72 protein-coding genes, 1 pseudogene and 1 other annotated feature are annotated in these 95385 nt (G+C 52.5%); of the genes and pseudogenes, 15 read left to right on the plus strand and 58 right to left on the minus strand.

The genetic code is table 11. The annotated features are described in order from the left end of the window. Nucleotides 1-54 precede the first annotated feature (54 nt). From C173_RS25740 to C173_RS25760, 5 genes are read right to left on the minus strand one after another with little or no spacing between them, the layout of a single operon-like run. Complete coding sequence (locus C173_RS25740; RefSeq protein ID WP_036730402.1) at nucleotides 55-3228, minus strand: alpha-mannosidase; 3174 nt, start codon at nucleotides 3226-3228, stop codon at nucleotides 55-57. Between the two features lie 3 nt (nucleotides 3229-3231). After that, on the minus strand, nucleotides 3232-5535 hold the full coding sequence (locus tag C173_RS25745; RefSeq protein WP_036730404.1) for a glycoside hydrolase family 3 N-terminal domain-containing protein: 2304 nt from the start codon (nucleotides 5533-5535) through the stop codon (nucleotides 3232-3234). Nucleotides 5536-5564: 29 nt separating this feature from the next. Next, the gene (locus tag C173_RS25750) at nucleotides 5565-7181 is read right to left on the minus strand and encodes an extracellular solute-binding protein (RefSeq protein ID WP_036730406.1); all 1617 of its coding nucleotides are present in this window, start codon (nucleotides 7179-7181) and stop codon (nucleotides 5565-5567) included. A gap of 37 nt (nucleotides 7182-7218) precedes the next feature. Next, a complete protein-coding gene (locus C173_RS25755) occupies nucleotides 7219-8130 on the minus strand; it encodes a carbohydrate ABC transporter permease (protein WP_036730407.1) in 912 nt (303 codons plus the stop codon). A gap of 16 nt (nucleotides 8131-8146) precedes the next feature. Next, nucleotides 8147-9061 (minus strand): ABC transporter permease, encoded by a 915-nt coding sequence (locus C173_RS25760; RefSeq protein ID WP_235192024.1) that lies wholly within the window; start codon nucleotides 9059-9061, stop codon nucleotides 8147-8149. Between the two features lie 358 nt (nucleotides 9062-9419). Here C173_RS25760 and C173_RS25765 point away from each other — a divergent pair, with 358 nt between their 5' ends. Both C173_RS25765 and C173_RS25770 read left to right on the plus strand, forming a co-directional pair. Further along, nucleotides 9420-12176, plus strand: coding sequence for an alpha-mannosidase (locus tag C173_RS25765; RefSeq protein WP_036730409.1), 2757 nt, complete (start codon nucleotides 9420-9422; stop codon nucleotides 12174-12176). 27 nt (nucleotides 12177-12203) lie between these two features. After that, nucleotides 12204-13484 carry a glycoside hydrolase family 125 protein gene (locus tag C173_RS25770; protein ID WP_051478414.1) on the plus strand — a complete coding sequence of 427 codons (1281 nt, stop codon included), beginning with the start codon at nucleotides 12204-12206 and terminating at the stop codon, nucleotides 13482-13484. A gap of 548 nt (nucleotides 13485-14032) precedes the next feature. Here the strand turns inward: C173_RS25770 and deoC are convergent. From deoC to C173_RS25805, 7 genes are all read right to left on the minus strand, one after another. Beyond that, nucleotides 14033-14710 carry a deoxyribose-phosphate aldolase gene (gene deoC / locus C173_RS25775; protein ID WP_036730413.1) on the minus strand — a complete coding sequence of 226 codons (678 nt, stop codon included), beginning with the start codon at nucleotides 14708-14710 and terminating at the stop codon, nucleotides 14033-14035. Nucleotides 14711-14860: 150 nt separating this feature from the next. Further along, nucleotides 14861-16618: a methyl-accepting chemotaxis protein gene (locus tag C173_RS25780; RefSeq protein WP_036730415.1), complete on the minus strand. Its 1758-nt coding sequence runs from the start codon at nucleotides 16616-16618 to the stop codon at nucleotides 14861-14863. 235 nt (nucleotides 16619-16853) lie between these two features. Further along, nucleotides 16854-18308 (minus strand): SulP family inorganic anion transporter, encoded by a 1455-nt coding sequence (locus C173_RS25785; protein WP_281068252.1) that lies wholly within the window; start codon nucleotides 18306-18308, stop codon nucleotides 16854-16856. 41 nt (nucleotides 18309-18349) lie between these two features. After that, entirely contained in the window at nucleotides 18350-19426 is a 1077-nt protein-coding gene (locus tag C173_RS25790) for a bifunctional 3-deoxy-7-phosphoheptulonate synthase/chorismate mutase (protein ID WP_036730419.1), read from the minus strand. 488 nt (nucleotides 19427-19914) lie between these two features. Beyond that, complete coding sequence (locus C173_RS25795) at nucleotides 19915-22191, minus strand: PAS domain-containing sensor histidine kinase (RefSeq protein WP_051478417.1); 2277 nt, start codon at nucleotides 22189-22191, stop codon at nucleotides 19915-19917. A gap of 211 nt (nucleotides 22192-22402) precedes the next feature. After that, complete coding sequence (locus tag C173_RS25800; protein ID WP_036730421.1) at nucleotides 22403-22804, minus strand: response regulator; 402 nt, start codon at nucleotides 22802-22804, stop codon at nucleotides 22403-22405. A gap of 150 nt (nucleotides 22805-22954) precedes the next feature. Next, nucleotides 22955-23629, minus strand: a complete 675-nt coding sequence (locus tag C173_RS25805) for a Na-translocating system protein MpsC family protein (RefSeq protein ID WP_036730423.1) — start codon at nucleotides 23627-23629, stop codon at nucleotides 22955-22957. A 344-nt stretch (nucleotides 23630-23973) separates the two neighbouring features. Here C173_RS25805 and C173_RS25810 point away from each other — a divergent pair, with 344 nt between their 5' ends. Further along, the gene (locus C173_RS25810; RefSeq protein ID WP_081751342.1) at nucleotides 23974-25122 is read left to right on the plus strand and encodes an LLM class flavin-dependent oxidoreductase; all 1149 of its coding nucleotides are present in this window, start codon (nucleotides 23974-23976) and stop codon (nucleotides 25120-25122) included. A gap of 345 nt (nucleotides 25123-25467) precedes the next feature. Here C173_RS25810 and C173_RS35110 read toward each other — a convergent pair whose 3' ends face one another. The 3 genes from C173_RS35110 to C173_RS25820 all read right to left on the minus strand — a co-directional run bounded on the left by C173_RS35110 (nucleotide 25468) and on the right by C173_RS25820 (nucleotide 27251). Continuing rightward, on the minus strand, nucleotides 25468-25620 hold the full coding sequence (locus tag C173_RS35110; protein WP_235192025.1) for a hypothetical protein: 153 nt from the start codon (nucleotides 25618-25620) through the stop codon (nucleotides 25468-25470). 397 nt (nucleotides 25621-26017) lie between these two features. Next, complete coding sequence (locus tag C173_RS25815; RefSeq protein WP_036730425.1) at nucleotides 26018-26245, minus strand: hypothetical protein; 228 nt, start codon at nucleotides 26243-26245, stop codon at nucleotides 26018-26020. Nucleotides 26246-26249: 4 nt separating this feature from the next. Continuing rightward, complete coding sequence (locus C173_RS25820) at nucleotides 26250-27251, minus strand: TIR domain-containing protein (RefSeq protein WP_036730427.1); 1002 nt, start codon at nucleotides 27249-27251, stop codon at nucleotides 26250-26252. Between the two features lie 239 nt (nucleotides 27252-27490). On the opposite strand from C173_RS25820, the gene C173_RS25825 reads away from it, so the two are divergent. Further along, nucleotides 27491-28678, plus strand: a complete 1188-nt coding sequence (locus C173_RS25825; protein WP_051478419.1) for an N-acetylmuramoyl-L-alanine amidase — start codon at nucleotides 27491-27493, stop codon at nucleotides 28676-28678. Nucleotides 28679-28685: 7 nt separating this feature from the next. Here C173_RS25825 and C173_RS25830 read toward each other — a convergent pair whose 3' ends face one another. From C173_RS25830 to C173_RS25840, 3 genes are all read right to left on the minus strand, one after another. After that, complete coding sequence (locus C173_RS25830; protein WP_036730433.1) at nucleotides 28686-29690, minus strand: HD-GYP domain-containing protein; 1005 nt, start codon at nucleotides 29688-29690, stop codon at nucleotides 28686-28688. Nucleotides 29691-29797: 107 nt separating this feature from the next. Next, nucleotides 29798-31378, minus strand: coding sequence for a response regulator (locus C173_RS25835; protein ID WP_036730435.1), 1581 nt, complete (start codon nucleotides 31376-31378; stop codon nucleotides 29798-29800). A 49-nt stretch (nucleotides 31379-31427) separates the two neighbouring features. Then, on the minus strand, nucleotides 31428-33254 hold the full coding sequence (locus tag C173_RS25840) for a sensor histidine kinase (protein WP_036730437.1): 1827 nt from the start codon (nucleotides 33252-33254) through the stop codon (nucleotides 31428-31430). Between the two features lie 145 nt (nucleotides 33255-33399). On the opposite strand from C173_RS25840, the gene C173_RS25845 reads away from it, so the two are divergent. From C173_RS25845 to C173_RS25855, 3 genes are all read left to right on the plus strand, one after another. Further along, on the plus strand, nucleotides 33400-34290 hold the full coding sequence (locus tag C173_RS25845; protein WP_036730439.1) for a carbohydrate ABC transporter permease: 891 nt from the start codon (nucleotides 33400-33402) through the stop codon (nucleotides 34288-34290). Further along, nucleotides 34290-35126: a carbohydrate ABC transporter permease gene (locus C173_RS25850; RefSeq protein ID WP_036730441.1), complete on the plus strand. Its 837-nt coding sequence runs from the start codon at nucleotides 34290-34292 to the stop codon at nucleotides 35124-35126. Before C173_RS25845 ends, C173_RS25850 begins: the two co-directional genes overlap by 1 nt. 124 nt (nucleotides 35127-35250) lie before the next feature. Further along, nucleotides 35251-36567: an ABC transporter substrate-binding protein gene (locus C173_RS25855; protein ID WP_036730443.1), complete on the plus strand. Its 1317-nt coding sequence runs from the start codon at nucleotides 35251-35253 to the stop codon at nucleotides 36565-36567. 520 nt (nucleotides 36568-37087) lie between these two features. Here the strand turns inward: C173_RS25855 and C173_RS25865 are convergent. The 9 genes from C173_RS25865 to C173_RS25905 all read right to left on the minus strand — a co-directional run bounded on the left by C173_RS25865 (nucleotide 37088) and on the right by C173_RS25905 (nucleotide 52118). Continuing rightward, complete coding sequence (locus C173_RS25865) at nucleotides 37088-39403, minus strand: FAD-dependent oxidoreductase (protein ID WP_036730447.1); 2316 nt, start codon at nucleotides 39401-39403, stop codon at nucleotides 37088-37090. Nucleotides 39404-39485: 82 nt separating this feature from the next. After that, nucleotides 39486-40325, minus strand: a complete 840-nt coding sequence (locus C173_RS25870; protein ID WP_063830957.1) for a carbohydrate ABC transporter permease — start codon at nucleotides 40323-40325, stop codon at nucleotides 39486-39488. A gap of 18 nt (nucleotides 40326-40343) precedes the next feature. Next, nucleotides 40344-41231, minus strand: coding sequence for a carbohydrate ABC transporter permease (locus tag C173_RS25875; protein ID WP_036730453.1), 888 nt, complete (start codon nucleotides 41229-41231; stop codon nucleotides 40344-40346). Between the two features lie 188 nt (nucleotides 41232-41419). Continuing rightward, entirely contained in the window at nucleotides 41420-42775 is a 1356-nt protein-coding gene (locus C173_RS25880; RefSeq protein WP_036730455.1) for an ABC transporter substrate-binding protein, read from the minus strand. A gap of 75 nt (nucleotides 42776-42850) precedes the next feature. After that, nucleotides 42851-44488 (minus strand): response regulator, encoded by a 1638-nt coding sequence (locus C173_RS25885; protein WP_036730459.1) that lies wholly within the window; start codon nucleotides 44486-44488, stop codon nucleotides 42851-42853. Further along, nucleotides 44485-46326, minus strand: coding sequence for a sensor histidine kinase (locus tag C173_RS25890; protein WP_036730461.1), 1842 nt, complete (start codon nucleotides 46324-46326; stop codon nucleotides 44485-44487). The genes C173_RS25885 and C173_RS25890 overlap by 4 nt, the downstream gene beginning before the upstream one ends. Before the next feature lie 177 nt (nucleotides 46327-46503). Beyond that, a complete protein-coding gene (locus tag C173_RS25895) occupies nucleotides 46504-47799 on the minus strand; it encodes an Nramp family divalent metal transporter (protein WP_051478440.1) in 1296 nt (431 codons plus the stop codon). 629 nt (nucleotides 47800-48428) lie between these two features. Next, nucleotides 48429-50135 (minus strand): glutamine--tRNA ligase/YqeY domain fusion protein, encoded by a 1707-nt coding sequence (locus C173_RS25900; RefSeq protein WP_036730463.1) that lies wholly within the window; start codon nucleotides 50133-50135, stop codon nucleotides 48429-48431. Nucleotides 50136-50216: 81 nt separating this feature from the next. After that, nucleotides 50217-50478: a binding site (T-box leader), on the minus strand. Between the two features lie 71 nt (nucleotides 50479-50549). Then, nucleotides 50550-52118, minus strand: coding sequence for a tetratricopeptide repeat protein (locus tag C173_RS25905; protein ID WP_036730465.1), 1569 nt, complete (start codon nucleotides 52116-52118; stop codon nucleotides 50550-50552). 116 nt (nucleotides 52119-52234) lie between these two features. Here C173_RS25905 and C173_RS25910 point away from each other — a divergent pair, with 116 nt between their 5' ends. Then, complete coding sequence (locus tag C173_RS25910; RefSeq protein ID WP_051478422.1) at nucleotides 52235-53443, plus strand: oxalate decarboxylase family bicupin; 1209 nt, start codon at nucleotides 52235-52237, stop codon at nucleotides 53441-53443. Nucleotides 53444-53553: 110 nt separating this feature from the next. Here C173_RS25910 and C173_RS25915 read toward each other — a convergent pair whose 3' ends face one another. Further along, the gene (locus C173_RS25915) at nucleotides 53554-54843 is read right to left on the minus strand and encodes an arsenic transporter (RefSeq protein ID WP_036730467.1); all 1290 of its coding nucleotides are present in this window, start codon (nucleotides 54841-54843) and stop codon (nucleotides 53554-53556) included. A gap of 655 nt (nucleotides 54844-55498) precedes the next feature. Between C173_RS25915 and C173_RS25920 the strand changes: the two genes are divergently transcribed. Next, entirely contained in the window at nucleotides 55499-56569 is a 1071-nt protein-coding gene (locus C173_RS25920) for an LLM class flavin-dependent oxidoreductase (RefSeq protein WP_081751344.1), read from the plus strand. A gap of 125 nt (nucleotides 56570-56694) precedes the next feature. Here the strand turns inward: C173_RS25920 and C173_RS25925 are convergent, their stop codons facing one another. The 5 genes from C173_RS25925 to C173_RS25945 all read right to left on the minus strand — a co-directional run bounded on the left by C173_RS25925 (nucleotide 56695) and on the right by C173_RS25945 (nucleotide 61391). Then, nucleotides 56695-57183: a cysteine hydrolase family protein gene (locus C173_RS25925; RefSeq protein WP_036730469.1), complete on the minus strand. Its 489-nt coding sequence runs from the start codon at nucleotides 57181-57183 to the stop codon at nucleotides 56695-56697. A gap of 149 nt (nucleotides 57184-57332) precedes the next feature. Beyond that, nucleotides 57333-58187 (minus strand): carbohydrate ABC transporter permease, encoded by an 855-nt coding sequence (locus C173_RS25930; RefSeq protein ID WP_036730471.1) that lies wholly within the window; start codon nucleotides 58185-58187, stop codon nucleotides 57333-57335. Nucleotides 58188-58190: 3 nt separating this feature from the next. Further along, entirely contained in the window at nucleotides 58191-59162 is a 972-nt protein-coding gene (locus C173_RS25935) for a carbohydrate ABC transporter permease (RefSeq protein WP_036730473.1), read from the minus strand. A 62-nt stretch (nucleotides 59163-59224) separates the two neighbouring features. Then, nucleotides 59225-60649 carry an ABC transporter substrate-binding protein gene (locus tag C173_RS25940; protein ID WP_036730475.1) on the minus strand — a complete coding sequence of 475 codons (1425 nt, stop codon included), beginning with the start codon at nucleotides 60647-60649 and terminating at the stop codon, nucleotides 59225-59227. A gap of 187 nt (nucleotides 60650-60836) precedes the next feature. Beyond that, a complete protein-coding gene (locus tag C173_RS25945; protein WP_036730477.1) occupies nucleotides 60837-61391 on the minus strand; it encodes a site-2 protease family protein in 555 nt (184 codons plus the stop codon). A 190-nt stretch (nucleotides 61392-61581) separates the two neighbouring features. Between C173_RS25945 and C173_RS25950 the strand changes: the two genes are divergently transcribed. Next, nucleotides 61582-64236 (plus strand): cation-translocating P-type ATPase, encoded by a 2655-nt coding sequence (locus tag C173_RS25950; protein ID WP_036730479.1) that lies wholly within the window; start codon nucleotides 61582-61584, stop codon nucleotides 64234-64236. A 78-nt stretch (nucleotides 64237-64314) separates the two neighbouring features. On the opposite strand, the gene C173_RS25955 is transcribed toward C173_RS25950, so the two are convergent. The 6 genes from C173_RS25955 to C173_RS25980 form a co-directional block, all read right to left on the minus strand. Then, nucleotides 64315-66141, minus strand: a complete 1827-nt coding sequence (locus C173_RS25955) for an APC family permease (protein ID WP_036730481.1) — start codon at nucleotides 66139-66141, stop codon at nucleotides 64315-64317. Between the two features lie 219 nt (nucleotides 66142-66360). After that, nucleotides 66361-67101: a DUF5071 domain-containing protein gene (locus C173_RS33075; protein ID WP_051478424.1), complete on the minus strand. Its 741-nt coding sequence runs from the start codon at nucleotides 67099-67101 to the stop codon at nucleotides 66361-66363. A 24-nt stretch (nucleotides 67102-67125) separates the two neighbouring features. Then, nucleotides 67126-68061 carry a metal-dependent hydrolase gene (locus tag C173_RS25965; RefSeq protein ID WP_036730483.1) on the minus strand — a complete coding sequence of 312 codons (936 nt, stop codon included), beginning with the start codon at nucleotides 68059-68061 and terminating at the stop codon, nucleotides 67126-67128. A gap of 114 nt (nucleotides 68062-68175) precedes the next feature. Next, entirely contained in the window at nucleotides 68176-69246 is a 1071-nt protein-coding gene (locus C173_RS25970; RefSeq protein WP_036730485.1) for a hypothetical protein, read from the minus strand. 209 nt (nucleotides 69247-69455) lie between these two features. Beyond that, nucleotides 69456-70202 carry an SAM-dependent methyltransferase gene (locus C173_RS25975; RefSeq protein WP_051478427.1) on the minus strand — a complete coding sequence of 249 codons (747 nt, stop codon included), beginning with the start codon at nucleotides 70200-70202 and terminating at the stop codon, nucleotides 69456-69458. A 207-nt stretch (nucleotides 70203-70409) separates the two neighbouring features. Continuing rightward, complete coding sequence (locus tag C173_RS25980; protein WP_036730487.1) at nucleotides 70410-71075, minus strand: VOC family protein; 666 nt, start codon at nucleotides 71073-71075, stop codon at nucleotides 70410-70412. Nucleotides 71076-71256: 181 nt separating this feature from the next. On the opposite strand from C173_RS25980, the gene C173_RS25985 reads away from it, so the two are divergent. Then, nucleotides 71257-72642 carry a hypothetical protein gene (locus C173_RS25985; RefSeq protein ID WP_036730489.1) on the plus strand — a complete coding sequence of 462 codons (1386 nt, stop codon included), beginning with the start codon at nucleotides 71257-71259 and terminating at the stop codon, nucleotides 72640-72642. Here C173_RS25985 and C173_RS25990 read toward each other — a convergent pair whose 3' ends face one another. From C173_RS25990 to C173_RS26045, 12 genes are all read right to left on the minus strand, one after another. Continuing rightward, nucleotides 72643-73398, minus strand: coding sequence for a class I SAM-dependent methyltransferase (locus tag C173_RS25990; RefSeq protein WP_036730496.1), 756 nt, complete (start codon nucleotides 73396-73398; stop codon nucleotides 72643-72645). 14 nt (nucleotides 73399-73412) lie between these two features. Continuing rightward, nucleotides 73413-73661, minus strand: coding sequence for a hypothetical protein (locus C173_RS25995; RefSeq protein WP_036730497.1), 249 nt, complete (start codon nucleotides 73659-73661; stop codon nucleotides 73413-73415). A 41-nt stretch (nucleotides 73662-73702) separates the two neighbouring features. Next, nucleotides 73703-74812 (minus strand): WG repeat-containing protein, encoded by a 1110-nt coding sequence (locus tag C173_RS26000; protein ID WP_036730498.1) that lies wholly within the window; start codon nucleotides 74810-74812, stop codon nucleotides 73703-73705. 148 nt (nucleotides 74813-74960) lie between these two features. Continuing rightward, nucleotides 74961-76370, minus strand: coding sequence for a glycoside hydrolase family 1 protein (locus C173_RS26005; RefSeq protein ID WP_036730499.1), 1410 nt, complete (start codon nucleotides 76368-76370; stop codon nucleotides 74961-74963). 24 nt (nucleotides 76371-76394) lie between these two features. Continuing rightward, nucleotides 76395-78269 (minus strand): beta-glucoside-specific PTS transporter subunit IIABC, encoded by a 1875-nt coding sequence (locus C173_RS26010; protein ID WP_036730501.1) that lies wholly within the window; start codon nucleotides 78267-78269, stop codon nucleotides 76395-76397. 192 nt (nucleotides 78270-78461) lie between these two features. Continuing rightward, nucleotides 78462-79319, minus strand: a complete 858-nt coding sequence (gene licT / locus C173_RS26015) for a BglG family transcription antiterminator LicT (RefSeq protein ID WP_036730503.1) — start codon at nucleotides 79317-79319, stop codon at nucleotides 78462-78464. A gap of 127 nt (nucleotides 79320-79446) precedes the next feature. After that, nucleotides 79447-79845 (minus strand): GNAT family N-acetyltransferase, encoded by a 399-nt coding sequence (locus C173_RS26020; protein WP_036730505.1) that lies wholly within the window; start codon nucleotides 79843-79845, stop codon nucleotides 79447-79449. Nucleotides 79846-79977: 132 nt separating this feature from the next. Beyond that, nucleotides 79978-80346, minus strand: coding sequence for a VOC family protein (locus tag C173_RS26025; RefSeq protein ID WP_036730507.1), 369 nt, complete (start codon nucleotides 80344-80346; stop codon nucleotides 79978-79980). Between the two features lie 75 nt (nucleotides 80347-80421). Continuing rightward, a complete protein-coding gene (locus tag C173_RS26030; protein WP_036730514.1) occupies nucleotides 80422-81165 on the minus strand; it encodes a MerR family transcriptional regulator in 744 nt (247 codons plus the stop codon). Next, on the minus strand, nucleotides 81140-82066 hold the full coding sequence (locus C173_RS26035) for a DUF2268 domain-containing protein (RefSeq protein ID WP_036730516.1): 927 nt from the start codon (nucleotides 82064-82066) through the stop codon (nucleotides 81140-81142). The genes C173_RS26030 and C173_RS26035 overlap by 26 nt, the downstream gene beginning before the upstream one ends. A gap of 166 nt (nucleotides 82067-82232) precedes the next feature. Continuing rightward, on the minus strand, nucleotides 82233-82802 hold the full coding sequence (locus C173_RS26040) for a chloramphenicol phosphotransferase CPT family protein (RefSeq protein ID WP_442792675.1): 570 nt from the start codon (nucleotides 82800-82802) through the stop codon (nucleotides 82233-82235). Between the two features lie 76 nt (nucleotides 82803-82878). Continuing rightward, nucleotides 82879-83616 carry an SDR family oxidoreductase gene (locus C173_RS26045; protein WP_036730521.1) on the minus strand — a complete coding sequence of 246 codons (738 nt, stop codon included), beginning with the start codon at nucleotides 83614-83616 and terminating at the stop codon, nucleotides 82879-82881. 180 nt (nucleotides 83617-83796) lie between these two features. Between C173_RS26045 and C173_RS26050 the strand changes: the two genes are divergently transcribed. Both C173_RS26050 and C173_RS26055 read left to right on the plus strand, forming a co-directional pair. Continuing rightward, on the plus strand, nucleotides 83797-84705 hold the full coding sequence (locus C173_RS26050) for an AraC family transcriptional regulator (RefSeq protein WP_036730523.1): 909 nt from the start codon (nucleotides 83797-83799) through the stop codon (nucleotides 84703-84705). Nucleotides 84706-84824: 119 nt separating this feature from the next. Then, nucleotides 84825-85307 (plus strand): DUF4303 domain-containing protein, encoded by a 483-nt coding sequence (locus C173_RS26055; RefSeq protein WP_235192027.1) that lies wholly within the window; start codon nucleotides 84825-84827, stop codon nucleotides 85305-85307. A 55-nt stretch (nucleotides 85308-85362) separates the two neighbouring features. On the opposite strand, the gene C173_RS35115 is transcribed toward C173_RS26055, so the two are convergent. The 3 genes from C173_RS35115 to C173_RS26070 form a co-directional block, all read right to left on the minus strand. Then, on the minus strand, nucleotides 85363-85632 hold the full coding sequence (locus C173_RS35115; RefSeq protein ID WP_051478430.1) for a type II toxin-antitoxin system HicA family toxin: 270 nt from the start codon (nucleotides 85630-85632) through the stop codon (nucleotides 85363-85365). Nucleotides 85633-85729: 97 nt separating this feature from the next. Beyond that, nucleotides 85730-86032, minus strand: a complete 303-nt coding sequence (locus C173_RS26065) for a hypothetical protein (RefSeq protein ID WP_235192028.1) — start codon at nucleotides 86030-86032, stop codon at nucleotides 85730-85732. Nucleotides 86033-86065: 33 nt separating this feature from the next. Next, the gene (locus tag C173_RS26070) at nucleotides 86066-86371 is read right to left on the minus strand and encodes a hypothetical protein (RefSeq protein ID WP_051478432.1); all 306 of its coding nucleotides are present in this window, start codon (nucleotides 86369-86371) and stop codon (nucleotides 86066-86068) included. 387 nt (nucleotides 86372-86758) lie between these two features. On the opposite strand from C173_RS26070, the gene C173_RS26075 reads away from it, so the two are divergent. After that, a complete protein-coding gene (locus C173_RS26075; protein ID WP_036730527.1) occupies nucleotides 86759-87154 on the plus strand; it encodes a VOC family protein in 396 nt (131 codons plus the stop codon). A gap of 309 nt (nucleotides 87155-87463) precedes the next feature. Here the strand turns inward: C173_RS26075 and C173_RS35705 are convergent. From C173_RS35705 to C173_RS26085, 3 genes and pseudogenes are all read right to left on the minus strand, one after another. Next, nucleotides 87464-87613 (minus strand): annotated as a pseudogene (locus tag C173_RS35705) (hypothetical protein); the annotation flags it as partial. A gap of 164 nt (nucleotides 87614-87777) precedes the next feature. Continuing rightward, nucleotides 87778-88296, minus strand: coding sequence for a GNAT family N-acetyltransferase (locus tag C173_RS26080; RefSeq protein ID WP_081751345.1), 519 nt, complete (start codon nucleotides 88294-88296; stop codon nucleotides 87778-87780). Nucleotides 88297-88299: 3 nt separating this feature from the next. Continuing rightward, nucleotides 88300-89586, minus strand: a complete 1287-nt coding sequence (locus C173_RS26085; RefSeq protein WP_036730536.1) for an adenylosuccinate synthase — start codon at nucleotides 89584-89586, stop codon at nucleotides 88300-88302. A gap of 111 nt (nucleotides 89587-89697) precedes the next feature. On the opposite strand from C173_RS26085, the gene C173_RS26090 reads away from it, so the two are divergent. Next, nucleotides 89698-90576, plus strand: a complete 879-nt coding sequence (locus C173_RS26090) for a LysR family transcriptional regulator (RefSeq protein ID WP_036730538.1) — start codon at nucleotides 89698-89700, stop codon at nucleotides 90574-90576. 403 nt (nucleotides 90577-90979) lie between these two features. Here the strand turns inward: C173_RS26090 and C173_RS26095 are convergent, their stop codons facing one another. Further along, complete coding sequence (locus tag C173_RS26095; protein WP_235192029.1) at nucleotides 90980-95341, minus strand: protein NO VEIN domain-containing protein; 4362 nt, start codon at nucleotides 95339-95341, stop codon at nucleotides 90980-90982. Between the last annotated feature and the right edge of the window lie 44 nt (nucleotides 95342-95385).

Genomic DNA, 95385 nt, shown 5'->3' on the forward strand with positions numbered 1-95385 from the left:
CGGACGCTACCGCTCCTTCAGTTCCAAATTTCCCCTCCGCTTCTTTGCTTTCTGTTAATTTCTTTCGTGCTTCTTATATAGCTTAAGCGTCTGGACCTCATAAGGCCGGAAGGACAGCGGAATCACACCGCCGGTGGTCTCCACTGAGCCGGTCTTGCTCTCCAGCAGATTGACCCGGCAGGCGCGGACGTCCTCGTCCTGCCAGTCCAGCGTGGCTGTCTCTCTGCTGCCTGCCGCCTCATACAGCCGGACAATCGTGCCGCTGCCGTCCTCGGCAGGCTTGATCGTGTCGAGCATGACGTGCTGGCTCTGGAAGGCAAGCCAGGCATGGGTGCTTGGATAACAGCCGGAATGTGCGGCTTCGCTGACCGCCAGCAGCGGCTCATTCAGCTCCGCCGCTTCCCGTACCACATCGGCCTGCCGCCATTCTCCGCTGTGCGGATAGAGCGAATACGTGAATTCATGCTCCCCCTGGTCGGCATTACGATCCGGCCAGCGCGGGGAACGCAGCAGCGAGAGGCGCAGCACTCCGTCATGGATGTCATAGCCGTATTTGCAGTCGTTCAGCAGGCTGACGCCGTAACCGCCCTCGGACAGATCGGCCCAGCGGTGCCCGCAGACCTCGAATTGCGCCTGCTCCCAGCTGGTGTTGCGGTGGGTCGGGCGCTCCAGTGCGCCGAACGGAATCTCATAGGTAGCCTTCGCGGCCACAATATCGACCGGAAAAGCAACCTTCAGCAGCTTATGCTGCTCCCTCCAGCTTACGCAGGTGCGGAAATCCACTCTGCGGCTGTTTCGGGGCAGGACAATCTCCTGCTCAATCTGCGATTCACCGAGCTGCCAGCGGAACTTCAGCACTGTCTGCACTGGTCCGCTACTGACTACCTCGCGGTCCAGCAGCTTCGCCTTGCCCGCAGGCTGCTGTTCATAGCGCGGGTCTATATCCCAGGCATCCCACAGCGGCGGGGTGTCATGATAGAACTGCAGCTGGTTGCCGGACTGGCCGGGCTGGAGCAGCTCGCGGCCCGCGCTTGTGTCATACCAGCGGCTGATCTCGCCGTCTTCATTAAACTTCAGGATATAATGGTCCGTCTCCCATTGCTCCGGGAAGCCGTCTCCCGCGGCTGAATCAACCTGCCGCTCAAGCCTTACTCCGGCTGGCTCTGCAGCCTCCCGCAGCCAGATCGTCCGGCAGCCGAAGGCCGGAACCTTGCGGACCTGCACAGCCAGCGTGTAGCTGTCCCCGCCAGCCTCGGTGTTCCAGCATTCGCTCGGCAACAGGCCGTCTTCATCGAATACCTGCACCGCTGCCAGCTCAGGACCACCCTCCAGCCGGATGACCTCTGTCCGCTCCCAGCCCAGGCTGTTGAAGACCACATAAGGGCGGCCTTCGCCCGAAGTATTCACCCGGCCTGCCAGAGTGTGCAGAGCGGTGTCCAGCACCTGCCCGCCCAGACGGAAGATCTCAGCGTATTCCTCACGCGAGGTTGTATACACCTCCGGGATGGAAGTCCCCGGAATGATGTCATGGAACTGATTGAGCAGCAGCAGCTTCCAGCCCTCGGCCAGCTCCCCGGGGGGCAGCAGACGCTGCACATCCGGCTGATTCTGCTGCTCCAGCTTCAGAGCACCGTCCTTTTGCGCGAATACACTCCAGATCTCCGCCTGCCGGTATAAGACCTCCGCCTTGCGGTTGCTGCGCTTATTGAAGGCATGGGTCGTGAAGGTGCCCCGGTGCAGCTCCAGATAGAGGTCGCCGTGCCACGCCGGAAGCTCCGGCTGACGCGCACAGATCTCCGAGAAGAACGCTTCGGCCGTAGAGAATCCACTGACCGGCTGGCCCGGCGCGAGATCAGTACGGGCCACATATTCCAGCATCTCATGAGTGACTCCGCCGCCTCCGTCTCCGTGGCCATAGAGCAGCATAAGCTCATCATGCTCTTCCTTCTGGGCGTAGGCCTCCCAGTGCTCCTGCACTTCCTTCGGGTGGGTATGCTCGTTCACCCCATGGTTCTGATAGGCCACGATCTTCGTCCCGTCAATACCAACCCAGTGGAACAGTGTATGCGGGAAGGGATTGGTATCATTCCAGCCCAGCTTGGTGGTCATGAAATAATCGATGCCCGCCTGCTTCAGCAGCTGCGGCAGGGAGGCGCAATAGCCGAAGGTATCCGGCAGCCATTCAATCGTAGAATGCTTGCCGAATTCCTTCATATAGAAGTCCTGCCCGTACAGCATCTGCCGGACCAGCGACTCCCCGCCGGGAATGTTCAGATCCGGCTCTACCCACATGCCGCCGACCAGCTCCCACCGGCCTTCAGCGATCCGCTCCTTGATCCGCCCGTACAGCTCGGGATAATGCTCCTTGGCGAAGGCATAGAGCTGGGGCTGGCTCTGCGAGTACCGGAAGTCCGGGTACTTGTCCATCAGGGTGCAGACGGTGGAGAAGGTCCGGCTGACCTTGCGCACTGTCTCCCGGACCGGCCACAGCCAGGCCACATCAATATGGGACTGGCCGACCATATGCATCGTCCCGGGGTTCAGCCCTGCGGACCGTTCCGCCGCCGCAGCCGACCGTAGCTGCTGTTCCGCCGCAGTCACGGCCTCAGAGTCCAGCAGCAGCTCCTCCTTCATATAGAGCGCGTCCATCACCCGCTCCAGCGCCTTAAGGCTGCGGATGCGGCGCATGTCGCCCTCCGGCAGCAGGAGGGCTGCTTCGTGCACGATTCGCACCGTATGCAGCAGGCTGTATACCGGGCGATTGACACGCACCAGCTTGATTTCAATGCCCGTCAGCGGCGGCTTAATCACCGCCTGCCGGTTCAGCGGGTCCTCCGGCTCAGGCACCGGATCATACAGCTCGATGTCCAGATTCAGCCGTTCACCCGGAGCATAAGACGGCAGCGGAATGAACCAGTGATTGCTGTCCAAGCCATGATACGGCGCTCCGCCCAGCTTCAGGAGGCCTTCCCCGCGTCCCAGATAGAGCAGCGCTGCTTCTTCCGGTCCCCAATCCCCCGGAACCGTAATCTCCCGCTGAAGGAAATACGTAGTACCATACCCGCCATCCAGCCGGGAAATGTTGTACTCCTGATGTAGTTCCTCCTCATGCTCATAGCAGCCCGGAGTGAGGTAACGGGATTTGCGCATCGTCCATTCCGCAAGCTCTATTTTCTCAGCCCACTGCCGCTTGGCCAGCCATCCGGTGAACCGCTCCATTCGCTTCATGACTTAGCCCTCCTCTCTGACCTGGAGCGGCGCGCTCAGATACTCTGCGGAGTGCGGGCCTGCCATCACCGCGAATTCTCCCGGCTCGACGATCCGCGTCAGATCCGCTGATACATATTCCAGCTCCTCCCGGCCTACACGGAACGTTACCGTCTGCGTGTCTCCCGGCTGAAGGCTGATTTTGCGGAAGCCCTTCAGCTGCTTCTCGGGCCGGGTAATGGAGGAGACCAAGTCGGAGATATAGAGCTGTACCACCTCACTGCCCGCCCGGTCACCCCTATTAGTCACATCCACGGAGACAAGCGCTTCTTCATCCGCAGAGATTACAGGAGGTTCCACCTTCAGGTTGCTGTACCCGAATTCAGTGAAGCTAAGACCATAGCCGAAGGGATATTCGGCGTGGAAGTCTGTCTCCAGATACCGTTTGCCTCTCGTCCGCCGCTTATAGTAATACACAGGAAGCTGGCCGACATGCTTCGGAACGCTGATCGTCAGCCGCCCCGAAGGATTCACCTCGCCGAACAGGATATCGGCAATTGCATGTCCGCCCTCCTGGCCCGGATACCACGCCTCCAGAATGGCGTCGGCGTGCTCTACAATCCAAGGCTCGGCAATCGGGCGGCCGTTGATATAGACCACAATCAGCGGCTTACCCAGCTTGTGAAGCTCCTGCGCCAGCTCAAGCTGCACACCCATCAGATTCAATGTGGACCGGTCGATGCCCTCCCCGCATTCCATGTCGCTCCAGGAATGCTCCGTCACGACAGAAGCGCCGGTGAGCAGATCAATTGTCCCCTCACCGAAGTCCCTGGCGCTGGAGCCGCCAATGGCCAGCACCACCGCATCGGCTTCAGCCGCACAGGCCAGCGCAGGGGCAAAGCCTTCGCGGGAATCGCCCTTGATCCGGCAGCCGGGTGCGTACTGGACCTTGTCCGCTTCGCCGCCCAGCGCCTGCCGGATGCCGTCCAGCACGGTAACAATCGCGCCGGCGGGCTGTGGCGAGGTGTAGTCGCCTAGCTGGTTGTACGGCGCATGCGCATTGGGACCGATTACGGCAAGCTTGCGAATCTCCTTGCTTAGCGGCAGCGCTGCGTTCTCATTCTTCAGCATGATGATGCTCTCACCGGCGATACGCCGCGCCAGCTCCCGGTGCTCCGGCTTGCCGATGATTCTCTCAGCCTGCTCAGGATCGGCATAGGGACGGTCGAACAACCCGAGCTTGAACTTCAGCTCCAGAATCCGTGCCGCCGCGCGGTCCAGATCGGATTCCTGCAGCCGTCCATGCGTGATAGCAGCCGTGATATGCTGCTCGAACATCTCGCCCGACATCTCCATATCGATGCCGGCCAGCAGTGCCTGGGCTACAGCCGTTTCTCCGCTATCTGCGGTGTTATGACCATTCGTCAGCATGCCCAGCGCTCCGCAGTCCGTGATTACGAACCCTTCGAAGCCCCACTGCTCCCGCAATACATCCTGCAAAAGATAACGGTTCGTCGTACAAGGTACGCCGTCAATCTCGTTGTACGCTGTCATAATGGACAGCGCTCCGGCCTCTACCGCCTTACGGAACGGCAGCAGATCGACCTCATGCAGCTCGCGCAGTCCCATATGCACGGGCGCAGAGTTCCGCCCGCCTTCCGAGCTGCCGTAGGCGGCGAAGTGCTTCAAGGTGGCCAGCACGGAATCCTCCGCGTCCAGCCGCTCCCCCTGCAAGCCCTTCACGGCCTCCACACCCATCGCCGCAATCAGGAACGGGTCTTCGCCGAAGGTCTCCTCCGTCCGGCCCCAGCGCGGATCACGCACCACATCAAGCACCGGCGAGTAGGTCGCCGCCCCGCCCTGGCTGCGGGTCTCCAGCGCCACCACCCGGCACATCTCCCGGTACAGCTCCGGGTTCCACATACTGCCCAGAGCCAGCGGAACCGGAAATACGGTTGCGCCGATTGCCATATGCCCGTGGGAGCATTCTTCGCCGAACAGAATCGGAATCCCGAGCCGGCTCTCCTGCATGGCGTAAGCCTGAATTGCATTAACAGCCTCCGCCCCCTCCTTCGGGGACAGGCCGGTCTCCAGCGTGACCCCGGTCCACGGGTCGGCACGCAGCGTCCCATACAGGGAGCCGACACCTCCGGCGGCAACCTGACGCTTGAAGGCTTCCGTCATGCCTGTTGTTCCGTCCTCGTGCTTCTCATAGCACTGCCAGCCGAAAGGCTGGACTAATTGTCCAGCCTTCTCTCCAAGCGTCATGCGCTGCAGCAGGTCCTGTACCCGATCTGCCACAGGGCGCGCTTTATCCTTATAGATCATTTTTACAGCACCTTTCTGCCGGGCCTGATTTAGTTGGTTTTCCAGCGGTCATACGCAGCCTGATTGATCTCGGCTACACGCTCGCCGCCCATTTTCTTGACAGTGGCCACATAGTTATCCCAGCCGGTCAGCGGCTCGGCTCCGGTAATGAACTTCGCTTCCATCTGCTTCACATAGGTGCTCAGATCCGAATTCAGACTGCTGATTTCCGTCTGCTCTTCCACCGTGAGGAACAGGGCCGGGAACGGAATGCGTGCGCCTTTATCCAGCAGCTTCTGCTTAGTCTCCTGCTCTACCCAGAGGTCAAAGTCCGTCTTCAGCCCCTTGTTGATATCATCCATGGACAGGGTTGGGGCAGGAATACCGTAGTTCGGCGTCAAGGTGGCCCGGAAATCTTCCATTTCCTTGCCGTCCGGTACAGGCAGGTATTGCTTCACACGGTTGTCTTTGTCGGTGTACTCCCAGAGTGTACCCTCCGGCCCTTTGTTGAAGAACAAAGCTCCTTCATAGGAATAGAGGTAATCCACCCAGCGGAGCGAGGCTTCCGGTGCAGGATTGCTGTTCGTAATGGCGAATGCGCCTGTCGTAATTCCTCTGTTCTTGGCAATCGCTGGAGCGGACACCGATTCACTGCGCACAGGGGCGAACATCGGATCTGACGTGGACGGCTCTCCACCCTTCGTCATATAAGCGTGCCAGTCGGAAAAGAGCGCCACGCGGTTATTCTGCGCCTTGGCCTTCTTCTGCTCCGCCGTCTGCGAGAAGCTCTCATGATCCAGCAGCTCCTCGGACCACAGGCGGTTCATATACGTCAGATACTCCTTATAGCCTTCTTCGAGCGGTGTATAGTGGACCTTATCCGCATCGTCTACATAGATTTCTTCTTCATAGATGCCAAAAGCGCCCAGCAGCCAGGTGCGGATATCGCGGAGGTTCGCGGCCGTTGTCGTCACTGAAGAGATCGGAATTTCATCGGCGGTTCCGTTGCCGTTCGGATCTTCCTCCTTCACGCGCTTCAGGTAGGTGTACAGCTCCTCGGTCGTTTCCGGCAGCTTATCGATGTTCAGCGCCTTCAGGAAGTCGCCGTTATACCACATCGGGTTGCGGTACCAGTGCTGGCTCATTTCCACCACCGGCAGGGAGTAGATATGACCGTCCGGGGCGGTAATCGATTTGCGCACATCCGGGTTCTGCTCCAACAGCGCCTTGAAGTTCGGGGCATACTCTTCGATCAGGTCCTCCAGCGGGATCAGAATCCCCTGTTCGCCGTAATTCATCTGCTCGGCAGTCGTCAGACCGGCAGCATAGAAGATATCCGGGTAATCGCCGCTGGCGAACACCAGATTCTTTTTGGTATCGAAGCTGTCCTTCGGCGCATTTTTATATTCCATCGTAATCCCGGTCTTCTCCTTCATCTGCTGGAGCACCGGCATGTTCTCCCAGTTCTGGATGCCCACATCCGGGGCCATCATGGACAGAGTGATCGGCTCACTCACAATCGGGAAGCCTTCTTTGTTCACTGTAGCCTCTCCGGTACCCTTGTCCGTTTTACCTTCATTTGCCCCCGAGCTGCCGCAGCCTGCCAGCAGTCCAACAATCACAGCTGATGACAGCAGAATCTTCCATGGTTTACGTGTGATCTGCATTAATAATTCCTCCCTTAGGTTCATTACATTTTAACCTTTAGCCTTTCACAGAGCCAATCATGACCCCTTGCACAAAATAACGCTGCAGGAACGGGTAGACCGCTACAATCGGCAGTGTCGACACAACGATGACGCCATATTTGACCAGCGATGCTGTCTCTGCCTTATTATTCATGGCCATAGCTACCTCGCCGTTGATCGCAGCGCCTGTAGTTTCGGCCGACATTTCCTGCAGGACCAGAATCTGGCGCAGCACCATCTGCAGCGGATATTTGGCTTCATCATTCAAATAGATCAGGGACGGGAAGTAACTGTTCCAGTGTCCAACCCCGTAGAACAAGGCCATCACGGCGACAATCGGCGCAGACAGCGGCAGGATGATGCGGATGAACAGCTTCAGATTCGTACAGCCGTCGATGTGGGCCGCTTCCTGTAATTCTTTTGGAATGGTGGACTGGAAAAAGGTGCGGGCGACCACGATGTTCCACACCGATGCGGCCACCGGCAGGATCAACGCCCCCATGCTGTTAATGAGGCCAAGGTTCTTGACGAGCAGATACGTCGGCACCAGCCCGCCGCTGAAGAACATCGTGAACAGAATGAGGCCCATGAACAGCTGGCGTCCGACAAAATCAGACCGGCTGAGCGCATACGCAGCAGGCAGTGTAACCGCTAGATTCAGCAGAGTGCCCACCGCTGTGTAGATGACGGTATTGAGATATCCGTTCCAGATCTTCGGGTTCTCGAACACCAGCTTGTAGCCGTCCAGCGTCACATTCTTCGGGAACAGCCACATCGCGCCCGAATTGACATCCTGCGGCGAACTGATGGACGCGCTGAGGATGTAGATCAGCGGATAGAGGACCACTACCAGCGCAAGGCACAGATAGATGTAGGTGCTGATCAGAAACAGCTTATCTCCCCTGGATTCTTTCATCGCAGTAACCATAGACTTCAACTCCTTTCTACCAGAGGCTGTTCTCACTGGTGCGTTTGGCAATCCGGTTCACGGTAACGAGCAGTATTACATTGACTACCGAGTTGAACAATCCGACAGCCGTCGAGAAGCTGTACTGGGCGTTCACCAGACCGGCGCGGTAGACATAGGTGGATATGACATCGGAGGCTTCCATGTTAAGCGAATTCTGCAGCAGCAGGATTTTCTCGAAGCCCAGGCCCAGAATGTTACCCATGTTCAGAATCAGCATGATCGTAATCGTGGGTATAATCGTCGGCAGGTTGATATGCAGCACCCGCTTGATCCGGCTCGCTCCATCCACGATGGCCGCTTCATGCAGCTGGGGATCTACGCCGGACAGCGCTGCGAGATAGATAATCGTCCCCCACCCGGTGCTCTGCCAGACGCCTGAGAAGACGTACACCGTCTTGAACCAGGCAGGATCGGTCAGGAACTGCGCGGGCTGGAAGCCCAGGAATTCAATCGCCCGGACAATCATTCCGCTGGAGGGCGACAGGAAGGTAATAATCATCCCCGCCATGACGACCACTGAAATGAAATGCGGCGCATAGGTAACCGTCTGGACCGACTTCTTGAACGGGCCGTTGCGGACCTCATTGAAGGCCAGGGCCAGAATGATCGGCAGCGGGAACCCGATGGCAAGCTCATAGAAGCTGATGCTGAATGTGTTCCACAGCAGATCCCAGAAGAAATAAGAATTGAAGAACCGTTCGAAATGGTCGAAGCCTACCCAGTCGCTGCCCGTAATTCCTTTAGAAGGTACGAAGTTTTTGAAGGCAATCTGAATGCCGTACATCGGACCATAATGAAAGATGAAGAAATACAGTAACGCGGGAAGCATGAACAGATAGAGCTCCCAATTCTGCCAGATTCGTTTGCCAAGGGACTTGTTCCCCTTCATTCTCCCACTCCTCTCTATGTTAGTTTTCATTACACATAAATCTGTATCCGCTTCGCATTCTTGCAATGGCCTTGCCTGCTAACGCTTACATCCCAAATTGTAGTGAAACTAAGCTGACACCGTAAATATGTAGGTTGTGCATTGTCATGTTAACGGAGTGTAAAACCGCGCTGTTACGGGGCTTACGGGCTTAATAGCTTGTATGTGCCGCCGCTGGCTGTCTGCCGTAAATGTGTGAATTATGAACCCTTCTCCCCCCTGCAAAAGTTACATATTGTGATCCCCGGGCAGGTATGCAAACATTTGCTACGAATGCCGACACTACAACACCCTACTGAAGATATAGGAGGTTTCTGTCATGACCCGTACAACTGCCCACCTGATCTCACACACCCATTGGGACCGGGAATGGTATATGCCTTATGAGCGTCACCATGTTCTGCTGGCGAAGCTGATGAACGAGCTGCTGGAGACGCTGGAGCAGGACGAGCGCTACCGGTATTTCCACCTGGACGGACAGACCATTATTATTGAAGATTATTTGCAGGTGCATCCTGAGAAAAGAGAGCAGCTAGAGCGGTTCATCCGCGAAGGCCGGATTGTCATCGGTCCCTGGTATGTGCTCCAGGATGAATTCCTGACCAGCTCCGAGGCCAATGTGCGCAATCTGCTGATCGGCCATCAGGACGCCGCGAAATATGGCGTGATCTCGAAGCTCGGGTACTTCCCCGATTCCTTCGGCAATATGGGCCAAGCCCCGCAGCTGCTCAAGCAAGCTGACATCGAGACTGCGGTGTTCGGCCGCGGCGTGAAGCCGACAGGCTTCGATAACATGGTCGGCGAGCTGAACAGCACCAGCTATGAGTCGCCTTACTCCGAGATGTACTGGGAATCCCCGGATGGCTCAGTTGTGCTTGGACTACTGTTTGCGAATTGGTACAGCAACGGCAATGAGGTGCCGGTGGATGCAGAGGAAGCCAAGGTCTTCTGGGACCGAAAAATCGCGGATGCCAGCAAATACGCCTCCACCCCGGAGCTGCTGTTCATGAACGGCTGTGATCATCAGCCGGTGCAGCGTGATCTCGCGGATGCGCTGGAGACAGCCCGGAAGCTCTACCCGGACACGGACTTCGTCCATTCCAGCTTCGAGCAATACCTGAAGGCGCTGGCCCCTTCGCTGCCCGAGGATCTGGTTACCGTGCACGGCGAGCTGCGCAGCCAGCATACGGACGGCTGGGGGACGCTGGTGAATACCGCTTCCGCCCGCATCTATCTGAAGCAGCTTAACCAGCAGGGCCAGACGCTGCTGGAGAAGGGCGCAGAGCCGCTGGCGGCACTCGCTTATCTGGTCAGCGGGCAGGCCTACCCCCATGCCCTGCTGACCTACGCCTGGAAGACTCTGATGCAGAACCACCCGCATGACAGCATCTGCGGCTGCAGTGTGGATGAGGTCCACCGCGAGATGATTACACGTTTCGAGAAGAGCCGCCATGTCGGCGAAGCTATTATTGAAGAGAGTCTGAAGGCGGTATCCGCACAGATTGGAACCCGGAATGTTGCAGCCTGGGGCGAATCGGCCCGGCCAGTGACGGTGTTCAATACTACCGGCTGGGAGCGCAGCGGAACAGTAAGCGTGGAGGTGATCTTCGCCAAGCGTTACTTTAAGGAAGGGCCGAATCCGGCGGCGATTGCCGAAGCGCTGGATCAGCTTCCGCTTGAGCTTTCGCGCGGGCGGCTAGTGGACGCTGAAGGGCAGACCGTGGCTTGCCGTGCGGAGGATCTGGGTACCCGGTTCGGCTATGAGCTGCCGGACGACCAGTTCCGCAAGCCTTATATGGCCCGGATGGTCCGGCTGACCTTCGAGGCCGCGCAGGTGCCGCCGTTAGGCTACAGCACTTACGCCTGGGTAGAGTCGGCGGGCGAATCCGCCGGGGGGGCTGCTGAGGGTCCGCTTAAACTGCTGGATCGTGGGATGGAGAATGAATTCCTGGCTGTCCGTATCCGGGAGGATGGCTCTTATGATGTGACGGACAAGCGCACCGGCCGCAGCTTCACCGGACTCGGCGTCTATGAGAACTGCGGTGATATCGGCAATGAATATGTGTTCCGCCAGCCCGAGGGCGATGCTGCACTGACGACCAAGGGCCTTGCCGCCCGGATCTCGATGGCTGAGCATGAGCCTTACCGCATCACGTATGAAATCGTGCATGAATGGGCGATTCCCGCTTCCGCCGATGCTTCGTTCGAAGATGAGAAGCGCAGAATGGTGCCGTTCCGGCAACGCAAGGCCGGGCGCTCTGCGGAGCAGGTGCCACTGCGGATCGTGACCCGGATCAGCCTGGAGACCAGCGGGACCGGCGTTCAGATCTCTGCCACGTTCAATAATCAGGCTAAGGACCACCGGCTGCGTGTGCTTATCCCTACCGGGCTGGCGGCGTCCACCCTGCGGGCCGATTCGATCTTCGAAGCTGCTGAACGCGAGATTGAGCCAGCAGCGGACTGGATCAATCCGAGCAATGCCCAGCACCAGCAGGCTTATGTCAGCGTGTCAGACGGCAGCGCCGGACTGCTGGTGGCCAACCAAGGGCTGAACGAATACGAGGTGCTGCGGGACGGCAGGAATACGATTGCCGTTACCCTGCTGCGCAGCGTATCGGAGCTGGGGGACTGGGGCGTGTTCCCTACACCGGAAGCCCAGTGCCTGGGCGAACAGACCGTGGAATTCGCGGTCCGTCCCTTCGCCGGGGATGCGAATTGGACGGAGGCTTGTGCCTGGGCCTATCAGTACCAGGTCCCTTGGTTCACGGTTCAGACCGGCTGGCAGGAAGGCTCCCTCCCTGCGGTCTATCAGCCGCTGGAGTGGCAGGGCCATACCCTGGCACTGTCTGCCTGCAAAATGTCCGCAGACCATGAGGACATTATTCTGCGCTGGTACAATCTGGCGGGAGTAGAGCAGGAGCTTGCGCTGACGCCGCATTTTCCGGTGAAGGCTGTCTATGCCAGTGATATTCTGGAACGGCGCAAACAGCGGGAAGCCCTGGATGAAGGCACTCTCCGCCGCTCTGTCGGTAAAGCTCAAATCGTCACCTATGCCCTGCAAACCGTACAACCCTAAATTGACTATGCCAGGAGGAGTTACACCATGAATCTGCCAGCTTCCATTACCGCCTATCTGAATGAGGCCGATGAACGGCTAGCGCATCACCCGAAACTGCAGCAGTTGTTCCGCAACTGCTTCCCGAACACACTGGAGACCACGACCAAGCTGCTGGATGACGGCACGACCTTCGTGTTCACCGGCGATATTCCGGCCATGTGGCTGCGCGATTCGACGGAGCAGGTGCGGCACTATATTCCTTTTGCCAAAAACGACCCTGAATTGCAGCGGATTCTCCGCGGCCTGATTGCCCGCCAGATGTTCTATGTGAATATTGATCCGTACACCAATGCCTTCAACGAGACGGCAAGCGACAAGCATTACCGCGATACGGACGACTGTAATCTGAATCCGTGGATGTGGGAGCGCAAATATGAGCTGGACTCCCTCTGCTTCGTCGTTCAGCTGGCTTATATGTACTGGAAGGAAGCGGAGCAGACCGATATCTTCGATGCCGCCTGCTACCAGGCGCTGACCTCCATCGTGAACACGATCGAGACCGAGCAGCACCACGGGGAGAAATCCCCTTACCATTTCATCCGGCAGACGCTCCAGGATACGGAGACGCTGCACAATAACGGACGCGGGATGCCGGTCAACTACACAGGGATGAGCTGGTCAGGCTTCCGTCCGAGCGATGACAGCTGCGAATTCGGCTACAATATTCCCTCGAATATGTTCGCTGTGGTCATTCTGGGGTATATCGGCGAGATAGCGAGCGAGGTCTACCAGGACGAGCGGCTGGCGGCGAGAGCGGCGAAGCTGCGCAAGGAGATCGACTTCGGCATCCGGACCTACGGCATCGTGACCCATCCGAAATACGGCAGAATCTACGCCTATGAGACGGACGGTTACGGCAATTACTCGCTGATGGACGATGCCGGAACCCCAGGGCTGATCTCTATTCCTTACATTGGTTACGTGGGCGTAGAGGATGAGATCTATCAGAACACCCGCCGGTTCGCGCTCAGCTTCGATAACCCGTTCTATTTCGAGGGCAAGCACGCCAAGGGCATCGGCAGTCCGCATACACCGGGCGGTTATGTCTGGCATATGGCGCTCTCCATGCAGGCGCTGACGGCAGATAATGATGAGGAGATCAAGGAGCTGATCGACATGCTGATCCGGACCGATGCCGATACCGGCTACATGCATGAAGGTTTCCACCCGGATAACCCGGCCGACTTCTCGCGCGAGTGGTTCGCCTGGTCCAACAGCCTGTTCGCTACGCTGATCGGTAAGGCGATGGATAAGGGATTGGTTTAGGGGATTGGTCTAGGGGGGCTGGTCAAGACATGGCAGCCTCGTCATCCGCGCGGACTCTAACTGTAGTTTGTACAACTAAAATGGCGCAGAATCCGGCTTGAATCGGTTTAGTTGCAGTTTGTACAGCTATAATTCCCTACTTTCCGCAAAAGACGGCTAACCGCTGTTTTTAATTGTACCGAATACAGTTAAACCACCAATTGGGGGTTTTCAGCACAACTTAGGTGTATGGAATACAATTAAGCATACGCTCCAAGTAGCCGCCTGCTCGAATAAGCGGGTAAGATCGTCGGAGAACCCTGAGCGGATAGCTCATCCTGCAACAAGCAAGTGGAATAACGTATCTTAATTCGCCGATATGGATGGAGTTACCGGCAACAGGTGGACAAACAGCAACTAATATAATTAGTTTATGCTACTTTGGATGAATGGAGAGAATTTAGTTGGAGGAAATCCACCTATCATACTTCCTCTAAACACAAAACGGCTGCGGCCCCCTTGACATCAAGGAGGCCGCAGCCGTTTCTATGTGTATAGCTTACCTCAGCTTAGTAGCCGCTCTGGCTCTGCTCGCCCTTGGCAATCGCTACGCCGCCGCTGGTGCCGATCCGGCTGGCGCCTGCGCCGATCATCACGAGCACGTCTTCCGCGCTGCGGACACCGCCGGAGGCCTTCACGCCGATCTCAGGGCCGACGGTCGCCCGCATCAGAGCGATATCTTCCTTCGTTGCCCCGCCGGTCGAGAAGCCGGTTGAGGTCTTCACGAAGTCTGCGCCCGCTTCTACAGCAAGCTTGCAGGCACGGACCTTCTCCTCTTCAGTCAGCAGGCAGGCCTCAATAATGACCTTGGTCAGCGCTTTGCCGCGTGCGGCTTCGACTACTGCAACCATATCCCGCTTCACCAGCTCGTCATTACCGTCCTTCAGTGCGCCGATATTAATGACCATATCCACCTCACCGGCACCGTTCGCAATGGCATCCTTCGTCTCAAAAGCCTTAGCCTCCGGTGTAGATGCTCCCAGCGGGAAGCCGATTACTGTACATACCTTCACTTCCGGGGTATCCTTCAGCACGGCATGCGCCGTAGCCACCCAGGCCGGATTCACGCACACAGAGGCGAATTTGTAAGCTTTGGCCTCTTCGGCAAGCTTGATAATATCGTCTTTCCGGGCATCCGCCTTCAGCAGCGTATGATCAATAATCCCGGATATTGTAGTTTCACTCATGTTCAATTCCTCCATATAATCGGTAATAGATGTTCACATCCCTTGTAATCATACCAATAGTCGGACGCTTTTGAAAGCTGGAGGGCATAACCTCTGCTAATCCTGTATCCGCTCCGGGCAGTATAGATCAAGCGCACCGAACCCTTAGCCCTATACATTCACCTGCCGGATGGCCTCCCGAAGATCGCCTGTACTCGCGCTGACGCTCAGCGAAGCCTCGTAGACTTCTTTGATTCGCGCCAATTGCAAATCAGTCAGCTCACGGATCTCCCGGGTCTGCTCCGAGACCTCTCCGGCAATATCAGCCATGCTGCCCACCGCTGCCGCAACCTCCTCCGAGCCGGCCGAGAGCTGCTCGGCGGTCGCCGACACATCAATGATCTGTCCGGCCACCTCGCGGAAGGCAGTGGAGGCCTCCAGCAGAGCAGCCTCCGCTTCGGCTGACATCCGCACCCCTTCCTTCACTTCAGCGGATGCTTCCGTCATCTGTACCCCGATGCTTGCGGAAGCCTGGCCGATCTGCATCAGCAGCTCGGCCACCCGCTCGACTGAGGCTGCGGAGCCTTCCGCCAGCTTGCGTACTTCACCGGCTACGACAGTGAAGCCTCTGCCGTGCTCCCCCGCACGCGCCGCCTCAATGGAAGCATTCAACGCAAGCAGCTTCGTCTGATCCGCAGACTGCCTGATCGCAGCCAGCGCACCTTCAATCTCATCCGTGTACCCTTGCAGCCGCAGCACGATATCCAGCGTCTCCCCGGTGGATACAGAGATCGATTTCATCTGCTGATTGGTGTGGTTCATCGCCGTCTGTGACGCCTCTGCAATGTCCAGCGCCTTGACTGCGAATTCCGAGACCGCAGCCGAGGCCTCCGAGATGCGCGAGATGCCCAGCGCCATCTCATCCATGGCTACTGCGCTGCTCTGTGCGCCTTCCGTCTGTGAGTTAGCCCCGGCATGGATATTGCTGATTCTGCCGCTCACCGTCTCACTCATCTTCAGCACATCATCGGCATTCCTGGCGAAGGTCTCGGAGGAGCCGTAGAGACTGTCAGATGCGGTAGACACCCCGGATACCATCCCTTTCACTCTGGCATTCAGATCCCCTGACATCTGGAGCATCGCCTCATAAGCCCTGCCAATCTCATCCCGGGAGTTGACCGGACGGGCATGCAGGATACGGGCTGCCCCGGCGAGATCCCCTTCAGCCATCGTGCCCGCGCTCTCTGTAATCGTCACCAGCGGACGTAAGGAGCGGGAGACGAACCAGGCCAGCACCGCGAGTGCGCCCAGAGACAGAGCTAGAATAATACTATAGAGCGGCAGGCTCTCCATCAGGACATCACGGGTCAGCGTACTCAGCACAGCAACATCGGTATCAATGCCCAGCGCCCCGACCAGCTTCCCGCCGGTGTCCTTCATAGGAACGAATGCTGAGATATAATCCCCGTATTCGGGATTGCTGATCAGCGGCGTGCTGGCATTCTCTCCGGCAAGCACAGCCGTAACTGCGGCCGCTGGCATATCAGTACTCTCATTAATCCCTGAAGCCAGCGGGTCTCCCTGCGGCCTGCCGTCAATCATCAGCTGCGGCTGGCGGGCATCATCAATCCGCACAAAATATACATAACGGGCACCAATCGACTTCCGGAACTGATCCAGTTCATTGCGGAGCGACCAATACAGGTCCGACTCCTGCGGATCGGCCAGGAATTCACTGTAGCGCCCGGCATCAATCTGCGTCACATAATGGCTGGCAATACTCATGTTGTAGCTGCTGATCGTCCCTTTGACCGCTGATCCGGTGTTCACCCACTGAATGGCGGCATTGCCTGCTGTAATGCAGAGAATCACTACGGTCATAACACAGAGAATACGGGCAATCAGTCTGGTTCGGATAAAAGAAAACATGGAGGCCTTCCCTTTCGCGCATCACAATTGCGTGGTTATAGTAGGGCCATCCGAAGAAGCAATGACAAATGTCCCTCTACCGGAAAATTTCGACAAACTTTTCAAAAACCCTTTTCCAAAGACGGCGTAGACTATTAAAATTTGTAGGATGAAACCTATACATTCTTATATTTTCAAAAAAAAGACTGCTTCTGAAGCCTAATCGCTCCAAAAACAGCCTTCTGTCCTTGATCCGTCAATGGCCGCCCGAAGACGACAATCCAACCCGCTGCACCAGCCGGGCACTTTCTTCATTTAGACCCGTGAGAGTGACCTTAGTACCCAATGCCGCGTATTTGTCCATCGTCTTGGCAATGGCCCCCACCGCCGACTGATCCCACACATGGGAACGGCTGAAATCGATAATGACCTGCGCCGGATCACTGTCATACATGAATTCATTCACGAAATGGCTCGTGGTTCCAAAGAACAGCTGGCCCGATACCCGATAAGTCGTTACAGATGCCGTAGTATGAACATTCAGCTGAAGGGAAGCGATTTTCCAGGCAAAAGACAAAGCACTCAGCAGCACGCCGAACAGCACGCCGATCGACAGGTTATCGGTAGCTACTACTGTAACCACAGTTACCACCATAACCAGGGCATCGCTTAGCGGAACTCTCCGCAAGGAAGTCAGGGACTTCCATTCAAAGGTGCTGATGCAGACCATAATCATTACACCGACCAGTGCACCCATAGGAATCTGCTTAACAACATCACCCAGCACAAGAATTAGGAACAATAGGAAGATCCCGGAGACAAAAGTGGACAAGCGTGTCCGTCCGCCCGATTTCATATTGACCATCGACTGGCCGATCATCGCACAGCCCGCCATACCTCCGAAGAAGCCGGTCACGATGTTGGCCAGGCCCTGCCCCTTCGCTTCGCGGTTCTTGTCGCTGCCGGTGCCGGTAATATCATCAATCAGCGTGGCAGTCATCAGCGATTCCAGTAATCCGACGACCGCGAGTGAGAGCGAATACGGCAGTATAATCAGCAGTGTATCCAGCGTCAAGGGAAGGCTCGGCAGATGGAATACCGGCAGCGCTGAAGTAATAGTCCCCATATCACCCACGGTTCTTACATCCAGACCCAGCACAATGCTGAGTACCGAGACTACGACAATGGCGACCAGCGCCGATGGCACCGCCTTGGTGATCCGGGGAACCGTATAGATGATGACCAGCGTAAGAGCCACAAGTGCGTACATGATCCAGCCCTGTCCTTCAAAATGCACGAGCTGAGCCATAAAGATCAGAATCGCCAGCGCGTTGACAAAGCCGGTCATGACCGGCTGCGGCAGGAAGGTGATGAACCGGCCCAGCTTCAGCAGCCCCATCACAATCTGCAGGATGCCAGCCAGCACCGTAGCCGCGAACAGATACTCAATGCCGTGCGACAGCACCAGGCTGCCGACCAGCAGGGCCATCGCTCCTGTCGCCGCCGAGATCATCCCCGGCCGCCCGCCGGCGAAGGCTGTTACAATAGCGATACAGAAGGAGGCGTACAGACCAACCATAGGGCTTACGCCAGCAAGGATGGAGAAAGCAATCGCTTCAGGAATTAAGGCAATAGCCACGGTCATGCCCGATAAAATATCACTCCGTGTGTTGGAGAACCAACCGTTGTTGTATGAGACGATTTGCTTCAAAATTTCAGTTCCTCCTGTTACCTGAATTCACCCTGTTTCACTTAACGGTATAATCCGGAGGCCTTCACCTCATTGAAGAAGGTGTTGAACTCCTCAATATTAAGCTGCTGCGCCGCATCAGACAAGGCTGTAGCCGGATCAGGATGCACCTCCACCATAATACCGTCGGCTCCGGCAGCAAGCGCAGCCTTGGCACACGGGATCAGAATATCCTTGCGTCCGGTGGAATGGGTGACATCGACCAGCACCGGCAGATGGCATTCCTGCTTAAGAATCGGCACCGCCGAGATATCCAGCGTATTGCGTGTTGACCGCTCATAGGTGCGGATACCGCGTTCAATCAGCATAATCTCCATATTGCCGCGGGACATAATATATTCTGCCGCATGGACGAATTCATCCAGCGTGGCGGATAGTCCGCGCTTCAGCAGCACCGGCTTGTTCACTTCCCCTACCGCCTTAAGCAGCTCGAAGTTGTGCATGTTCCGCGCGCCGACCTGAATGACATCCACATAATCCAGCGCTTCTTCAATATGCCGGGGATCGACAATCTCACTGATCGTCAGCAGCCCATATTCATTCGCCGCTTCACGCAGAATCCGCAGGCCATCCATGCCCAGTCCCTGGAAATCATAAGGGGAGGTCCGGGGCTTGAAGGCGCCGCCGCGCATAACCTTGACGCCTGCCTTCTGCAGGGCCGCAGCCACCGTACGGGTCTGCAGCTCGCTCTCCACCGAACACGGGCCAGCTACCATCAGGGAGGATAATCCGCCTACTGTAACGCCGCCCGGCAGCTCAATAACTGTATCCTCCGCATGGTCTTTACGCGCTACCAGCAGGGTCTTCTTATGCTCCGTACTTTGCAGATCAAGCGAAGCTGAGAAAATCTGCTTGAACAACGTACGGATGGTTCCATTCGTGAACGGTCCTTTATTGCCTGCGACCATTTTCTCCAGCATCGCCTTCTCCCGTTCAGGATCGAACTTCGGCACGCCTTGCTTCTCTTTGAGCACCCCAATCTCCTGAACGATTCCGGCACGCTCCGAGATCAGCTCCAGCAGCTGACCGTTAATCTCATCCAATCTTGCTCTCAGATCATCCAATTCCACATTACTCATTCCAAGACACTCCTTTGTGATATTAATAGTTAAGGCTATGAACGAACGCAAAAAGACCCCCCGCCGCAAGGGACGAGGAGCCGTGGTACCACCCTTATTTAGAACTGAATCCTGCTGACGCATCAGCACATGACGGCATACCTGAAGGATACCGGCCAGTCGATTCATTCTGTCTTACATCCGTTAACGCAGGAAGCGGGCCACCCTACCCATAACTGCTGCAGCAGTGTACTTCAGGGACCGACTCGGAAGTGAACTTCGGCACTAAGCGTCTAATGGGGGTGCTCTCAGTCTCCGGCACGCCTTCCCTGTTAAAATACGCTATGAAGTGCTTACTCTCTTCGTCATTGTCATTACAAGGTATATCGGTGCTGCTTATGCACCAGTTTCTGCTATCTTAATCAAAAAGACTTCCATATGCAAGACATCACAGCACTGCATTGCAGCTTTAACTCAGCATTGTGATTATTTTGTGAAGAGAGGTCTGCTTATTCCTGTTCCGCAAAAAATTTCCCGATTACTTGGGCAATGCTTTCGCTTCTCAGCGGCTTACTGATATACTCATCCATCCCTGCTTCAAGGCATAGCTCCCGGTCGCCCTTGAGCGCGTTGGCCGTCACTGCAACAATGACCGGCTGCCGGTCTGCCGGCTGCTCTGCCCTAATGGCAGCTGTGGCCTCCAGGCCGTTCATCCCGGGCATCTGCACATCCATGAAGATCAGATCATAGCCATGCCGGGCCGTCATATCGACCGCCTGCCGCCCATCCTCGGCCACATCGACGGCGAAGCCGCGCTTCTCCAGGATTTTGCGCAGGACGATCTGGTTAATCACATTGTCCTCGGCTACCAGAATATGCAGGGACCGGCCTTCTGATTGCGGCTCCGGCAGGTTCCCCTCCGGCCCGTCAGCCGGAAGCGACTGCGCTTCTGTCCGGAGGACCACGGTGAACACAAAGGTCGCCCCCTGCCCGGCTGCTGTATCCAGATAGATCTCTCCGCCCATCCGCTCGACCAATTGCTTGCTGATCGCCAGCCCCAGACCGGTGCCTTCACCCTGGCGGCCCCTGAAATGCTCCATCTGATAGAACGGCTCGAACAAGCGGCTGCGGGCCTCCTCGGGAATCCCGCTCCCCGTATCCGCCACGGTGAACTGGAGCGTTACGCCTGCCAGGCCATCGGCAATGCGTTTCACGCTTACCTTTACCCCGCCGGTACAGGTGAATTTCACGGCATTGCCGGCCAGATTGAGCAGCACCTGCTTCAGCCGTTCCCCGTCCCCGATCAGCCGCTGCGGCACATCCGGCTCCGTCTCCACGCTGAGGGTCAGCCCTTTGCGCTCCGCCTTGAGCTGAAGCAGCTCCAGTGCGGAATCCATACAGTGTCGGAGGATGAACGGCTCGTCTTGGAGTGAGATTTTGCCTGCCTCAATCTTAGAGAGATCGAGAATGTCGTTGATGATATTCAGCAAGGATTCACCGCTCTGGCGGATAATCTCCAGGAACTCCCGCTGCTGCGAACCCGGCTCACTGCTCTCCAGCAGCAGGTCGGTCATCCCGATCACCCCGTTCATCGGAGTACGGATTTCGTGGCTCATCATAGCCAGGAACTCACTTTTGGCGCGGTTCGTATTCTCTGCGGTCTCCTTGGCAATCAGCAGCTTCTTCTGCTCGGTAATATCCTTGACGATAATATAAAAGCCTACGGTAGACTGGTTGATAATAATCGGCGCAAGGGTAGTCAGGACCTCCACAGAATGCCCGTCCTTATGCCAGATCAGGTTGATATCCTGTCCCACGGAGCCGCTCCGCCGGCCGGGACCGAGTACATTCTGCAGCTGCCGCTCGCCGATGATCCGGCTGACACTCATGCCCACCATCTCGGGGATCGTATACCCCGTCAGCCTTACCGCCTGTTCATTCCCGTTAATAATATGGCCTTCCAGGTCCAGCGATATGATCGCGTCATGATTATATTTCTTCAGCGAGGTATAACGCTCGACCGATTCCTGAAGCTTCTGCTCCACAATCTTGCGCCGGGTCACATCGCGGCCGACAGCCAGCACCCCGCGCTCCCCGCCGTCTTCCACCGTTCTCAGAGAGAATTCAATCCAGATATATTGGCCGTTCGCATGTAATATCCGCAGCTGGACATCAGGCGAGTCAGCCATCTGCTGCGCACTGATTAAGGCCAGATCCTCAGAATGAACCAGTCTGCTGTTATCCCGTCCGATCAGCTCCTCCGGTCTGTACCCGAGCACCTCTTCCACTGAAGGGGAGCAATAGCGGCAGACTGAACCCGGCGCAGCATAGTACACAATGTCCCTGATGTTGCCGGCAATCAGCTCGTACAGCCGCTCAGACGTCCCTGGACATGTCTCCACCGGTGCCGTAAACGGCCTTCCAGCCAAGTGAACGATATAATACAGCCCCTCTCCCGTCGAAGGCTCGCTCACCCTCGCCACATGCAGCAGCACCGGAACCGCAGAGCCATCCGCATGGCGCAGCTTAATTTCGGCTTCAAAAAAAGGGGCTGCTCCTGTCCTGAGGCTCCCCATCCTGTAACTATGTATGTGCAGGCTATCTTCATCCCAGAACGCTTGGAAGCTGCGTCCCAGCAACTGTTCTTCGGAATATCCGAGCAAGAGGGTTACCGCCGGATTCACTTTCATCCATTCTTCAGCCATGGAGAGAAAGGCTACTCCGGCAGTTCCTGTCTTAAATGCCTGTTCAAATGGAGAAGACGTCTCCGTATGCTGCCCTAGCATAAGATCCACCGCCCGTTTGTGAAGTATTAGATGCAATTGTTTTATATTAAATCTGCAATATAAATATCTTGCATAATCGGGCGAAAGTCAAATCATTATGTCGAATACAGACAATTCCTTATTCAGCGGATTACAGCAGCCCGTGAACCCGCCGCCAGACAGAGATCTCCCCAGTTCCCCACCTTAATGAATCCCCTGTTGCTATTTCAAGCTAAATCTTCTGCAGGTCTTCTCCGTAGAGCAGCCTCTTCACGGTTTCGGTGAACGCTTTAACCTGAAAGGGCTTGGTGATATATTCGGCAAAGCCCTTCTTCCGGGCCTTCTCAATATCCGAGCTTTGCGCAAACGCACTCGTCGCCAGCACCGGAATATGACAAGTTGCCAGATCCTGCTGCAGTATTTCCAGAGCTTCATACCCGTTAAGTCCGGGAAGCCCGATGTCCAGGATAATCAGATCCGGCAGAGCTTCCCGCGCTATTTGCAGTCCAAGCTCTGCCGTTTCAGCCTTCAGCAGCAATACGGAGGGCAGATTTCTTTTGAAGATATGGTGTACTAAGGCCATATTGAGCTGATTATCTTCTACATATAATACCGTCCACTTACACTCCTCCATCCAGCTTATCCTCCTAAAAAGTCTCAGCACCCCTAACGGCAGATGGGCAGAAAATAAAAAAACCGAAGAAAGGGACGATTCCCCCTTCTTCGGCTCATGTTCGGCTCATTTGCATGTCCGACTCATTTCCACCTCATATATGGTTAGACTTTAGTGAAAAGTATAGGCTATCACGCTGGTATCTTTGTCGAAATCCCAATCCACATAAATATCCGCCAGCTCTTTGCCGAGCATCGGGGCTATCGTGGTGGTATCCTCCAAATATCGTTTCTCCATCTTGCGCTTGGTGGTCTTCAGTGTATTCTCGTAGCCGAGGCCAATCAATTCCTTCTCCAAAGGAATCATGATGCCTTCGCGCTTGATTATCAGAATGCGGGGTCCCAGCCACCAGGAGTCTGTATGGACCGGTTCCTTTTGGACCTTCCTGGTCACCTCGTTAATCTGGGTATGGACTTCTTCACGCCCGGCATAATCATCAATCGGTACGTCGTCATTCTTGATTAGTGCCACGATCATACCCGATGCATTATGAATGCCCCAATCATAAAAAAGCTCGCCGACCTCAATAGCCAGGCTCTCCTTCAGGTATGCTGCAAGCTCGGGAAGCAGGGACTTCATCAGAAGCTCCCGTGTATAACGAAACGCCTGTTCTTCTTCCTTATTCAATAAAAACCTCTCCACAGGTCCGATGAAATTACGGATATGCAGTGCTATACATTGCTCCCCGATAGAGGCATGTATCGATTCAGGTCCCTTCCCGAAGCGTTCCCGCAGTAGCCTTCCTGTGAAACTGGAAAGTTGGCTAGTAAGTTCTGTAGTGCTCATTCAATTTCCTCCAGCATAATATTCTAGTGTCTGTGTGTAGATTTGGGGAGACGCTCCGCCTGCTGAAGAAACGGTTCGTTCAACTTAGTATAATATCAACCGCCCAGTTAGTATATATAAAACTTTATAGGATTTTCTTCGGACACTCCGTTTGCAGACACAATAGCTTCCATACATATGGTGCCCAATATTACAAGTTACCGCAGGACAAGCATTACAAACTTCCACTCATATACTTACAATTAGTAAGTAATTGTGATATACTAGGCTATATCCTTGCACTAACGGACAAGCTTACAAAATAACTGCTGCTCACTAATTCTGGATGATAAGGGGTCTGTATCATGAACAATCAAGGGAATGCACAAGCTAATGCGCAAGCAAATACACAAGCGGATGCTCAAGAAAAAGAAGCAAGCCTACCGGAGTTTGAATTCGGCATTTATACATTGGGCGATATTGTTACCGACTGCCATACAGGGCAGCGGATCAGCCCCGCCCAACGCCTGCAGGAAGTCATTGCAGCCGCGAAGCTGGCCGATGAAGCCGGACTGGATGTATTCGGCGTAGGCGAGCATCATCGGCTGGATTTCGTAATCTCATCGGTGCCCGTTGTCCTGGCAGCTATTGCCCAGGTTACACAGCGGATCAAGCTTACCAGCGCTACGACCGTGCTAAGTACCATTGATCCGGTCCGTGTCTTCGAGGATTTCGCCACCCTGGACCTCTTGTCTGGCGGTCGGGCCGAGATCATTGCCGGACGCGGCGCTTTCCTGGAATCCTTCCCGCTGTTCGGCTACGAGCTGGAAGATTACAAGCAGCTGTTTAGCGAGAATCTCGACCTGCTGCTCACACTGAACCAGCATGAAGTTATGAACTGGAAGGGCAAATTCCGCTCCCCGCTGCATAACGCCGAAATCGCTCCACGTCCGCTGCAGCAGAGACTGCCGCTCTCGGTCGGCATCGGCGGTTCAGCCGAAAGTGCCGAGAAGGCCGGGGCCCTTGGCATAGGCATGGCTATCGCTATCCTGAGCGGCAGCCCGGAGCCCTTCCAGAATCTGGCCGGCACCTACCGCCGCGCCGGGGCAGCCGCCGGCCACCAGCCGGAGGACCTGAAGATTGCCATCACCAGCCATGGCTACATCGCCAAGACCTCTCAGCAGGCACTGGATGAGTATTACCCTTATTACTACAGCTACCGTAATGCGATCAGCCCGCGCCCCGGTCAGGAGTACCGGATCTCCCGCAGCGAGTTCGGCCGGTTCACCTCGCCGGACAACACCCTGGCCGTGGGCAGCCCGCAACAGATTATCGAGAAGATTCTCTATCAGCATGAGCTGTTCGGCCATAACCGCTTCATGACCCAGCTAGACATCGGCGGCCTGCCTTACGCCAAAGTAGCCGCCGCCATCGAGCTGCTCGCCACCGAGGTCGCCCCGGTGGTGCGCCGCGAGGTTGCGAAGAAGCAGCGCGGAATTTCCTCCGCGCAATAGGGGCCATTGCGCTTGATGGGGCGCCGCCTAACTGATTGGCTCATTTAACTAACATCTGCTTGATTCAGGGGCACTTGTGCTCCTGATTTGCTCATTTAGCTAACTTTTGCTCGATTCAGGTGCACTTGTGCTCCTGATTTGCTCATTTAGCTAACTTTTGCTCGATTCAGGTGCACTTGTGCTCCTCATTCGCTCATTTAGCCAACTTTTGCTCGATTCAGGGGCACTTGTGCTCCTCATTCGCTCATTTAGCCAACTTTTGCTCGATTCAGGTGCACTTGTGCTCCTCATTCGCTCATTTAGCCAACTTTTGCTCGATTCAGGGGCACTTTGCTCCTGATTTGCTCATTTAGCTAACTTGCACTCCTCATCCAGCCTACCTTCAGCCCACCAACGGGATTTATCCCTTTCATTTCCCCCGTCCAGCCCACTTTCAGCACCATCAAAGGGATTTATCCCTTTAATTTCCCCGTCCAGCCCACTTTTCAGCGTCAGCAATGGGATTTATCCCTTTAATCCCCCCGTCCAGCCCACTTTTCAGCATCATCAATGGGATTTATCCCGTTAATTCCCCCGTCCAGCCCACTTTTCAGCGTCACCAAAGGGATTTATCCCGTTAATTCCCCCGTCCAGCCCACTTTTCAGCGTCATCAATGGGATTTATCCCTTTAATTTCCCCATCCAGCCCACTTCCGGCGGAGTCCCCTTAATTATCCCTTATTAGTTTAATTTCAAGACCCGGCTGACGGAGGATGCCACGGATGTGAGTGAGCAAGCCCATCAGGAGAGCGCATAACTTCGCATTCCCTAAGTCGTTGGCCGCCGTTCCTCAAACAGCAAAAAAAGCCCCCAGCGATTGCTGGGGACCTGTTCAATAGTATGATTTAGCCAATGTTCAGGCAAATGAAGGCTTGTTATTATCCACTTTACCGCTGACCAGCTTCTTGTACTCGTCGTCTCCACCCTCCACGGATGGTGCCAAATACACGCTTGACGCTGAGGGCGTAAGCTTGGGGCCGGATTTGCGTCGGGAGCGGCCTTTGCCTCCTGCGCTGTTGCCGTCACCGCTTGCAGACCGGCGGACAGTACTGGATACACTAACGGCATTCTTCATATTCTTCATCCTGTTAGTCCCCTCCCACTAAATGATTGACGGTGCGGAACAAATCCCGGTTATAGGCCACGACTGCTGTAATATCCTCTCCCGATAATCTCTGATTTCCCGAGAAGTGCACGGACAGCACATGGTTCTCCCCTAAAGGATAGCATAGGATATATACCTCCGCAACTTCCGTACGCTGTAAAAAAGTCCATTCTTTTGCCAGAAAAGCATCCAGCACCCCTGGCTTCACGCTTCCGTCCTCGAAGGCGGCGAACGGATACATCTGCCCGCGTCCCACATTGCCGCCGACCTGCTTCAGGCCCGCTTCCGCTTCAGCCCGCCACATGGCGGCTCCGATGACCCGGCAATCCTCCGGGGGCAGGAATGAATTGCGGACGGCTTCGCTCAGTGCCTGATATTTCTCGGCTGCCTGGGGTGGCGTTACATTATTATTATATTGCCAAAAGAAGTGAAGGATACTTTCTTTTCGCCTAAGCTCTGCCCGAAGCTGCAACAGCTCTACAGCCGGGTCGTGGTACATCCCCTGCGCCTGAATGCTGTCGATGATCTTGCCACAGCTCACATCCACCGCTGCTGTAACATTCTCGTGCTGCCACTCATATTCCAGCGGGGTTAGTCCCGACAGATCCGACAGCAGATGATACTCTTCCACATTCTCACCCGGAATCAGATCACTGCGCGCGGGTACCTGATCCGGCAGCAGGCAGAAGACACGGCCGCGCCGCAGCCGCGCCCAGAACAGGCCCATTTCGAACTGGGTGTTGTCCCGGGTCACATAATAATATTTACCCCTAATCCGGGCTACATCATCCGGCGAGAACACAAAGACGGCAAAATCGCTGATATCCAGATTCCGCTCCAGCGCTTCCATGGTGTATTCATTCGGCCGGAAAGCAGCGGCATACCACGGATGGACCTCAGCGGTCCGCTTCAGCTGTTCGTGGATAGCCCTGGCATAGCGGATAGATTCTCTGGAAGAACCAATGAATAATCTAGGTCTGATCACGGCGGCACTCCTTTGTCTGTTTCCCCAATATGTAATAATTATACAGACATTTCCTGCCAACGAATAGGGCTTCAGGCGATATTGGGCAGCCGCAGAGGAAGATGAGAGTACTGTAATCATCATCGTTGTTAGCGGTAGTTGGAGTAGGTATTTATCTTCAATTTTAAATTTTCGGTATTCTCCTGCCGATGAAACGGGTAATAGATTGTTATCTCTCCGGGAAATGAGGATTTATTTGTATGCGACAAAAATTACATACTGCAGTCCTGTCAGCCTGTCTTCTGACTTCATCCATACTGGCACCTGTCCTGCCGTCTTCTACCGCTTATGCTGCAACTGCTTACACAGCCAAAGTGTACGCTAGCTCACTGAATGTACGCAGTGAGCCTGCTGCAAACGCTGCCGTCACAGGCTCTCTGGCTGCCGGAGCTACCGTTACCGTCACTGAGGAGCAGCATGGCTGGCTCAAGGTCCGGGCCGGCTCTGTCTCCGGCTGGGTAGCCGGTTATTATCTGAAGCGTACCAGCGGAAGCTCGTCCACCAGCACTTCTTCCGCCAGCACCTCTTCCAGTGCCACCGCCTCCAAGGCATCGGCCAAGGCGGCGGTTAAGACCACAGCGGCCTCCAGCGGAACGGCTGTCGTGACCGCGTCTTCCCTGCGTATCCGCAGCGGGCCGGGAACCGGCTATGAGGTGGTCGGTTCCCTGCAATCCGGCAACAAGGTGACACTCCTGCTCCGTCAGGGAGAATGGTCACGGGTCCGCACCGCCGGAGGAACCGTCGGCTGGGTATCCTCCGGGTATCTGTCAGGCGGAACCGTCCGCAGCGCAAGCACGGTCAGCTCGAATAGCCAGACTTCGAGTGTCGTACGGAAATCCGGCAGTATCCGGGGCAAGCTGATCATAGTGGACCCTGGCCACGGCGGCACCGATCCGGGCATGCTCGGGACAACCTATAACACGATGGAGAAGGATCTGACGCTCCAGACCTCCCTGTATCTGCGGGATTATCTGACCGCCAAGGGAGCCAGAGTGGAGATGACCCGGACCCGCGGGGACCAGAAGCCTGCGCTCTCCCAGCGGGTGCAGCTTGGGCGGCAGCTCGGTGCGGATGCTTTTGTCAGCATTCATTATAATTCATCACCGAAGAATGTCTCCGGCACGCTGACCTTCTTCTATTCGCAGCAGAACGACCTGCGGCTGGCCCGGGCAGTGGAGACCCGGCTGGGTGAGGGCATCGGCCTGCGCAGCAACGGCCTCTCCTTCGGCGACTATCATATTCTGCGGGAGAACCCGCTGCCGGCCACCCTTGTAGAGCTGGGCTTCCTGTCGAACCCGTACGACGAATCGATTGTGCGAAAGGCGGCTTATCAGCGAAAGGCGGCTCAGGCGGTCGCTGAGGGAGTGGCCGATTATTTCAACAAGTAGCCAAGAATCAGAGACTGATTTCCCGGATGTTAAGCTCCGTTCTTTTGCTGAGATCAATATATTCATCCCCGATGCGGATCAGCGGAGTCTCGATATCATGGGGGTTCAAGTAGACAATCTCGCCGACCCGGCCATCGGTTAGGACCACTTCACGCCCAACAGACCGCTTCACGATATTTTCCAGAAAAACGGTTACAATATGCGGGTCCAGCGCGCCGAAGCTGCCTCTTCTCATCTGATCCACAATCATATGGAACGGCGTCGGTTCATGATACGGGCGCTTGCTGGACATCGCATGAAAAATATCCGCCACGGCCACAATTTTGCTGTACGGATCGATCTGTTCGTCCTTCAGCCCCAGCGGATACCCCTTCCCGTCATTTCGCTCATGATGCTGAAGCGCCACCAGGGCAATGCGTGAATTGGCTCCGGTGGTTTCTTTGAGGATCTCGTAGCCGTAGACCGTGTGCTTCTTCACCTGGGTGTATTCCTCGTCCGTCAGCTTGCCGGGCTTATTCAGCAGCTCTGAGGGTATCTTCAGCTTGCCGATGTCATGCAGGGTTGCAGCCATGGAGAGCACGGACAGCTCCGCTTCACTCATCTCCAGCCATCTGCCGATTAGGGTAGAGAGCACTGCAACGCCGATGTTATGCTCATATGTATAATCATCCTTGCCCTGCACCGAATGGAACAAGGCGAAGATATCCGGGTTGCGCGAGATCTCCTGGATGACCGGAAGCACCTCCTTGCGGATATCCGCCAGCGGGATTTTGCGGGAGATTCGGTAAGATTCGAATAATTCCTTGGACAGGTCCACTGTACTGTTGACCATCTTCTGATAGGGGGGCGCCTGGTCAGCCTCATCTGCAAAAAGAATGTCGAACCTGTCGATTTTTTGTTTGCGGATAAGCTCCAGATGCTCGGCATTCAGTCTGCTTCCCGCCGGAATTACAGTCACTCCGTAGGCATTAATCAGGTCATTCTTAATCGTTCTTCCCAGATCATTGTCCATACTATCCAGCCCTCCCCAATAACCGCAGCTATGTATTTATTGCCCATATAGCTATTATCGGTTGCAGGCCGGGAAATGCTGACAGGCAGTCCGTGAACCTTACATACTCAGGCTTCTTCCTCCTGCTTGCGGTATTCTCTTGGCGTGATTCCGGCGTTTTTTTTGAAGACACGGCTGAAATACTTCTCATCCTCATAGCCCACCAGCTCCGCGATCTGTGACAGCCGCAGATTCGTATTCTGAAGCAGCGCCTTCGCCTTCTCCACCCGGAGGCCGGTCAGATAATCCGACAGATTCTCCCCGGTGACCTGCTTGAACTTGCGCGACACATTCTCCCTGCTGATGAAAAAGCGTTCCGCAATATGCTGCAGCGTCATCTCCTGCGCATAGTTCCGGTCCAGGTACTCCCTGATCTCCTGGACGAGCCGGCTATCCGGCGTCTGCGGGCTGCCCTTGGACAAGTGGTGAAGCAGCGTTTTCAGCCGGCACTGCCAGTTCTCCACCGAGAACAGTCCTTCAGCGTCATAACAGCACTCCAGGCTAATCTCTGCCTCCGGCCGCCAGCGCCTCAGAATGTCCAGCATCTCCGTCTGCTGATGCAGCAGACTGCTCTCCGTGAGCAGCGGCAGCCCGGCCAGATGTCCGGCCCACTCCTCCGCCACCCGCTCCATCCGCTCCTGATCGCCTGACAAGACGGCGACTCTAAGCTTGTCCAGCCGTTCCTCCAGGCCGTAGTCGTTTACAGGTCCACTCTCTTCCCCACGCTTCCTGAAGGGATGAATGCGCCCGTCCCGCTGCAATAGATTCCGCTCCGCAAGCGCCTGGCCTGCCTGTTCCAAAGCTGGCCGCAGCCCCTCCGGCAACGGGTTCAGCGGACTAAGCCCGATATCCAGCTGAACACCGAACGCCTGGCGGATGACTTCATTCATGTGGGTAAGTATCTCCTCCGCCTGCACTACAGCGCTCCACAGCAGCACTACAAGCTCGCCCCCGCCCTGCCAGTTGCGGAAGGCGTAGCCGCTCTGGCCCTCTGCCATCACTTCATTGCAGACATTGGCCAGCACGAAGGCCGTCAAGGCCACATCACCGCGAAATCTCTGGAGCAGATGGCAGTCTGCACCTTGCAGCGGGATGACGGCGATCCTGCACTCCTGCGCCCCAATCGGCATTCCCAGCTCTTCACAGAGGGCCAGCTTCAGCTCATGGAACGAGGCCTGTCCGCTCACCAGATCGGACAGCATCTTGTCCCAGTAGAGCGGACGCAGCGCGTTCAGCTGCATGTTCTGGCGCTGGCGCCGCTTCCGCTCTGCCTCCTCCTCCATCCACAGCTTGAAGGCATGCTCCGCAGAGGCAATCAGCTGCTTGCTGTTCAGCGGCTTCAGCAGATAATCCGTACCGCCGTATACGATAGCAGGCTTCACATAATTGAAATCCTGATACCCGCTGATGACAATCGTCTTCGTATGCGGATAATGACGGTGCAGCCATTCCAGCAGCTCCGCCCCGTCCATCAGCGGCATCCGCATATCCGTGAAGACGACAGCCGGCTGATGCTCCTGCATAATCCGTGTCGCCTCCTGCCCGTTGGTTGCCTCATAGATCCCAGAGATGTTATAGCTGTCCCACGGAACAAAATACCGGATGGCCTCCCGCACATGCTTCTCATCATCTACAATCAGCACCTTCATCTCAGCCGCTCCTTCAAGAAATAGTCTCTATTCGCAAAAGCCGCCGGAATTAACCGTCGATCTCCTCCAGCGGAATAATCAGCGTAACGGTAAGCCCCTGGCCGTCTTCATTATTCTTAAGCTGCATCTCCGCTGCGCTGCCGAACTGCAGCCGCAGGCGGGCCAGCACATTGTACAGGCCGATCTCCTCCTGGTCCGGCTGGCTGCTGCCTCTGAGGCAGGCCGTAATCTCCTCCAGCCGCTCCGCGCTCATGCCCCGGCCGTTATCCTTCACGGCAAGCACCAGCCTGGCCGCCCCCTCCAGCCTGCACTCTATCTGGATCAGCCCCCCGCTTATCCCGTCAGCGAAGGCATGCTTGAAGATATTCTCTACAATCGGCTGCAGGATCATCTTCGGCAGGATCAGCTCCAGAGTCTCCGGCCCCGCCTCGACCGCAAGCTGCAGATTCTCTTCGCCGAACCGCTCCGTCTGCAGAATCATATAGTTCTGCACATGCTCAATCTCATCCCGCAGCGGCACCTGGGTCCGCTCGGTATTCATCGAATAACGCATCATACTGCCCAGGGAATAGATGAGATCATACACCTTCGGCGCATTATAGCGCAAGGACAGGCTGGCGATGGATTGCAGCGCATTGTAGAGAAAATGCGGGTTCACCTGGGCCTGGAGCGCCTTCAGCTGATTCGTCTTGTTCGCCAGCTCCAGCCGGTATTCCTTAACGATCAGCTCATTGATCGTGCGGGTCATGCCGGTGATCTTGCGGGTGAGGAGCCCGAACTCGTCCTCCCGCTCGGCATCCATATGCGCATCCAGCTGGCCGGTCTGCACCTTCTGCGTGAAGTGAATCAGCTTCTTGATCGGACGGGTGAAGCCGATGGAGATCAGCACGGCACTGATGCCTCCGATCAGCAGGAACAGCAGTCCGATGCCCATATTGAACCGGGTAATCACCCTTGCGTCTGTGTACAGATCCTCATAGGGCACCAGCTTGATAATGCTTCCGCTGAACAAAGGGGCCTTGATCTGCTTGTACATTACGATCCCCTGGAAGCCGTCCTTCTTCCAGGCGAAATGCCCGCTGTCCTGCTCTGCGGGGAGACGGCTCCAGCCCGCTGCGACCGGCTTCCCGATCCAGTCCGGATCGGAAGCGAACAGCGCCTCGCCTTGCTCATTCAGCACATACAGGCGCTCTGTGTCCGAATTGTACATCGACTCCACGATCCCCTCCAGCTCCCCCAGCGTATAATCGACCGACAAATCTGCCAGTACGCTGTCACTAGGGGTCCGGTAGATGGGAAAATGGGCCGTAAAGACCGGCACGCTCCCCGGCTTCAGATTGGGGAAGCCGGACTTCACTCCGTATTGATGATCCATATGCGTCACTTCGAGATACGGGCGGTAAGTCCCTCCGGCTTGCCCCTTGGCGGCATAGTCTGCATTATCCTCACGGCGGAAAAATCCCTTAAGCAGCAGATTGGACTGCCTGGCGGCCCTCACATACAGATGAATCTGATACGTATTGCGGTCGGAGAGAAACAGATTGTACAGCTGGGTGGAGATGATGGCCCGGGTGTCCGGCAGAATCGTGCCGGGCGGGGCCTGGGCAGCGCTTTTGGCGGTAAGCAGGGTGGTATAGAAGGAGCTGGGAACATTGATCCCGCTGTAGAGCGACATCGCCTGCTGGTTCATGCCGCTGAAATAGCTCCGGAGATTCGCCTCCCCCAGCGTCAGCAGCTTCGTATTCTGCTTCACGGACTGGTCCGTAACCGACTGCCTCGTATAGAGATAAGAGAAGGTCACAGAGATGCCTGACGGGATCACTGACGCCAGCAGCACTAAGGCCATCAGCCGTGTCCGGATGCTGTTCTTGAACATGGGGGAACCTCCTACAAGTTGTGTGAGCCGTATGGCCTGCAATATAATCCACTTTTCCCGGCATGAAATGAAGTGTTAGCGGTGGCCCGGGCTTTCTATAATCAAGCTGTGAACCCGTAGTTATCTTACCCTAAGGAGAATCCATATGAGAAAAACTCTAGGTATACAGCGCGGCTGGGGACAGCAAATCGTATTTCTCGGCCCCTGTCTGCTCTTTTTCCTGACCATTGTGGTCACCCCGTTCTTCCTCGGCTTCTACTACTCCTCGACGGACTGGAACGGGCTGGATCTGGACAAAGCAGTCTGGACCGGCGCGGCCAACTGGAAACGGATTTTCATGAATGACGATAAGTTCTGGGAGTCCCTGGTCTTCACCCTGCGCTTCACCGTGATCTCGGTTGTGGCTGCCAACGTGCTTGCACTGCTGCTGGCCTTCATTCTAATGACGACGCTGAAGACGAAGAAGCTGCTCCGTACCGTCTTTTTCATGCCCAATGTGATCGGCGGCATTCTGCTCGGTTACATCTGGCAATTCATCTTCACCAAGGGCTTCGCTACGATCGGCGAGCTGACCGGGATTTCGTTCTTCCAGCTGCCCTGGCTGGGGACGCCAAGCACCGGGTTCTGGGGGCTGGTCATTGTGTTCGTCTGGCAGACAGCCGGCTATATGATGGTCATCTATATTGCCGGGCTGGCCGGGATTCCGAAGGATCTCATTGAAGCTGCCCGCATAGACGGTGCCCGCGCTCCGCAGCTGTTCAAGAGCGTCTACATCCCGCTGATTATGCCGGCGATCACCATCTGCCTGTTCCTGACGACCTCCAATGCCTTCAAAATGTTCGACCTCAACCTGTCGCTGACCAAAGGCGGACCCGGCACCTCGACCCAGTCGCTGGCCTATAACATTTATGCGGAGGCACTGATCAACAACCGGTATGGTCTGGGTACAGCCAAAGCGCTGCTCTTCTTCGCCGCCGTCTCCCTGATTACCGTCACCCAGGTCTGGCTTACCAAACGAAAAGAGGTGTCCGCCTAATGAACAGCAGCCGCTACCGCCCGGGCAACTTCATCCTCGAAATTGCCGCCATTCTGCTGGCTATTGTCTTCCTGTCACCGTTCTATCTGGTCCTGAGTAATTCGGTTAAGGGGCTGAAGGACATCCTGATCGATGCCGCTTCCTGGCCGCAGGTGTTCCACTGGAGTAACTATTCCAAGGTATGGGATGCCATCAACTTCCCGCAGGCCTTCTTCAATTCTCTGACCATTACGATTCTAAGCGTAATCTTCATCGTCCTGTTCAGCTCGATGGCCGCTTACCAGATTGTGCGCAAGCCGACGCGCTTCAATTCCTTCGTGTTCCTGCTGCTGGTCTCGGCGATGATCATTCCGTTCCAGTCACTCATGCTGCAATTGGTCCGGGTGACCAGCCTGCTGGAGCTGCGCGGCGAGCTGTACGGCATTGTGGCCTGTTATCTCGGCTTCGGGATGCCGCTGTCGGTCTTCCTGTTCCACGGGTTCATCAAGACGGTGCCGCTGGAGCTGGAGGAAGCCGCGCGGGTGGACGGCTCGAATCCGTACGGCGTGTTCTTCCGGATCGTCTTCCCGCTGCTGCTGCCGATTATTGTAACCGTCATTATCCTGAATACGCTGTGGATCTGGAATGACTATCTGCTGCCTGTCCTGGTGATCGGCGGGAATAAGGATCTGACGACCCTGCCCGTAGCTGTGACCAAGTTCTTCGGACAGTACACCAAGAAGTGGGATCTGGCCCTTGCGGGTCTCGTCATGGCGATCACGCCTATTCTCTTGTTCTTCCTGTCGCTCCAGCGTTATATTGTGGAAGGCGTGACTGCAGGCTCCATTAAGGGATGATCACTCGGCCTGCTTTCCTTTGCAGCAATAATATCCACTTTTTCGAGCAACATATGAAGTGTAAGTCATCTATCCATTCCTTTACGCTCTAAGAGCAAGAACCACAGACCAGGGAGGTTATTCTATGAAAAGAAAGTTCGCGTTCATCATGGCAACCGTTTGCACCCTCATTATCGCAGGTTGCGGGAACAGCGGCAATACGAATTCCGCGGGCAATGGAAGCGCTACGAATGCTCCTAACGCGTCAACCGAATCCGCAGCACCGGAAGCCGGCAAAACGCCTGCCAAGGATGTCACGATCAAGATGTTCCAGTTCAAGGTGGAGATTGCCGAGCAGCTGAATGCACTCGCTGAAGAATATGAGAAGGAGACGGGGGTGAAGGTGGAGGTCGAAACGCATGGCGGCGGTGAGGATTACGGCGCGCTGCTGAAGGCGGAGATCGCTTCCGGCTCTGAGCCTGAGATTTTCAATAATGGCGGTTATACTGCTCTTGTTCCTTATATGGACCGTGCCACCGACCTGAGTAATGAGCCTTGGGCCGCCCAGTTGATTCCGACCGCCAAAACACCGGCAACTGTAGACGGCAAGCTCTATGGTATGCCTATGAATGTAGAAGGCTACGGGCTGATCTACAACAAGGATCTGTTCGCCAAAGCCGGCATAACGGAAGAGCCCAAGACACTCCCGCAGCTCAAGGATGCTGTAGCCAAGCTGAAGACCGCCGGCATCACGCCGTTTGAAGCGACCAATGAGTGGTGGTCGATGGGGATTCACCTCGTTAACGTGGGCATGGCGCACCAGCCTGATCCGAAGCAGTTCATTGACGATGTGAAGGCGGGCAAACAGACTATTAAGGGCAATGCTGTCTTCAAGCAGTGGCTGGATCTCGTAGATGTGATCTTCGATAATGCCCAAGATAACAAGATGACTACCGATTACGCGACCCAGGTGGCTGAATTCGCCTCCGGCAAGGCCGCCATGATGCTGCAGGGGAACTGGACGCAAGGCGATATCGACAAAATCGATCCGGCTCTGAACCTGGGCCTCCTCCCGCTCCCGATCAATAACGAAGAAGGCACCATCCTGGTAGGCGTGCCTAACAACTATATCGTGAACAGCAAATCCGCACATCCGGAGGAAGCCAAGGCCTTCCTGAACTGGATGGTCAGCTCGGAAACCGGCCAGAAGTATCTGACCAAGGAGTTCAAGTTCATCCCGGCGGAAGCAAATATCACCGCAGACGCTGCTGATATCGGCCAGGTTGCCGTTGCCGTGCAGGAGAAATCCGGCAACGCGCTGGGCTGGAACTGGGATATGTTCCCTGACGGCGTGACCCAGGGCTTCGGCGCTGCCATGCAGGAATACCTCGGCGGCCAGCTGAACCATGACCAGCTGCTGGAGAAGCTGGATAAAGCGGTGCAGGATATTGTGAAGCAATAGGGGGCTAATCCTTTAACAGAAAAGAGGTGTCTTCAGAAGCCGGCAAACGGCAATTGAGACACCTCTTTTGTTATGCGCAGGATTTACGTACGATGCTCGGTGAGCACGCTCCGCTGTTTAAGAGGGGAAGTTACAAACACAGATTCAAGTGCACTTCTGCTCTTCATTTACGTTCGCCGCTATCTCTTGCCAATTCTGAGCGTTTTCTCTCACCGACCGATTGTATGGATAGCATTGTTGCACTTCCTTCAGGATTCCTCTATTAATGGTACTGGCTGTGGAGCATGGAGCCCATACTTCATCGCAGCAGCACCGATTGTATTCGGATTTCCGCATACATTTGGCCCACTCACCCCACGCCAGCATATTATATTCGGTGTTTCGCATACATCCAGCCTCTGACCAGTAATATCAGGGACACCTCCTGCTCCTCCCGGCGATCCTTCAGCCACGTTCAGCAACAAAGTCACTCTATGAATCCTTCACCCTTTACTGGAATTAGGTTTGTTCAGAATCCGCTCTATTCATAGCAGCGCACTTCATACACAGCTGCGGAAGGGTCGCCGTTCGTAGCTTCGATTACGATCCGCAGCTTCTCCGTCCGAATAGCGTCCGGCAGCTTGTGGCGCACCTGGCGCTGATAATTATCCGTAGCATGAATGACATCGATCCATTCTCCGCCCGTCCATGACTGGATACGGTACTCCTTCACACACTGCGGATCACGGTAGAAGGGCCCGTAGGCATGGTACTCACGGAATATATGTCCGGCGAAGGTAATCTCCACCGTACCTATCTGCTGCTCGGTTGCCCAGTCGAGCTGAAGCCACTGCGGTAAAGGCTGCACCGGATCGGAGCGCCAGAGGTTGGTATAGCGGTAAGGACGGGTAACCCCGCTCACAATATTCTCTGCGCCGAACGGCTGCTGCGGTGGAGCGATGCGGTAGCTCATCGTCATGCCCTTCTCGAAGCGCCGCATTCTGCCGCCGCCCATCTCGAAGGCGCTGATATGGCCGGGGATTATCGAGCCTGCCGCATGCCAGATGACCTGGGGATTCGCGGCCAGATCCAGCCGGATATACCTGCCCGGCTTCAGCCCCTCTGCAGCTCCGGCCGGGCTGGCCCATTCGATCCAGTGCCTGCCTCCCGGCGGAATGGTCAGGGTGCAGGAGGCCAGCCGCCCCTCCTCGGGCTCCAAGCGGTAGTCCCATATATGGTCCACCTGGAGCAGTACAGCTTCCACCTCCTGCGGCTGGTCCGTAATGTTGCTCAGGCAGACCGCCAGGCTGTCGATCTGCGGGGAGGACACGGCGATCCATTGGCCGCGTCTTCGAAGCAGCAGCTCATCCTGCCCGCTCCAGTCCTTGCGGTCATTCCATTCGCTCAGCTTCGGCAGGTAAGTTCCGGTCTCCGGCCCTGCGCCGTAGACCGCCACCTCGCTGCTGGCCGAGACCGCAGCCTGCCGGGCCAGATCACCCGCATCGCGGTTCTCCGCGTTCGGCAGGAAGCAGCCGTCGCGCAGCAGCGTCTGCTGCAGCTCCTGCATGCCCTCCGTGGTCATTGCCTTGATGGCGATGCCCTTCTTCAAGGCAATGGCCGATGCTGTCCCCGCAGCCTGGCCCATGAGCGCGCCGGTCGCCATGACGCGCACAGTCCCCAGCGCGGCATGCGTCACGCTGACATTGCGGCCCGCCATCATCAGATTATCCACATCCCGGGCCAGCATGATGCGGAAGGGGATGCCATAGGGGCCGCAGTAGCTTTTGACCGCATAGTCGGAAGTCTCGTTGTAGCCTTCGGAGCTGGCATGCTCACTGGTCGCGGCCAGCAGGCCGCCCGGGGTATGCAAATCCAGGAACCAGCCGCCGTAGGCGATCTCGTCCTCGAACACCTTGCGGTTCACCGGATCATGCTCGGTCATGAAATATTCGCCCATAATCCGCCGGCTCTCCCGCTTACCCGGCACCTGCCCGATCCAGTCCAGCGCGTAGTTCGCCGCAAGCTCCTTCGTCCGGGGATCACGGTTCTTGATCCAGTCCCAGATGCCCAGCGTATGCTTAGTCAGCTCATGCCGGATATCCTCGGCGTCCGTAATCGTATGCCAGGGCACGCCGATCTCGATCCACCAGTATCCGCTGCGGATATCGTAGGGTATGCGACCCTGATCGTAGAAATAAGCCGCATCCTCATATTTGGTTGCCCACTCCGGGGCTGTGTAGGGCACCGGCCGCCCCATATCTTTGGCCTTGAAATGTATCGAATTCCCCATCGTGTTCCCGCTCGCCTGCTCGGGAGCATGAGGCTCGTTGAACTCGTCCCGCCCCTCCGTGCCCATTCTCCACTCACAGCCGGCTAGATCGGCAATCACGCCATCCCCGGTGCAGTCAATGAACAGATCCGCCGTAATCTCCAGATTCGTCTCCGCATTAGCAACCCGGGCCAGGATGGACTGAATGGTCTTGTCATCCTTCATCACGACCTCATGAACGGAGGTATTCAAGTGAAAGGACAGATTCGGCGTGCTTAAGGCCATATCATACATCGTCATATCCCAGACGCTGTTCGTCCAGCCGTTCTCGGTAATCTCCTCATGGTTGCGCGCCCGTTCCTCAATAAACAGCTCGGAGATAATTCCCGTTTCCTTTGCATACGTATGAAAGGCCGCAGCCCCGTGCAGCGTCACCCGGATCTCTGAGGAGCTGTTGCCCCCGAATACCGGCCGGTCCTGAATCAGGCAGGTCCTCGCCCCGTGCCGGGCAGCAGCAACGGCTGCGCAGAATCCGGCCATGCCTCCGCCGATCACTGCGAACTCATACTGTTCCTTTTTGTGCATCATAACGTCATCCCTCTCCTGTTTGTAACTGCAAATTTGCGGCACCTCAGTTCCTCATCTCTTAACTCTCCAACCCTCCAGCTCCTCAGCCTTTAAGCCCCGTACTGGCAATCCCCTCAACGAACCAGCGCTGGAAGACGGTAACCACGAGTACAAGCGGTGCCAGTGCCGATACGGAAGCGGCCATAATCAGGGGATAATCCGTGCCGTTCTCATCCGTGAAGGTGGTCAGTCCAAGCGGGATGGTGAACAGATCGCGGTCCCGCAGCAGAATCAGCGGATTCTCATATTCATTCCAGTGCCAGGTGAACGTCAGGATCAGCAGGGTGACCAGCGCCGGCTTCGTCAGCGGAAGACAGATCTGCCAGAACATCCGCCAGTACCCGACCCCGTCTACCCGGGCTGCTTCCAGCAGCTCGCCGGGCAGCGTGCTGAAGAATTGCCGCATGATGAAGGTACCCAGCACCGTGAACATCCCCGGTAGAATAATTGCCAGATGTGTATTGACCATACCCAGGCTGTCGAACAATATGAACCGCGGGACAAAGAACACCTGGGCGGGAATAATCATGGTTGCCAGATACAGCAGGAAGATCGTCTCCTTGCCGCGGAACCGCAGCTTCGCAAAGGCATATCCGGCCATCGAGCTGGTAATCAGCGAGCCCAGTACCTGGAAGAAGGTGATTTTGACCGAATTCTTGTAATACACACCGAAGGAAACGGCCCCGTTCCAGACCTTCTCATAATTGGCGGTGTTCAGCGTATCCGGAATCCATTCGATCGGATAGCGGAACAGCTCCGAGGTGTTCTTGAAGGATGCCGAGAGCATCCAGATAAACGGCAGCATCATCACAATTCCGATCAGAAGGAATACAGCTGTAATCGATATTTTTGCGGCCACCAGATAAGCACTGCGCTTGTTCAACTACCTCACCCTTCCTCCCTAGAATTGATCCTGCCAGTTTTTCTGCGAGCGCCACTGCACCAGTGTCACAATGAAGATGAAGAGGAACAGCAGCCAGGACACCGTGGCTCCGTAGCTCATGTTCCGCAGCTCAAACGCCTGCTCATAGATATACAGCGCAAGTACGCTGGAGGAGCGCATCGGCCCGCCACCCGTCATCACCTGCACAGAGGCGAATACCTGAAAGGATGAAATGATCAACGTAACCGCTGTCAAAAAGGTTGTCGGCTTCAGCATCGGTACGGTGATGTACAGAAAGCTTTTCAGGCCGCTTGCTCCATCAATCTCTGACGCTTCGTACAAATCCTTGGAAATCCCCTGGATACCGGCCATATACAGAATCATCGCATAGCCGATATACGTCCAGATGGTCATGATTATGATTCCCGCGAGCGACCAGTCCGGGCTGGACAGCCAGCCGGGCGGATGGTCTATTCCCAGCGCCTTCAGCACCGAGTTGACCGGCCCCTGGGAAGGATTGTAGAGTACCCTCCAGACCACGGAAATGGCTACAATGCTGCTCATATACGGCAGAAAAATCATGGTACGGATCGCTGTCTTCATATATACGAACCTGTTCAACACCACGGCCAGCAGCAGGCCCAGCACCAGCGCCACAGGCACACTTGTCAGAGAGAACACTACGTTATGCAGTAAGGATCTCCAGACAATGGGATCGCCCCCAAGCTTGAGGATATTGTCAAGACCGGCGAAGCTGAAGCCGTCCATTCCTTTGAGGTAGTCCCAGTCCGTGAAAATAAGGACGAAGCTGAACACCATAGGAAAGAGGATGAAGGCGGCAAAGCCCAGCAGGTTCGGAAGAATAAACAGATAACCGGCAATATTCTCCCTCGTTTTTTCTCTCATACACTCAACTCCTTTTACCAGTATTATAGAGGCGGAGCCCCGCTCCCTGAATGTCATAAACTGTGCTTAAACCGTGATATTCTTTGGAGTTGCCTGCTGCTGATCCGGCGGTTCAAAAAAAGCCGCTCCCCGATATTCAGGGAACGGCCATGTATCGTATTCATCTGTCTCAGGGGCTGCACCCGGGTCTACTTCGCCGCGGCAATCGCCTCGTCAGCCCGTTGCTTAATCGTCTGTACCGTAGTATCCAGATCCTGCGCATCCATGAAGTACTTCTCGGCTTCTTCCATGAAGGCTTTGCGCATCTCGGTCAGCCCCGCAGTCTGAGTAATCTCTGTATTCGTATACTCTGTGTTCAGCAGACTCACGAAGGATTCCTTGTCAAAATACTGGGCCTTGTCGCCCATAATGGCTTCCGCCACCTGCGCGACATCGGCCTTCTTGCTGGAAGGAATACGTCCGCCGGGCAGCATTTCGGTATTCCCCCCGGTGAGGAACCAGCTCAGAAACTTCATCGCCGCCTCCTTGTTCGGACTCTTGGCATTGATCGAGGTCATATCGTTCAGCTTGCTGTTGTTGATATTACCCCCTGCCGTCCACTGCGGCATTGGCGCAAAGGCAATCTGGTAATCGCGGTTCGGGTACGCGGTGTCATCCTTGATGTAGCGGACAAAGTAAGCGGAGGTATAGGTGGAAGCCGCTCTTCCGTTCAGCAGCTCATCCTGCGGCTGGGCTTTGTTCGCTACCCCTTCCGCATAAGGCATCACATTCTTGCCGTCAATGAGCTTCTTCTGCAGCTCAAGCCCCTTGCGGAATGCTTCATGCCCGAAGTTGGATGTGCCGTCTGCGGCATAATAAGCATCCTTCGGCTGGGCAGAATTCAGCACATCGAAGGCAATCGGCTCCCAGGTCGGCGTGAAGAACGCCCCGTACTGTCCGTCCCGGGTCAGCTTCCCGGCCAGTGCTGCGTAGTCATCCCAAGTCCAGCCCGGCTCCGGGACGCTCTCTCCGATAGCATCCAGCGAAGCCTTGTTGAAGGCGATGAACTTCACATCCCTGGACCCCGGAAGGTTATAGATGGTTCCGTCGACCTTCGTGATGTTCTCCGAGCCGATGATTCCCTCCAGGTCGAACCCGCTGGACTCGATCAGACCCTCCAGCGGCTCTACCATTCCGGCCTTAATGCGCCGTTCCAGATGGGCGTCCGCGTAGCTGACAAATAAGTCCGGAGCATCCGTATTCGACAGGAGCGCCGTCTCCAGCTTCACATTGCCCGGATCATCATTCACGAACCGGACATATTCCACCTGAATGTCAGTGTTCTCCGCGTTCCAGCGGTCCACAACCGCCTTGGGCCCGTTCTCTTCAGGCACGCCGCCCCACCATTTTAGTGTAACCGTTTTCGAATTCCCGGAGGTCTGTGCGCTCTGCTGCGGCGCATTGCCCGGTTCGCCGGCCTGATTCCCGTTATTGCCTCCGCAGCCGCTTAGCAGCACACTTGCCAGCAGGACAGAGGACAGGCTTAATGTGAATCCACGCTTCATTATGATTTCCCCTTTCGTTAGTTGAACAGTAAGCACACCTTAGTTATAACAAAGCGCTGCCCAATAACGAACGGCTTATTCTTTGGTCTTCGAGGGATTTTCCAAGCTGCCCGGTTTGCGGCCGATCACAGTTTTGCGGTATTCCAGCGGAAATAATCCCTCTATCTTCTTGAAATACTTACTGAAATGATTGGAATCGGCATAGCCGACCATTTCCGAAATTTCATAGATTTTGTAGGTGGGATTGCGCAGCAGCTCCCGGGCCTTCTGCATGCGGATCTGCGTCAGATAATCCACAATCTTCACACCTGTCTCCTTCTTGAACATGACACTGAGATAATTCTCGGCAAACCCCGTCCTTCTGGCCAAGTCGGCCACCTTCAGTGAACTGGCGTACTCCTCTTCCATGATGGCGATCATCTGCTTCACCTCATCACGGTATACCGGCTGGCTGTTCTGTCCCGTCAGGGTTAAGGCTTCCGGAAGCCAGCCCAGAAACCAGCTGCCGATCTCCCCGAGCGTCTCCGCGTTGCGGATCACATCGAAGGGGTATCTTCCCTGATGCTCAGGCATGACATACAGAATATCCCCGGACTGCCCCATATGCCGGAAGACCAGATGCAGCCACTGCAGCCACTGCTCCCTGACCCAGGCGGCCCCCATCGCCTCTTCCGCCTGCAGCCGGGCAGTCCAGTGCCGTAATTCCTCCAGAATCACAGCCTCTTCCGCCGTTTCCAGCAAGGTATCCCAGTGCCCGCTTCTCAGAATACTCACCTTGGGCTGAACTTCCCCCACCTCGGCCAGCGGGTATAAGATATGACGGTCTTCATGAAAAAACCGCCGCCCGAGCGCCAGCTCCGCCTGCCGGAAGCCTTCATTTAACTGATACGGGCTGCAGCTGTCCCCGGACACGCCGAAGCTTACATTGACCTTGGCAAAGGTGCTGCCTGCAGCCTTAAGCTCATCCAGCATCCCTTCCGCATAGGAGCCGGCCAGGATCACCAGCTTGCGGTTATGCATATCCACCAGCTGGCACTTTTCATATTTTTTCAATATTTCCGCAAAAATATTGCTGACCGTATAGATGAGCAGCTGCTCACTCTGGAACCGATTCTCCTCCAGGACCTGCCGGTAATGGTCGACACCCGCCACAATCACCCGGCAGCCCTCCAGGACGAACGCCGGAAGGTTCCCGTCCCGCTGCAGATGGTCCACCTCCAGCCTCGACCTTTGCTTCACAAGCAAGTCAAGCAGCGTCAGCTCGGCGGATTTCGACTCCAGCACCTTGATGCGGTAATCCAGCTTATGCTTCTCCGAGCGCTCCTGCTGTTCACTGTGGAAGGACTGCTGAAGCCGCTTGCATTTATCAAGCAGCTCTTCCGGCGTATAAGCCAGCTTCAGCGTATAATCGGCAGCCCCCAGCCGCAGCGCCTTCTGCACATATTCGAAGTCATTATGGTTGGACAAAATAATAAACTTTATATCCGGCCACTTCACCCGGACATGATTCATGAGATCCAGACCGTTCATCTCCGGCATCCGGATATCGGACAGAATGATATGGCAGGCTTCGCGTTCCAGCAGCTCCAGAGCCTCCACGCCGTTCGCGGCTTCCCCGATAATCTCAAAGCCGTGCTCCTCCCACGGAATCAGCGTCTTGAGCGCCACCCGCACCAGAATTTCATCATCCACAATCAACACGCGTGTTGTCATCCTTCAAGCTCCTTCCGATAAGGAATCCGCACCGTCACCTGAAGTCCGCCCCCGTCCGGCCGGGAGAGGAGGATGCCGCAGGCCTGCCCGAAGTGGATTTTGATTCTCCTGTCCACATTCAGCAGCCCGATGCCGCTCGTCTTCACATGATCCTGCTGCAATTGATTAGAGATTACCTGCATGGTCTCCTCAGAGATCCCCTTGCCGTTATCCCTAATATGAATGAGCAGGTAGGGACCGGTGCATTCCGCCTCGATGCGGATATGCAGCGGCAGCTGCGAGCCATGGATAATACTGTTCTCCACCAGCGGCTGGAGCGTGAATTTCAGCACCGTGCAATCCAGCAGCTCTTCCGCAACCTGAATAGAGACGGTGATATCGTCGTGGTACCGGATCTTCTGCAGTGACATATACAGCTCCAGATATTCCAGCTCCTGCCCCAGCGTTACGAATAGCGTATTCTGCTTCATGGAGAACTCCATCAGCTTACCCAGCGCGGTAATCATATCGCTGACATTGCGGTTGGTCCCCGAGAGCATGGCCATCAGCTTGATGGAATTGAGCGTATTGAACAGAAAGTGGGGATTAATCTGTGCCTGGAGCGCCTGGAAATGCGCCTCCTCCTTATGCCGCTGCTCCTCCGCCACATGATGGACCAGTTCCTCCAGCTGCGCGACCATTTTATTGAAATGGCTTCCGAGTACGGCGATCTCATCCTTGCCGCGCACCTCAACCTTGGTGCTGAAGTTGCCGCTGCCCACCCTGCTCATGGAGCGCACCAGTGCATAGAGCGGCTTCGTCAGGCGCAGCAGGATGTAGATCACGATCATGATCCCCACGCCGAAGAACAGCAGGAACAGGGCAATGGACTTCGTCCGGGAGTTATCCAGCTGGGCGGAGAAATCCCCGATCCGCTGCAGGGAGACTATTGATATGCCCACCTGCGGGACTGAAGCCGCATTCATTAGATAGGTTTCCTTGCCCAAGGACAGCTTCCCAGTAACAGACGGACTCTTCCTTAAGTCTTCCAGCTGCTCCGGCGTCAGGGAATACTGCTGCTTGCCGTATATATCATACAGGGCTCCGGCTGTGTCCATCACCAGCAGCTGCGTATTATCGGGCAGCCCTTTGGCGGGGATGCCATAGAATTGACTCACTGGAATGGCTACTACACTTAATCCCCAGTTACGGTTGGAGGATTCGAACGCAAAGGAACGCGACAGCAGCATGAACTCCTTATCCGGCGCATTCTCGGTATACCCCAGGGCTGCGGGCAGGCGGTAGACCCGCTCCCAATAGGGATAGCCCTTCTGCTCCATCCCCGCCTTGAACCAGGGTTCGCGGATAATCGTACCCGTTGCCTGGCGGTTGAAATTATATAAGGTCGTCACCACACTGCCCTCCGCATCGACAAGTCCGATGAAGGCGCTGTTATCCAGCAGGATATCCCTTAAATAGCCCATCTTCTTCTGGATTTGAAAAATAGCCCCCATCGCCTCCGCATTCCCGTAGTCCCAATTGAAGGTATTGGAGCCGAAAGACTGGGCCATATCCGCCTCCAGCAGATAAGTCGCCTGAATCATCCGTTTGGCTTTATCATTAATCGTCAAGGCTGCCTGCTCGATCAGGCTCTGATTGGCAGCATACACTTCCTGCTCCACCACGCTGACCGATGTTGTGAAGTAGCTGTACAGCACGATCAGCGTCGGCAGGGCAATCACGATGAGCACGGTAGCGATCAGCTTGCTGCGGATCGAACGCAGCCCTCTCCAGCTTCCGGTTATGGCGGCTTCCTCCCTGGCTCTGCGACCTGTAATCCCGAAATATCTTAAACACATTAATTATAGCAAAGGATAGGCCGTGCAATGAATGGGATATACTGTTTAAAAACAGGGGAATTCTGTTTCGGGTCAGGCACATCACCTGTGATCAGCAGCGCCAGCAGCAAACAGAGCAGCGGCCCTCTTAGGAGGACCGCTGCTCTGTTACAATACACATGCTTCAAGTTCAATGCTTTACACAAACATCTCCACAACCAGGAACAGGTTCAGCGACACCACCAGGGCGGAGATGATCCAGCCGAGGATGGTGGTGATACGGTGGTTCACGAGTCCCTTCATAAGCTGGCGGTCGCTAGTGAAGATCACCAGCGGAATCAGGGCGAAGGCAATCCCGAAGGAGAGCACCACCTGGCTCATCACGAGTGCGCTGGTCGCGTTAATGCCGAAGGCGATGATCGTCAGCGGTGGGATGATCGTAATCGCCCGCCGGAGGTAGAGATTGATCTTTTTATTAATGAAGCCCTGCATGACCACATCACCGGCCATCGTGCCGACCGACGAGCTCGACAGACCTGCGATCAGCAGACCGAGGCCGAAGGAGATGGCTGTAACGGGTCCCGCCAGATTGCGGAACTGCTCGAAGGCGATATCGAGATCCTCAACGACCAGCCCATTCTTGAAAAAGAGTGCTGCTGCCACGATCACCATGGCCATATTCACCGCACCGGCAATCAGCATCGCGATCAGGATATCGATGAATTCCAGCCGGAAGATCTGCTTCTTCTCCCGTTCATCAATCCCGACGACCCGGCTCTGGGTCAGCGAGGAATGCAGATAAATCGCATGCGGCATCACCGTCGCGCCGAGAATCCCGGCCGCTAGCAGGATGCTGTCGACACCTTCGAATCTTGGGGTGAACATCCCGGTAAGGATACTGCCTGCATCCGGCTTCGCCATGATGACCTGGAACGCAAAGGCCAGCACAACAATCATCACCATTCCGGCAATGCCGGCCTCAAGAGTCCGATAGCCGCGCCGCTGAAGCTCCAGAATGGCGAATGACCCGACGGCGGTAATCAGGGCCGCCGGCAGCATCGGGATGCCGAACAGCAGATACAGTCCGAGCGCGGCCCCGATAAACTCGGCCAGATCGGTTGCGATAATGACCAATTCACTCTGAATCCAGAGGAAGATCGATACGCCCTTCGGGAATTTCTCCCGTGCGACCTCCGGAAGATTCTTGCCGGTGGCAATGCCCAGCTTGGCGGATAAGGATTGTATCAGTACAGCCATCAGATTCGAGGCAAAGATGACCCATAATAACAGGTAACCGTATTTCGAGCCTGCCGTAATATTAGTGGCAAAATTGCCGGGGTCCAGATAAGCTACGGAAGCTATAAAAGCCGGGCCCAGAAAAGGAAGAAGTCTCTTCAGTCCTTTGACATCTCCATTAAGCACGGATTGTGCCGAATGTGTATTGATATGACCTTTTAGTATAGGGGATGATTCTACTGCGGTATTTTGCTCCATCATGTTCTGTCCTCCTCTTGCCCGGAAAAAGTTGTCTATACACACGAAAGTTTCCCTGGTGCAACATTTGATCTGGTTTTATTATAATCCTCAAGTTGAGAATTGTAAATGTATTTTCATTGGGTTTTCATGTAATGCCTGAGCTAATGCCCGCGCGCGCTACCAATCCTCCACCCATATTATGTAAAGGCACGCGATAAAGTGAGGCTCATAACCTTATGTTATTACCCGCTCCCATTATCGAGTTGACTCCTCTGCCGGGGGTGATTGTACTTTGTGCAGTAGATTACACAATAATTTGCGATAAAACTCACTCTGTTGTATTTCATACATTTGATTTTCGGGTTTTTGTTTTCAAAGGCCATTTTCCCAATAATCTCCTGTATAAACTACAATAGAAGCTGCTTTTTGGACGATTACAATGAAATCTAATGTAGAAAGTACAGCCAACGCTTTACTCCCAGTCCGATATTTCTCCCACTTGTCGACCATTAGCCTGGCAGACGCATACGCAAATCAGCGATCCTCCAGTAACAGGAGCACCGCTGCTTGTGTAACATTCTAAACTTTTTAAGAAGTTAGCCTGGCATAGCCCGCACAACCCGCCAAATTCTAGATTCATCCACTACTTATTCGCTGCTGCTTACGTGTCCTGCGTTGCCCCTCCAGGTGTCCTTAAGCGGGACGATTCTGTTGAACACCAGCTTCTGAGCTGTGCTATGCTTGCTGTCGATGCAGAAATAGCCGTGACGCAGGAACTGGTAGGTATCCCCGGGCTGAGGGTTGCCCGCAAGCGGCTCCAGCAGGCAATCTGTAAGCAGGGTTACGGAACCCGGATTGATGTATTCCTCCCAGCTCTCTCCTTCCTCCTTCGGCCCGTTGTTATCCGTCAGCAGCTGCTCATACAGGTATACGTCACTCTTCAGCGCATGAGCAGCCGAGACCCATTGCACAGTCCCCTTCACCTTCCGGCCGCTTAGAGGGCCGCCGCTGCGGGTCTCCGGATCGTAGGTGCAGCGCAGCTCCAGAACCTCCCCCGTCTGAGCGTCCTTAATCACCTCGCTGCAGCGGATAATATAACCGCCCTTAAGCCGCACCTCGCCGCCTGGAACCAGTCTGCGGAAGCCCTTCACAAGCACCTCCATGAAATCGGCCCGCTCGATGTAGAGCGTGCCGGAGAACGGTACTTCTCTTGAACCCAGCTCGGCATTCTCAGGGTTGTTAGGGATCGGAAGCAGCTCAGAGGCCTCGGCGGCGTAATTGGTAAGCACGACCTTCAGCGGGTCCAGTACCGCCATGACCGCCGGCACCTTCGCCTTCAGGTCCTGTCTCAGGCAATGCTCCAGCAGCGAGAAATCCACCATCGCCGTATTGCGGACCATGCCGATCTCCCGCACGAAGGCCTCGATGCTCTCCGGCGTGAATCCCCGTCTGCGCAGCCCGCTGAGCGTAGGCAGGCGCGGATCATCCCAGCCGTCCACGAAGCCTCCGGCTACCAGTGCCCGGAGATGCCGCTTGCTTGTAACCACTCCGGTCAGGTTCACCCGGCCGAATTCCCTCTGTCTCGGCGGTTCCGGGGTGTCCAGCTCGTTCAGCACCCATTCGTACAGCGGCCGGTGATCCTTGAACTCGATCGAGCAGAGCGAATGCGTCACCCCTTCCAGCGCATCCTGAATCGGATGGGCGAAATCATACATCGGGTAGATGCACCAGGCAATGCCCGTGCGGTAATGCGCGGCATGAATAATCCGGTACAGCACCGGATCTCGCAAATTCATGTTCGGCGAGGCCATGTCGATCTTGGCCCGCAGCACTTTAGCGCCGTTCGGATAGCTCCCCGCACGCATCTCCCGGAACAGCCGCAGATTCTCCTCCGGCGTTCGGCTGCGGTAAGGACTGTCCTTCCCCGGCTCGGTTAAGGTCCCCCGGTAAGCCGTTACCTCTGCTGCCATCATATCACAGACATAGGCTTTCCCCTTCAGAATGAGCGTCTCTGCTTTGCGGTAGATCTCCTCCGAATAATCAGAGCCGTAGTAGATGTGTTCCCCCGGACTGCAGCCCAGCCATTCAAGGTCACGGATGATCGCTTCCACATACTCCTTATCCTCTTTGAGCGGGTTGGTATCATCGAAGCGCAGATGGAAGCGTCCGCCGTATTTACGGGCGATTTCCACATTCGTATGGATGGCAAAAGCACTCCCGATATGCAGATAGCCATTGGGCTCCGGCGGAAACCGGGTGCAAATCTCCCGGCTAAAGACTCCCGTCTCCACATCTTCTCTAATCAGCTTATCCATATAATTCTCCGGCAGAGCCGGTCCATTATTCTCTGTCATTCCAATCTCCTCCTGTTCATGGGTGGTACGCCGCCTTATCTGGATACAACAAAAAAGAACCTCACCTCCAAGACCCTAAGTCTTGGGGACGAAATTCTCGCGGTACCACCCCAGGTTCATTAATATGTCACCATATTAATCTCATCAAGTACGGCGCTGCCGTCCGGCAGGCTTATACTCTAGCTCTGTAACAGGAGCTCCTGTCGTACCATCCCCGGCTGCTGCCTGGTTCCGGTAAGCCGCTCAGAGGCTTGTTTCCATCCAGTCTTCCCTGCTCCTTCACACCAGCCGGAGCTCTCTGTGAGGGAAGAAATGAATGTACTCTTCTCGTCATCGCGTTTGCGTTATTGGATACAGAATAACAAAACTCACAACGGGTGTAAAGGGCTGCACCGGACTGCCGGGAGCAGCAGCCTAAGCCTCTGCCGGGTCCTGGCTTAGCGCCGCGAGCAGCTCCAGCGCTTCCTCATGCTCCGGCTCAATCAGCAGCGATCTGCGCGTATAATCCAGCGCCGCCTCATCATCCTCCTGCTCGTAGCTGCAGATCGCCAGGCAGTACAGCACGGTAATTACCGGCTCCTCCTCACTGGACTGGAGCGAATGCTCCAGGAAGCGGCGGGATTCCCCGTACTGCTCCATCTCGAACAGCAGCAGGCCGCAGTCCAGCGCCAGATCATACTTCTGCGGCATCGGGTAGAAGCCCCGCCACATCCGGTCGATCCCCCGCTGAAGGTCCAGCAGCTCCTCGTCGCTGGCTTCCGGCAGCAGCGCAGAGATCCGCTCAGCACTCTGAATGAACAGCTCCGCGTCATATCTCCCCAGCCGCCAGAAGGCCAGGATCTGCTGCATGCCGATGGTGTCGTAATTCTTGTCGATCCACACCTTCAGGCTGAAGAAATCATCCGGTCCGAACCGCTCGACAAACCGCCGGTAGGCCAGCCGGGTATGCGGATGCAGCATCGGCTCCTCCAGCATCAGGATGCAGCCCACATTGAGATTTTTATAATGATGCTGCGTGAACTGGGATTGTGCGCCCTTCCGTTCAAAATAATGCACCAGCGCATGATAATTCGCTGTAAGCGAGATGCTTCCGTGATGAATCAGCTTCGGCGGCTCGGCGAACTCCCAGTTCTCCAGACGGTGGTCTCCCTTATCGGCAGTGAGCAGCAGGAAGCTTCCCCGGGAGAGTGCACCCAGACGCTCCATACAGGACAGGGCTGCCTCCGGGAACAACACATGTGAATCCTCCAGCTTGTCCAGATAGAACGAGATCACTTCATGATAAGGATACGAGCTGTCCTCATAGCCCGCTGCACGCTTGTAATGGTATTCCGGCACCAGATCACGGAGCACCTCGGACGGCCCCATGGTAGCGGACTGCTCCGGATATTTCAGCGAGACCTCACATTCATAGATCTTGCCTTCATCCACATAGAGCAGCTCCTGCGGGATACTGTCGAAGAAGTAGTTGGCGATCACCATCAGCGGCTGCCCCAGCTCCCCTGGCTTAATTACCAATCCGCTCTGCGTTAAGGACAGCTCCGTATCCCGGACCGCATCGAAGCGGGCAAAGTCCAGCATTCCCTGTTCTACAAAAGGCTTCAGCCCCTCATGCTGCTGCCAGCCCTCAATGTTCTTCCACGGCAAATCGCTCATCACATAGCGGAACGGCGGCAGCGGCACGCCCGCATACTGGATCAGCTCACACAGCTGCTGCAGTACATGGAACGCCAGACGCCCCACTCCTGCGCCCAGCTCCAGTACCACTACCGGCTCTGTAATGAATCCCTTCTGCGCACGGTCCTGAAGAAAGCCGAAGATGATCTCCGCATACGCTGTTCCAATCATCGGATTGCTTGTAATATACTGCGGAACCTGGTCGTTGGCCCAAGCCTGGAGACCCAGCTGTTCATAATAGGTGCGCTGCAATTCCCATATAGGCGCTTCGCTGAAGCGGTAGCGTTCTTGTCCACTTAATGTCATTGGTTCTAACCCTGCTCTCTGATTATCGTACGGATCTTTGTCCGGTAGTCAAATATTATCACATTTGCGCATATATTTTCTTGAAATGCTGTGCGTTCCAGAAAGGAGCCTATGTGATGAATCCTGAGCATCCCCGTTCTCCAGGCCAGTCCGTCATTCCCCAGCCCATACGCAGTGACGGTGCAGGCAATATCGACCTGGGTCCACGTGACATCATGCGCGACCGGGAGAATCCCGACATGTTCGTTCCTCCGGTCACGGACAACGGGCTGATCCCGAATCTGAAGTTCTCGTTCTCCGACGCCCACATGCAGCTGAATCATGGCGGCTGGTCCCGTGAGGTGACAGTCAGGGAGCTGCCGGTAGCCACTACGCTTGCGGGCGTAAATATGAGCCTGACGCCGGGCGGCGTACGTGAGCTGCACTGGCATCAGCAGGCAGAATGGTCCTACATGCTGCTGGGCAGCGCAAGGATTACAGCTGTGGACCAGAATGGCCGCAACTTCATCGCCGATGTCGGCCCCGGCGATCTGTGGTATTTCCCTCCAGGCATCCCGCATTCCATTCAGGGTCTGGCCGAGGGATGTGAATTCCTGCTTGTGTTCGACGACGGAGGCTTCTCGGATCTGAACACCCTGTCCATCTCCGACTGGTTCGCCCATACGCCGCGTGAAGTCCTGTCCGCGAACTTCGGTGTACCTGAATCCGCCTTCGCCTATCTTCCCAAGGAGCAGGTGTACATCTATCAGGACCAGGTGCCAGGTCCAATTGCGAGCCAGCGGATCGAATCGCCTTACGGGGAGATTCCGCTGAGCTTCAAGCATCGGCTGATGGCCCAGCCGCCGCTCAAGACCCCGGGAGGCAGTGTGCGGATTGTCGACTCCAGCAATTTCCCCGTCTCACGGAATATCGCCGCAGCCCTGGTAGAGATTGAGCCTGGGGCGATGCGGGAGCTGCACTGGCATCCGAACAATGACGAGTGGCAGTATTACCTCAGCGGGCAAGGACGAATGACCGTCTTCGGAGGCAACGGCGATGCGCGCACTTTCAATGTAAGGGCCGGGGATGTCGGCTATGTGCCTTTTGCCCAGGGGCATTATGTTCAGAATACCGGCACAGAGACGCTCTGGTTCCTGGAAATGTTCAAGAGCGACCGGTTCGCCGACGTCTCCCTCAACCAGTGGATGGCGCTCACGCCACAGGAGCTGGTCAGCAGCAATCTTCATGCCGGGCCGGAGCTGATGAACGCCCTGCGCAAGGTGAAATGGCCTGTGGTGAAGTACCCGGAGCAGCAGGAGCAGGGACAGGGAAAGAAGAAGGAATGATCTGCCTTAGATGTCGAAAAAAGAGCGGTCAGACTAGGTCTGCACCGCTCCTTCTATATTATGAATTGCAAACGGGATCGTGGCCCCCGGTTCGATTACCAGGTCTCTGATTAGAGCCACTTCAGCTCCAAATATAGACCGAGCAACGTGATGAACAGTGTGGGAACCGTCAGGATAATCCCTATTTTGAAATAGGAGCCCCAGGAGATCTTCACACCCTTGCCGGACAGCACGTGCAGCCACAGCAGCGTGGCCAGTGAACCAATCGGTGTAATCTTCGGACCCAGATCCGAACCGATAACATTGGCGTAGATCAGAGCCTCCTTCACCAGACCCGCGGCATGTGCCGTATCAATGGCCAGCGCCCCGATCAGCACGGTCGGCAAATTATTCATCACCGAGGAGAGCAGCGCGGCCAGGAAGCCCATCCCCATCGTGGCTGCGAACAGCCCGTGCTTCGCAATTTCGCTGATCATCTCTGCGAGCACATCCGTCAGTCCCGCATTACGCAGGCCATACACCACTACGTACATGCCAATGGAGAAGAAAACAATCGCCCAAGGCGCCCCCTTGACCACTTCCATCGTCTTCACGTAAGGACTTCTGCGGGCCATCAGCAGGAAACAGATTGCGATCACTCCCGCTACCACGGATACCGGAATGTCCAGGAATTCACTGACGAAATATCCGGCTACCAGAAGCGCGAGTACGAACCAGGATAGCCGGAACATCCGCTGGTCCTTAATGGCATCCCCCGGAAGCTTCATTCCGGTGGTGTCATACTCCTTCGGAATGCTGCGGCGGAAGTAGAGATATAAGACCAGAATGCTTGCTCCAAGCGAGAACAAGGTAGGCAGCCACATGTGTCCTGCATACTGCATGAAGGTGATGCCGAAGAAATCGGCAGAGACAATATTCACCAGATTGCTGACGGTCAGCGGCAGCGAGGTGGTATCGGCAATGAAGCCGCTGGCAATAATAAAAGGAAAGACTTTGCGCTCGTCCAGATTCAGCGCCCGGACCATCGCCAGCACAATCGGTGTCAGAATCAGTGCTGCCCCGTCATTGGCGAACAGCATCGCCACGACTGCACCCAGTACAATCACATAGATGAACATCAGCGTGCCGTTGCCGCGTGCCGCCGCCGCCATATGCAGCGCCGCCCACTCGAAGAAACCGACACGATCGAGAATTAAGGAAATTAGAATAATCGCTACAAAGGCAAGCGTTGCATTCCATACAATCAGCGTCACATCACGGACATCCCCGAAGCTGACCACTCCTGCCGCAAGCGCGAGAATCGCCCCGCCGCAGGCGGACCAGCCAATTGATAAATTCCGCGGCTGCCAGATCACAAAAACCAAAGTCACAACAAAAATCAGGCAGGCTATCACAACCATAATTCAGCCCCCCATTTGATCTGCAGCATTCCCTGATGCACTCCTTACAGTAGATATAAATATAAGCCAATTTATATATACTAAAGCAGCCTCATCCGAAGTACAAGATAAAAATTACTGGAAGGTTCACCTGCGTAATGCAAACCTATTCAGAAACATTGCCGCCCGACCGGCAGCCGTCTGCTGCAATAATATTTATATGCTTAAGTACTAAGTGTATGTATGAATACATAGGCTGGATTATGGGGAACGAAGCAGCTTCTTGGAGAGGAGATGCAGGTCCGTAAAGAGCCATCCTTGTTTCGGGATCGGAGGTTCGGACTACCATGAGTACAGACCAGCTCATCGCACTGCTCGTTCTTGTTATTATGATTGTACAGCTTGCCGTCAAGAAGGATAAATCCTGAATCCTGAAGACAGCAGGCCGCCAAAGAGGCCGGGGCAACCCGGTCTCTTTGGCGTGAGAACAAGTATGGACCGCACCCTCGTACGTGCCCAATGTGTTAGGTTTTTCGCCTACATTGGTTGTCATGCTAATCACGGAGTCTTCCGTATACAATAATAAAAAAACAAAAATCGCTTTTTTCACTTACTAAAGTTGAGAAACATTAAAAAGTATAGTAGAATGATGACATGAAGAAAGGGGCGGATGAACATGGCCGATGAGAAGAAGATTATGGAAATAGGGATAAGCACGTTTTTGGAGACTACACCTGACCCGGTGACGGGGCAGACGATCAGCCATGCAGAACGGCTGCGGGAAGCTGTCGAGGAGATTGTGCTCGCTGACCAAGTGGGCCTGGACGTATATGGAATAGGTGAGCATCACCGTAAGGATTATGCAGGGAGTGCCCCGGCTGTAGTCCTCGCCGCAGCGGCAGCGACAACCAAGCGGATCAGACTGACCAGTGCGGTCAGCGTCTTGTCTTCGGATGACCCGGTGCGGGTCTATCAGGCGTTCGCTACGCTGGACGGCCTCTCGAACGGCCGGGCAGAGATTATGGCCGGACGCGGTTCCTTCACTGAGTCCTTCCCGCTGTTCGGTTACAGTCTGGAGGATTACGATGAATTGTTCGAGGAGAATCTGGAGCTGCTGCTGGCGATCCGCGCCTCCGAGAAGGTCACTTGGCGCGGTGGGCACCGTCCGGCTATAAATAATCTGCCGGTCTATCCCCGTGCCGTTCAGGACCCGCTTCCGGTCTGGATCGCCAGCGGCGGTAATCCTGAATCCGCTGTACGGGCTGGAACCCTTGGTCTGCCTATCGCCTTCGCGATTATCGGCGGAATGCCGGAGCGGTTCGCTCCGCTAGTGAACTTGTACAAGGAGGCCGCAGCACGCGCCGGACATAATCCGGACAAACTGCAGATCGCCACACACTCCCACGGCTTCGTAGGTGAAACTAACGAACAGGCTGCGGCCTTGTTCTACCCGTCCACCCAAGCACAGATGAATGTCATCGGCCGCGAACGGGGCTGGGGCGGAACCTACAACCGCGCAGCCTTCGACGATGCCCGCAGCTTACGCGGAGCACTCTATGTCGGTGACGCAGAGTATGTCGCCGAGAAGATCATTCTGCTGCGTAAGAATCTCGGCGTAACCCGGTTCTTCTTGCATGTGAATGTCGGCTACATGCCGCACCGCGAGGTCCTGCGTGCCATCGAGCTGCTAGGCACCAAGGTTGCCCCTATTGTGCATGCGGAGTTAGCCCGTACTGAGGGGAAATAACTGCACGCAAGCACAGCAAAGCATACCAAAAACACCTCAAGGCCCATTCGGCGCCGGAGGTGTTTTTTTGACGTCATCTGAAACTTTATATCTTATCTTCGTATCGTCCGGCGTTCCTTCTCCAGCTAAGATTGCACCAGGGCCTGAATCACAGGATACGAAACCAGATTCCGGTCCCTGTACGCCGCCGTGATTACATCCTGATGAGAGCTTAGAATCCCATTTTGCAGCAGCACCGCCTTGATTCCCCTTTCGGCAGCCCCGTTATAGGTGAACAGAACGCAATGCTCGGCGGCATAGCCGGAGAGAATCAGCAGATCGATGCCTTGCTCCCGCACAAGCTTTTCCAGATCCGTCTTCCAAAAGGCATTCGAGTATTCCTTCTTCACGTTGAAATCCGTCTCCTGAATCTCAATTCCGGGGATGATCGCGAACTTCGCTTTCTGAGAGGGCTGCATCCCTTCAATGTCCTGAATATGAATCACGGCATGGCCCTTGGCCCGCAGCAGCCCGGATACATAATTGATATACTCGCAGGCGCGGTCAATCTCCTTCTGCTCCACCCCGCTGACATGGACCTCTTGCAGATCAATAATTAACAGTCCGATTTTCACTCCTGCTTCCCCCTATCCGCTGATCCTTCCACCTTACCTGATGCCGGATGTTCATTCAACCGGCCGTACACAAAAAACTGCAGTAGAATGATCCACCGGAATGGACCTTCTCTGCAGTATGGTTTGTCTTCACAGCTATCCTGATCCGGTTATTCTTTGACTCCGCCCAATGCTACACCTGCGATAATATAACGGGACAGCAGGAAGTAGACTACGAACAGCGGCAATGCGGTCAGCGCCAGCCCCATATAGATGGAGCCGAATTCCGTCTTGTAGATGTCCCCGCGCAATAAGCTGACCATGATAGGCATCGTATATTTCTCCTTCTGAGTAAGGAGGATTAACGGCATGAACAAGTTGTTCCAGTTGGCTACAAAAGCAAAAATGGCTTGTGTCGCAATGGCCGGCATCATCAGTGGCATAATAATCCGGTTAAAGGTACGGAACTCGCCAGATCCGTCTACACGGGCTGCCTCTACGATCTCAATGGATAGTGTAGCAAGCAGGTATTGACGCATGAAGAATACCACTGCAGGCGCTGCAATGGCCGGCAAGATCAGTGGAAGGAAGTTGTTGGTCCAGTGCAGCTTATACATGAATTGATAGAAGCCGATCGCACTGGCTTGGGAAGGAATCATCATCACGCACATAATGAAGGTGAAGAACGCGCCCCGCAGCTTCCAGCTGTAGGTTACCAGTCCGTAAGCAGCCAGTGAGGAGAAGTAGACCGTACAGAGTGTTGCACCGCTGGCAATAATGAAGGAGTTCATGAAGCCTTGCAGTGGATCAAAGCTCTTGTCGAGCAGCACCTTCAGATTGCCCATCATGTGGCTCGAAGGGAGCAAGGAAAGTCCGCTCTGAATCTCCGGTGTAGAGCGTGTAGCGTTCACGAACATAATCCAGAACGGCAAAATGCTGAGTACTGCCAAAGCGATGCAAACCACGTAGATAATCGTCTTGTTGACAGTTTGGGTGACTTTACTGCTTTCCCGATTCTTCTCCATGGATTACACCTCCCTAGCCGCTGCCTGGGCAGCATTTCTGTGTGTTTGTTTTTGGATCTTCTTCAACTTGGCTGCGTCCCGGTCACGCATCACGTAGAACAGGAGGCCGGACAGTACAGCAGAAATCAGGAACATGATCATACTCGCGGCTGCAGCACGGTTATACATGTAGCTGCCCTTGAACGCCTGCCCGTAGATGAACATGGACGTAGTAAGCGTAGAGTCATCCGGTCCGCCCGCCAAGAATAATTGCGGAATATCGAACATGGTCAGACCGCCGACCATTGAGGTAATCAGGGTGAACAGCAGGATGGTACGCAGACTCGGCAGGGTGATCCGGAAGAAGGTCTGGAACCCGTTCGCGCCGTCAATCGCCGCCGACTCGAACAGCGCCGGGTTAATCCCCATTACGCCTGCAATCAGGACGATCATCGTGTTCCCGTACCACATCCAGAACTGGATGAAAGCGATAATGCCGCGGGCTGTCGTCTTATCCTGCAGGAAGAAGATTGGAGAATCACTCCATCCCAGCATCTGAAACAGGCTGTTGACCGGACCCATGGGATATGCGAACAATGTACTGAACAGCACGGCAATCGTACTTGCAGTGATGATATTCGGCATATAGAGCAGAACCTTGAACAAGCCTTGTCCTTTGACGTTCAGACGCTTGTTCGTGAACCAGGCGGTCAGCAAAAGCGCAAGGGCCATCTGCGGAATAAAGTTGGTAATCCACAGGAGGAAGGTATTGATCAGGGACTTGCGGAATGAAACATTATCGAACAGGAGATCCTTGAAGTTCTGGAACGGGTTATCAAGGATATGTATAGGCTTCGGAATGAGCCCCTTCATATCCGTGAACCCGATGACTGCTGTATACAGAATCGGGTACAGCGAAAAAATCAGAAAGGCAAGTACAAATGGAAAAGTAAAGATATAGCCGAATTTCGCATAGCTGACATCCTTGCGGCGCATGCTCTCACCTCTTTAGTTGATTATAGGGGCGGGGATAATCCCCCGCCCCCTTCGAATTCCTCTTATTCGCTTTCAATACCCAATTGGTCTTTGACTTGCGACTTGAAGGTTTCGATTGCTTTTTCCTTGGTCTTATTGCCTGCAGTGTACTCACGTACCTGTTCGCGCCAGGCTTTGTTAATCGTTTCATCGAATTGGGTCAGGTTCTTACCTGAAGCATTCGCGTTGGCCGGAACGAAGACGTCGAACATGTTCTGTCCGCCGAGCAATGGAACTTCACCATTGGACTTGGACATCACCACAGAGGAAGCTACGCTATCCTTCGTGCCTTGTTCGCCCGCTTTCATCGTACCGTTAGCCCAGTAATACTGAAGGCCCGTCTCAGAACTGTCGAGTGTAACCCATTTAACGAAGTCTGCAACGGCTTGCTTCTTCGCTTCATCCTTGGTTACTTCGGCATTGGCCAAGAGCCAAGTACCGCCCCAGAAGAAGCCAGTGGTCGGTTCAGTTACAGCCCAGTCGCCATTGGTATCCTTCACCTGACCGTTCATCACATAGTTGATGAGCCAAGCCGGACCGAAGAATCCGAAGATAGGTTGAGCGCCTGCACCGGACATATCGGCATACCATGCTTCTGTCCAGTCTGTTGTATCGTTATGATAGCCGTTGTCTTTCAGCTTCTTGGAGAGATCCATGAATTCTTCACGCTTCGGATCGATGTGCAGCTTACCGTCCACAATCCAGCCCTTGTCCGAGCTATTCTCGATCGGGTGCCAGATATCGCCGTCGCCGGATACGATACCATAGCCTTTAGCCTTCAGCTTCTTCGCTGCATCGAAGAATTTATCCCAGCCGGGCCCAACCTCTGTTTTGATCTTAGCCGGATCATCGGTTCCGAAGACATCCTTGGCAATGGAGCGGCGATAGATGAAGGCACCGCCTGTAGCCTGGTAACCGAGGCCTTTCAGATGACCGTCAAGGCTGCTGCCGATATCTACAGAATACTGGGCGATGCCAGCATCTTTTACCATTTGATCATCAAGTCCGAGGTCTGCATAATTTGCAGCATAGGTGGATGCATCGCCTTGCGTGTATTTAAGTACAAATGCGGATTCCGCTGCGTAAATATCCGGGGCATCCTTCCCGCCGCCTGCCAGCGCCTGGTCAAGTGCAGGCTGATAAGCACCGTCTGTAGTTGCAATTACCGTAGTTTTGAATTCCACATTCGCATCAGGATGCGCTTCCATATACTTCTTGGTCATGTTCGGAATTTCGTCGGTGAAGCTCCACAGATTGATCGTTACCTTCTCACCGCTACCCGCTTCCGGAGCTTTGGTTGCCTCTGCAGCATTCGATGCGGCCGGAGCCGTTGTCGCGGCTGCGCCGGATGAGCTGGAATCCGAATTCCCGCCGCCGCATCCTGCCAGAGCAGATGACATCACGAGTACTGTTGAGAGCCCCGTTAAAACACGCTTCATACTTTTCATACTTTGCCTCCCCTTTTATATTCATCCTCGGTTTTTTGTAACCGCCTTCATATTATAGTGCTTGTCTCTCCCCCGCATAAGGAACCCCTCATTGGGAAAAATACCACTATTTATGGGTTCTGCTCTAAAAAGTACAAAAAAGACGCCTGGGCTATAGGCCGAAGCGTCTTAACACGCAGGAGAAGAATCAATCGTGATGGATCTCTCTACTCTTAATGATTCTTGCCAGAAGCAGGCCGTCGCTAAAATAGTATGCCTCATTCCTGGCAATGATAGATGGATATAGGCTGACTACAATGGTCCAGCCGTTCAAAACGAGGAAGATCAGCGGAAGGAAATAGTTATCTGCATTGCCGATTCCCATTGTAATATAAGCCAAAGACACTGCAGCAAGCTGGAACAGTACCCCGCCAAGAGCAAATATGGAAGAACGCAGCCTGCTGACCTTGTCACTGCTCCCCATAAGCGTTAACCCGCCGAAGCCATAGCAGAAAATAAATAAAGTTCCGCAAAAAGATACACGCCAGAACGGCTTTCGTTCTCCAATGGTTACTAATGGTACAGGATAGCCCACGAGTTTCCCAGCCAAATAATGCCCAAGTTCATGAATCAATGTGACCAGATATTTTAACAATGTCACCATAACCGTAAGGAACACCGCATTCACCACTGACGGCTCCTTAATGGATAACAGGAGAATAAAGACGATAAACAGCATCACATATGCAAATGTCCGATTCAAGCAGAACCCTGCCTTTACGAAATATTTTTCACCATTAATGAATAATTATCTGCATTCATTCTATCTAACTATGGCCTATTGGGGTATAAGTAATTAGCCGCCCGAGCTGAGAATGCTGAAACTTGTCATCATTCCTAACGTAGATTTGAACCATACAGACAAAGAAATACTGGAGAGGAGCTTGTATCTAATGGAGTATTACCGCCACAGTGTGTCAGACACCCTGGAAGAAGTCAACAGTTCCGCAAGCGGGCTGACGTCTGCTGAAGTAGACAACCGGCTGGCCAAGGAAGGCTACAATGAGTTGAAGGGTAAGGCGAAGGACCCGCTATGGAAGCTGTTTCTGGAGAATTTCAAAGATCCTATGGTCATTGTGCTGCTCATCGCGGCTACAGTTCAGATCGTAATGGGACATATTATGGAATCCGTTATCATCTTCGTGGTGCTGATTCTGAATGCTGTAATCAGTGTAGTTCAGACCCGGAAGGCGGAGAGCTCACTGGACGCCCTGCGCAAAATGTCCGCACCCGAAGCCAAGGTCATGCGGGATGGGGCCTTACTGTCGATTCCGGCAAGGGAACTGGTCCGGGGCGACATCGTCTTCCTGGAGGCTGGCGATTATGTTCCTGCGGATGGACGGATTATTGAATCCGGGAGTCTGCGGATTGATGAGGGCATGCTGACCGGCGAATCCGAAGCCGTCGATAAGCATACCGACCCGATCCTGCAGGAGGCTCCGCTGGGCGACCGGCGCAACATGGCCTTCAGCGGCTCGCTGGTCGTCTATGGCCGGGGAACGCTGGTCATTACAGGAACGGCACTCGGCACCGAGCTCGGGAAGATTGCCGGGCTGATCGAGAGTGCCGAAGCCAAGCAGACGCCCTTGCAGCGCAAGCTGGAGAGCTTCGGCAAAAAACTGGGGATCGCCGTGCTGTTGCTGTCGGTGCTGATCTTCGGCATTCAGGCCGCACGCGTCTGGCTCTCGAATGATACGGTGGACACCACCGAAGCCATCCTGAATGCCCTGATGTTCGCTGTAGCAGTAGCCGTTGCCGCTATTCCCGAGGCATTGTCTTCTATCGTGACCATTGTACTCTCCGTGGGCACGAATAAGATGGCCCGGCAGCATGCTATTATCCGTAAGCTGCCTGCTGTAGAGGCACTGGGATCAACAAGCGTCATCTGTACAGACAAGACCGGAACGCTGACCCAGAATAAAATGACGGTTGTGGATTACTTCCTCCCCGGAGGACCGGAGGAGCAGTTCAAGCTGAAGGCCGATGACTGGTCGGAGGAAGCCCGCAAGCTGCTGCATATTGCCGTGCTCTGCAACGATTCCAACATTAATGAGGAAGGCAAAGAGCTGGGCGACCCGACCGAGGTAGCGCTGATTGCCTTCAGCAACAGCAAGGACAGGGATTACCGCGAGATCCGCGATAACTTCCCGCGCGAGGCCGAGCTGCCGTTCGATTCGGAACGCAAGCTAATGACCACGCTGCATACGTTCGAAGGACAGAAGGCCCTGCTGACCAAAGGCGGCCCGGATGTCCTGTTCAGCAGATGTTCCCATGTCCTGCTGGAGGGCCAGGAGGTTCCGCTGACAGCGGAGGTCCTGGAAAACTTCAATGAAGCGAACGAACAGTTCTCCGGCAGAGCGCTGCGCGTGCTTGCTTATGCCTATAAGAACGTGCCGGAAACAGTGACTGAGGTGGGCCTTGACGATGAGCAGGATCTGGTGCTGGTCGGCCTGTCGGCGATGATTGACCCGCCGCGCGAGGCTGTATATGGCTCCATTGCCGAGTCCAACAAAGCCGGTATCCGTACAATTATGATTACCGGGGACCACAAGACTACGGCCCAAGCGATCGGCCGCGACATCGGACTGATGGCGGAGCATGAGATCGCCGTCACCGGCCAGGAGCTGGATGCCATGTCCGACGATGAGTTGGACAGCAGACTGGAGCAGATCGGCGTGTATGCCCGGGTCTCCCCGGAGAACAAGATCCGGATCGTCAGGGCGTGGCAGCGTAAGGGCAAAATCACCGCCATGACCGGGGACGGCGTCAATGATGCCCCGGCACTGAAGCAGGCCGATATTGGGGTTGCGATGGGCAGCGGAACCGATGTCGCCAAGGATTCGGCGGCTATGATCCTAACGGATGATAACTTCGTATCCATCGTCAATGCGGTGGCCGTGGGCCGGACGGTGTTCGATAACATCAAGAAGGCAATCGCCTATCTGTTCGCGGGCAATCTGGGTGCGATTATCGCCATCCTGTTCGCCCTGATCTTCGACTGGATCAATCCGTTCACGGCCATTCAGCTGTTATTCATTAACCTGGCGAACGACTCCCTCCCGGCGATTGCGCTGGGCATGGAAAAGGCCGAGCCGGATGTAATGAGCCGCAAGCCGCGGGACATCAGCGAGGGCATTTTTGCAGGCGGGATGATGCAGGCAGTGATCACCCGTGGTCTGCTGATCGGGATTGCCGTGATTATCTCCCAGTATATCGGGCTGCAGCATTCGGATGAAATGGGGATTGCGATGGCCTTCACCACGCTGATTCTGGCGCGCACCCTGCAGACCTTCGCTGCCCGCTCCAACAGCCAGACCTCTGTGGAGGCCGGCTTCTTCAGCAACAAATATGTAATCGGCGCGGTCTTGATCTGCTTTGCCTTCTACGGCATTGCGGTCCTGCCAGGTGTCAGAGAGATCTTCTCGATCCCTGCCACCTTCGGGATGAACCACTGGCTGACCGCCACCGGACTCGCCCTAGGCGCAGTCATTGTGATGGAGCTGGCGAAGCTGATCCGCCGTCTGCTGCCTGCGAAGCAGGCTGCTTAAGCTAGGCTAAGTTAACGAACTTAATAACAGCAATAAGCCTGCATTCCCGGTATAGGGGTGCAGGCTTTTTATACTCAATCACTTCTTCAAATGATAAGGCACTGTAGTGACAATCACATCGCTGCGGAACAGCAGACGGGCACGTATCAGCAGACTCGATTGATTATGAAGGATATTATGCCAGCCTTTCTTCGGAATGAACTGTGGAATAATTACCGTTACCCTATGGTTCAACTCTGCGGCCTTCCAATTCACTTTATCAATAAACTTGGTCAACGGCTGTACAATGCTTCTATAAGGAGTATATAGGGTTACTAACCTTACGTCCGGCTGCCACTTTCTCCACTTCTCCTCGAACACCGCTTCATCTTCCCGCTCGAAGGGCACGTAGACGGCTATAATCTGCTGCGGAGACAGCGACTTGGCATATTCCAGGGAGTTCATCACGACATGAGTGATTCCGGCGACCGGCACGATAATCACATTGCCTTCAATCTTGATCGTTTCCTCACAGGTAGTAATTCTAAGCTGGTCCGCAATGGCCTCATAATGTTTATGAATCCGGTGGAACACCAGGAGCAGAATCGGCAGAAAGACAAATACCGGCCATACCTGAGTAAACTTGGTCATGAAGAACATCATCGTCACAACGAAGCTGATTAGAGCGCCAACCGTGTTGATGATGAACTTTTGCACCCAGCCTGCTGGCTTTTCCCGGAGCCATTTCACCATCATCCCGCTCTGCGACAACGTAAAGGGAATGAACACACCTACAGCATATAAAGGAATCAGCTGCTCCGTTTTCCCCTCAAAGACATAAATCAGAACCATGGACAGAACACCTAATATGATAATACCGTTGGAGTAACCCAGCCGGTCCCCCCGCATGGTGAACATTCGCGGAATGAATTTATCCTTGGCAAGGTTCACAGCCAGCAATGGAAAGGCGGAATAACCGGTATTGGCAGCCAGGATCAAGATTAATGCAGTCGTCCCCTGGATAAAATAGTACATCGCATTCCGGCCAAAGGTTTGCTCGGCAATTTGCGATACCACAGTGACGTCAGCACGGGGAGCAATCCCGTAATAATAGGCTAACACCACAATGCCTGAGAACATCACGGCCAGTAACACTCCCATGGCGATTAAGGTTTTGGAGGCGTTGGACGCTTCCGGGCTTTTGAAATTCGGTATGGCATTGGAGATCGCTTCTACACCCGTTAACGCTGAGCTCCCGGAAGAAAATGCGCGCAATAATAGAAATAGGCTTATCCCCGCTACCGGAGTACCCAGTGAGGTATGCAGTTCCGCCGGAACGTTACCTGACAAGATGTTGTACAGACCTGTACCAATCAGAATGAATAAGGCCAAGACGAATAAATAGACCGGATAAGCGAGGACGGAGGCAGATTCCGTGACCCCTCTTAAGTTCAAAATCGTGATCAGAAGCACAAAAGCAATGGCAATCACCACTTTATGCTCATGCAGGCTTGGAAACGCTGAGGTGATGGCATCCGTACCCGCCGATATACTTACAGCCACCGTTAAAATATAGTCAACCAGCAGCGAACCGCCGGCTATTAACCCCGGATACTTGCCCAGGTTCTCCTTGGACACCACATAGGCGCCCCCGCCGTGGGAATAAGCAAAAATAATCTGCCGGTAGGACAGAATGAGCGCGGTCAGCAGGATCAACACACCCAGCGCAATCGGGATCGAATACCAGAAGGCGGCTGCCCCAATCGTAACCAGAACAATCAGAATCTGCTCCGGCCCGTAGGCAACGGATGACAGCGCATCTGAAGACAGTATAGCCAGCGCTTTCTTTTTATTTAACTTTTGCTCTCCCAATTCACTGGACTTTAAGGGCCTGCCAATTAAAAATCGTTTTAAAAATGAAATCACTCGGTTTCACCACTCGCTTATTATTTGTAGGATCTTGTTTGTACCCCATCTGCTCCCATTCTCGGACACAACAAAAAGACCACAGAAGAATGTTCTGTGACCTTCAACATATCATGTCCGGCATTAATATAGCGTTAAGGATTACGCAAAGACATTAAGATTGCATTAAGATTATTCTTAGGCCGGAGCATTGACTGACTGATCCTTCAGCGCGTGGTGTTACTCGGACCCTGACACCTCTCTAACCAGTTCCTCAATTTCACTTACGAAGTCATGAAGACTGGATTTCCGGTAACAGAAGCTGATTTCTTCCCGATGCTGCTCAATATAAGCTCTGGACAGTTCCGGTGTGAAGATCCCTTCACGGAATTCTCGTTGCAGCGCTTCACAATCGATGCCGGGATACGCATTCTCCAGCTGGGCGATCTCCGTGAGACTTCTCTGCTTCTTGTCCTCTAATAGTAGTAAAACGGCTTCTCCCGGATAGATCTGGTGGACCCATAGCGTCCGCAAGGCCTTCAGAGCAATTGTTCCTCCTTCATTTAGCCGGATCAAATCTTCACGGAGTGGAGTGATCTGCTCTTTGTTCCAGTGATCAAGGATCATTTCGAAGATCCAGTACATCCATTCCTCATCTTGACTCTGATTCCTGAACACATCTTGAATATATGGAATTAACGGATTCCCGATCTCTCTCAAAAAAGGAGCAATCTGGGCAGCTCCTGGCCAATTCATATCCTGAATCCACTCAAGCAGTCCCGGCAGGATAGGTTTCACACGGGGAAAGCCAAGGCGAACAATGACCTCCGCTGCTCCGTCCCAATACCCTTTGCCCAGCGGCTGCAGCAATAGATGGAGCTCACCATCGCGGATGTCCTGGAGCTTGTGAATAGCCTCCGCTTGTTCGGCTTCAGGTGTGTCCCAGTCTAGCTTTTGAATAAGTGCTTGAATGTCCTCCACGCGCTCCCCCTACTTTGCAATAGTCTATTCCCTCTGTTCTTCCACCCAAGTTCCATCCTTATAAATGAAACAACGGGGATTCCCCTCCCGGTCCCGTGCAACAATCTCTCCGGCAGGCCCTTCCCCGCTCTCCTCCATCACTTCAAATGAAGCCTCATCCCCGGCAGGGAGCTTCCGGTATACTTGCTCCAGCCCGTCTTTTCCCGTCTTGCTGCGGACAACGTCACTCTTAACGGCAAAGATCATATTCAAGTCTAAACGGACCTCTCCGCCCAAGACAGGCAACACCCCAAGCACCCTTCGCTGAGAGTCGATGACATCAAACCCCATTTTCCAAAAATCGCTCAGTTTGTGCACCTGATTATCTCCCAGCGGAGACACCTGTATGGCAGCCTGTGGAGTGAGTGTGAATTTACGCGGAAGCCCTTGTTCCAGTTGCATTAGCATGGCAAGCTTAAGACTGAGATACAGGACAAGAAACACAGCACAACCCGAACTAAGCACCCGTCTTCTGCCCAACGACACCGGAAGCACAAAACTCATAACCCCCACTAACATAGGCATCCAAACCGTAGGATCACCGAGATAGATCAAGGGCAGCGTATAAGCTTCCCTGGACAGCGGATAGACCAAATGGACCCCATGTCCCAAATAATCTACCAGAATATGCCCCAGCACACTCCCCGCTAGACACAGATATAACTGGGTATACGAATATTTTTTCAGCAGCAGCCTGAACAGGAACACGATCGGAACCATAACCAGCCCCATGACTATAATGGAATGCGACCAAGGAGATACATACCTGTTCCCCAACAGATCCGGCACAATGCCCAGGAACGAGGTCAGTCCGAGCAGAACCACTTTTTCCTTAAAAGAAATCTCCTTGCGCATAAGCACAATCGATACAATAAAACTGCCCGTAAGCAGATGTGTAGCAATATGCATAGCCAATATCATAGACACCTTTAATCCCCCCGCTTTGGTTGCTAAGCTTCACTACTCAGAGCCTGACAAGTTATAAACAAACGGAGCGGGGAAAAGGTTCATTTGCTATACAAAGATCACTTACACTCAGTTTAGATATGCTTTCCTGGCGTCCTCAAAAATAGTATCTAATTGTACCCTGGTGTAATCATCTCCTTTAAACTGTATATCATCAGCAGTGCTCTTAGATTGAATGCCTTCACCCGCAACAGGTACTTTACCATAAACAACGCCACGGATAATGTATACACCAGGATCAGTGAGACTCTCTCTCAAAAACAGCAAGTATGCTTCATTTTCATTCATCAACTGATATCCTAATGTGCTGTAAACTCTTGATGAGCCGGCCGCTGCATTTTCTTGGACGATGATGGTCTCCCCGCTAGACAACGTGTAACCGGTATTATTTCTAAATACATCGCTCAGTACAAATTTGGATAATGTGCGATTGTCAATAACCAATCCGTCCACATCTTCTTTTTTCAGAACTACTTCCTGAGCCCCGGCCTTCGTTCCCTTAACAACAATATCTGTTTGTGCATCCAATTCAGAAAATGTTCCGTAGCTAATGGCCCTACTGTTTGTAATTCCGTAAGGAATTGTTTTCGTCCCTGCCGTATCTTGAACTGTTAATGGTTCAAGCGAAGCGGCTGCTCTCTCATAATCAGCCTGAAAAAGGGTTCTAGCTGAACTCATACTGAAATATAATCCGTCTTTCTCAAAGTATAAATACGGCACTTCGTTCTCTTGAGCAATCCACTCCCCAGATACATCTTTAGAAAGCTCAACTTTTTTAGTCGAAGCAATCTCGTTAGTTGGTTTAAGTTCTTCTTTGGATTGAGTGATTGCACCACGAAAAAATACAATACGGACTTGATTGTCTTTAGCTTCAACACGATCCAGAAAATCATCGACACCTAATTCTACTGTAGGGATATAGACTTTATCTAATCCGGCTTTCTTAGCAGCTTCACTAATTTCTTTTTTTTGTTCTGCGGTATAAGAGAACGGCTCGGCTTCTGTCATTCCTTCACCTTCATTATTGGCTGAATTTTCAGTTGCAGGAGTATTTGAAGATGAATTTACATTCTGACTGCAACCTGCTAATAAAGCACCAAGCAGCAAACCAATAAACACGACTTTCCTTTTGTAGTTCATGGAATATCCTCCACTTGTTGATTTGTCACCTCACCATAATAGACTGAACCGCTCTTCCAAAAGTTGCATAATCTTCTCAACTCAGTTTCTTTTTTGAAACTCTTTTCAGGTCCAGTAAACTAACTCAGACGGGCGCATATCAAAATACAGCGGCAGCCCTGGCCCATTTAAGAGTCCCGGCTACCGCTGCTTATTCACAACACTACTATTTACTTACGGCGGGCAACCATCATAATCTCCATACTGCCGAGCTGTAAAGGCTGTTTCCCGAATTGTCCTGCGGTACAGCCATATGCGGCCTCCACTGCAAAGCCCTCACTGACCAGAATCATCTGCAATTCCCGGAAGGTAAAAGCGGTGGTATAGATCAACACCTCTTTGGATTCGCCCTCGGGACTGAGAACTTCTTCTTTATCGATTACGGTGCAGGAATACGGGTCAAATAACGACTCATCCTGTATACGCCGGGCTAAGTTAAGCGCATTAATTACCGTAAGAACAAATAGAGAACCCGGCTTCAGCGCCCGATGAACTCCTCTAAGGACCTTCCGGTGATTCTCTTCACAGCCCGCCAGTCCAAAGGCCCCTTCACACAGACAAATTGCGCCATCGAATTCCTGCTCAAACGTTAACTCACGGGCATCCGTCACCAGAAATGTTGCCTGTAACTCTTCTTTTGCCGCTTCCCGATTCGCGTGCCTGATAAATTCCGCAGAAATATCCACGCCCACTGTTCTAATTCCGCGCCGGGCCAATTCCAGACTATGCCGCCCCGGACCACAGCCAATATCCAGGGTGCGGGTACCCTGCCACAGATTCATTAACTCCATTAAAAAGTCTACTTCCTGCATCGTTCCCTGGGCGAAACCGAATGTCAAATACTGCTCCCGCATGAAATCTCCGATTGCTTCATAATAATCCCCACTGTACTCAAAGCCTGCTTGCGTATTCTTCAAAAGCTATCCCTCCGTATCTGTTGTGCCTACACGGAAGTGGATTGGCGTGACAGCTTAACCTCTTCCGTGTCCCGAAAGACAACGTTCAGCCTGTCAGCGCATCTATTCATAAGTTCACTCGCTTTCCTTATTATGTAACTTCAGGGTAGACATTCGTAGCCGGGAAGTCAAAAGAAAGAACCGTTATATTCATTCTGTACGGTTAGCTTAACGAAGCCCCTGGACCTTCAACCCCTCTGAAGCATCCAGCGTCACTTCACAGACATCTGTCCTGATCGTTAGCGGATGCGGATAGGCTTCCTCCTGATCAGACATGAACCAGACCCGGCCTTGCTTCACAGCAATAATCAGCCCATGCTCGTCACCGGCAGCAGCGAACTGGCCACTATAATCCTGCCAAGGAACGATCCCTACTCGGGATAGCTTGAGCAGTGCCTCCTCCACATCGGGTACAGGCAGCCCGATCTCACTTACACATAACAGACTGGCTGGAGAAAATGATTCATTGGCGGAATTGTTCAGATTGTGCCGGGCAATCAGCTCTACAAGATTACCTGCCGGATCATAGAAATAGATGGAATCGGCATTCCAGGACTCGAAGTGCACGACCTCCTGGCCCTCATTAGGAATGACAGACACCTTCGGAGTAATCCAGCACAACGCTTCATTAATCTGATTCTCAGGAATGTTGAAGGCAAAATGATATTTCGGCTGTCTGCTTGGGTTAGACTCATTGAAGGTTAGACTGGACTCGCCCGCTCGTACACTGAAGGATGCCCGATGTTCCTGGAATACCGCCAGCCCAAGAGTATTCTCATAAAAGTCTTTCATTTCTTTCAAGGAATGAGTCTGCATCTCTACTTCTCTTATCATCTAGGATCACCTCTAATTATGGCTTATCAGCCAAAGCTTTGCTTCCATGGTAGCCATCCAGAGAATGGAAGTCAAACCCGCATCTGCAACTTCTGTGCAACATCCGCGTCCATAACAATATGGAAAATCTATCTATTCTCTGAAAACAATAGGACAATCGAACATTACAGGAGGTTTCTATATGCGCTATATGGCAGCAATTGTGCTGGCGGCAGCTCTGCTCTCAGGGTGTCAGGGGGCAGACAAGGCCGGTGTGAACGGCTCTTCCCCGTCCCCATCCTCACCCGCAGAAGGGTCACCCACGGCTATGTCAGCCACACCTACCACTTCAGCACCTTCAAGCGAGGAGGAGCCGCTGCTCTATATTGAGCAATTGAAAGTGATCGGCGGCGGTGGACAACTGATACAAGTGAAGTCGAACAGCGATATCGATAAAAAATCATTGGAGCAAGCGATAAAGAATAGTCTGCAGACCAGTGATCCCGAGACTGAATTCCGTTACACGCTGGAATGGGAGTCCCCGCGGTTTGTGCAAATCCGCCTGCATCTCGATGAGGGCAACGTCTGGTCCGGGACGTTCAATCTGGATGAAGCCGTTACCGCAGACGGGCGGAAGTATGCCAGTACAGAGCAGCCGTACCGTAACACGGTAGTGATCAGAGCTGGAGACGGTGAGGGCAGTCTGTTGTTCCAAGGCGTCACCTCCGGTACCCGGCGCGTAGTACCTGCCTGGAACACGGGCTGGATCAAGTCCATTCAGACCCGGGAATCGGGTGCCCCTTCCTATCTGTTCTACGGACAGGAGAAGCATCATCTGGTGCACGCCCTGACAGGCGAGGCGCTGGAGATTCCGGTTTTTGCTCAGGAGAAGGGTGCCTACGGCAATGACTATGGTTACCATGAGATGTATTCTGACCGCTTCTATGGGGACTTCACTTATATGATCTCGGGCAATAAGACGCTGTATCGGGTAGACCTGAAGGGCTTCACCCGTACGAAGCTTCATGTATTCAGCAAGCCGGTCTACGGCATGTCCTCCTCGCCTGACGGCAAGCGCATAGCTGTATTAACTGCTCATGACGAATACATTGGACCTGGGGCGGACTTGACGGTGCTGGATCAGAAGGGGAAAATACTGCATTCGCAGCAGAACGCCGCCTTCATCTCCCATAGTGACGGCTTCCTGTTCGTCTATTCTCTGACTTGGGAGGACGATTCAAATCTGATCCTTCCCGCAGACAGAGGTGAGCATAACCCGCTTGGACAAGTCCGTTACAACACCGGAAGCGGAACGTCCACGGTGATGCAGGATCAGCGGATCACAGACCAGCTAAAGAAGGATCTCGCAGAGCATGAGCGTCAGCCGCATAATGACCTGTTGCTATCCGGGCTGAATTGGTCACCCGACAACCGATTCGCAGCCTTCAAATCCGGCACAGGCGCCATTCAGGTGTACGACACACAGGAGCGGTCCTTCACGTTCGTGGCCGCAGGCACAATGCTGGGCTGGATGCCGGATGGAACGCTGGCCTGGGCGGATATTAAGGATCATGTGTACACCTTTTGACTATACTTCTCCCCAATAAATCTCAGTTTCATACTCAAATGGAACCATTCCGTCCTGATTATGCCTGTCAAATATATTCTGCAGCTCTGTCATCATCGGATTGTAATTCGGATGTCCGGGAACAGGGCTATAGGAGGAGGATAACAGCCGGCCGCTCAGACCCTCGAAATCGAACTCCTGAGTCATTTCAAACTGGCTTTTATGCATCGTATTCTCTTTGAAAAAAGAGCGAAGCATCGCCTGAGAAATATTTTTATGATTCACTTGTTCATAGTCGGTTCCGTAGGTGTGAAGCAGTTGATCGTACTCTTCACGAAATGAAGTACCGTTTGTAAGCCGGGAATTCCATATGAGTATGACTTTCCCGCCAGGCTGTAGTATTCTGCGGAACTCCGTTTGCGCGGCTACCTGGTCGAACCAGTGAAATGCCTGCGCACAGACAATAAAATCAACCGACTGCTCCGGTAACCCGGTAGCTTCCGCAGACCCTGATTTACTTTGAAAGTTCGGATTGCTGTAGAGCCTTTGCTCTGCGGCTTCACGCATGGCCTGATTGGGCTCGACCGCGATTACCTCGCTGCCGCGTTCCAGAAGCAGCTTGGACAGGCTCCCAGTGCCAGAACCGATATCTGCTATTTTACTGTTCGGGCGCAGACCAATATTGTCGTACAAATAATCAATAGCCTCTTGTGGATAGCTTGGGCGATACTTCAAATAGGAATCGACCCGGTTCGTAAACCTTTCACCACTGTTCATCGCTGTTCACTCTCCTATTTTGTTTTCTTCGGAAAACCGTATACGAATAGAATCACACCGATCAACGTAAGGATTGGCACAAAGAGATTATCGAAGAAGCCTGCGATATGAGTATTAGGCTGGAAACTCAACAAGTTGGCTTCGTATAACGCAGAAATTTCATAATTTCGAGCGATCAATGTACCTACACGTTCGATCGTGTAGATTAACGCGGCCGTAATCAGAAAGGCTGCCCCTAGTTTTCTGTATAAGTCGTTGCCCATGGAATATTATTGCCTCCTCTACCCTTGATCGATTAATTTAGTTACGGTTTCACCACTCCGCCCGGAAGCTCGGAAGCCGGCGGCCAGACGATGGTTCCGCTGCGGTTCATGTACCCTCTGATTTCCTCGCGAGTATCTGGAACCAGCAGGGTGATTTCTGCCAGTTCGCCTTTAAAATCAGCGGCCCAATAGAGTTGCGGCTTAACCACGAAGCGGCCGGAGGTATTAATATAGCCGTACCTCTGCCCCGGGCTGGCCGGAGCCAGACCGCCCTTGAACAAACCTCCAGCCGTGAATCCCTGAATGACCTTGGCGCCCTTCTTATTAATATAGAAGGTGGCTCCATTGCGCTCGACGAACGCCAGACCTTCCGAGAACGGCTGGGCCATGCTGAACTGCGGCTTAATCAGGTAATTGCCTGTTTTGTCGATGTAGCCGTATTTGCCGTTCACATACACAACTGCCGCCCCGCCGGAGAACGGTGTGGCGTAATCATACCGGGGGGTGATGCGAAGCTTGCCGGTGGTGTCGATATAGCCGTATTTGCCGCCAACGGCAAGTGTAACGGCCGCCATGCCTTCCGAGAAATCAGAAGTAAAGCTATATCTGTAAGGAACGATAAGCTTGCCCTTTGTGTTAATGTAACCCGAGGCTTTACCCATATTGACCCGGGCCAGACCTTCGGAGAAATTAAATGCCCGGACATAGATTGGCTGTATGGCCACCTTGCCTTGGCTATCGATATACCCGTACCGGGTCGCCGTGGCCCCGCCGGCGAGTTGAACCTTCGCTGTATACAGCGCGCGGTCATTATACAGAATGCCGGCGTCTCTCAGCTTATATTCAAACAGCTTCGTACCGGCCGAACTGAAATAATATTGCTTTTTAGCCGCATGGTCCTCGACATACACCGTCCCTCCGGGCATTCCTGAGTAACCATAACTATCATACACCGCTTCAATAACCACCTTGCCCTTGCCGTTGATGAAGCCGTATTTCCCGTTCACTTCAACCGGATATAATTGATCTGCTGTCTTGGCCTGCACAGTACCAGCACCGGCAGCCTGGGCCTTGTCCTGCGCTGGACCCGCTACGCCTGCACTGAACACCATCGTCGTCATAAGTAGGGTTATAGCCAGTTTCTTTAACACTTGCGGTTCACACTCCTTTGAGACTATTTTCCATTCTTTATGTATAGACGGCGATTGTACCGGTTTTGTTGTGCATGATTTGGAAGAAAAAATAGGGCTGCCCCAAGCAGCCTCTCGTGGCTACCGGGACAACCCTGTGTAATTACAATCAGCGAATCTCGCCTCTGGAAGCAATCAGCTTCTGATACCAGTAGAAGCTCATCTTACGGATGCGGCGCAGCTCCTTCAGGTCGAACTCCTCGCGGTCTACATAGATGAAGCCGTAGCGTTTGCTGGAGCCCTGATGCGTGCTGACCAGATCGATCGCTGACCAAGGACAGAAGCCGAACACATCTACCCCATCGGTAAGCGCGAGCTGAATTTGTTCAATATGCTTGCGGAAGAATTCAATCCGGTACGCATCATTTACCGTTCCGTCTTCTTCCAGCTTGTCGAATGCCCCTAGACCGTTCTCCGTAACAATCAGCGGCAGGTGGTAACGGGAATAAATCTGGCGGAGCGTTGTTCTGAAGCCCACCGGATCAATCTCCCAGCCGAATTCTGTGGTCTGAAGGTTAGGGTTCACTGACCCCCGGTATGCTCCCGGCTCGCCAACGATTTCGTGCTGATCGCCCGTGTGGGAGAAGTCGTTGCCGTCATTTTTGCTCTCCCCAACGGTCTGCGAAGTGTAATAGTTGAAGGCGATGAAGTCCGGATGGCCTTGCCGGAGGATATCCATATCCTCTTCCTCAATCTTCGGCTCATAGCCCTTCTCCACTAGATAACTCCAGGCAATATGGTTATAACGTCCATAGACCGCCATATCCAGGTAGAGCCAATTGCGGATCGCAGCATAGTTATCTGCGGCCAGCATATCCTCTGGCTTGGAGCTGGCCGGATAGATCACACCGATGTTGGGTGCAGGACCAATCTTCGCTTCAGGCAGCATCTGATGGCACAGCACCATGGCCTTTGCCTGCGCAACAAGCATATGGTGGTTCTGCTGGTAGAGCTCTTTTTGCGGATCGGTCATATTCTCATTCAAGGTTCCGATCGATCCCGGATGCAGAATCAGCATATTCTGTTCGTTGATGGTCAGCCACCACTTTACGCGGTCCCCGTAATTCTCATACAATGTCTTGGCATATTGTTCAAAAGCATCGATCGTCGCCCGATTGGACCACCCTCCACGCTCTTCAAGCCCGTAAGGCAGATCGAAGTGGTACATCGTGACGATAGGCTCAATGCCGTATTTAAGCAACTCGTCGATCAGATTGCTGTAGAATTCAAGCCCCTTCGGATTAACAGCTCCGTCTCCTTGCGGATAGATCCGGCTCCAGGCGATGGAGAAGCGGTAGGCTTTGAAGCCCATCTCTGCCATCAGGGCCACATCCTCTTTGTACATATGGTAGTGGTCACTGGCTACCTTGAAGTCCGTCACCCCTTCTACATGGTTGGCCAGATCAATCACCGAAGGCCCTTTGCCGTCCTCATCCCAGGCACCCTCCAGCTGATAAGCCGAAGTGGAGCCCCCCCACAAGAAATTCTCTGGAAAAGCGTGAAGTTGTTTGTGCAGCATACCTTATTCCTCCTCAGTCTTGTATTAATCCACCAATGTCAAAAGCACTTCGTTCTGCTCAATCTGCTGCTGGTCCGTTTCGAAAATCTCGACTTCTTTGGTCGTCAAGGTTACGATCACCGGCGTAATCGTCTGATACCCGGCCGCCCGGATCTGCTCCAGATCGAAGCGAATCAGCAGATCGCCCTGGCTCACCCGGTCGCCTTCCTTGACCACTGGTGTGAAGTGCTTGCCTTTCAGGCCAACCGTATTAATTCCGATATGAATCAGTACCTCTGTTCCGGCTGTGGACGTAATGCCAATGGCATGACCTGTCGGGAAAATGGAGGTCACCGTCCCGTCCACCGGGGCTACCACCTCTCCAATTACAGGATCAATCGCCAGCCCTCTGCCCATGGCCCCGGTGGAAAATGCATCGTCCGGCACTGTGCTAAGCGGGAAGGCTGTGCCGGTCAGCGGGCTGAAGATCAGTTCCTTTTTCAAGTCCACCACTGGTGCTGCCGGCTTGTCCGGCTGAATCTGTTCAGTTACTGTTGCTGGAGCGGAAGCCTCCAATTTGTTCTTACTCTCATAGCCGAACAGCCAGGTCAGCAGCAGCCCTGTCCCCATGGAGACCACCATCGAGACAATGAAGATCGACATCGGCTGCTCCACCGGAATCGAGAAAATATTATGGAACACATAAGCCGTATACAGTACACCGAAGTGTCCGTTAATCGCTCCGCCCAGTGCCCCGGCAATAATAACGATTGGAATCACCCGCTTGTAGCGGAGAATCAGGCCGTATACAATCGGCTCGCTGACACCGGCCAGCAGTCCGGTAATCCCGGAAGAGGCGGCGATACTCCGCAGGTTCCGGTCTTTCTTGGCTCTCAGGAAGATTCCGAAGGCCACCCCGATCTGGGCAAACACCGCCGCTGAAGCCATCGCTTCAATCGGGTCACCGCCGTTCGCGATATTTTGCAGCGTGATTGGGGTGAAGCCCCAGTGGAGTCCGAACACAACCATAAAGGTCATCCCCCCGCCGAGTACAACCCCCGACAGGATGCCGCTTACGCCAATCAGCCAGGTCACACCGGAAGCAATCCAGTCGCCGACACTTGTACCGAATGGACCGAAGGCGATCACCGATAGCGGTACCATAATCATCAGGGAGAGCATCGGGACCATGAAGATTTGCAGATCCTTGTGGATGATCTTCTTCAGCAACTTATCCAGTAAGGCATAGATGCTGATCGCAATGAAAATCGGGAAAACGCTGGAGGCATAACTGACCATCACCACCGGAATTCCAAGGAAGGAATGTCCGCCATCCCCCTCCAGCATCGCCGTAAAGTTCGGTTCCATTAGCGCTGCGCCGATTGCTCCTGCTACGTATGGGTTCGCTTTTAACTTGATGCCCAGGGTAATTCCCAGGAAGATCGGCAGGAAGTAGAAGACGGCATTGCCGGCCGCAGACAGAATCTTGTAGGCATCGCCTGAATCAGACATCCAGCCCAGCAACGTAAGTACCGTCAGCAGCGCCTTCAGCATCCCCGATCCGGCCATTACAGGAATCAGCGGGGAGAAGCTCCCGGAGATAACCTCGAACACCTTCGATACCGCCGAGGTCTTCTGGCCGGAATTCTGCGTATCTGTGGAGGTGCTGGACAGGAAGCTGGTGCTTTTGACAATTTCGGCATATACATTCGCTACGTTGCTTCCCACGACAACCTGGAATTGTCCCCCGCTCTCCACCACGGTAATGACGCCCGGATGCTTCTCCAGCGTCTCCCGCTCGGCCTTCTTGTTATCCTTGAGGCTGAATCTCAGCCGGGTGGCACAATGGACTAGGTCGTTAATATTCTGCTCTCCGCCTACGAGACGGATGATGTCTTCCGACATTTTTTTGTTATCCATGCTGATTCTCCTTTGCTTTACCGCCAAAAATGGGCATAAAAAAAACCTAAACGAAAGTTGTGAGATCACACCGGTGTGATCCACATCTCGTTTAGGTATCGCCTGCTGTAGCAGTAACAATCCTTAGATTTAAGTTGTGACTCCAATATAGCGGATTAAGTAATCGTTTGCAAGCCCTTTTTGACTCCCTTTTTAATCCAACGGGTTCATATCTCTTGAGGTTACCCGCTGAATATGAATCGTCAGATAGACCTTCTCGTCAATGGACATGGCATTCCCGTACGTCTGCTCCAGGTAGCGGTTGATCTTGCCCGTACACGCAAAAGCCTTAGGAAACTTCACCTTAATCTGGTCATACAGGAAGTTGTCGCCCGATGCAGACCGCTCCTGTTCCCCGCTGATCATACGCTGGAGGAAGTACTGGAGATGGGTGAGGAACCGGGAATAATTGAACGAATTCTCATTAAGCTTAACCTGGTATTCCTCCGTCAAAATGCTGAAGATATCGCTCATCGCCTTGGTCACCTCGACCGTCCGCTGCATCTCCTGCCCATCCTGCCGGGCATTGACGAAGTGCATCGCAATGAAGCTCGCCTCATCCTGATCCATCTCGATGTCAAAATGCTTGCGGATTAGACTCAGCGCCTGCACACCGATAGCGAATTCCTTGGGATAGAACTTCTTGATCTGCCAGAACAAGGCGTTCTTCAGATTCATCGACTTCCGGTAGCGGGCAATCGCAAAATGAATATGATCAATTAATGTGATATAGATATTGTCATTGAAAATGTCGCCCATCTCCGCCTTGGCATAAGCGATAATCTCATCGGCCAGCGAGAAATATTCAACAGACGTCTCCCCGATCAGATCAATCAATTTGCGCGGAACCTTCTCAGGTTTGAGCATGAAGGTCTTCTCGATCCGTTCCTCTTCGACCCGCTGCCCCGCCTTCTTTTTAAAGCCTAATCCGTTTCCAATGATAACGTATTCATGTCCGACCTGATCTTCAGCCCGAATCACATTGTTATTGAAAATCTGCCGGATAATCATGGTGCTTCACCTCTTCTGTATGACTCCCTGAAAATATATCCTAAGATAACACAGTGGTGTTAGAAAAGACAAGGGGTGGGGGCTTCCATTCCGGCCTGGACGGCTGCCACTGCTGCCTCGGCTTGGCTTACATCGCTCTCCTCCAGACGCCTCCAGCGCAAGGGGTGAATCCGCATCCGGCATAAAAGGAAGTATGCTTGACATCATAGGTCAGGGTGACAATCTCTAGTCCGAAACGCTCCGCTTCCTGAAGCAACCTCTTTACCAGAGCTTGCCCCAATCCCTTCCTCTGATATTCAGGATGCACCAGGATGTCCTCCATATATCCATGCTGCAAGCCCATTCCGGCAACATAACCGAACGCTACAAGCTCCAAACTCCTCTCATCCCGTACCCCCGCCCAAAAGTTACAGCGCTCGAATACCGCCGGGTAATCCGCCTGCCTGCCCTCCCACCCCGCCAGTTCCCTTAATACTGGTACTTCATGCGGTTCGATTGGGAAATTGATGATGATATCAAGGTTCATTAGGGGTAGCCCCTTTCATTTCTAATAATGACCGCCTTCAAAAAAATCCCCACAAAGTATCAGGCCTTATCTCGCCTGTCTACCGTGTGGGGAGCTAATCAGTACAGAAACACTGTCTTCTTGTGGTGTGAATCAGCCTTTACTATGAAGAGTTATCAGGTAACCGTCCGGATCGGCGAAGGTAAAGGTACGTCCAAAGGGACCGTCGATGGGAGCGGATGTGATTTTCACGCCTGCTGCTGCGAGTTTATCGTGAATGTCTTGCGTATCCGGGGCATAGAGCCATAGCGCAACACCAAGTCCAGGCTGAGTCCCCGTACTGAGTTCGACTCCCGGCATGAGGTCACGAAGTGCAAATGCAATAGGCTTCGTCTCAAACACCACCGCATGAGGCGGGCCCGCCTGTGAACGGACGAGTCCAAGATAGTGTTGATAAAATTCAGCAGAGCCTTCAAGATCGCTGACCTGAAGGGAGATGAAATCGGGTCCAATAGCTGACATAATATAGCCTCCTAATATTCGCGTTTGTAGGTTAATATAGTCTTCATTATACCCACCCTTCCTGACAACGTTATGTCAGTAGCTGATGTTATACATTATTGCACTATACAGAAAATCTGCTGCCCCCTCTTTGAATTGATTGAAATAGTTGTTGAACCGGGCATCGTATTTGTAATTATGGGCAATACAAGCTAGCAACTCCGCATCACACGGCATGAATTGAATTAGAATTATTTTCCACTCTTCAATCAATTGCTGGACTTCATCAGAGGAAGGTTCCTGACCGGAACAAGCCACAATTCGCTTGAATATTTCCTCAAAACCGGAGAAGTATCTCTCTTGATCCTCTGCCGACATCTTGGCCATCACTTCATCATAGGCTTGGTACGCCTCTGTTTCTCCATAAATAATCTCCGCCTCATTCGCATACTGTTCCTTCAAGGGCAGGATCGGGGAATGGTCGAAAATATGCAGAGTACTAACATCATTCCCTGAAACATATTCATCCAGAGCTGTCATGATATTTTCCAGTCTTTGTTTTTTTGCTAATAACGTTTGTCTGTGCTTCTTCAATACTTGCTTCTGTTCTTCCCGGGTCAGCTTTACAATGTCCGCAATTTCTTTCAGGGAAAAATCCATTTCCTTCAAGATCAGGATGGTTTGCAGTTTCTCCAAACTGCTGCGGTCATATAAGCGATATCCTTTTTCCGTTAGCTGTGCCGGTTTAAATAAACCGATTTTATCGTAGAAATGCAGAGACCGCGCCGTAATGCCTGTAATCTGAACGATCTCTTTAACCGCTAATAATGGTTTCTTCATCCCAATATCCCTTTACTTCTTCCAGTATTTGCGCAGCAGGCATTATGGTGGCCTCCCAAATTGTCTTGCCTGTTTTTCTCAAGTAATACTTGATTAGATGATACCCGCATGCGTAACCAGCACTGTAAGGCATATTGACCGGCTTAAAGTTCTGAAGCTCCGCAAGCTCGTCACCGTAAAGATACGGGGCAAAATGATGAAATCCGGTTAGTTGAAGCTGCTCGCGGAGCACGGGCTTAATACGCCTGTTAAGGGTTTCCGTATCAGTTCTCGTTACCCAAGGCCCCAGCAATTCTTCACCAAACAGGGAGGTGGCATAATTCTCCGCTAATCCTTCACTTACAATAAGCTCGCCCAGATCAACAGTATGGTCCCACTGAATGTATTGATAGCGGACATTATGGTTGCATTCATGCGCCAGCGCTGTCTTCATCCGGGCAATGGTATGCTGATTGGGCAAGAGCGTAATCCAGATAAACCCGGGAATCCCCCCAAAGCCGCTATACCCTTCGTTTATAGTCAAGGCACGATTCTCTGGATCTCCCAGTTGAACAGTGAATAAATAGTCAGATACAGGAAGACTTATTCCATGTTCGATAAATAGACGGAGGCTTGTGGTTACGGCTTGCTCACACTCGGACCAGAACGAATCCGAAGAGATCCATTCTACCTCAGGTAAAATAATCCGGGTCATCTGATCAGGTGCCCGGTTCATCATACTATTAAACGAAATCACGTCGAAACCTTTTGCTTCTTCAGCTCTAAAAGGAATCTGTTGGATTTGCCATTGTTTCATAAAGGGAGCCAACATTTCGTGTCGGAATAACTCCAGCTTGTCTTCCGGCGAGGCTTGAATCACCTTTTGATAAATGTGGTCTGAACGCAATGCTGTTATATTCATCTTAGTCACTTCCAGTCATCTATTCTTACAGTGAATTATGCACTATGACGCAACGTCATAGTCAAGCACATAGCAAAAACTCCCCATACCGTGAACAGGTTAACCTCTCACCTGCCTGCCATGTGGGGAGCATTCACTTATAGAAGCCTGTTGTTCATGCCGTTAATTAGACTCTTTTGCGCAATTTCTGAAATGCCGAGAATTCCTGATTGGACTTAATATAGTTAAGGATCTGTTCAGCACATTCTGCCGGAGTCAGCTCTTCCGTGTTCACTTCGAGGTCATATTCATCAAAGCTATAGACGCTGTCGAACTGCGCATCCGCTAGTCCAATCTGCCGGTCGCCTCTGGCCTGCTCTCTTCGGATAAGCTCTTCCCGGGAGCATAGGACACCAACAAATAACGTAGTCCGGTCGGCAAAATGATCCCAAAACTCATTAAATCTCTTATCGTTGTCGAATACGGTATCCACGATGACATTGAAGCCCATTTCCGATAACAGCTTAATCGTCGAATAGTACACGGAGATTATGGAGTCATCCAGTATTTGCGAGACCACCTGATGGTCGATTTCGCGTACAGGCTCATCCGGATATTTATGATTAATGAAATCATTGTAATTCATGAAAAAATCATCAATCGACACATGATAAAACGGAATCTCTTTCTGTTTCGTAAGTTCAGCCGAGATGGAGCTCTTCCCGGAGCTTGAAGTTCCATTTAGAACAAGCAACATGCCTTTATTCAATTTGTCCCCTCCTTTTCATCCATTATAAACCATAGACGATAGAGGCAGGAACTCATCATCTGGATCAGTTGAATCCGCCGTTGACGCGAATCGTCTGTCCGGTAATCCAGCGGGCCTTGTCACTGACAAGCAAGTCGATCACATTCGCAATATCCTCAGGCTCGCCAAGCCGTCCAAAAGCATTCATCCGACGGAAGGAATCCACCAGTTCCTCAGATTTCCCGTTCAGGAATAACTCCGTCGATACTTGCCCGGGTGCAACGCAATTCACAACGATATCCTTCGCTCCGAATTCCTTCGCTAACTGGCGGGTTAACTGCTCGACTGCCCCTTTGGTTGCAGCATAGACACTATAGGTTGGCAGCATTGCACCCGATACAGAGGTCGAGAAGTTGATAATTGTTCCGCCCCGCTCCATATGCTTCATCGCTTGCTGGCAGGCGAAATAAGTGCCTTTGACATTGACAGCAAATTGCCGGTCGAACATCTCCTCCGTTACGTCTGTGATAGGCACACATTCCATAACTCCGGCATTATTCACCAAAATATCAATGCGCCCGAATTGCCCGATTGTCTCCGAGAACAGGGCTTCGACCTCACTCACCTTGCTTACGTCACCTTGAATGGCTATCGCTTCCCCGCCAGATTCCTTAATAGTTTGCACGACCTCGTCCGCTTTTCCCCGGTTAGATGAATAATTGACAGCCACTTTTTTTCCTAACCCGGCCAGTTGAATGGCGATTTGTCTTCCAATACCCCGTGACGCACCTGTAACGATGGCTACTTTTCCGTTCTGACTCACTTAGACCACTCTCCTTAAGTTTGCTTAGGCCGGATGATGATCTGTTGGCCTTATGGATTCATTGTAAAGCAATCGAAGAGTATTTCGTTATAACAGACCTGTTCACTTCTTGCCTATTTCTCTTCTACTCGCTATGATTAACAGCAAACCCTACGTATATGTAAAAAGGAGGATACTAACTTGAACGATACATTGCGGACCGGCCCGCTTTTACAGCAATTGGCTGCGCTGATCCTTCGCCATGCTCCATCGGCAGGCACCCACCAGACGCATATCCCTTCCTTGCAGTTGATGCACGCCACGGATGCAGCGGAACCGCTGGAGTCTGTCTATAAGCCGTCGATCTGTGTCGTTGCCCAAGGAGCCAAAGCAGCCACCCTGTCCAGCGAAACTTATCATTACGATCCTTCCACTTACCTGGTCACTTCGGTTGAGCTGCCGATCAACGGGAGAATAACCGGAGCTTCGCCTGATCATCCGTTTCTGGGCATCAAGCTAAGCTTCGATCCTGGCACCATCCTGGACATTGTAAAAGAAATGGCGGACTCCACCCTTGTTGCGGGTGAAACATCTCTTGGCATCACCGTGGCCCGAACCTCTGAGCACTTACTCGAAGCCATTGTAAGGCTTATCCAGTTACTCGATGCGCCACAGGATATCCCTGTTCTGGCACCACTCATTATCCGGGAAATTCTCTATCGCGTTCTTCAGAGCGACCAAGGCGCACACCTGCATCAATTCGCCATCATCGGCAGCCATGCGCACCGGATTGCTCAAGCTATCCAAGTGATCACTAAGCAGTACGATCAATCCCTTGTCGTTGAACAGCTTGCAGAGTCCGTAAATATGAGCACCTCCGCCTTCCACAAGCACTTCAAGCGCGTCACTGCCATGAGTCCGCTGCAATACCAGAAGGTCATCCGCTTGCAGGAAGCCCGCCGCCTCATGCTAACCGAATCCCTCCAAGCCTCCGATGCCGCCTTCCGCGTAGGCTATGAGAGCCCCTCCCAATTCAGCCGCGAATATGCACGCCAGTACGGGAGACCTCCGGTGACCGATGTCCAGGGCCTGCTGGGCTCAGCGAAATAGCGAAGTGGCAAGTGAAATTATCCGGTATCTCAACTTATCATAATAATGGAAGGATGAGCTAAATGAACCCCTTTTTAAAAGAATTCGAGGACCATTTTAGAACAGGTTTTCTATCCGATTTGGAACAAACGTTGGCTAAGGTGCAGCATGCAAAAGTGTATGCTTGTGCTTTTGGGACAGACAGTGATTGGGTTACTCTATTTCTGGCGGTAAATACAGAGGAATCCCTGGCCAGGCATATCTCGGATATGAAAGAGCAAGGATTGTATGACAGTGAGGAAGATATGATCTATTACAGATGGGGCTGTTCCGAATACCAGTATGGCGATGACTCGCACTTTAACCACATCAGCCGGCTATTATATGTTACAGAAGATGTTTATAAGTATAAGGATGATATCATTCGAATCATCGCCAAAGTGGTGAATGAGACTGCCGACGATGTTTTTGCCCGCTATGGACAAACCAAAGCAGACATTACGTTCTTCGTGTCGTTAACCGATGACGAACTGGCAGAGGACACCGAGAATCAATCGGTCCGTCTAATGACTCAACCCGGCTTGGCCAATGAATTCTTAAAACGATACGATGGTATGATCTAGCGCGTGGAAACGTAAAACAACGCTCCTTTACAAAATAGGGGCGTTGTTTTCTTATCTAATCCTCAAGGTTCGCTACTTCTGCGTTCAAACTGTATATGATATAAAAATGATTCCATTGCTGTGTAGTGACGATTTCTTCCCTACCGTCTTTCTTAAAAAAATAACCTGATCCCTCCTGCTGACTATATACCCAGCCTTCTCGTTCCATGCGTGACTTTAACAATTCCTTTGGATTACCCTTTTCTTTCGTGAGATAGCGCTCTCGGCTAGGCATCTCGCTATCTATCCGAATAACAGATTTACCGGCTGATTCTAAACGATACATGTGTTTCACATTATTATTCGATTAATCCTCTCCTTCCACGTTTTCATATAGCTCCGTCAAATAACTCTGCTTTGAAATAATACTCTCCATCTTTTCTTCAAAAATGGCTGATAAAGAGCCGTTCCAGTTCCTCGAACTGTGCTTCATTCAGATGTAGAAAGAGCGCATGTTTTGCGATTTTGGCGGCAGGCTGGGAAGAGGTTTTCCGGCCTCCGGCTTTTCGTTTGATGGGGATATGAAATTGCAGCAGGTCTTCCAGCTGATGCCAGCCTTCCCAACTCAGCCGGCCTCCGCGTTTCCAGTCGATGGCATAGAGGACATAATAGGCATGTGCTTCTGATTGTTTGGCAGCTATAATCCAGATGGAAGGAATAAACTTTTCCCGTTGTCTTCGATTCATTAAATTACGCCCCTCTTAAGGTTAAGTCAAATATTACTTTATTAATTGGTTAATCTTATGAATTGCTATTTTCATGCCCTCATACAATTCTGTTACTGACCGGTATTCTTCTTTTAATACCGGGTTGTCCCATTCTGTGTCCTTGATAATGTATATAATAAAAACACCGTTAAGAGTAAAACATCTGCCGTACCATCCGACATCAATTAAATATCCCTTTGGATATTCGACCATAAACATATCTTCACTTAACCATCTAATATCAGTCATGTCATCAGGACTTAATTTATAAGAGTTCCATTTAACAATACCTGGTCTGAAATCAAAGCCTTCAAACAAATTTAGACCTCCATAGCGCTTCCTGATAGCTTAATTATTTTTGGCTGTAAACCCTTTTAATTTCAGATAAAGATCCATTGGAAAGTCCTTAAAACTTCATAAGACTTAATCTGTACACGAAAGGAAAAAAGATCAATTTCCCTTAATGTCCATACCGTTCCACTAGGCTCCTCATTCTATTCGAACTGCGCCATGAAGACAGGGTATGGACTTACTTCTGGAACAAGTGAACTGACAAGTACGCTTTCTTTTATTACACAATATCTTCGTACTGTGCAACAAGCACTATGACTCTCGATGAAAAAACCTTTTATGCTAGCGGGCAGGATAGTATGGTAGCTACCTTGAAATAATTATCGAGATAAATTTAAGAAAGGGGCTGAGTAGATGGTAAATGGAAAAGTCTTGGGAATCGCATATAATGTAATTCCGGTTAAAGATGTAAAAAAATCTGCAGAATGGTTTGTCAGTCATTTTGGTTTTAACATCAGAAACGATAGGGAAAATTATTTAAGCTTATTCAGGGACAACCGTCCAATAATTGATTTATTTGAATCTGATAATGAAACAAGAGCAGTGTTTGAAGTAAATGGACGGCAAAGGTGGATTGTAACATTTTTTACAGATGATATTGACTCATTACACATGAGGCTAACATCTGAGGGAGTTACGACTAGACCAATTAGCAATGAAGGCATTTACGGCAAGTTTTTTGTTTTTGAGGATCTAGATGGTAACTTATTTGATGTATGGGAGCATAAAGATTGTGAGTTAATCTTTTAAGACAGCAATCTAAGCTAAAGTGAAACGTTAGTTCATCAACACAACGGCAGTCTATGAATTTATCTTTCGTTCAGAGCTGCCATCGTTTAAAAAACTACTTTCTACTGCGCCGTATACGTCAAATACGACATAAAACCTCCACTTATCTTGTTCAACTAAACTGCCGCCCAGACTATTCAAACCATTGTCTTGGTCCAATGATGTGGAATAATGCATTACCGTCAGTATTCAGAGCTTCCTGTATACATGCAATAGTGATGTTACTACGCGGTCTAGGCAAATCATCTACGTTGTAATATTTAGATTCAGTTACCTCGGCAGCATCGGGCTGTGGTTGTTGATTATTGCTACCTTACACATGAATGCAAAATGATGCATATCGTGAGTGGGTTCATAATATACGCCAGTTAAGCGGCCTACGGTAACTTCAAGACCTGTTTCTTCAAACACTTCTCGCTTTGCAGTATTCTCTCAGGACTCATTACGAATCCATACCTTACAAGAAACTCGCAAAAAACTTGGCTTTACCTAGGGTACTGTTCATCGCACTAGCTATGACTGCAAGCTTTAGGGCCAGTTAAACCTCCTGTCCTTTCGTGAACAGGAGGTCATGTTGCTGGCAGTTAACCCAATTCTAACTTCATCTTAATAGCCGCAATAATCTCACCACTAGGAGTAATTCTCTTCTCAATTTCATAAGGGGTAAATCCTAATCGAGAATAGAACATAAGTCCCCTTGTATTGATGTTGTGGCAGACTAAATGGAGCTCCTTTATACTCAATTCTTTTTCAATTACTCTAATAATATCCTTAACTAAGAACTCAGCTGCTCCTTTGTTTCTAAATGATGGAGATACGATGACTGTCCCAAGCCAACACTTATTATTGTTTTCTACATTATACACGCTCGCGAACCCACATATTTCTCCGTTATATTCAATAGTAGTTTGATTCATTCTATCTTTGATGACTTCATTAAAATGGTCAACTGTTAAAGGATACTGTAACTTGGGAGACATAAAAAACACTTCTTCTTCACTAATAGGAAAATCACATATTTTAGATAGATCTTCAAAATTTGCTTTACGGCATGTATACATAGAGTATCCACCTCTTTTTGTTCCTGGCGCTATATTTAACATGTTTCACATGCTCTTCACTATTAACTGTTCACGTCTTGGCCCTACTGAAACGTATGTGATTTTTACATTAATTGCTGATTCAATAAACTCAACGTAATGCTTTGCGGCATCTGGCAGTTCATCATAAGATCTCGCATTAGATGTATCACATTTCCAACCTTGAAAGTGCTGCAGAATCGGCTTTACTTTATCTAACTTAGCACTCACTGGAAATTGGTCAGTTATGGTTCCATCTTCTAATTCATAACCCGTGCAGACTGGAATGGTTCCCAAATATCCAAGTACGTCAAGATTCGTTAATGCGACTTCCGTTGCACCTTGAACCATACAACCGTAACGAGTTGCGACAACGTCAAACCAGCCAACACGGCGAGGGCGGCCAGTGGTTGCGCCATACTCCCCCGCATCCCCCCCGAGCTGTCTTAATTCATCTGCCGCCACTCCATCTAATTCAGATACAAAGGGCCCCGTGCCAACGCAGCTTGAATACGATTTCACTACTCCCAGTACCCTCTTAATCGCAAATGTAGGCAAACCAGCACCTACTGGAGCAAAACCTGCGAGTGTTGAAGAAGAGGTAGAAAAAGGATAAATGCCGTGGTCAGGATCCCGAAGTGCGCCAAGTTGGCCTTCTAACAGTATTGAATCACCGTTTTCGTATGCTTCGTGAAGCATTGAAGTGGTGTTGCAAACAAATGGACGAAGCTGCTCTCCCTGGCTTACTAATTCCGGCATCAACTCTTCGGGTTGAACTGGTTGCCGCCCATACATATGCACAAGCAGCACATTTTTAATCTCCAGCGATTGTTGTAAGCGTGAATAGAGCCGCTCCTCATTGTACAAGTCCGACACTTGAATTCCAAGCTTTGCGTATTTATCAGCGTAAAAGGGCGCGATTCCGCGTTTTGTCGATCCAAAACTGCGTGAACCTAGCCGCTCTTCTTCCAGTTCATCAAATAAACGGTGGATTGGAAGAACGATTTGTGCACGATCTGATACACGTAAACAAGGTTCTGGGACACCTCGGGCAAGCAGTTCTTCCTTTTCTCTCATAAGAGACTCTACATCAAGCGCTACTCCAGGGCCAATTACATTCGTAACGTTTGGATAGAAAACCCCCGAAGGCAGCATGTGTAGCGCAAATTTTCCGTAATCGTTGATAATCGTATGCCCCGCATTGCTTCCGCCTTGATAACGGACCACATAAGATGATTTTGCGGAAAGCACATCCGTCATTTTTCCCTTTCCTTCATCTCCCCAATTGGCTCCTACAATCGCTGTAACCGTCAAATCCACTCGCCTCCACCGCTTGTAATCCTTTACAGCGATTATTATAATTTGAAGGACAGGCATTAGTAAAATTGATTTTGATAATGACTGACATAAATTGAGGTAATGACTATGGAATTCAATATGGAATGGTATCGCGTTTTTTATTGGACGGCAAAGCTTGGGAGTTTGACCAAGGCTGCAGAGAAACTCCATATCACCCAGCCTGCGGTCAGCCATACACTTAAACAACAAGAAGGGGGCCTCGGCGGGCAACTATTTTTCCGTACGACAAAAGGGGTTACGCTAACCGCTGAAGGTGAAGTGCTGTTTAATTTTGTGGAGCAAGCCATGCATTTTATCGAAAGTGGCGAGAAGAAAATTGCTGAGATGCAAGAGTTGTCTTATGGGGAAATCAACATCGGAGCAAGCGATACACTATGCAAGCATTTTCTGTTGCCGCACCTTGAACAATTCCACAAACTATATCCAGAAGTCAGAATCCGCGTCACTAATCGAACAACACCGGAGACCATCACACTTTTGAAGGAAGGTAAAATTGACTTCGGAGTTGTGAACTTGCCTGTGTTTGATTCTAAGATCGATTTCCGCACCAGTTCAACGCAGCAGGATTGCCTTGTTGGTAATCAAGAGTATGCAGCTTTAGCAGAAATCCCATTACCTCTGGAGGAACTTCATCGTTACCCTTTGTTGCTGCTTGAACCAGGAGGAAGCACGAGAAATTTCCTCGATGAGTATGCTGCATCTAACGGGATTACGTTACGTCCTGAGTTTGAATTGGGAAGCCTTGATCTCCTTATACAATTTGCACAAAGTGGGTTTGGCCTTACATTTATCGTGCGGGAATACGTTACCACTGAATTAAATACCGGTAAGCTAATTGAAATTCCCCTAACGCCTCCAGTTCCAAAACGCCATGTCGGGATTGCGACACTTAGAAGTGTTCCACTTTCTGCTGCTTCGAGACGATTCCTTGAATTTTTGCCATGAAATTTTAAACTGGGCTATTTATATCACAAGGTTTAAAAAGAGAGCAGCCTGAAAGAATATTCAGGCTGCTCTTAATTGAGTTTTCTTGGATATTAATTTATACATGTTCAGTGACATTATGGTTGGTGTCTAAAAAAAACAGTAAAATCAAGGGTTTCCGAGTTTTCATCCCTTATATAAATTCACAATATAGTTGGTGTCTAGGAAAAGGGCATTAAACAGATGATAACATTAAAGTTTGTGTCCCATTATTACATTAAAGTTGGTTTCTAAGTATGGTACTCTACAATCATTGGAGAGATAATTAACGACCTATTATTTTGCTACGCCAGCATCTTTTATTCGCTGCTTCGTATCTCCGTATGGATAGCGTCGGTATAGTTCCTTCTAACTCATGTTGTTATTACTCTAACTTTGGAGTTAAAGTTTCTCTCTTATTTTTCAATGAAAACATCAGTTGCACCTCTTCGCCCTTCGGAAAGGTATAGAATGAAGCACCTTCCGAACTGTACGGATTAGGTAAAAATTCAATTTTTGGATTACTAACCGCCTCCGTGATAAAAGCGATAACATATTGTACCGACTCCCCCTCCCTCTGTCTTCTAAGGACTTCCCTTGCCGCATAGGTTTGGCTTGCACCGAGCTTAAAAGTTTCACGCGTGCCTCTTGTGGCTTTAACTTCTACTTGTATCTCCTTTCCGTTGATATAGAGTAAAAAATCATAACCGGCATGATCGTTCAGGCCATGATCGGATTTGAAGTGATATCTCTTGTTGCCGGATAACCAGGAATGCGGACCACTCTCCGGTAGATTTTGTACTACCCATTGGTACATCCACAATTCGCCTGCCAATCCAATTAATTTGTCAAGCTCCGGCGATATTCGATCATCAACGATACCGCCCCTTCGACCTCCTGAACCACCGCCATTGCTGCCACCAGTTATTGCTCCACCACTTTGACCGGGTTTGTCTAAGAAAGACGCTTGTTCGTCCAGTACAAGGGGAGCAATTGGACTTCCTTCAAAGGAAATATTAACCTTCAGTGGTAACAGCATGCTCCATAATTCATACATGGTCTCTTCTGTTACTTCGACTGTCTTTCCACTTATCTCCATCATTCGATTTGCTCTGGCTTTCTCCTCACGATCACGCATTTTTTGCTCTTTATAGCGTTCTTGTTCAGAGTCTAATTCATCCTTAGTAACCCCATAAAGAGTGATCCATTCTTCCAGCGACGTAACTGATTTATCTTGATTAGGGAAAACAACAAATAATCGCTGGAGGAGCTCGGTTTCGCTGTATAATTTCCATTGAAACCGCAAATCAGCTTGTGGAAATACGACAAACAACAGTTGTTCAGATGAATTGATATTGAAATTCATTTCATTCCGCTTCTCCAACAGTCTTCCAATATGAATGGCTGATAGGGCAATAGTGTTCCATCGCTTATGATTCAATCTAGCGATGTCATCAGGAGCCTCCGTATTGTCTGTTGGTAATTCGACAACACAAATCCCTTGTTCATTTAACCAGTCCAGTGCAGCAGCTTCGAATCTGTCTTCATGAAGCTCCCAGTTCTCAAGACACCAGGATTCTGGAATATTCCATGATGCAAAGCTATCCAAGGTGCTTGCATACCATGCACAATCGTCCTTTTCATAAGCACGTTTTCGTATAAGTGATAACAACCGATTTTTCACATGAGCCTTACGCTCATGGAACTTCGCCTTTAAGGCTAAATTTACAACCGGCGTTCCCTGTACTTCCGGGTGCATGAGGGCAGTATTCCATGTGTGTAATGGAATCGCATGATGATCGTACAAATACCGGCCTCGGTCCCTCGCCGATACCAATTTGGCAGCTTCCAGAAATGATATCGCTACCTGCCGATCACTATCAAACAAGTCATACAAAAATTGTTTTATTTTTTCGAGTGTATCGTATTCCGTTAAATCCAACGCACCCTTTCCGAACGCAAGTAAACAAGGAAATAAGTTATCTCTCATTAAACTGATTTCATCATTCATATGCAACTCAACTGCTCTAATTCGCTCCCAATCAATTCCCATGGTGCGAATCAGGATGGCTTCACGTTCTTCTTTACTGTTACCTAGCCCGTTCGGAAGGGCTGCTTTGATTTGATAGATTAGATTGGAGTTGTCCAACAACTCTGCAATCCCTTCGGCAAACTTATTGGTTAAGCTTGCTTGCTCCGTTATATACCAAATGTTCTTTTCATGATCAATCGCCCAATCGACTTGCTGGGAGTCCAGTTGATTACCAGTTTGATCCGAATATACGACTTGTATCCGCATCACATATTGTATAGTTGTACGCTCCAAAATCTGCTTCGCCTGCTTGAAAGTAGCACTTCCGGGCTTCATTTGGTTTCCTCGGGCGTAGCAGGCAATGCTAAGGAGGAACAAAGTCATACCAACTCTACTTCCCGATTCAAACATCTCGCTCTCACTAGGTGGTGAAGTAAGATGTGGAGTTATGGTACGATTCACATTTTTCCCAGACAACCAGCCATAGATACCACATAGTTTAACGATCTCGCTCTTGTTGAGGTCGGCATGTAGGACACGTACTGCAGATGAACTAAGAAGTTGATCCCTCATACTCTTCTCGTCACTGGTAAACAAATAGATTTTCTCTTGCGCCGATGATTTTACCTGTTTGGCATCCCTTGCAACTACAATATTTTGTACTTTATGGTCAATAAAATCGTCATGCTCCAGATATAACTCCCATACTTGACTATAGAAGGGTTTAAAATAACGATCATATTCTGCTGAATAATGCTTTGCCAAATAGTTAAGCAGCGCCGCACCACTCCTAGCGCTTGGAACCATTGCATTCAGCAATTCAGAGGAATGTGTCAGATCAATTGCGTATGGCAACAATTTCTGGAGAAATTTCTTTTCTACAATGGCAAACGGAGCATGGCGATTTACCGCATCAGGAAGATAAATGGTCTCACTCGGTCGGCGAAATTCCAAGTTATTTCGATACATGGTAGGGACCCACTTAAGCTCTCTGATAACAATCATCAATGGCGAACGGATAGCATTGTTAAACGAAGGGCGTAGTTTAGAAATTCTCCCCAGACTCCATGACAGATTCTGCTGATTCCAACTTTTAAAAGAAGCAATCATAATATCAGATAAATGTTGCACCATATTTACAGGTATATCATGTAGAAGGTCACTTTCCGTAATCAGTGAAAATGTCACATCGTACGAATAATTATTACCAGAGTATGGATTTTCACATTCCCTCGCCCATTGATTCACATAGCTTCGGTAGTCCGATGGTATCTCTTTTAGGTCATAAACTATAAGATTATTCCCATGACCAAAAACCTTGGTACGATAGGGTGTCAAACGAAATGTATCTTTTGCGCCTGCTAAGCGGAAAAAGGAAGCAACTTGATCATATCCGAGCTGTTGAATTCTATCCGGAAGCTGAGAAAACTTCCTCAATAACTTTCGGCTTGAACCATTTTTGTTTCCCTTTTCCCGCGAATGTTCACATAAAATCTCCATAGCTTCTGCGTGGTCAAAATGCGATCTCCATTCTACCGATGCCAATGTCTCTTTCGCTTTAAACCATCCTCCTTGACAAGGGAGGAGTATATCTCCGAAACGACCAATATCACGTGTCTCATTGCCATTTCGGATTAATGGAATCAACCAAGCGAGCATATCGTAAAGTTCATCATCGCTGGTCAATTCTTTTACTTGGTAAGCTGGCAGAACCACTCGTTCTAATAACACCGACAATTCAAACCGGGTCGTTACGTCACGTAAAATATGCTTTTCCTGTTCATCTGCCGGATACAAATTACTAAGGATAAAAGCTACTCGATCCCTAATATACTCCGGCAACGGATTCTGACCAGCATTCCGAGGAGGAACAAATAAAGAATTAGCAGCATGATACGCAACCAGCTGTGAATCGTTAGATAGAAATACCTTTCTGCCCGATAACCATTGCTTCTTATTGGTTTCTGCAACGTATTCATTCTGAATGTATGTGAGGTCAGCATAAAAATCTTTCCATACCTCGATATCTGATTCTGCTGCTAGTAACTTTGTAGCCAGTTCCTCTACCCAGTGTGCCCAATTTTCGGCTGACGGCTTAATAGAAATTCGCAATCTCTTTACTAGCCGTTCTATACTTTGCAGACGCGACTGGTCAGGGGAACGAAGGATAGAGTGACCCAATGCGGCAATTCTATCCGGTACCACTACACGAATACGTTCTGTTTCATCAACAAACAAAATCTGTGATAACATATATTGGTTTCGTGTACCATTTAAGTCAGGGAATATGACCCAATCCATGATAGATCGCCCCTTGTCCTCGAGCACTTTCTTTACGTGTTGAAAGAGCAAATCATCTGGTGGAAATGAGATCAGATCTAGTAGACATGATAGAGGAACCTCTTCACTTTCAGATAACTGATCTACCGTAAATACGAGCAATTCTGCCGCCCTCTGTAGCAGATATCTATTCCATGGCATAGTGAAATCGATATTTTTACGACTGATATCGCTATAGAAAATCCCGTTAACCCAGAAAGGCATCCCGGTTAAATCTTGCGTAGGAAAAAACACAGAATATTTGCCTCTCTGGATATCCTGCGATTCCTCAATGGCGATATTCACAAGCGCCTTATCTAACTGGAGCCATTTTTCTGGCAGATCAGAATTATTAAGTGCATCCTTGAAGCCAACGTCTTTTCGATGAACTTCCAACTCAGAAATCCAGTACTTGGATTGGATAATATCATTTCTAGATA

The organism is Paenibacillus sp. FSL R7-277 (assembly GCF_000517965.1).
Lineage (GTDB): Bacteria > Bacillota > Bacilli > Paenibacillales > Paenibacillaceae > Paenibacillus_AQ > Paenibacillus_AQ silagei.

Excerpts from the sequence above, each read along its gene's own strand:
- C173_RS25815 (WP_036730425.1), bottom strand. The coding sequence starts at position 26,245 with ATGAAGAATATGAAGAATGCCGTTAGTGTATCCAGTACTGTCCGCCGG.
- C173_RS26090 (WP_036730538.1), top strand. The coding sequence starts at position 89,698 with ATGGAATTCAATATGGAATGGTATCGCGTTTTTTATTGGACGGCAAAG.
- C173_RS25745 (WP_036730404.1), bottom strand. The coding sequence starts at position 5,535 with ATGATCTATAAGGATAAAGCGCGCCCTGTGGCAGATCGGGTACAGGAC.
- C173_RS25890 (WP_036730461.1), bottom strand. The coding sequence starts at position 46,326 with ATGTGTTTAAGATATTTCGGGATTACAGGTCGCAGAGCCAGGGAGGAA.
- C173_RS25810 (WP_081751342.1), top strand. The coding sequence starts at position 23,974 with ATGAACAATCAAGGGAATGCACAAGCTAATGCGCAAGCAAATACACAA.
- C173_RS25905 (WP_036730465.1), bottom strand. The coding sequence starts at position 52,118 with ATGACATTAAGTGGACAAGAACGCTACCGCTTCAGCGAAGCGCCTATA.
- C173_RS26065 (WP_235192028.1), bottom strand. The coding sequence starts at position 86,032 with ATGAATCGAAGACAACGGGAAAAGTTTATTCCTTCCATCTGGATTATA.
- C173_RS26010 (WP_036730501.1), bottom strand. The coding sequence starts at position 78,269 with ATGGATAACAAAAAAATGTCGGAAGACATCATCCGTCTCGTAGGCGGA.
- C173_RS25875 (WP_036730453.1), bottom strand. The coding sequence starts at position 41,231 with ATGAGAGAAAAAACGAGGGAGAATATTGCCGGTTATCTGTTTATTCTT.
- C173_RS26035 (WP_036730516.1), bottom strand. The coding sequence starts at position 82,066 with ATGAATATAACAGCATTGCGTTCAGACCACATTTATCAAAAGGTGATT.
- C173_RS25790 (WP_036730419.1), bottom strand. The coding sequence starts at position 19,426 with ATGAGTAATGTGGAATTGGATGATCTGAGAGCAAGATTGGATGAGATT.
- C173_RS25865 (WP_036730447.1), bottom strand. The coding sequence starts at position 39,403 with ATGATGCACAAAAAGGAACAGTATGAGTTCGCAGTGATCGGCGGAGGC.
- C173_RS25770 (WP_051478414.1), top strand. The coding sequence starts at position 12,204 with ATGAATCTGCCAGCTTCCATTACCGCCTATCTGAATGAGGCCGATGAA.
- C173_RS25835 (WP_036730435.1), bottom strand. The coding sequence starts at position 31,378 with ATGAAGGTGCTGATTGTAGATGATGAGAAGCATGTGCGGGAGGCCATC.
- deoC (WP_036730413.1), bottom strand. The coding sequence starts at position 14,710 with ATGAGTGAAACTACAATATCCGGGATTATTGATCATACGCTGCTGAAG.
- C173_RS25750 (WP_036730406.1), bottom strand. The coding sequence starts at position 7,181 with ATGCAGATCACACGTAAACCATGGAAGATTCTGCTGTCATCAGCTGTG.
- C173_RS25805 (WP_036730423.1), bottom strand. The coding sequence starts at position 23,629 with ATGAGCACTACAGAACTTACTAGCCAACTTTCCAGTTTCACAGGAAGG.
- C173_RS26025 (WP_036730507.1), bottom strand. The coding sequence starts at position 80,346 with ATGTCAGCTATTGGACCCGATTTCATCTCCCTTCAGGTCAGCGATCTT.
- C173_RS25780 (WP_036730415.1), bottom strand. The coding sequence starts at position 16,618 with ATGTTTTCTTTTATCCGAACCAGACTGATTGCCCGTATTCTCTGTGTT.
- C173_RS25935 (WP_036730473.1), bottom strand. The coding sequence starts at position 59,162 with ATGCGCCGCAAGGATGTCAGCTATGCGAAATTCGGCTATATCTTTACT.
- C173_RS25965 (WP_036730483.1), bottom strand. The coding sequence starts at position 68,061 with ATGATATTGGCTATGCATATTGCTACACATCTGCTTACGGGCAGTTTT.
- C173_RS25760 (WP_235192024.1), bottom strand. The coding sequence starts at position 9,061 with ATGAAGGGGAACAAGTCCCTTGGCAAACGAATCTGGCAGAATTGGGAG.
- C173_RS25845 (WP_036730439.1), top strand. The coding sequence starts at position 33,400 with ATGAGAAAAACTCTAGGTATACAGCGCGGCTGGGGACAGCAAATCGTA.
- C173_RS25755 (WP_036730407.1), bottom strand. The coding sequence starts at position 8,130 with ATGGTTACTGCGATGAAAGAATCCAGGGGAGATAAGCTGTTTCTGATC.
- C173_RS26030 (WP_036730514.1), bottom strand. The coding sequence starts at position 81,165 with ATGAAGAAACCATTATTAGCGGTTAAAGAGATCGTTCAGATTACAGGC.
- C173_RS25985 (WP_036730489.1), top strand. The coding sequence starts at position 71,257 with ATGCGCTATATGGCAGCAATTGTGCTGGCGGCAGCTCTGCTCTCAGGG.
- C173_RS25800 (WP_036730421.1), bottom strand. The coding sequence starts at position 22,804 with ATGGAGGAGTGTAAGTGGACGGTATTATATGTAGAAGATAATCAGCTC.
- C173_RS25825 (WP_051478419.1), top strand. The coding sequence starts at position 27,491 with ATGCGACAAAAATTACATACTGCAGTCCTGTCAGCCTGTCTTCTGACT.
- C173_RS25855 (WP_036730443.1), top strand. The coding sequence starts at position 35,251 with ATGAAAAGAAAGTTCGCGTTCATCATGGCAACCGTTTGCACCCTCATT.
- C173_RS25880 (WP_036730455.1), bottom strand. The coding sequence starts at position 42,775 with ATGAAGCGTGGATTCACATTAAGCCTGTCCTCTGTCCTGCTGGCAAGT.
- C173_RS25970 (WP_036730485.1), bottom strand. The coding sequence starts at position 69,246 with ATGAACTACAAAAGGAAAGTCGTGTTTATTGGTTTGCTGCTTGGTGCT.
- licT (WP_036730503.1), bottom strand. The coding sequence starts at position 79,319 with ATGATTATCCGGCAGATTTTCAATAACAATGTGATTCGGGCTGAAGAT.
- C173_RS25740 (WP_036730402.1), bottom strand. The coding sequence starts at position 3,228 with ATGAAGCGAATGGAGCGGTTCACCGGATGGCTGGCCAAGCGGCAGTGG.
- C173_RS25885 (WP_036730459.1), bottom strand. The coding sequence starts at position 44,488 with ATGACAACACGCGTGTTGATTGTGGATGATGAAATTCTGGTGCGGGTG.
- C173_RS26005 (WP_036730499.1), bottom strand. The coding sequence starts at position 76,370 with ATGCTGCACAAACAACTTCACGCTTTTCCAGAGAATTTCTTGTGGGGG.
- C173_RS25910 (WP_051478422.1), top strand. The coding sequence starts at position 52,235 with ATGAATCCTGAGCATCCCCGTTCTCCAGGCCAGTCCGTCATTCCCCAG.
- C173_RS25840 (WP_036730437.1), bottom strand. The coding sequence starts at position 33,254 with ATGTTCAAGAACAGCATCCGGACACGGCTGATGGCCTTAGTGCTGCTG.
- C173_RS26020 (WP_036730505.1), bottom strand. The coding sequence starts at position 79,845 with ATGAACCTTGATATCATCATCAATTTCCCAATCGAACCGCATGAAGTA.
- C173_RS25765 (WP_036730409.1), top strand. The coding sequence starts at position 9,420 with ATGACCCGTACAACTGCCCACCTGATCTCACACACCCATTGGGACCGG.
- C173_RS25915 (WP_036730467.1), bottom strand. The coding sequence starts at position 54,843 with ATGGTTGTGATAGCCTGCCTGATTTTTGTTGTGACTTTGGTTTTTGTG.
- C173_RS25900 (WP_036730463.1), bottom strand. The coding sequence starts at position 50,135 with ATGACAGAGAATAATGGACCGGCTCTGCCGGAGAATTATATGGATAAG.
- C173_RS25830 (WP_036730433.1), bottom strand. The coding sequence starts at position 29,690 with ATGGACAATGATCTGGGAAGAACGATTAAGAATGACCTGATTAATGCC.
- C173_RS26080 (WP_081751345.1), bottom strand. The coding sequence starts at position 88,296 with ATGTTAAATATAGCGCCAGGAACAAAAAGAGGTGGATACTCTATGTAT.
- C173_RS35115 (WP_051478430.1), bottom strand. The coding sequence starts at position 85,632 with ATGTATCGTTTAGAATCAGCCGGTAAATCTGTTATTCGGATAGATAGC.
- C173_RS25995 (WP_036730497.1), bottom strand. The coding sequence starts at position 73,661 with ATGGGCAACGACTTATACAGAAAACTAGGGGCAGCCTTTCTGATTACG.
- C173_RS25850 (WP_036730441.1), top strand. The coding sequence starts at position 34,290 with ATGAACAGCAGCCGCTACCGCCCGGGCAACTTCATCCTCGAAATTGCC.
- C173_RS25980 (WP_036730487.1), bottom strand. The coding sequence starts at position 71,075 with ATGATAAGAGAAGTAGAGATGCAGACTCATTCCTTGAAAGAAATGAAA.
- C173_RS26075 (WP_036730527.1), top strand. The coding sequence starts at position 86,759 with ATGGTAAATGGAAAAGTCTTGGGAATCGCATATAATGTAATTCCGGTT.
- C173_RS25920 (WP_081751344.1), top strand. The coding sequence starts at position 55,499 with ATGGCCGATGAGAAGAAGATTATGGAAATAGGGATAAGCACGTTTTTG.
- C173_RS25990 (WP_036730496.1), bottom strand. The coding sequence starts at position 73,398 with ATGAACAGTGGTGAAAGGTTTACGAACCGGGTCGATTCCTATTTGAAG.
- C173_RS25950 (WP_036730479.1), top strand. The coding sequence starts at position 61,582 with ATGGAGTATTACCGCCACAGTGTGTCAGACACCCTGGAAGAAGTCAAC.
- C173_RS25795 (WP_051478417.1), bottom strand. The coding sequence starts at position 22,191 with ATGCTAGGGCAGCATACGGAGACGTCTTCTCCATTTGAACAGGCATTT.
- C173_RS26040 (WP_442792675.1), bottom strand. The coding sequence starts at position 82,802 with ATGTTGCTTGTTCTAAATGGAACTTCAAGCTCCGGGAAGAGCTCCATC.
- C173_RS25940 (WP_036730475.1), bottom strand. The coding sequence starts at position 60,649 with ATGAAAAGTATGAAGCGTGTTTTAACGGGGCTCTCAACAGTACTCGTG.
- C173_RS25895 (WP_051478440.1), bottom strand. The coding sequence starts at position 47,799 with ATGGAGCAAAATACCGCAGTAGAATCATCCCCTATACTAAAAGGTCAT.
- C173_RS25930 (WP_036730471.1), bottom strand. The coding sequence starts at position 58,187 with ATGGAGAAGAATCGGGAAAGCAGTAAAGTCACCCAAACTGTCAACAAG.